The organism is Pseudoalteromonas sp. T1lg48, assembly GCF_002964785.1.
Lineage (GTDB): Bacteria > Pseudomonadota > Gammaproteobacteria > Enterobacterales > Alteromonadaceae > Pseudoalteromonas.
This window is the reverse complement of record NZ_PQCC01000001.1, coordinates 230,687-343,977: the sequence shown is the minus strand read 5'-3', so window position 1 is coordinate 343,977 and position 113,291 is coordinate 230,687. Positions and strand designations below refer to the sequence as shown.

Annotated in this window: 116 protein-coding genes, 3 tRNA genes and 3 pseudogenes (2 of these 122 running past the window's edge); 81 read left to right on the top strand and 41 right to left on the bottom strand. The window is 50.2% G+C overall.

All coding sequences use genetic code 11. The features are described 5' to 3' along the window. On the top strand, positions 1-2,446 hold the 3' portion of the coding sequence (locus tag C2M29_RS01690) for a M14 metallopeptidase family protein (RefSeq protein ID WP_105188066.1). The gene continues 110 nt to the left of window position 1, outside the view; 2,446 of the gene's 2,556 nt are visible here — the last part of the coding sequence; its start codon lies off the left edge, out of view; the stop codon is at positions 2,444-2,446. 60 nt (positions 2,447-2,506) lie between these two features. On the opposite strand, the gene C2M29_RS01685 is transcribed toward C2M29_RS01690, so the two are convergent. Next, complete coding sequence (locus C2M29_RS01685; protein ID WP_105188065.1) at positions 2,507-3,196, bottom strand: ComF family protein; 690 nt, start codon at positions 3,194-3,196, stop codon at positions 2,507-2,509. An 89-nt stretch (positions 3,197-3,285) separates the two neighbouring features. On the opposite strand from C2M29_RS01685, the gene bioH reads away from it, so the two are divergent. Beyond that, the gene (gene bioH / locus C2M29_RS01680) at positions 3,286-4,032 is read left to right on the top strand and encodes a pimeloyl-ACP methyl ester esterase BioH (RefSeq protein ID WP_105188064.1); all 747 of its coding nucleotides are present in this window, start codon (positions 3,286-3,288) and stop codon (positions 4,030-4,032) included. Between the two features lie 71 nt (positions 4,033-4,103). After that, the gene (locus tag C2M29_RS01675; protein WP_105188063.1) at positions 4,104-4,412 is read left to right on the top strand and encodes a hypothetical protein; all 309 of its coding nucleotides are present in this window, start codon (positions 4,104-4,106) and stop codon (positions 4,410-4,412) included. 64 nt (positions 4,413-4,476) lie between these two features. Here C2M29_RS01675 and C2M29_RS01670 read toward each other — a convergent pair whose 3' ends face one another. From C2M29_RS01670 to C2M29_RS01660, 3 genes are all read right to left on the bottom strand, one after another. Continuing rightward, positions 4,477-6,822 (bottom strand): Tex family protein, encoded by a 2,346-nt coding sequence (locus C2M29_RS01670; RefSeq protein ID WP_105188062.1) that lies wholly within the window; start codon positions 6,820-6,822, stop codon positions 4,477-4,479. Positions 6,823-6,957: 135 nt separating this feature from the next. Continuing rightward, the gene (locus C2M29_RS01665; RefSeq protein ID WP_105188061.1) at positions 6,958-7,536 is read right to left on the bottom strand and encodes a CBS domain-containing protein; all 579 of its coding nucleotides are present in this window, start codon (positions 7,534-7,536) and stop codon (positions 6,958-6,960) included. A gap of 36 nt (positions 7,537-7,572) precedes the next feature. Continuing rightward, on the bottom strand, positions 7,573-7,887 hold the full coding sequence (locus tag C2M29_RS01660) for a hypothetical protein (RefSeq protein ID WP_105188060.1): 315 nt from the start codon (positions 7,885-7,887) through the stop codon (positions 7,573-7,575). A gap of 76 nt (positions 7,888-7,963) precedes the next feature. Here C2M29_RS01660 and greB point away from each other — a divergent pair, with 76 nt between their 5' ends. From greB to envZ, 3 genes are all read left to right on the top strand, one after another. Beyond that, a complete protein-coding gene (gene greB / locus C2M29_RS01655) occupies positions 7,964-8,446 on the top strand; it encodes a transcription elongation factor GreB (RefSeq protein WP_105188059.1) in 483 nt (160 codons plus the stop codon). Between the two features lie 100 nt (positions 8,447-8,546). Beyond that, the gene (ompR, locus tag C2M29_RS01650) at positions 8,547-9,266 is read left to right on the top strand and encodes an osmolarity response regulator transcription factor OmpR (protein ID WP_105188058.1); all 720 of its coding nucleotides are present in this window, start codon (positions 8,547-8,549) and stop codon (positions 9,264-9,266) included. After that, entirely contained in the window at positions 9,267-10,586 is a 1,320-nt protein-coding gene (gene envZ / locus C2M29_RS01645; protein ID WP_105188057.1) for a two-component system sensor histidine kinase EnvZ, read from the top strand. A gap of 150 nt (positions 10,587-10,736) precedes the next feature. On the opposite strand, the gene C2M29_RS01640 is transcribed toward envZ, so the two are convergent. The 3 genes from C2M29_RS01640 to hslR all read right to left on the bottom strand — a co-directional run bounded on the left by C2M29_RS01640 (position 10,737) and on the right by hslR (position 13,804). After that, positions 10,737-12,275 carry a phosphoenolpyruvate carboxykinase gene (locus C2M29_RS01640; RefSeq protein WP_105188056.1) on the bottom strand — a complete coding sequence of 513 codons (1,539 nt, stop codon included), beginning with the start codon at positions 12,273-12,275 and terminating at the stop codon, positions 10,737-10,739. Between the two features lie 270 nt (positions 12,276-12,545). After that, positions 12,546-13,394, bottom strand: a complete 849-nt coding sequence (gene hslO / locus C2M29_RS01635; RefSeq protein ID WP_105188055.1) for an Hsp33 family molecular chaperone HslO — start codon at positions 13,392-13,394, stop codon at positions 12,546-12,548. Between the two features lie 8 nt (positions 13,395-13,402). Beyond that, entirely contained in the window at positions 13,403-13,804 is a 402-nt protein-coding gene (hslR, locus tag C2M29_RS01630; RefSeq protein WP_105188054.1) for a ribosome-associated heat shock protein Hsp15, read from the bottom strand. Between the two features lie 211 nt (positions 13,805-14,015). Between hslR and gspC the strand changes: the two genes are divergently transcribed. The 13 genes and pseudogenes from gspC to C2M29_RS01565 all read left to right on the top strand — a co-directional run bounded on the left by gspC (position 14,016) and on the right by C2M29_RS01565 (position 26,084). Next, positions 14,016-14,939: a type II secretion system protein GspC gene (gspC, locus tag C2M29_RS01625; RefSeq protein WP_105188053.1), complete on the top strand. Its 924-nt coding sequence runs from the start codon at positions 14,016-14,018 to the stop codon at positions 14,937-14,939. A gap of 23 nt (positions 14,940-14,962) precedes the next feature. Beyond that, a pseudogene (gene gspD / locus C2M29_RS01620) lies at positions 14,963-17,028 on the top strand (type II secretion system secretin GspD). A 52-nt stretch (positions 17,029-17,080) separates the two neighbouring features. Next, positions 17,081-18,577, top strand: a complete 1,497-nt coding sequence (gspE, locus tag C2M29_RS01615) for a type II secretion system ATPase GspE (RefSeq protein ID WP_442792527.1) — start codon at positions 17,081-17,083, stop codon at positions 18,575-18,577. Further along, the gene (gspF, locus tag C2M29_RS01610) at positions 18,577-19,809 is read left to right on the top strand and encodes a type II secretion system inner membrane protein GspF (RefSeq protein WP_105188051.1); all 1,233 of its coding nucleotides are present in this window, start codon (positions 18,577-18,579) and stop codon (positions 19,807-19,809) included. The genes gspE and gspF overlap by 1 nt, the downstream gene beginning before the upstream one ends. A gap of 44 nt (positions 19,810-19,853) precedes the next feature. After that, on the top strand, positions 19,854-20,276 hold the full coding sequence (gene gspG / locus C2M29_RS01605; RefSeq protein ID WP_105188050.1) for a type II secretion system major pseudopilin GspG: 423 nt from the start codon (positions 19,854-19,856) through the stop codon (positions 20,274-20,276). A gap of 2 nt (positions 20,277-20,278) precedes the next feature. Beyond that, positions 20,279-20,863, top strand: coding sequence for a type II secretion system minor pseudopilin GspH (gene gspH / locus C2M29_RS01600; RefSeq protein WP_105188049.1), 585 nt, complete (start codon positions 20,279-20,281; stop codon positions 20,861-20,863). Continuing rightward, the gene (gspI, locus tag C2M29_RS01595) at positions 20,863-21,267 is read left to right on the top strand and encodes a type II secretion system minor pseudopilin GspI (protein ID WP_105188048.1); all 405 of its coding nucleotides are present in this window, start codon (positions 20,863-20,865) and stop codon (positions 21,265-21,267) included. The genes gspH and gspI overlap by 1 nt, the downstream gene beginning before the upstream one ends. A 5-nt stretch (positions 21,268-21,272) precedes the next feature. Continuing rightward, a complete protein-coding gene (gspJ, locus tag C2M29_RS01590; protein ID WP_105188106.1) occupies positions 21,273-22,058 on the top strand; it encodes a type II secretion system minor pseudopilin GspJ in 786 nt (261 codons plus the stop codon). Beyond that, complete coding sequence (gene gspK, locus C2M29_RS01585; RefSeq protein WP_105188047.1) at positions 22,048-23,043, top strand: type II secretion system minor pseudopilin GspK; 996 nt, start codon at positions 22,048-22,050, stop codon at positions 23,041-23,043. The genes gspJ and gspK overlap by 11 nt, the downstream gene beginning before the upstream one ends. Beyond that, complete coding sequence (gspL, locus tag C2M29_RS01580) at positions 23,040-24,242, top strand: type II secretion system protein GspL (RefSeq protein ID WP_158684626.1); 1,203 nt, start codon at positions 23,040-23,042, stop codon at positions 24,240-24,242. The genes gspK and gspL overlap by 4 nt, the downstream gene beginning before the upstream one ends. After that, the gene (gene gspM, locus C2M29_RS01575) at positions 24,242-24,712 is read left to right on the top strand and encodes a type II secretion system protein GspM (protein ID WP_105188045.1); all 471 of its coding nucleotides are present in this window, start codon (positions 24,242-24,244) and stop codon (positions 24,710-24,712) included. The genes gspL and gspM overlap by 1 nt, the downstream gene beginning before the upstream one ends. Before the next feature lie 2 nt (positions 24,713-24,714). Continuing rightward, on the top strand, positions 24,715-25,479 hold the full coding sequence (locus C2M29_RS01570) for a type II secretion system protein N (protein ID WP_105188044.1): 765 nt from the start codon (positions 24,715-24,717) through the stop codon (positions 25,477-25,479). Then, positions 25,479-26,084, top strand: coding sequence for a UPF0149 family protein (locus C2M29_RS01565; RefSeq protein WP_105188043.1), 606 nt, complete (start codon positions 25,479-25,481; stop codon positions 26,082-26,084). Before C2M29_RS01570 ends, C2M29_RS01565 begins: the two co-directional genes overlap by 1 nt. Positions 26,085-26,126: 42 nt before the next feature. On the opposite strand, the gene C2M29_RS01560 is transcribed toward C2M29_RS01565, so the two are convergent. Together C2M29_RS01560 and C2M29_RS01555 are read right to left on the bottom strand one after the other, a co-directional pair. Next, complete coding sequence (locus tag C2M29_RS01560; RefSeq protein WP_105188042.1) at positions 26,127-26,324, bottom strand: hypothetical protein; 198 nt, start codon at positions 26,322-26,324, stop codon at positions 26,127-26,129. 6 nt (positions 26,325-26,330) lie between these two features. After that, positions 26,331-26,672, bottom strand: coding sequence for a hypothetical protein (locus tag C2M29_RS01555; protein WP_105188041.1), 342 nt, complete (start codon positions 26,670-26,672; stop codon positions 26,331-26,333). Between the two features lie 213 nt (positions 26,673-26,885). On the opposite strand from C2M29_RS01555, the gene ccoG reads away from it, so the two are divergent. Genes ccoG through C2M29_RS01535 form a run of 4 tightly spaced genes read left to right on the top strand, consistent with a single transcriptional unit; the run spans position 26,886 to position 30,602 of the window. Continuing rightward, the gene (gene ccoG, locus C2M29_RS01550; RefSeq protein WP_105188040.1) at positions 26,886-28,319 is read left to right on the top strand and encodes a cytochrome c oxidase accessory protein CcoG; all 1,434 of its coding nucleotides are present in this window, start codon (positions 26,886-26,888) and stop codon (positions 28,317-28,319) included. 1 nt (position 28,320) lies between these two features. Further along, positions 28,321-29,298 carry a serine/threonine protein kinase gene (locus C2M29_RS01545; RefSeq protein WP_105188039.1) on the top strand — a complete coding sequence of 326 codons (978 nt, stop codon included), beginning with the start codon at positions 28,321-28,323 and terminating at the stop codon, positions 29,296-29,298. Positions 29,299-29,332: 34 nt separating this feature from the next. Further along, a complete protein-coding gene (locus tag C2M29_RS01540; protein WP_105188038.1) occupies positions 29,333-29,953 on the top strand; it encodes a thiol:disulfide interchange protein DsbA/DsbL in 621 nt (206 codons plus the stop codon). Positions 29,954-29,969: 16 nt separating this feature from the next. Beyond that, a complete protein-coding gene (locus C2M29_RS01535; protein WP_105188037.1) occupies positions 29,970-30,602 on the top strand; it encodes a thiol:disulfide interchange protein DsbA/DsbL in 633 nt (210 codons plus the stop codon). Between the two features lie 50 nt (positions 30,603-30,652). Here C2M29_RS01535 and trmA read toward each other — a convergent pair whose 3' ends face one another. Continuing rightward, on the bottom strand, positions 30,653-31,750 hold the full coding sequence (trmA, locus tag C2M29_RS01530) for a tRNA (uridine(54)-C5)-methyltransferase TrmA (RefSeq protein WP_105188036.1): 1,098 nt from the start codon (positions 31,748-31,750) through the stop codon (positions 30,653-30,655). A 678-nt stretch (positions 31,751-32,428) separates the two neighbouring features. Here trmA and C2M29_RS01525 point away from each other — a divergent pair. The 4 genes from C2M29_RS01525 (at position 32,429) to C2M29_RS01510 (ending at position 38,460) form a co-directional block, all read left to right on the top strand. Continuing rightward, positions 32,429-33,484: an OmpA family protein gene (locus tag C2M29_RS01525; RefSeq protein ID WP_105188035.1), complete on the top strand. Its 1,056-nt coding sequence runs from the start codon at positions 32,429-32,431 to the stop codon at positions 33,482-33,484. Positions 33,485-33,746: 262 nt separating this feature from the next. Beyond that, positions 33,747-36,344: a bifunctional aconitate hydratase 2/2-methylisocitrate dehydratase gene (gene acnB / locus C2M29_RS01520; protein WP_105188034.1), complete on the top strand. Its 2,598-nt coding sequence runs from the start codon at positions 33,747-33,749 to the stop codon at positions 36,342-36,344. A gap of 235 nt (positions 36,345-36,579) precedes the next feature. Then, positions 36,580-37,212 carry a 2OG-Fe dioxygenase family protein gene (locus tag C2M29_RS01515; protein WP_105188033.1) on the top strand — a complete coding sequence of 211 codons (633 nt, stop codon included), beginning with the start codon at positions 36,580-36,582 and terminating at the stop codon, positions 37,210-37,212. A gap of 9 nt (positions 37,213-37,221) precedes the next feature. Then, positions 37,222-38,460, top strand: coding sequence for a cysteine desulfurase-like protein (locus C2M29_RS01510; protein ID WP_105188032.1), 1,239 nt, complete (start codon positions 37,222-37,224; stop codon positions 38,458-38,460). Positions 38,461-38,517: 57 nt separating this feature from the next. Here C2M29_RS01510 and C2M29_RS01505 read toward each other — a convergent pair whose 3' ends face one another. Then, a complete protein-coding gene (locus tag C2M29_RS01505) occupies positions 38,518-39,222 on the bottom strand; it encodes a 2OG-Fe(II) oxygenase (RefSeq protein WP_105188031.1) in 705 nt (234 codons plus the stop codon). A 28-nt stretch (positions 39,223-39,250) separates the two neighbouring features. Between C2M29_RS01505 and C2M29_RS01500 the strand changes: the two genes are divergently transcribed. Continuing rightward, positions 39,251-39,655 (top strand): acyl-CoA thioesterase, encoded by a 405-nt coding sequence (locus C2M29_RS01500; protein WP_105188105.1) that lies wholly within the window; start codon positions 39,251-39,253, stop codon positions 39,653-39,655. Here the strand turns inward: C2M29_RS01500 and C2M29_RS01495 are convergent. Together C2M29_RS01495 and uvrA are read right to left on the bottom strand one after the other, a co-directional pair. After that, positions 39,652-40,599, bottom strand: a complete 948-nt coding sequence (locus C2M29_RS01495; RefSeq protein ID WP_105188030.1) for a hypothetical protein — start codon at positions 40,597-40,599, stop codon at positions 39,652-39,654. The two genes, C2M29_RS01500 and C2M29_RS01495, sit on opposite strands and share 4 nt — an antisense overlap. Positions 40,600-40,649: 50 nt before the next feature. Next, complete coding sequence (gene uvrA / locus C2M29_RS01490; RefSeq protein WP_105188029.1) at positions 40,650-43,475, bottom strand: excinuclease ABC subunit UvrA; 2,826 nt, start codon at positions 43,473-43,475, stop codon at positions 40,650-40,652. A gap of 126 nt (positions 43,476-43,601) precedes the next feature. On the opposite strand from uvrA, the gene C2M29_RS16540 reads away from it, so the two are divergent. The 4 genes from C2M29_RS16540 to C2M29_RS01475 all read left to right on the top strand — a co-directional run bounded on the left by C2M29_RS16540 (position 43,602) and on the right by C2M29_RS01475 (position 47,610). Further along, a complete protein-coding gene (locus C2M29_RS16540; RefSeq protein WP_158684625.1) occupies positions 43,602-43,778 on the top strand; it encodes a hypothetical protein in 177 nt (58 codons plus the stop codon). Continuing rightward, on the top strand, positions 43,760-45,127 hold the full coding sequence (locus tag C2M29_RS01485; protein ID WP_105188028.1) for an MFS transporter: 1,368 nt from the start codon (positions 43,760-43,762) through the stop codon (positions 45,125-45,127). The genes C2M29_RS16540 and C2M29_RS01485 overlap by 19 nt, the downstream gene beginning before the upstream one ends. A 19-nt stretch (positions 45,128-45,146) precedes the next feature. Further along, positions 45,147-45,830, top strand: coding sequence for a single-stranded DNA-binding protein (gene ssb, locus C2M29_RS01480; protein WP_105188027.1), 684 nt, complete (start codon positions 45,147-45,149; stop codon positions 45,828-45,830). A gap of 196 nt (positions 45,831-46,026) precedes the next feature. Beyond that, a complete protein-coding gene (locus C2M29_RS01475; protein ID WP_105188026.1) occupies positions 46,027-47,610 on the top strand; it encodes an EAL domain-containing protein in 1,584 nt (527 codons plus the stop codon). On the opposite strand, the gene C2M29_RS01470 is transcribed toward C2M29_RS01475, so the two are convergent. Beyond that, positions 47,594-48,502, bottom strand: coding sequence for a 1-aminocyclopropane-1-carboxylate deaminase/D-cysteine desulfhydrase (locus tag C2M29_RS01470; RefSeq protein ID WP_105188104.1), 909 nt, complete (start codon positions 48,500-48,502; stop codon positions 47,594-47,596). The genes C2M29_RS01475 and C2M29_RS01470 overlap by 17 nt on opposite strands. Positions 48,503-48,946: 444 nt before the next feature. Here C2M29_RS01470 and C2M29_RS01460 point away from each other — a divergent pair. The 8 genes and pseudogenes from C2M29_RS01460 (at position 48,947) to tldD (ending at position 59,373) form a co-directional block, all read left to right on the top strand. Next, positions 48,947-49,923, top strand: a pseudogene (locus C2M29_RS01460) (rod shape-determining protein). Next, entirely contained in the window at positions 49,923-50,771 is an 849-nt protein-coding gene (gene mreC, locus C2M29_RS01455) for a rod shape-determining protein MreC (RefSeq protein WP_105188024.1), read from the top strand. Before C2M29_RS01460 ends, mreC begins: the two are co-directional and overlap by 1 nt. Then, a complete protein-coding gene (gene mreD / locus C2M29_RS01450) occupies positions 50,764-51,240 on the top strand; it encodes a rod shape-determining protein MreD (RefSeq protein WP_105188023.1) in 477 nt (158 codons plus the stop codon). Before mreC ends, mreD begins: the two co-directional genes overlap by 8 nt. A 2-nt stretch (positions 51,241-51,242) precedes the next feature. Then, positions 51,243-51,800 carry a Maf family protein gene (locus tag C2M29_RS01445; protein WP_199774843.1) on the top strand — a complete coding sequence of 186 codons (558 nt, stop codon included), beginning with the start codon at positions 51,243-51,245 and terminating at the stop codon, positions 51,798-51,800. A gap of 1 nt (position 51,801) precedes the next feature. Beyond that, entirely contained in the window at positions 51,802-53,274 is a 1,473-nt protein-coding gene (gene rng, locus C2M29_RS01440; protein ID WP_105188021.1) for a ribonuclease G, read from the top strand. Continuing rightward, a complete protein-coding gene (locus tag C2M29_RS01435) occupies positions 53,274-57,110 on the top strand; it encodes a YhdP family protein (RefSeq protein ID WP_105188020.1) in 3,837 nt (1,278 codons plus the stop codon). The genes rng and C2M29_RS01435 overlap by 1 nt, the downstream gene beginning before the upstream one ends. Continuing rightward, a complete protein-coding gene (locus tag C2M29_RS01430; RefSeq protein ID WP_442792526.1) occupies positions 57,110-57,937 on the top strand; it encodes a carbon-nitrogen hydrolase family protein in 828 nt (275 codons plus the stop codon). The genes C2M29_RS01435 and C2M29_RS01430 overlap by 1 nt, the downstream gene beginning before the upstream one ends. Continuing rightward, positions 57,934-59,373 (top strand): metalloprotease TldD, encoded by a 1,440-nt coding sequence (gene tldD / locus C2M29_RS01425; protein WP_105188018.1) that lies wholly within the window; start codon positions 57,934-57,936, stop codon positions 59,371-59,373. Before C2M29_RS01430 ends, tldD begins: the two co-directional genes overlap by 4 nt. A 59-nt stretch (positions 59,374-59,432) precedes the next feature. Here tldD and yjgA read toward each other — a convergent pair whose 3' ends face one another. Beyond that, positions 59,433-59,945, bottom strand: a complete 513-nt coding sequence (gene yjgA / locus C2M29_RS01420; RefSeq protein WP_105188017.1) for a ribosome biogenesis factor YjgA — start codon at positions 59,943-59,945, stop codon at positions 59,433-59,435. Between the two features lie 180 nt (positions 59,946-60,125). On the opposite strand from yjgA, the gene pmbA reads away from it, so the two are divergent. Together pmbA and C2M29_RS01410 are read left to right on the top strand one after the other, a co-directional pair. Then, a complete protein-coding gene (gene pmbA, locus C2M29_RS01415; RefSeq protein WP_105188016.1) occupies positions 60,126-61,475 on the top strand; it encodes a metalloprotease PmbA in 1,350 nt (449 codons plus the stop codon). Between the two features lie 136 nt (positions 61,476-61,611). Continuing rightward, positions 61,612-62,028 (top strand): VOC family protein, encoded by a 417-nt coding sequence (locus tag C2M29_RS01410; RefSeq protein ID WP_105188015.1) that lies wholly within the window; start codon positions 61,612-61,614, stop codon positions 62,026-62,028. A 59-nt stretch (positions 62,029-62,087) separates the two neighbouring features. On the opposite strand, the gene mgtE is transcribed toward C2M29_RS01410, so the two are convergent. The 12 genes and pseudogenes from mgtE to C2M29_RS01350 all read right to left on the bottom strand — a co-directional run bounded on the left by mgtE (position 62,088) and on the right by C2M29_RS01350 (position 71,402). Next, positions 62,088-63,446, bottom strand: coding sequence for a magnesium transporter (gene mgtE / locus C2M29_RS01405; protein WP_105188014.1), 1,359 nt, complete (start codon positions 63,444-63,446; stop codon positions 62,088-62,090). Between the two features lie 162 nt (positions 63,447-63,608). After that, the gene (locus tag C2M29_RS01400; protein ID WP_105188013.1) at positions 63,609-63,875 is read right to left on the bottom strand and encodes an HPr family phosphocarrier protein; all 267 of its coding nucleotides are present in this window, start codon (positions 63,873-63,875) and stop codon (positions 63,609-63,611) included. A 5-nt stretch (positions 63,876-63,880) separates the two neighbouring features. Further along, the gene (gene rapZ / locus C2M29_RS01395; RefSeq protein ID WP_105188012.1) at positions 63,881-64,726 is read right to left on the bottom strand and encodes an RNase adapter RapZ; all 846 of its coding nucleotides are present in this window, start codon (positions 64,724-64,726) and stop codon (positions 63,881-63,883) included. Positions 64,727-64,833: 107 nt separating this feature from the next. Continuing rightward, positions 64,834-65,280 (bottom strand): PTS IIA-like nitrogen regulatory protein PtsN, encoded by a 447-nt coding sequence (gene ptsN / locus C2M29_RS01390; RefSeq protein ID WP_105188011.1) that lies wholly within the window; start codon positions 65,278-65,280, stop codon positions 64,834-64,836. A 1-nt stretch (position 65,281) separates the two neighbouring features. After that, positions 65,282-65,569 carry a ribosome hibernation promoting factor gene (gene hpf, locus C2M29_RS01385; protein WP_022945550.1) on the bottom strand — a complete coding sequence of 96 codons (288 nt, stop codon included), beginning with the start codon at positions 65,567-65,569 and terminating at the stop codon, positions 65,282-65,284. A gap of 25 nt (positions 65,570-65,594) precedes the next feature. Beyond that, entirely contained in the window at positions 65,595-67,082 is a 1,488-nt protein-coding gene (locus C2M29_RS01380; protein ID WP_105188010.1) for an RNA polymerase factor sigma-54, read from the bottom strand. Positions 67,083-67,105: 23 nt separating this feature from the next. Next, the gene (gene lptB, locus C2M29_RS01375) at positions 67,106-67,831 is read right to left on the bottom strand and encodes an LPS export ABC transporter ATP-binding protein (RefSeq protein WP_105188009.1); all 726 of its coding nucleotides are present in this window, start codon (positions 67,829-67,831) and stop codon (positions 67,106-67,108) included. Further along, a complete protein-coding gene (gene lptA, locus C2M29_RS01370) occupies positions 67,828-68,358 on the bottom strand; it encodes a lipopolysaccharide transport periplasmic protein LptA (protein ID WP_105188008.1) in 531 nt (176 codons plus the stop codon). Before lptA ends, lptB begins: the two co-directional genes overlap by 4 nt. Continuing rightward, on the bottom strand, positions 68,348-68,902 hold the full coding sequence (gene lptC, locus C2M29_RS01365; protein ID WP_105188007.1) for an LPS export ABC transporter periplasmic protein LptC: 555 nt from the start codon (positions 68,900-68,902) through the stop codon (positions 68,348-68,350). The genes lptA and lptC overlap by 11 nt, the downstream gene beginning before the upstream one ends. Beyond that, positions 68,899-69,451: pseudogene (kdsC, locus tag C2M29_RS01360) on the bottom strand (3-deoxy-manno-octulosonate-8-phosphatase KdsC). The gene lptC and the pseudogene kdsC overlap by 4 nt, the downstream one beginning before the upstream one ends. Next, the gene (locus C2M29_RS01355; RefSeq protein WP_105188006.1) at positions 69,451-70,419 is read right to left on the bottom strand and encodes a KpsF/GutQ family sugar-phosphate isomerase; all 969 of its coding nucleotides are present in this window, start codon (positions 70,417-70,419) and stop codon (positions 69,451-69,453) included. Before C2M29_RS01355 ends, kdsC begins: the two are co-directional and overlap by 1 nt. 11 nt (positions 70,420-70,430) lie before the next feature. Next, entirely contained in the window at positions 70,431-71,402 is a 972-nt protein-coding gene (locus tag C2M29_RS01350; protein ID WP_105188005.1) for a calcium/sodium antiporter, read from the bottom strand. A gap of 203 nt (positions 71,403-71,605) precedes the next feature. On the opposite strand from C2M29_RS01350, the gene C2M29_RS01345 reads away from it, so the two are divergent. From C2M29_RS01345 to murA, 7 genes are read left to right on the top strand one after another with little or no spacing between them, the layout of a single operon-like run. Continuing rightward, positions 71,606-72,400, top strand: coding sequence for an ATP-binding cassette domain-containing protein (locus C2M29_RS01345; protein ID WP_105188004.1), 795 nt, complete (start codon positions 71,606-71,608; stop codon positions 72,398-72,400). Then, positions 72,400-73,188 (top strand): lipid asymmetry maintenance ABC transporter permease subunit MlaE, encoded by a 789-nt coding sequence (gene mlaE / locus C2M29_RS01340; RefSeq protein ID WP_442792525.1) that lies wholly within the window; start codon positions 72,400-72,402, stop codon positions 73,186-73,188. The genes C2M29_RS01345 and mlaE overlap by 1 nt, the downstream gene beginning before the upstream one ends. Positions 73,189-73,200: 12 nt before the next feature. After that, positions 73,201-73,758 carry an outer membrane lipid asymmetry maintenance protein MlaD gene (gene mlaD / locus C2M29_RS01335; RefSeq protein ID WP_105188003.1) on the top strand — a complete coding sequence of 186 codons (558 nt, stop codon included), beginning with the start codon at positions 73,201-73,203 and terminating at the stop codon, positions 73,756-73,758. 5 nt (positions 73,759-73,763) lie between these two features. Continuing rightward, entirely contained in the window at positions 73,764-74,441 is a 678-nt protein-coding gene (locus C2M29_RS01330; RefSeq protein ID WP_105188002.1) for an MlaC/ttg2D family ABC transporter substrate-binding protein, read from the top strand. Continuing rightward, positions 74,434-74,727 (top strand): STAS domain-containing protein, encoded by a 294-nt coding sequence (locus C2M29_RS01325; protein WP_105188001.1) that lies wholly within the window; start codon positions 74,434-74,436, stop codon positions 74,725-74,727. The genes C2M29_RS01330 and C2M29_RS01325 overlap by 8 nt, the downstream gene beginning before the upstream one ends. 5 nt (positions 74,728-74,732) lie before the next feature. Then, positions 74,733-74,990, top strand: a complete 258-nt coding sequence (locus C2M29_RS01320) for a BolA family protein (protein ID WP_105188000.1) — start codon at positions 74,733-74,735, stop codon at positions 74,988-74,990. 11 nt (positions 74,991-75,001) lie between these two features. Beyond that, a complete protein-coding gene (gene murA / locus C2M29_RS01315; protein WP_105187999.1) occupies positions 75,002-76,261 on the top strand; it encodes a UDP-N-acetylglucosamine 1-carboxyvinyltransferase in 1,260 nt (419 codons plus the stop codon). Positions 76,262-76,328: 67 nt separating this feature from the next. Here murA and C2M29_RS01310 read toward each other — a convergent pair whose 3' ends face one another. The 3 genes from C2M29_RS01310 to C2M29_RS01300 all read right to left on the bottom strand — a co-directional run bounded on the left by C2M29_RS01310 (position 76,329) and on the right by C2M29_RS01300 (position 79,441). Continuing rightward, on the bottom strand, positions 76,329-77,411 hold the full coding sequence (locus C2M29_RS01310; protein WP_105187998.1) for a trypsin-like peptidase domain-containing protein: 1,083 nt from the start codon (positions 77,409-77,411) through the stop codon (positions 76,329-76,331). A gap of 104 nt (positions 77,412-77,515) precedes the next feature. Beyond that, entirely contained in the window at positions 77,516-78,868 is a 1,353-nt protein-coding gene (locus C2M29_RS01305; RefSeq protein ID WP_105187997.1) for a DegQ family serine endoprotease, read from the bottom strand. A 120-nt stretch (positions 78,869-78,988) separates the two neighbouring features. Next, positions 78,989-79,441: a YhcB family protein gene (locus tag C2M29_RS01300; RefSeq protein WP_105187996.1), complete on the bottom strand. Its 453-nt coding sequence runs from the start codon at positions 79,439-79,441 to the stop codon at positions 78,989-78,991. Between the two features lie 100 nt (positions 79,442-79,541). Between C2M29_RS01300 and zapE the strand changes: the two genes are divergently transcribed. The 12 genes from zapE (at position 79,542) to C2M29_RS01240 (ending at position 90,123) form a co-directional block, all read left to right on the top strand. Next, entirely contained in the window at positions 79,542-80,630 is a 1,089-nt protein-coding gene (gene zapE, locus C2M29_RS01295; protein ID WP_105188102.1) for a cell division protein ZapE, read from the top strand. 234 nt (positions 80,631-80,864) lie between these two features. Continuing rightward, positions 80,865-81,293, top strand: coding sequence for a 50S ribosomal protein L13 (gene rplM, locus C2M29_RS01290; RefSeq protein WP_105187995.1), 429 nt, complete (start codon positions 80,865-80,867; stop codon positions 81,291-81,293). 13 nt (positions 81,294-81,306) lie between these two features. Then, entirely contained in the window at positions 81,307-81,696 is a 390-nt protein-coding gene (gene rpsI / locus C2M29_RS01285) for a 30S ribosomal protein S9 (protein WP_105187994.1), read from the top strand. 474 nt (positions 81,697-82,170) lie between these two features. Continuing rightward, positions 82,171-82,767 (top strand): ubiquinol-cytochrome c reductase iron-sulfur subunit, encoded by a 597-nt coding sequence (gene petA / locus C2M29_RS01280; protein WP_105187993.1) that lies wholly within the window; start codon positions 82,171-82,173, stop codon positions 82,765-82,767. Next, positions 82,767-84,032 carry a cytochrome b gene (locus C2M29_RS01275; protein WP_105187992.1) on the top strand — a complete coding sequence of 422 codons (1,266 nt, stop codon included), beginning with the start codon at positions 82,767-82,769 and terminating at the stop codon, positions 84,030-84,032. The genes petA and C2M29_RS01275 overlap by 1 nt, the downstream gene beginning before the upstream one ends. Continuing rightward, positions 84,029-84,766: a cytochrome c1 gene (locus tag C2M29_RS01270; protein ID WP_105187991.1), complete on the top strand. Its 738-nt coding sequence runs from the start codon at positions 84,029-84,031 to the stop codon at positions 84,764-84,766. The genes C2M29_RS01275 and C2M29_RS01270 overlap by 4 nt, the downstream gene beginning before the upstream one ends. A 141-nt stretch (positions 84,767-84,907) precedes the next feature. Continuing rightward, positions 84,908-85,534, top strand: coding sequence for a stringent starvation protein SspA (gene sspA, locus C2M29_RS01265; RefSeq protein ID WP_105187990.1), 627 nt, complete (start codon positions 84,908-84,910; stop codon positions 85,532-85,534). Beyond that, entirely contained in the window at positions 85,534-86,016 is a 483-nt protein-coding gene (locus tag C2M29_RS01260; RefSeq protein WP_105187989.1) for a ClpXP protease specificity-enhancing factor, read from the top strand. The genes sspA and C2M29_RS01260 overlap by 1 nt, the downstream gene beginning before the upstream one ends. Positions 86,017-86,236: 220 nt before the next feature. Continuing rightward, positions 86,237-86,755 (top strand): shikimate kinase AroK, encoded by a 519-nt coding sequence (gene aroK, locus C2M29_RS01255; RefSeq protein WP_105187988.1) that lies wholly within the window; start codon positions 86,237-86,239, stop codon positions 86,753-86,755. Between the two features lie 20 nt (positions 86,756-86,775). Continuing rightward, positions 86,776-87,846: a 3-dehydroquinate synthase gene (gene aroB / locus C2M29_RS01250; RefSeq protein ID WP_105187987.1), complete on the top strand. Its 1,071-nt coding sequence runs from the start codon at positions 86,776-86,778 to the stop codon at positions 87,844-87,846. Then, the gene (locus tag C2M29_RS01245; protein WP_105187986.1) at positions 87,846-89,150 is read left to right on the top strand and encodes an AAA family ATPase; all 1,305 of its coding nucleotides are present in this window, start codon (positions 87,846-87,848) and stop codon (positions 89,148-89,150) included. The genes aroB and C2M29_RS01245 overlap by 1 nt, the downstream gene beginning before the upstream one ends. A gap of 94 nt (positions 89,151-89,244) precedes the next feature. Continuing rightward, complete coding sequence (locus C2M29_RS01240; protein ID WP_105187985.1) at positions 89,245-90,123, top strand: Dam family site-specific DNA-(adenine-N6)-methyltransferase; 879 nt, start codon at positions 89,245-89,247, stop codon at positions 90,121-90,123. Here C2M29_RS01240 and C2M29_RS01235 read toward each other — a convergent pair. Together C2M29_RS01235 and C2M29_RS01230 are read right to left on the bottom strand one after the other, a co-directional pair. Next, positions 90,079-90,258, bottom strand: coding sequence for a DUF2970 domain-containing protein (locus C2M29_RS01235; RefSeq protein ID WP_105187984.1), 180 nt, complete (start codon positions 90,256-90,258; stop codon positions 90,079-90,081). The genes C2M29_RS01240 and C2M29_RS01235 overlap by 45 nt on opposite strands. A gap of 12 nt (positions 90,259-90,270) precedes the next feature. After that, the gene (locus tag C2M29_RS01230; protein ID WP_105187983.1) at positions 90,271-90,579 is read right to left on the bottom strand and encodes a hypothetical protein; all 309 of its coding nucleotides are present in this window, start codon (positions 90,577-90,579) and stop codon (positions 90,271-90,273) included. A gap of 257 nt (positions 90,580-90,836) precedes the next feature. Here C2M29_RS01230 and rpe point away from each other — a divergent pair, with 257 nt between their 5' ends. The 11 genes from rpe (at position 90,837) to speD (ending at position 101,063) form a co-directional block, all read left to right on the top strand. Beyond that, positions 90,837-91,511: a ribulose-phosphate 3-epimerase gene (gene rpe, locus C2M29_RS01225; RefSeq protein WP_105187982.1), complete on the top strand. Its 675-nt coding sequence runs from the start codon at positions 90,837-90,839 to the stop codon at positions 91,509-91,511. After that, positions 91,508-92,170, top strand: coding sequence for an HAD-IA family hydrolase (locus C2M29_RS01220; protein ID WP_105187981.1), 663 nt, complete (start codon positions 91,508-91,510; stop codon positions 92,168-92,170). The genes rpe and C2M29_RS01220 overlap by 4 nt, the downstream gene beginning before the upstream one ends. A 16-nt stretch (positions 92,171-92,186) precedes the next feature. Further along, positions 92,187-93,191 carry a tryptophan--tRNA ligase gene (trpS, locus tag C2M29_RS01215; protein ID WP_105187980.1) on the top strand — a complete coding sequence of 335 codons (1,005 nt, stop codon included), beginning with the start codon at positions 92,187-92,189 and terminating at the stop codon, positions 93,189-93,191. A gap of 70 nt (positions 93,192-93,261) precedes the next feature. After that, complete coding sequence (locus C2M29_RS01210) at positions 93,262-93,843, top strand: anthranilate synthase component II (RefSeq protein WP_105188101.1); 582 nt, start codon at positions 93,262-93,264, stop codon at positions 93,841-93,843. A 10-nt stretch (positions 93,844-93,853) separates the two neighbouring features. After that, positions 93,854-95,014 (top strand): HDOD domain-containing protein, encoded by a 1,161-nt coding sequence (locus tag C2M29_RS01205; protein ID WP_105187979.1) that lies wholly within the window; start codon positions 93,854-93,856, stop codon positions 95,012-95,014. A gap of 351 nt (positions 95,015-95,365) precedes the next feature. Then, a complete protein-coding gene (locus C2M29_RS01200) occupies positions 95,366-96,565 on the top strand; it encodes an aspartate aminotransferase family protein (RefSeq protein ID WP_105187978.1) in 1,200 nt (399 codons plus the stop codon). 106 nt (positions 96,566-96,671) lie between these two features. Further along, positions 96,672-97,691 (top strand): arginine N-succinyltransferase, encoded by a 1,020-nt coding sequence (astA, locus tag C2M29_RS01195; RefSeq protein ID WP_105187977.1) that lies wholly within the window; start codon positions 96,672-96,674, stop codon positions 97,689-97,691. Between the two features lie 12 nt (positions 97,692-97,703). Beyond that, positions 97,704-99,173, top strand: coding sequence for a succinylglutamate-semialdehyde dehydrogenase (gene astD / locus C2M29_RS01190; RefSeq protein ID WP_105187976.1), 1,470 nt, complete (start codon positions 97,704-97,706; stop codon positions 99,171-99,173). A gap of 118 nt (positions 99,174-99,291) precedes the next feature. Next, complete coding sequence (locus C2M29_RS01185; protein ID WP_105187975.1) at positions 99,292-99,660, top strand: DUF3802 family protein; 369 nt, start codon at positions 99,292-99,294, stop codon at positions 99,658-99,660. 93 nt (positions 99,661-99,753) lie between these two features. Next, on the top strand, positions 99,754-100,161 hold the full coding sequence (locus C2M29_RS01180; RefSeq protein ID WP_105187974.1) for an OsmC family protein: 408 nt from the start codon (positions 99,754-99,756) through the stop codon (positions 100,159-100,161). A gap of 95 nt (positions 100,162-100,256) precedes the next feature. Continuing rightward, a complete protein-coding gene (gene speD, locus C2M29_RS01175; RefSeq protein ID WP_105187973.1) occupies positions 100,257-101,063 on the top strand; it encodes an adenosylmethionine decarboxylase in 807 nt (268 codons plus the stop codon). Positions 101,064-101,080: 17 nt separating this feature from the next. On the opposite strand, the gene C2M29_RS01170 is transcribed toward speD, so the two are convergent. Further along, positions 101,081-101,980: a phosphoribulokinase gene (locus C2M29_RS01170; protein ID WP_105187972.1), complete on the bottom strand. Its 900-nt coding sequence runs from the start codon at positions 101,978-101,980 to the stop codon at positions 101,081-101,083. 138 nt (positions 101,981-102,118) lie between these two features. Between C2M29_RS01170 and C2M29_RS01165 the strand changes: the two genes are divergently transcribed. Next, positions 102,119-103,012, top strand: a complete 894-nt coding sequence (locus tag C2M29_RS01165) for a hypothetical protein (RefSeq protein WP_105187971.1) — start codon at positions 102,119-102,121, stop codon at positions 103,010-103,012. On the opposite strand, the gene C2M29_RS01160 is transcribed toward C2M29_RS01165, so the two are convergent. From C2M29_RS01160 to C2M29_RS01140, 5 genes are all read right to left on the bottom strand, one after another. Further along, positions 103,009-103,683 (bottom strand): hypothetical protein, encoded by a 675-nt coding sequence (locus C2M29_RS01160; protein ID WP_105187970.1) that lies wholly within the window; start codon positions 103,681-103,683, stop codon positions 103,009-103,011. The genes C2M29_RS01165 and C2M29_RS01160 overlap by 4 nt on opposite strands. 6 nt (positions 103,684-103,689) lie before the next feature. Beyond that, positions 103,690-104,043, bottom strand: coding sequence for a DUF2750 domain-containing protein (locus C2M29_RS01155; protein ID WP_105187969.1), 354 nt, complete (start codon positions 104,041-104,043; stop codon positions 103,690-103,692). A 6-nt stretch (positions 104,044-104,049) separates the two neighbouring features. Continuing rightward, entirely contained in the window at positions 104,050-104,622 is a 573-nt protein-coding gene (locus C2M29_RS01150) for a glutathione S-transferase family protein (protein WP_105187968.1), read from the bottom strand. An 86-nt stretch (positions 104,623-104,708) separates the two neighbouring features. After that, entirely contained in the window at positions 104,709-104,990 is a 282-nt protein-coding gene (locus C2M29_RS01145; RefSeq protein ID WP_105187967.1) for a peptidylprolyl isomerase, read from the bottom strand. Positions 104,991-105,085: 95 nt separating this feature from the next. After that, positions 105,086-105,601 carry a glutathione peroxidase gene (locus C2M29_RS01140; RefSeq protein ID WP_233998330.1) on the bottom strand — a complete coding sequence of 172 codons (516 nt, stop codon included), beginning with the start codon at positions 105,599-105,601 and terminating at the stop codon, positions 105,086-105,088. Between the two features lie 106 nt (positions 105,602-105,707). Between C2M29_RS01140 and C2M29_RS01135 the strand changes: the two genes are divergently transcribed. After that, complete coding sequence (locus C2M29_RS01135; RefSeq protein WP_105187965.1) at positions 105,708-106,196, top strand: GNAT family N-acetyltransferase; 489 nt, start codon at positions 105,708-105,710, stop codon at positions 106,194-106,196. Here C2M29_RS01135 and asd read toward each other — a convergent pair. Continuing rightward, positions 106,185-107,051, bottom strand: a complete 867-nt coding sequence (gene asd, locus C2M29_RS01130; protein ID WP_199774842.1) for an archaetidylserine decarboxylase — start codon at positions 107,049-107,051, stop codon at positions 106,185-106,187. The genes C2M29_RS01135 and asd overlap by 12 nt on opposite strands. A gap of 117 nt (positions 107,052-107,168) precedes the next feature. Continuing rightward, on the bottom strand, positions 107,169-108,227 hold the full coding sequence (gene rsgA, locus C2M29_RS01125; protein WP_105187964.1) for a small ribosomal subunit biogenesis GTPase RsgA: 1,059 nt from the start codon (positions 108,225-108,227) through the stop codon (positions 107,169-107,171). 116 nt (positions 108,228-108,343) lie between these two features. Here rsgA and orn point away from each other — a divergent pair, with 116 nt between their 5' ends. The 5 genes from orn (at position 108,344) to C2M29_RS01100 (ending at position 110,213) form a co-directional block, all read left to right on the top strand. Then, positions 108,344-108,889, top strand: a complete 546-nt coding sequence (orn, locus tag C2M29_RS01120; protein ID WP_105187963.1) for an oligoribonuclease — start codon at positions 108,344-108,346, stop codon at positions 108,887-108,889. 175 nt (positions 108,890-109,064) lie between these two features. Beyond that, positions 109,065-109,140: transfer RNA gene (locus C2M29_RS01115), tRNA-Gly, on the top strand. A 133-nt stretch (positions 109,141-109,273) separates the two neighbouring features. Continuing rightward, positions 109,274-109,349 (top strand) — tRNA-Gly (locus tag C2M29_RS01110). Between the two features lie 132 nt (positions 109,350-109,481). Beyond that, positions 109,482-109,557, top strand: a tRNA-Gly gene (locus tag C2M29_RS01105). 233 nt (positions 109,558-109,790) lie between these two features. Beyond that, a complete protein-coding gene (locus C2M29_RS01100) occupies positions 109,791-110,213 on the top strand; it encodes a hypothetical protein (RefSeq protein WP_105187962.1) in 423 nt (140 codons plus the stop codon). Positions 110,214-110,248: 35 nt separating this feature from the next. Here the strand turns inward: C2M29_RS01100 and queG are convergent, their stop codons facing one another. Continuing rightward, positions 110,249-111,415 (bottom strand): tRNA epoxyqueuosine(34) reductase QueG, encoded by a 1,167-nt coding sequence (gene queG / locus C2M29_RS01095; RefSeq protein ID WP_105187961.1) that lies wholly within the window; start codon positions 111,413-111,415, stop codon positions 110,249-110,251. Between the two features lie 12 nt (positions 111,416-111,427). Between queG and C2M29_RS01090 the strand changes: the two genes are divergently transcribed. Together C2M29_RS01090 and tsaE are read left to right on the top strand one after the other, a co-directional pair. Continuing rightward, entirely contained in the window at positions 111,428-112,915 is a 1,488-nt protein-coding gene (locus C2M29_RS01090; RefSeq protein WP_105187960.1) for an NAD(P)H-hydrate dehydratase, read from the top strand. Between the two features lie 7 nt (positions 112,916-112,922). Next, positions 112,923-113,291, top strand: partial view of a tRNA (adenosine(37)-N6)-threonylcarbamoyltransferase complex ATPase subunit type 1 TsaE gene (tsaE, locus tag C2M29_RS01085; RefSeq protein WP_105187959.1) — the 5' portion only. Its footprint extends 102 nt past the window's final position; the window shows 369 of its 471 coding nt (coding positions 1-369); its start codon is at positions 112,923-112,925; the stop codon falls past the right edge of the window.

Sequence of the window (113,291 nt, the reverse complement as noted above, 5' to 3'; positions counted from 1 at the left end):
CCCGGCATCGGTGTTAGGTTACGAGGTTGGTCAATGGCATGTGCGCCACGACCAGCTGGTTTATTATATGCGTGAGCTGGCCGAGCACAGCGACCGCGTGCAGATACAAACCATTGGCTACACCCATGAGCAGCGCCCTTTGGTGATGCTGACCATAGCCGCGCCTGAGCGCTTGGCTAACATTGAGCAGGTGCGTCAGGCACACCTGGCCCGGGTGACGGGTGAAAGCAATGAATCATCAAAAACCGCTCCAGCGATTATGTACATGGGGTACAGCGTCCATGGCAATGAACCCTCGGGCAGTAACGCCGCGTTGTTAGTGGCTTATTATCTGGCCGCAGCGCACGATCAGCGCGTTGAGCGCCTGTTGCAGGAAACCGTGATCCTGATCGACCCCTCGTTAAACCCTGACGGGCTGGCGCGTTTTGCCAATTGGGCCAATTCTAACCGTGCCATGGTGCCGAGCGCCGATCCCAATACCCGTGAGCACAATGAGAACTGGCCAAGCAGCCGTACCAACCATTATTGGTTCGATCTCAACCGCGACTGGTTATTGCTGCAACACCCGGAATCGCGCGCGCGTATCGCCCAGTTCCATGCCTGGCAGCCGAATGTATTGACCGACTTTCATGAGATGGGTCCCAACAGCACCTTCTTCTTCCAGCCAGGCATTCCGACCCGTAAAAACCCGCTTACGCCGGATAAAAACGTCGATCTGACCAAGGCCATAGCCGAACACCACGCCCGTATTCTCGACAGCCACGATCGCCTGTACTTTACCGAGGAAGCTTTCGATGACTTTTATGTGGGTAAGGGTTCGACCTACCCGGATGTAAACGGTAGCGTCGGTATCCTTTTCGAGCAGGGCAGTAGTCGGGGTCATGTACAGGACACCATTAATGGTCGTTTGGAATTTCCATTTACCATTAAAAATCAGCTGCTAACGAATTTCTCTACCTTTGACGCCGTGTTGGAAAAGCGTCAGCAATTGCTCGACTATCAAGAAGACTTTTTCAAGCAGGCGACTAAGCTGGCAGACAAGGATAAGGTAAAGGGCTATGTGGTTAGCGCACCTAAAGATCCGACGCGCCTGCGCAGCTTCCTGTCGATTTTGGCGCAACATCAGATAGAGGCCTTTGCCTTGCAAAAAGATGCGACGTTAGACAAGCAGCGTTTCAGTGCTCAAAACAGCTACTTTGTGCCTTTATCGCAGCGCCAGTACCGCTTGATCAAAGCCATTTTTAGCGAGCAGCAGAACTTTGTCGACAACACCTTTTATGATGTCTCCGGCTGGACCTTGGCCCATGCCTTTAACCTAGATTTTAAGGCGCTCGATAGCGTCTGGGGTTTGGATGTGGCGGCGCAACCCTGGTCACCACGCAGCAGTGCGTCGCAACAGGAGTTACAGCCTCATTATGCCTTTGCCTTTGAGTGGTTCGATTATCACGCCCCTAAACTGCTAACCAAGCTGTTGCAGCAGGGCATTGAGGCACGCGTTGCCCTGGCGCCCTTTACCGCCAGCAGCGACGGCGAAAACCGTGAGCTGGCCGCCGGTTCCATAGTGGTAGCCGCCGGTCTGCAGCAGCGCGACGATTGGTTAGCGGTGTTAAACCAAGTCAGCGCCGAGTTTGATATTGATGTGTACGGCATCGATTCCGGCTTGACCAGTCGTGGCGTCGACTTAGGTTCGCGCCAGTTAGCGCCGGTTAAACTGCCCAAGGTGTTACTGGTCGGTGGTCAGCAGAGCAGCCAGTATGAAGTGGGTGAGCTTTGGTACTACCTTGACCGCCATGTGGGCTTAACGCCGAGTATTATCGAGGCCGATGAACTGACCAAGGTCGATCTGAATGACTACACCCATATCGTTTTTGCCAACGGCCGTTACGGTAGTTTGGAAAAGTCGTTCAAAGCGGAGCTGCACACCTGGGTGCGCCAAGGCGGCGTGGTTTGGGGTCATAAGGGCGGAGCGCAGTTTTTGGCCGATGAGCAGATGTTAAAGGCCAGCTATTTGTCACGTAAGGATATGGCCGCGGCGTTTTCCACCGAGGGTCTGCATTATGGCGACAGAGATATGTTAGCGGGCAAGCAGCGTATCGCCGGCGCTATCTTCAATACCAAGATCGATTTGAGTCACCCGCTTAGTTATTCATTAACTCGGGACCAATTGCCGGTGTTTAAAAACAGCACCTTCTTGCTCGAGCAAATGCCCGTGCCCTTTGTTAATGTAGCGACCTATACGGAAAAACCCTTGCTTGCCGGTTTTACTCATGAGCAAAATCTGGCGCAAATCGCCAATGGCGGCGCCATTTTAGCTCATAGCTATGGTCGCGGTACCGTGGTGGCCATGACCGACAACCCGGTATTCCGAGGCTTCTGGTATGGTACCAGCCGTATTTTCAGTAATGCCTTATTCTTTGGCGCGCATATAGACGCTAGCGCCGAGTAACCTTTACTCCCCTTAGTAACATGACTCTCCTAAGCAAAAGCCGGCGTTTAGTCGGCTTTTTTATGTCTTAGCGGTCAGGCAAACGACCCAGGCCGACACCGAGCGGGCCCCCGCCGCTTTTAGCAGCTTGGCGGCGCTATCCAGGGTTGCCCCCGTGGTCAGCACATCATCCACCAAAGCGATATCAAGATTGTGCACATTGGCGTGCACACTAAAGGCATTGGTGAGGTTTTTACGTCTTTGCCGCGCGCCGAGCCTGGCCTGAGTCCGGGTGCTGTGGCGCCGCCGTAATAGGTTGGCGGCAAATAACTGCTGTGGCAGGGCATCTTGCCACAAGCGCACCACCTGATTGAACCCCCGCCAAATCAGCCGCGAGGGTGCCAGGGGGATGGGCGCGACTAGCTGTGGCCAGTGCCAGTCGGGCTGGTTGGCCAAGCGCGCAAAGTGATGTGTCAGTAAGCTGGACAATGCCACTTGGCGATACATGCGTTGTTGATATTTGTATTGTTTTAACCAGGTAGACAGGGGTGGGCGATACCAGTCCAGGGCCTGCAAGCCATCGATATAACGCAGGGGAAATTGCCGTTGAATATCGGCACGCATCAGCAAATTTTCCTGCAAGGCACCGTTGATACCGGTAAATGCGCTGATGCAGTGTGCACACACTTGCTGCCCGGCGTTTAGGGGTTGAGCGCAGAGCTGGCAGTATTGCGGGAACAGCCAGGCACAGGCTTTTGTGAGTGCGTCCATTGCATAAGCCTTTATTCGCGTTAATAATGCAGGTGTCGGCGCGTGATAAGCGTCAGGGCTTTAGTAATAGTGGATGCGGAACAGGTTAAATGCAAAAACAACTGGTGTTGCTTCATGGTTGGGGTATGAATCGTGAGGTATGGGAGTTGATTCGCCCAGAGCTTAATTTTATTTTTGACGGCGATGTGCGGGCTCTCGATCTGCCCGGCTATGGTCATGCTCAGCCGGCTGAGAGCGAAGGGTTTCACTCGGATCTGCCGACCATGGCCAAGCAATTGGCGGATCAACTTCAAGACGGCTCCATCATTGCCGGTTGGTCTCTTGGTGGTCTGGTTGCCTTGTATCTGGCGCACTTTTATCCGCACAAGGTCAGCAAGGTGATCTTGGTCGCCTCAACGCCATTTTTTAGCCAAAGCCCAAACTGGCCGGGGATAAAAAACTCGGTGCTGGAGCAGTTTAATCAACAGTTAATTGAAAACAGCAGTAAAACCATAGAGCGCTTTCTTGCCATTCAGGCCATGGGCAGCGAGTCCGCACGCCAAGATATTAAACAGCTCAGGGCTTTGATCCAGCAGGCTCCCAGTACCTCGGAGCAGGTGCTTAAACAGGGCTTGGAAATTCTCGAATATCAGGATTTGAGACAAGAATTTGCGCACCTTAAGCAGCCCATAGGCGCCATCTTCGGGCGCTTAGATGCCCTTGTGCCTTATAAAGCCATTGAGCAGATGCAGAGATTACGGCCGCATTTGGAGATTGAGGTACTGGATAAGGCTTCGCATGCACCGTTTATTTCCCACAAAGACGAGTTTGTTGCGGCCTTAAAAGCCATGCTTTAGTCGGGTTTTAATAGAGTGTTTTTTGCGCAATAATAACTAGAAGTTTAATAGGCTTGCCTCGGAGAGCACCAATGTCGGTAGCAATGGTTTTTAATGTGGGAGTGGATGGTTTTGTGCGCGCACAACAGGACGCGACCCAGGCCAGTGCCAATATCAATCGTGCCACCACGGCGCAGTTGGACACTCAGCAAGTGCAACTGGGGCGTCAACTTCAGGGAGCGAGCAATGGTGAGGCGCTGATTGCCCCGGTGGCCGAAACGCCACGTGTCGAGCAGGAGTTGGTGAATTTACAGGTTGCCCAGTTGCAGGCCAAGGCCAGCGCTCGGGTTATTGCCAGTGCCGATGATCTTTTGGGCACCCTTATCGATATTCGTGCTTAGCACCCTAGCTCAATAAGCATAAAAAAACGCAGCCTTGGCTGCGTTTTTTTGTTGCCGTAGGGCGTTATTTTTTCAGTTTGGCAAAGGCTTCGGCAAAGGCGTTACCCATGGCGGCATTGCCCTGGTCCTTATTGCGGCTGCGATTATTACCCTTATTGTTTGTTGGTGCTCCCTTCTTCGTCGCTGGCTTCGAGGCGCTCTTGGCACCCGCGCCTGCACCCGCGCTTGCACCCGCAGCAGGCAGCTCGTCATTTAGACGCATGGTAAAGCTGATGCGCTTACGGGCGCTATCGACTTCCAACACCTTGACCTTAACGATATCGCCGGCCTTCACCACCTCGCGCGGATCGCTAATAAACTTGTCGGTCAGTGCCGAGATGTGTACTAAGCCGTCTTGATGCACGCCGACATCGACAAAGGCACCAAAGTTGGCGACGTTAGACACCACACCCTCGAGAACCATACCCGGTTTGAGATCATTAATGGTCTCCACCCCGGCTTTAAACGCCGCGGTTTTAAACTCTGGACGCGGATCGCGGCCCGGCTTATGCAGTTCGCTGATGATATCGGTGACCGTGGGCAGACCGAATTGCTCATCTGTGTAGTCAGCGGCATTCAGACCTTTTAGCACTTCGGCATTACCGATCAAATGGGCGATATCCTGATCGTTGGCGGCACAAATATTCTTAACCAAGGGATAGGCTTCCGGGTGAACCGCAGAGGCATCCAGGGGATCGGCGCCACCGACGATGCGTAAGAAGCCGGCGCTTTGTTCAAATGCTTTTGGCCCCAAACGCTCAACCTTTTTCAATTCGCTACGCTTGCTGAAGGCACCATTGTTATCGCGGTACTTAACGATATTCTGCGCCAGGGTTTTGTTTAAGCCGGAAACGCGTGTCAGCAGGGGCACCGAGGCGGTATTTACGTCGACACCCACGGCATTTACACAGTCTTCAACCACGGAAGTCAGGGTTTGTCCTAGCTGGCTTTGCGAGACATCGTGTTGGTATTGACCCACACCGATGGATTTTGGCTCGATTTTTACCAGTTCGGCGAGGGGATCCTGCAGGCGACGGGCGATCGACACGGCACCGCGCAGGGAAACGTCGAGATCCGGGAATTCTTGAGCGGCGAACTCGGACGCCGAATACACGGAGGCACCGGCTTCGCTGACCATGATCTTGCTTAATTTCAACTCCGGAGCCGCTTTAATCAGTTCGGCAACCAGTTTATCGCTTTCGCGACTGGCGGTGCCGTTACCGACGGCGATCAGTTGTACCTTGTGCTGACGGCATAGTTGCTCCAGCGTACGCAATGACTTATCCCACTGATTTTGCGGAGCATGAGGGAAAATGGTGGCGGTGGCCAGGAGTTTGCCCGTGCTATCGACCACGGCAATTTTACAGCCGGTACGAAGACCCGGATCCAGGCCCAGGGTGACCTTGGCGCCTGCCGGGGCCGCCATAAGCAGGTCTTTAAGGTTTTTGGCGAACACATCGATAGCGCCGGTTTCGGCCTGTTCGCGCATATTGGCAAGAAACTCATTTTCCAGATGTAACGCCAGCTTCACCTTCCAGGTCCATTGGGCTACCTGTGCCAGCCATTTGCTCGCCGCTTTCCCTTCGATGGCGAGATCGAAATGACGGGCGATCATGTTGACGCACAGGGCATGACCGTCTTCGCTTTGCGCATCCGGATTAATGCTTAGGGCCAACACTCCCTCGTTACGGGCACGTAACATGGCCAAGGCGCGATGTGATGGGATGCTGGCAATGGCTTCGCTGTGCTCAAAGTAATCCTGATACTTGGCGCCGGCTTTTTCCTGACCGGCGATCACGGTACTGCTAATATGGCCATGTTGCTTGATATGGCTGCGTAGTTTAGCCAACAGTTTGGCATCTTCGGCGAAGCGCTCCATCAGGATATAGCGGGCTCCTTCGAGGGCCGCTTTGCTGTCGGCCACGCCTTTATCGGCGTCGACGAAACGAGCGGCTTCGCTTTCCGGATCTAAATTGGCATCGTTTAGCAGCGCGTCGGCGAGGGGCTCAAGGCCGGCTTCAATGGCTATCTGGCCTTTAGTGCGACGCTTGGGTTTATAAGGCAGATACAGGTCTTCAAGTTCTGTTTTGGTTGCCGCAGCGGCAATATCGGCGGCTAGTTGCGGCGTTAACTTATCTTGTTCGCTAATGGTTTTAATGATGAATTGGCGGCGCTCTTCGAGTTCGCGCAGATAACCTAAACGTTGCTCTAGGGTGCGCAGTTGGGTGTCGTCCAGGCCACCGGTTACTTCTTTACGGTAACGGGCAATAAATGGCACCGTAGCGCCTTCATCTAAAAGCTTAGTTGCTGCTAGCACTTGCTGTTCTTGCGCTTGTAATTCCTGCGCCAGAATCGTGGTGAGATTAGCCATTAATAACCTTATATCTTGGTGCCCAAAGCAGGGCTAATACGAGTAAAATTAACTGGATAATATCACAGCTTGTCACGAACGACAGGGCAAATTTGTCGTTCGTGACCCGCATCTTAAGTGCCTTAAAACGGCTTGTTAGTGAGGGTGTTCTACGCTGGCAACCACGTCCTGAAATGACTGTGCGACCGGGGTAATATCCAAGCCCATATTCAGGGTTTTGGCGATTTTACGGGCGCAGAGAATACCGCGGATTTGCTCATTCTCGGTCACCAACAGGTAGAAACTGCCGGTTCGCTCCATGGTGCTCAGGACGTTTCCTAACGAGGTATTGCGCACCGCCAACATGGTGATGCATGGCAGTACATGCAGGGAGCGCATTACATCATGGACCATCAGCTCACTGGGCTTAAGACCAAGTTGCAGGGCCTGAGTAGTCACGCGAATACTTTGTAGCTCGACGCTGGAAGTGACCCCGATCACCTGGCCCTGCTCATTGAGCACCATCAGGGCATCGGTGGGAGTGTTACTGGCCAATTTACGCGCCGCCAAAAGCGGGGTGTTAGCCTGCACACAAATGGGGCTTTGCAAGGTGAAGTCCTGCAATAAGCTCAATGCGCCACTGTTGGCGTCTAGCTGTAAGTGTGGTTCGTTAGCGGTCGCTAATTGCGCCCCCTCTACGATATGATGAGTACGTAGTGTATTAAAATTAGTCATGATCTTTCTCCAAAAAATTGCAAATAAAACAGTTTCTTAAGAGAAGTAAGGGGGGGCTCTTTGTTGTGCTACTGTGAGCACGCGGCGGTTAAGCGGTGCGTTAGGCACTGTTAAAACTGACGTGTTAACTAACGCGTGCTGCTTAATCGAGGGTGCTAACGGGTGCTCAGGGTCGTGATCATTATCGCTATCATGATTGATAGTTTGTACCGGATCGACACTAATGGTCAGGCTATACTGGTCACTGGTATTGGCGGCTGAGGTAAAGAGGTGTTGGCTTGCAAGGAGGCCGGCTAGGGCGAAAAGCGCAAACACAAAAAGCAGGTTGTACTTCAAGTTGTACTTTTGCATACCATCACCTGCCTATAAAATTACCACATAGGTTAAATATGACCCTGTTTAAATGAACGAAAACTGAACATTATTTATGAAAACGAAATTAATCACCCGTCGTGGCTACCAACAACTACAAAGCGAACTCGATCATTTATGGCGCACTGAACGCCCCGAAGTGACTAAAAAAGTGGCCTGGGCGGCGAGCCTCGGAGACCGCTCGGAGAATGCCGATTACCAGTACAATAAGAAGCGGCTACGTGAAATTGACCGACGAGTCAGATACCTACGTAAACGCCTGGATGAGCTTAGGGTGGTGGATTACAGTCCTCAGCAAGAGGGCAAGGTGTTTTTTGGTGCCTATGTCGAGGTTGAAGACGAGCAGGGTAACGTGCTGGTATTTCAAATCGTCGGCCCCGATGAAATTTATGACAATAAAGAGGTTATTTCCATCGACGCTCCCATGGCCCGCGCCTTATTGCAAAAAGAGGTCGATGACGAGGCCTGGGTGAATACGCCTAATGGTCGAAAGTTGTGGTATATCAATAGTATTCGTTATCAGCAGGGGGATGAGTAAGGCGGAAAACAAATGTAACAATGTTATTAGCCTTGAGCGTTTCCCAACTCGGGTATTTCGCATATAGTTAAGGCTACAACAAGAACAACTAAGCAAGAACATGGGACAAGAAACCACCAAAATCCTCGTAGTCGATGATGATATGCGCCTGCGCAGCCTGTTAGAAAGATACCTGGTTGAGCAGGGCTTTATCGTTCGCAGTGCCGCCAATTCCGAGCAGATGGATAAGCTGCTGGAGCGAGAAAACTTTCACCTCATGGTGCTCGACTTAATGCTGCCCGGTGAAGATGGCTTGTCAATCTGCCGCCGTTTACGACAAAAGGAAAATGAAATTCCGATTGTTATGCTGACCGCGAAAGGGGACGAGGTGGATCGCATTATCGGGCTGGAACTCGGTGCCGATGATTATATCCCTAAGCCCTTCAATCCTCGTGAATTATTGGCTCGTGTAAAGGCTATTTTGCGTCGCCGTGCCAAAGAGGTGCCCGGTGCTCCATCCGCGGAAGAAAACCTGGTGAAATTCGGTGAATTTGCCCTCAATCTCGCGACCCGTGAAATGACCCGAGGGGACGAGGTGATCTCGCTGACCAGCGGCGAGTTCGCGGTCTTGAAGGCGCTGGTATCGCACCCTCGCGAGCCGTTAAGCCGGGATAAATTGATGAACCTGGCTCGAGGTCGTGATTACAGTGCCTTGGAGCGCAGCATCGATGTGCAGGTGTCACGCCTGAGACGAATGATCGAGGTGGACGCCGCCAATCCGCGTTATATCCAAACCGTGTGGGGGCTAGGTTACGTCTTCGTACCCGACGGCAATAAATAGATGCATTTACTTCCTCGAAGCGCCTTTGGACAAACGGTTTTCCTGGTTGGCGCCCTGTTGCTGATCAACCAGGTGGTGTCCTATGTGGCGGTGAGCTTCTATGTGGTGAAGCCGACCATAGAGCAAGTGAATATCATGCTCGCCAAACAGGTGAAAACCGTGTTTATTGGCGTTAATGACGGTGTGGAGGTGAGCGATGAGGTGTCTAAGCGTTTCCGCGAGGAAACCGGCATTGAAATTTTAACTCAGCGCGACGCCTATATTAATGGCTTAGGCGAAGCTCGGGAGTATTCCATGCTCTCAAACATTATGTCGCAGCAGCTTAATGGTTCGGCGCGGGTGCGTATCAGTCAAACCGACCCTCTGGTTTATTGGATAGAGCCGCCACAAGCCCCGGGTTATTGGGTGCGAGTGCCGTTATCGGGCTTTACCGAAGCCAATATCGAATTTTTAACCTTTTATCTGACCAGTATCGGCTTCCTCAGTGTGCTTGGTGGTTGGCTCTTTGCCCGTCATCTCAACCGCCCATTGAAGGCTTTGCAAGAGGCGGCGATCAAGGTGAGTAAGGGCGATTTCAGTTCCGAGGTCGATGAGCAGGGTTCCACGGAGATGGTGGAAGTGACCCGAGCGTTTAATAAGATGTCGCGCGGCATCGCCGCCCTTGAGCAGGACAGAAGATTGCTGATGGCCGGTGTGTCTCATGATTTGCGCACCCCCCTAACCCGTATTCGCCTGGCGACGGAAATGATGTCCGACGACGAAGACTATCTGCGTGAAGGCATTATTCATGACATCGAAGACATGAATGCCATCATCGATCAGTTTATCGAATACCTGCGCCACCACGATAAGGGCGATTACCAAAGTGAAGATCTTAATGCCTTAGTGGAAGAAGTGGTGCATGCGGAGCAGCAGCATGGGCGCGTACAGGGACGGGAAATAAGCGCACACCTTAACCCCAGTTTGCCCAATGTGCCCATGAGCCATGTTGCCATAAAGCGGGTGCTGACCAATATGATCGAAAATGCCCTGCGTTACTCCTGTGACGACATCCAGGTGGTGACTCACTATAACGCCCGTAAGACCCATGTGTGTGTCAGCGTTAAGGATAGAGGTCCGGGCATTCCCGAGTCGGAACTGGAAAAAGTATTTGCGCCTTTTACCCAGGGCGATCAGGCCCGAGGCAGTGAGGGAAGTGGTCTTGGCCTGGCCATTATTAAGCGCATTATCACCATGCACAACGGCCGGGTGGAATTAAGAAACCGCAAGGAAGGCGGTTTGTGCGCAACCATCTATCTACCCATAAAAACGCCGGCGTAAAGCCGGTGTTATACCCTGTTTGCTTCCTTTTGCCCTTGCGCCGGGCACTCCTTCCACTGATTGCGCCAGAGTCTAATAACAAAAACGCCAGCATAAAGCTGGCGTTGGTGCGAATTCTCAGCGCAATGGCTAAGTTAAAGAAGTTGACCCTTAGCTATTAGGGCCAGCTTGCTTAATGGCATCAGATACGTCGTACTTAGCAAAGTTCTCGTTAAAGTCGTTCGCTAGTTTCTGTGCGTATTCTGCGTATTTCTCTTTGTCGTTCCAAGTGTTGATTGGGTTTAGAACCGCGCTATCAACGCCAGGTACGGCTACCGGTACGTCTAGGTTAAGAACGTCGATGTGCTGAGTTTCAACGTCGGCTAGTGCGCCCGATACGATGGCATCAACAACGGCACGAGTAGTCGGGATGTCGAAACGCTTACCAACACCGTAAGGACCACCAGTCCAACCCGTGTTTACTAGGTACACCTTGGCGCCAAACTCACGTACGCGCTTCATTAGAAGCTCTGCGTATACGCCGGCTGGACGAGGGAAGAAAGGTGCGCCGAAACAAGTAGAGAAGGTTGATTCGATATCAGAAGTTGAACCAATTTCAGTTGAACCTACTTTCGCAGTGTAGCCGCTTAGGAAGTGGTACGCCGCTGCTTCTTCGCTTAGCACAGAAACAGGAGGTAGTACGCCACTTACGTCACAAGTTAGGAATACCACGGCCTTAGGCTCACCGGCGCGGTTTTCTTCTTTGCGCTTAGCAACGTGCTCAAGTGGGTAAGCGGCACGAGTATTTTGCGTAAGTGATGAATCTGTGTAATCAGGAGTACGTTTGTCATCAAGTACAACGTTCTCAAGGATGGTGCCGAAGCGGATTGCGTCCCAGATTACCGGCTCATTCTTTTGAGACAGATCGATACATTTCGCGTAACAACCGCCTTCGATGTTAAATACGCTGCCAGGTGCCCAACCGTGCTCGTCATCGCCGATTAGGAAACGGCTTGGATCCGCTGAAAGCGTTGTTTTACCAGTACCAGATAGACCGAAGAATAGGGCTGTGTCGCCTGCTTCGCCTACGTTTGCAGAGCAGTGCATTGGTAATACACCTTTTGCAGGAAGTAGGAAGTTCTGTACTGAGAACATTGATTTCTTCATTTCGCCCGCGTAGTGCATACCGGCAAGTAGTACTTTACGCTCTGCGAAGTTGATGATGACCGTTCCATCACTGTTAGTACCGTCACGCTCTGGCTCACATACGAACGAAGGTACATTAAGGATTTGCCACTGAGGCATGTTGGCCTTGTTGAAGTGCTCAGGCTGGATGAACATGTTTTTAGCGAAAACATGGTGCCAAGCAGTTTCAGTGGTTACAACGATTGGTAGATAGTGCTCTGGGTCTGCACCTACTTCAAGGTGAGAAACGAAGTGGTCGTTTTGAGACACATGATTCTCAACTCGCTCCCAAAGGGCATTGAATTTATCAGCATCGAAAGGACGGTTAACGTTACCCCACTGGATATCGTTCTCGGTGCTAGGCTCTTTAACGATAAAACGATCGTTTGGAGAGCGACCGGTACGACGACCAGTTTTGGCCACGAAAGCTCCGTTAGCAGCAAGAGAACCTTCACCACGGCGAATTGCCTGCTCGATTAGTTCTGCGGTTGTAAGATCAACAAAACGAGTAGCGCTTGAAGTCATTTTTTTACCTAAAAGTTGTGAGAGATTGAACGGTTAATCTAAAGCGGTGTGAGAGTGCTTTATATGCAAATTATAGTAACAGATGGTTTGTGCATATACGAGCTTTGGAGTCGCTAAAAATGCCCGTTTTAGGTGAAAAAACATGAATAATTTCAGTGATACCGGTGTCATAAAAAATACGAGTTTCATTGATACCGGTGTCATTTTTGCTCACAAAAAAACTCGGGTTTTACTGACCCGAGTTTTTATTGCGGCCGAAATAAGCCCAGATTAATTAAAAATCGCTTTGATTTCTTCTTCGTTAAAACGGTAGTCGGTTAAGCAATAATGGCAGCTGATCACTATCTCGCCGTTCTCTTGCACGTCGGCGAGCAGCTCATCCTTGCCGATGTTAACCAGGGCATCCATGGTCTTTTCACGGCTGCAGGTACACTTAAAGCGAACCGGCTGGGGTTCGAACAGCTGTGGATTATCTTCGTGATAAAGGCGAGTCAGCACTGTATGGGCGTCGAGGTTGAGTAACTCGTCGCTGGTGACCGTGTCGCTGAGTGTTTCCAAGTGACTGAAATCGGCCTCCGATTTATCCCTCTGATGTACGGGCAATACCTGTAAGAACAAGCCAGCGGCGCGCTCTTGTCCTTCGGTGACATCGGTGGCAAACCACAGGCGGGTGCGCAGCTGCTCTGACTGAACAAAATACTGCTCAACACATTTGGTCAGGGTGTCATGCTCGAGCGGCACTATGCCTTGATAACGCTCGCCTTTCACCGGGGTGATGGTGATGATCATATGACCCTTACCCATCAACTCAAGCAAGTTGTCGCCTTTAACCTCGCCTTGCATACGGGCAACGCCGCGCATGTTTTGCTCATGATCACCATTAATGGCGGCAAATTTAACCGGGCCATCGCCCTGGATTTGCACATTAATATGGCCTTGAAACTTTAAGGTTGCTGTGAGTAAAGAAGTCGTTACAAAGAGCTCACCCAACAGCTTTTTAACCGGGTCCGGGTAGTTGCGTCCCTCCACCATTTTGGTGAAAGCGTCGCTTACTTGCACCAACTCGCCACGCACGTCGAGTTGCTCAAAAATATATCGATATAATAAGTCTTGCTGCATGTGTTTCTCTATCTGGCTTTAAACTTGATCAGTTCACGGCGCTGTTTTTTATCCGGCTTGTGATCTGGATGCGGTGCAAAGAAGGCGTTATTTTTCCGGGCTAGCGCGTTTTCTTCGCGTTTTTGCTTACTTTGCTCTGTTTCCTCATAGCAAGTCACAGCAATGGGGGCGGCCACGCGTTTTTCAAGTAATTTAAGCACCGTAATTTGCTTTTCATCGAAGCCTTGAGCAAGACGAATTTGTGCACCCACTTCAACCAATTTACTGGGTTTACAGCGCTGGCCGTTGTAATGCACTCTGCCGCCTTGCACCATCTCGCGAGCAAGGGCGCGGGTTTTATATAAACGCACCGCCCAGAGCCATTTGTCTATGCGTATCTGGTCGGTTTTTTGTTCGGGGGTTTTGGTCACGGTGTTTGGCCTAATTACAAGCCCTATATAGAGGGCAAAGTTAACATATAAGCAAGTGTAAAAAAAGTTGGCAAGATTGTAATACAGATGCCTTACTTAGTTTATATAGTCGTTGCCCAATTTTACATATTGCTACAGTACGCGCTTGTTGAACGCAGGTGATGAATGTACTATGTGGCGTTAGTTAACATAATGATAATAGTGAACAGTTTTGGATTTAGCCCAACTACAACAAAGGCTTAAACAGCTTCCACAGACGAAGATTGTGACTGCTATAGTGCTGGCTACGACAATATATTGTGGCTATTTAGCAGCTTCGTTGGTGTGGTTACTGTGGCCACAACCCCAAGTTGCGGCGGTCATGCCGCCTGCGACTAGTGCGTCGACGGCAAAAAATGACGTCAATATCGCCGCTATCAAGGCGGTTAAGTTATTTGGTGACGCTGCTGCTGTGGTACAGGAACAGCCCAAGCAAGAAGTCATCAGCGACGCTCCCGAGACACGCTTGAGCATTAATCTAACCGGCGTGGTGGCGGCCACCGATGATAACAGTGCTGGCTTGGCCATCATCGAATCTCAGGGCAGCCAGGAGACTTACGGAATAGATGATGTGATCAAGGGCACCAGAGCGAAATTGGCGAAAGTCATGCCCGATCGTGCCATTTTGGACGTTAATGGTCGTTTTGAGACTCTGATGCTTGATGGCATCAGTTTTACCAAAACGGTCAGTATGCCGGTGCCGGCAAGCAAGGAGCCGCAACGCACCGGTCCAAGCCGACAACAGGCAAAACAAAGCGTAAATGTCCCCACCAACCCCGAGCTCAAAGCAACGATACAACAAAAACGTGAAGAGGTATTGGCGGATCCGGGCAAGCTAACGGACTATATTCGTGTTAGTCCAGTGCGCAACCAGGGGCAGTTGCAAGGATACAAGTTAAGCCCGGGTAAAGATCCCCAGCTGTTTAAACAGATGGGTTTAGAGAATAATGATATTGCTGTTGCGATTAATGGCTATCAACTCACCGATATGAAACAAGCAATGGCGGCTTTGCAGGAGCTTCGTTCAAGTACAGAGGCGGCGATTACGGTTAACCGTAATGGTCAGCTTATCGACGTGCAATTTAGCCTGCAATAATCACAAGTGTGGAGAGAAGAATAATGGGCGCGAAATTTCGCACAAAAATTTTTAAAGGGCTGGCCAAATATGGTGCGCTCTTTTTTGCCGCTGGTATTAGTTTAAACCTGTATGCAGTTGAGTATGCGGCAAATTTTAAAGGCACGGATATTAATGAGTTTATTAATATCGTCGGTAAAAACCTGAATAAAACCGTAATCATCGATCCCAATGTTAGGGGTAAGATTAATGTCCGCAGCTACGAATTAATGGATGAAGAGCTGTATTATCAATTCTTCCTCAATGTACTGGAAGTACACGGTTTTGCTGCGGTTGAAATGCCAAACGGTATTCTTAAGGTCGAAAAAAGCTCGGACGCGAAAAAGTCTAATGTTCCCGTGATCGGCGAACAAGACGGCATCGGCGGCGATATGCTAGTGACTCGCGTGGTGCGAGTGAAAAACGTAACCGTGCAAGAGCTAGGCCCGCTTATTCGCCAATTCAGCGACCAAAAAGACGGCGGCCATGTTACCAACTTCAACCCATCGAACGTTATGATGCTGACCGGCCATGCCGAGTCGGTTAACCGTCTGGTAGAGATCATTCGCTTGGTTGACCAAGCCGGTGATAAAAGCGTTGACATCGTCCGCCTTAAGCACGCGACCGCCGGTGATGTGGTGTCTGTGGTCGACAATATTTTTAAAGACAACGGCAAGGGCAGTGTGCCGGACTTCCTAATCCCGAGGGTAGTGGCCGATGAGCGTACCAATAGCGTGATCGTCAGCGGCGAGGGCCAGGCCCGTACCCGTGCCATCGAATTGGTAAAACGCCTTGATAACGAGCTGGAAAGCACGGGTAACACCAAGGTGTTCTACCTGAACTACGCCAAGGCCGAAGACTTGGTCACCGTACTGCAAGGTGTGAGTAAATCACTGACCGAAGAACAACAGGGCGCCGCCACCAACCAACGTGCATCGCGCCGAAGCCGAGGCGACATCAGCATCGAAGCCCATAGCGACTCCAACTCACTGGTGATCACCGCGCAACCGGATATGATGCGCTCGCTTGAGAAAGTCATTGAGCGTTTGGATATCCGTCGTGCTCAGGTCTTGGTTGAAGCCATTATCGTTGAAGTATCGGAAGGCGATGGCATTAACTTTGGCCTGCAATGGATCACCGAACAAGGCGGCATGTTGCAGTTTAATAATGGTACAACTGTACCTGTGGGTTCATTGGCCGTTGCCGCCGAGCAAGCGCGAGATGAGACCATTATTGATAATGTGATTGGTTCTGAGAACGGCACGGTAACACCGATTGAACGTACGCAAGAGGGTGATTTAGGTCCATTAGCCGCGCTACTAGGCGGTATCAATGGCCTGGCCATGGGTATTGTGCGTAACGACTGGGGCGCCATTGTGCAAGCGGTATCCAATGATACCAATTCGAATATCCTTGCGACGCCCTCGATCCCACCATGGATAACGAAGAAGCATCCATGATCGTGGGTCAGGAAGTGCCGATTATCACAGGTTCATCGACCGGCAGTAATAACGATAATCCATTCCAGACGGTTGAGCGTCAGGAAGTGGGTGTAAAACTGAAGGTCACGCCGCAAATCAACGACGGCTCGGCGGTACAGCTGACCATTGAGCAGGAAGTGTCGAATGTGGCCGGCTCTACGGCGGTGGATATCTCCATTAATAAGCGTGCTATTACCACGACCGTTCTAGCCGATGATGGCGGCATGGTGGTGCTAGGCGGCTTAATCGATGAAGACGTGCAAGAGAGTGTCTCTAAGGTGCCATTGCTGGGTGATATTCCAGTGCTGGGTCACCTGTTTAAGTCGACCAGTACCGCAAAGCGTAAGCGTAACCTGATCGTCTTTATTCGCCCGACAATCTTACGCGACAGTGAAAGCATGAACCGTCTTAGCCACAGCAAGTATAACTTTATTCGCGGCGAGCAGTTAAAGCAGGATGACGATGGTATCGATCTTATGCCATTCGAGAAGGTGCCCATGCTTCCGGAGTGGGATGACGCCCTGGTGTTGCCTCCTACGTACGAAGAATACCTGAGAGAACAGAATAAGGCTGAGCGTAACAATGACTGAGCAAGTGGCCAATGATGCCTCACCCGAGGCGCTGGTTAGCGACGAAGAGTTGATGGAAGTATCCGAGGTGCTCGCTGCAGCGCCTTTGCGACTTCCCTTTGCTTATGCCCGACGCTTCCAGGTGTTGCTGGTCGAAACTGACGAGCAATTGGTGTTGTACTACGCCAATGAGCTGGATGCCCAAGTCATGCTGGAAGTGCGCCGCTTCGCCGGACGTGGTTTTGTGGTGGAAAAGCTCGCAGAAGATAAGTTTGAGCTGCTGTTGGAAGCGTCTTATCAAAGAGACAGTTCGGAAACCCAGCAGATTATGGAAGATATCGGCAACGAAGCCGATCTCTTCTCCCTGGCCGAAGAATTGCCGCAAACCGAAGACCTACTGGCTGGCGACGACGATGCGCCGATCATCAAGTTGATCAACGCCATGCTCGGCGAAGCCATTAAAGAAGGTGCTTCGGATATTCATATCGAAACCTTTGAGCAGGATCTGGTGATTCGTTTTCGCGTCGATGGCGTGCTTAAAGAAGTGCTTAGGCCAAACCGTAAATTGTCGTCGCTGCTGGTGTCGCGTATTAAGGTTATGGCCAAGCTGGATATCGCCGAAAAGCGAGTGCCGCAAGACGGTCGTATTAGTTTGCGAATTGCCGGACGTGCCGTTGATGTGCGGGTATCGACCATGCCATCAAGCTTTGGCGAGCGTGTGGTACTGCGTTTATTAGACAAAAATAACGCCCGCCTGAATTTGCACGATCTGGGTATGACGGAGCGCAATCAGGAATTATTTGCCGAGCTGATCCGTAAGCCACACGGTATTATTCTCGTTACCGGTCCAACGGGCTCAGGTAAGAGTACCACCTTGTATGCCGGTATGAGCGAAATAAACAGTAAAGATCGCAATATCTTAACCGTTGAAGATCCGATCGAATATGAAATTCCTGGCATCGGTCAGACGCAGGTGAATCCTAAGGTGGATATGACCTTTGCCCGTGGTCTACGTGCTATTTTGCGTCAGGATCCGGATGTGGTGATGGTTGGTGAGATACGTGACCTGGAAACGGCGCAGATCGCCGTGCAGGCTTCATTAACCGGTCACTTGGTTTTATCGACCCTGCACACCAACACCGCCGCTGGTGCCATTACCCGAATGGAAGACATGGGCGTTGAGTCCTTCTTGCTTTCCTCTTCCTTGCTCGGAGTTTTGTCGCAGCGTCTGGTGCGTACCCTGTGTAAGAGTTGTAAGCAGCCGCATCAGGCCGATGCCAATGAATGTCAGCTGCTTGGTGTCAGTGCCGAGCAGGCGCCAATCATCTATCGCGCCGTGGGCTGTGAAGAATGTAATTACAATGGCTACAAGGGCCGAACCGGTATCCATGAGCTGTTGATTGTTGACGACCATATTCGTGAACTTATTCACAATGGTAAAGGTGAGCAATCGGTTGAGAAATATATTCGCCAGTATAGCCCGAGTATTCGTGGCGATGGGTGTGCCCGTGTACTGGCCGGCAAAACCACTCTGGAAGAAGTATTACGGGTTACCCGTGAGGAGCAATAGTGGCGGCGTTTGAATATCGAGCTCTGGATGGCAAAGGCAAAGAAAAAAAGGGCATATTAGAGGCCGATACCGCAAAACAGGTACGTCAACAACTGCGCGATAAGGGCTTGATGCCTTTAGCCGTTGAGCTGGCGGCCTCGCAGGAGAAGGCCAGTGCCGCAAAAACCGGCCTGTTCAGCGGCCTGTTTAAGGCGAAAATCGCTACTGCAGATCTGGCCTTGATCACCCGCCAGTTAGCAACCCTGATCCAATCGGCACTGCCGGTAGAAGCCGCGGTGATGGCGGTGGCCGAACAGTGTGAAAAGCCTCGTCTAAAGAAGATGTTGATGGCGGTACGCTCCAAAGTGGTCGAGGGTTATACCTTGGCCGATGGCCTGGCGGAGTTTCCTCATGTTTTCGATAACCTCTACCGTTCCATGGTGGCGGCAGGGGAAAAATCCGGACATTTGGATCAGGTTTTGAATCGCCTGGCGGACTATACCGAGCAACGTCAGTATATGCGTTCGCAAATAGTGCAGGCCATGGTTTATCCCACTATTCTGGTGGTATTTGCCATTGCCATTGTATCCATCCTGCTCGGCACCGTGGTGCCTGAAATCTTAAAAACCTTTGAAAAATCTAAACAGGCGTTGCCCTGGACCACGGAATGGGTAATGGCGGCCAGCGAATTTGTACAAAACTACTGGCTGTTAACCTTAGTTGTAGTGGTAGCGCTGGTGGTCACCATTAAGCAGGCGTTGAAGCGCCCGCATATTCGTTTTTGGTATCACTCCCGGTTATTGGCCATGCCCGGTTTAGGTAAGGTCAGTCGCGGCTTGAACACGGCGCGTTTTGCCCGCACTCTAAGTATTCTTTCTTCCAGTTCGGTGCCCTTGCTTGAAGGCATGAAGATCTCCGGACAGGTGTTGGAAAACGATAAGATTAAACAGGCAGTGGCCGAGGCGGCGACCCGGGTCAGCGAAGGTGCCAGCTTACGGGCGTCATTGGAGCAGTCCAAACTCTTTCCCCCGATGATGCTGCATATGATTGCCAGTGGTGAGAAATCCGGTGAACTGGAACAAATGCTTGAGCGTGCAGCAGACAACCAGGACCGCGAGTTCGAGACCATGGTTAATGTGTCATTAAAGCTTTTAGAGCCGGCTATGATAGCGAGCATGGCGCTTATTGTGCTATTTATCGTAATGGCAATATTGCAGCCAATCATGGCAATGAACAAGGCAATTGGCTTATAGTGGCCAAACAAACACAGATTTCAGTAAATTTAGAGGTACGAACAATGAGAAAGCAGTCTGGTTTTTCATTACTTGAAGTGATGGTGGTATTGGTCATCATAGGTATGATCATGTCGATTGTAGCCCCAAATATCATGGGTCAAAAAGAAGAGGCTGATCTTGATAAAGCGCAGCTGGATATTCAGCAAATTGAAGATGCGCTCAACATGTATAAGTTGCGTGTAAATACTTACCCAACGACGGAGCAGGGTTTAGAAGCCCTGGTAACTAAGACCAGTATCGAGCCAATTCCAAAGCGTTTCCCTGATGGTGGTTTTATCAATGAGTTACCGCTGGATCCTTGGGGTAACCCTTACCAGCTAATCTACCCGGGTGAAATCGGTAAAATAGATGTGTTTTCTATGGGCCCGGATGGTGAAGCGGGCACCGAGGACGATATCGGTAACTGGGACGAAGAAGAGCGCTAACCATGAAGGTGGTGAATCATCAAGCCGGTTTTACCTTAATCGAAATCCTGGTGGTGCTGGCTATTATCGCGTTTAGCGCCAACATGATTGTGTACAGCATTGATGATTCACGCCACGACGAGTTAGAACAAACGGCGTTTGCTTTGCAAACCAGTATTAACTTTGCTTCCGAATACGCCATTCTAAATCAGCGTCAGCTCGGTTTGTTTGTCGACGACGACAATGGTTATGAGTTTATGGTGTATGGGGAGCAAAAGTGGCAGCCTCTGGATGACAGCGACGGTGTGCTTAAGGGCAAAAAGCTGGAGTCCGACTTTGCCCTGACTTTGAATCAAGAAGATCTCCCCTGGGCGCAGGATAGCTTGCTTAATGAGGTTGATTGGCAGCAGTTATTGGGAACAGACGACGATGACTTCCTTGAGCTGCAAAAAATGCAAATACCCCAAGTTATGATCCTATCCTCTGGCGAAATCAGTCCATTTCAACTGCGCCTTGCTTTGCAGGATACGGACGAAGACCTGGCCCCTTATATTATCGAAGGGGAATTTATGGCACCGGTTAGCCTATATCAAGAAGAGCTACAATAATGGCTCAGTATATTTCTCGCTCAGATAAGTGCAGCGCTGGTTTTACTCTTATCGAGGTCCTTGTGGCATTGAGTATCTGTGCCATGGCTGGGATCGCTGCCATGCAGATCAGTGGTGAGCATATTAATCATTTAGGTGCCATTAAAGAACAAACCTATGGCTCCTGGGTGGCGGAAAACCAGCTGGTGGAAATTCGTGCCCAAGGGGATAACTGGAACGCCAAAAACGGTGCTAAAGGTAAAACCGAACTGGCCGGGGCGACCTGGTATTGGCAGCAGGAAGTAGTTCGCACCGCAGACAGCAGCTTTGTAAAAGTGGTGATTACCGTATTTACCGATGAGCAGCATGAGCGATTTGCCTATGAGCTTGCGACCTATATCGATAAAGAGGCGAGTAAAACATGATTGGTATGCGCAGTCGCTCTGCTAATGTGTATCGCCAACGTGCTTTTACCCTGGTTGAGGTGCTGGTTGCCTTAGCCGTGATGGCCTTTATTATCGGTGCCACCCATCAAATCTTTGAGGTCAGCACCCGTACCAAGGATATGTCCGAAGAGACCCTGGACCGGTTGTCGCGTTTGCAGACGGTTTTTCGGGTGATGGAGCAGGACTTTAGCCAGATCAGTAAGCGTAAGGTGCGCAATGAGGCTGGCGACTTTCAGGAAAAGTACCTGTTGCACGAGCGCTTTTTATTCGACAGTGAGCTAGATGGTATTGCCTTTATCCGCAATGGTTGGTCCAACCCGGGTTATTTATTGCCGCGCAGTGAGTTACAAGCCGTGGCTTACCGAGTACAAGAGGGGCGCTTAGAGCGTTTGTACCGCCTTTATGTTGATCAGCTTGATGGCAGTGAACCTCGGGTGCAGGTGCTGTTGCATGATGTAGAAGATTTCAGTTTTGAATTTTTTGACGGTGAGGCGCAAAAATGGCAGGCGCAGTGGCAGCAAGAGAAGTTACCAAAAGCGGTGGCTGTGAATCTGATATTAAAAGAGGATGACCCTATTCGCCGGCTGTTTTTATTAGCTGGCCAGGGAGCAGATATCCCGGTGCAGCAAGGGGGCGCTTCAGGAAACGGCCAAGGTGGGGCTCAAGGGGGTCAGGGCGGTAGCCAAGGCGGTTCCCAGGGTGGAAATAACAATCAAGGCGGCAATAACCAGGGTAACAATGGTTCGCCGGGAGGCTCATATGGCAGTTAATCGTCATAACCGAGGCGCGGCCCTGATTATTGTTTTATTTATCGTGGCGCTGGCCGCGACCATTGCCGCACAAATGAGCATGAACCTTATGGTGCAGGTGCAAAAGTCATCGAATCTCAATGATTTTCGTCAGGCTAAATGGTATGCCTATGCGGCAGAGGCGTTGGCACAAAAGGTGTTGCGAGAAAGTATTGAAGAAGAGCCGGATAAAATGCACCTGCAGCAGAGTTGGGCGCTGGCGGCTAATACTCCATTTCCCGTGGATAACGGCACGATTGCCGGGGAAATTAAAGACTTGCAAGCCTGCTTAAACTTAAATGCGCTGCGAGCTGAGCCGCAGACGCAAAACGGTGGTTATGTAAAATCAAATCCTGCCCATAAGGCCCTGCTGGCCTTGTTAAAGGAAATTGATGATTTGCCCAGTGATGAGTCCGAAGAGGCCATGGCAGACAGTGTCTTGGATTGGGTGGATGAAGACAGTATTACCATGCGCTCCGGTGCCGAAGAAGACGAGTATTTGTCGCGAGATATACCTTACTTAACCGCGAATAACTTTTTCGCCGACATGTCCGAGCTGCGCTTGGTAAAGGGATTTAACCCGCTGGCGATGCGCAAATTGGCCCCCTATGTTTGTGTGATCCCGGGCAGTGAGGTGTTTGCTTTGAATGTAAATACCATTACCGAAGATCAGGCCTTGCTTCTGGCTGCTATGATTGAAGGGTTGGACGAGTCATCGGCGCAGTCGGTGATTGGTGCTCGCCCGGAAAAAGGTTTTGATACGCTGAGCGACTTTGTTAACGAGGTAACCCAGCAAGGGGGCCGTGAGGTCAATGCCGATGATGGCCGGTTTGTGCTGAAAAGCTCTTATTTTCAATTACAAACAACCGCAACTTTTGTCGAGTTTGAGTTTACTATGACGTCGCTATTACAAATAAATAATAAAGAAATTTCAATTATGGCGCGAAAATTTGGAGGCGTGCAGTGAGAGAATCCTTACTGATCCACGTGGGCGAGCGCCCAGATCAGCCAATTCATTGGCTGGTATATAATCCTGCAGAGGACGAAATTATCGCTAGCGGTCTCTTGGCCGACGCGGCAGCTCTATCCGGATTAACGGAAAAGGCGCGCAATCGCGATTGCACCTTGGTGGTGCCCTGTGCTCAGGTACAGCTGCAAAGCGTTAAACTGCCGGCCAAGTGGAACCGCAAGCTGGCACAGGCCTTGCCCTTTATGGTGGAGGAGCAGGTTACGGTCGATATAGAGACCCTGTTTATCGCCCATGGCAATGCTTATAGCGAGGCGGAAGATCATTTTATTAATATCGCCTTGGTCAATAGGCAGTGGTTGCAAAACTGGTTAGAGGTATTTGCTGAGGCCGATATTGCCGTGGTCAATGTATACGTCGATGCCTTGTTGTTGCCCGAGCCTGAACCGCAAAGAGCCAGTGCTATCGCTATTAATGATGACAGTTTTTTGGTGCGTTGTGATCAGTGGCAAGGGGCGCAACTGGAACCCGGTTGGGCGGCGAGTTATTTAACCGCCGCGGGTATCGAGGTTTTAGACTTATATAGCCCGTTGCCGAGCGGTGAATTGGCGATAGAAACCCAAAGTCACGAAGATAAGTTTGAGTTGCCCTTAGCCATGTTTGCTAAGGCCACATCGCCTATTAACCTGCGTCAAGGCATCTTTGCCTATAAGAAAAAAAGCAGTGGCTGGATTAAGGTATGGCGCCCGGCCATGGTTGCCGCGGCCGTTACCCTGGTATTTACGCTCGGCGTGAAAGGGGCGCAATGGTATCACTATACAACGCAGGCCGAGTCGGTTAAGCAGCAGGTGGTTAGCAGCTATGAGTCGGCATTTCCCGGCACTAAGGTGCGCCCGCATCTTATTCGCAACCAGATTAAAAAGGCATTGGGCAGCCAGGGTCAGGACGGCGAAGCAGAATTCCTGATGATGTTGCAGGACTTTGCCGATATTGTGCAGCAAAGCAATGAATTTGTAACACAAACGCTGCGCTTTGATCAGCGTCGCAAAGAGTTACGTGTTGGTGCCAGAGCCAAAGATTTCCAAAGTTTTGCGCAGGTGAAGGCGCGTTTAGAGCAGCGCGGTTTCAATGTTGATCAGGGGTCTCTGAATAATGACGGTGAAAGCGTGATTGGTGAGTTACGTATAAGGGGCGAATAATGAGCGCATTAACGAATTATTGGCAATCATTGAAGCCACAAGAGCAGCGTTTGCTAAGCATTGCCGGCGTGATTTTTATTATTTTCTTTTTTGTGATGGTGATCTATCGGCCGTTAAATAACGCCGTTGCCGATGCCAAACAAGAATTGGGTAAACAGCAAGAGCTGCTGCAGTTTGTACAACAGAGCGTGGTTCAGATTAAGGCCAAGGGCGGCGCCGTTAAAGTGGCCTCGGGCGGCAATGTAACCCAAGTGGTGAACAGCACGCGCTCGCGCTATCAAATCGAGATAAGCAGAATGCAACCCAGTGGTGAAGGCTTACGTCTAAATATTGATAGCGTGCCCTTTAATCAGCTGCTGGCCTGGTTGGACGACATAGTCAAAAATCATGGCGTAACAATTAGTAATATCGAACTGTCTTTAGATCCAAAACCGGGCCATGTCCGCGTTAGTCGTATTGTTCTGGAGTAACTATGTCTGTTAAGAAAATCAGCGGTCTAGCCGTTGTATTTGTTGTTTTTTTGCTGGTTTTCGCTATTGCCCTGTTACCCGCGTCGGTAGCCTTGCAGTGGTTTAAAGAGGAATTACCACCAGGTTTACAACTGGGTCCGGCTACGGGCACTTTGTGGCAAGGACAGGTGCATGGAGTGAGGTATCAGGGCCAATATGTTAGTAAGGTGAAATGGCAGGTGCAGCCGCTGGCATTATTGCAGGGCCAGCTGAATACGGACCTGGTGGTCGGCAACAAGCGCAATACCAATGAAATCTCGGCGCAGGGTCAATTGCTCTATGGTTTATTTAACAAGCAATTGCAGCTTAACGATGCGCAGGCGCGGTTGTCACTTGAACAGGTTTTACAGCGTGTCCGACTGCCTCTCCCCACAGAGGCCAAGGGCCGAGTGTTTATGGAACTGGATAACTACCAGTTAGGTGAGCCTCATTGCCAGGAATTGAGCGGCACCATCAGCTCGGCGGATATCAGTGTTAAGGGTCGTAATGGCTGGTTTAGTATTGGCGAGCTTGAAGGTGACCTTAGCTGTGTTAATGGTGCCGCTAAAGTGACGGTAACCAAAGAAAACCGCTTGGGTCTTCAAGTTGATGCCGGTTTTAACGACCGCGGCCAGTTCAGTGTGAACGGCTTTATCAAACCGGATGCCAGCCTACCCAAGGATGTTCATGATGCGGTGCAGTTCCTTGGTGCACAGGGAGCTGATGGTCGCTATCGGATCAATTTCTAATGCGTGAGCAGTTGTTAACGCCTTTGCGCGAATACCTTGATGAGGCCCGTGGGGCAATGCCATTGGCTCAGGTTCAGGGCTATCTCTTTGCCCTGATCTGTGCGCCAGCACCCATTGAAGAAGAAGTATGGTTGCAAGAGGTGCTCGGTGAGAGCGCTGTTGATTGCGATGAAAGTGTTTTGTTTGCGTTGATGAGTTTGCATCAGCAGATCAGCGAGCAGGTATATGAGAGCGGCTTTAAACTCACCGACAATATTCGGGTAGCACAGCGCTGGCAGGATAACTTGGTTGCCGATGCCGACTTGCACCTGTGGGCTAAAGGTTTTGTACTTGGTGTGAATTACTACCTCGAGCCCTTGCTAAGTGCTTCTTCCTGCTCCGAGCAATGCAAAGAAATGCTCGCTCAGGCGGTGACTGTGCTTGGGTTGTTTGCCGATGCCGAGCAATTTAACACGCACGCGGCAAACAGCGGTCAGGGTGAGCAGGCGTTTAACGACTCGCTTATTGATATGATGGCCGATTTTAGTCTGGGGTTTGCCGAACTCATTGAGTTGGCTGCGGTGCAAAGTGGTTTGTTTGACGATGAGCCGCACTGGGAAGCCTAACTCGCTATTGAGGGTATAACCTGTATAGGCTAAGAGGGTAGCTTATCCAAGTTGCAGTAGCAGGTCGGTGCAACCCTTGGCGCAGCTGACCTTGGCAAAGCCTGGCTCGGCAAGTTGCAGGCTGATGGTGCCTTGGCAATGCTTACAGAGAACTGTTTTACCCTTGCTCAGTTGCTGCAGCAGACGTTTATGTTCGGCAAAAGAGTCGCCCTGCTTTTTATTGAGTGCTGAAAAGTCCATGGTTACCTAATGAGTCGCAGCAATAATGGCGCAGCTTTGCAATAGGTCGTCACCATAGAAGAACTGGTTCAATTCCCTATTTTTACAATATCGCTTTTCCCATTGATACATACCAATAACCGTTCTCAAATTGTCGGCAAGATGGGCGTCTTGCTCTTTGTCTAAGTTCAGTTGTGAGCGGATTTCGGTTAATGCATGTTTTGCCCTCACTTCCCGCTGTACCTGAGTCGAGTCACTTAAATCCGAAACCACCTTACCAAGAATCTTGTCTCGGGGGTTTTTGATCAAAGGGTGATCGACACTCAGCAGGGCTAGCAAAATAACGACCAACAGTAATAACTTCTTCATGAGTAAACCTTGATCTAGGTGGCTATGGTTACGCTGATAGTGTAGTAAACTCTGTGTTTTAAAGGCAAGCTTTATAAGGCGCTTAGGGCGAAATATAACGCCTTACCTGCATCATTTTGGCGGCCGAATTGATATACTTGCGCCAAAGCACAAACCTAATCACGAGTTAGGTGAGTTTGCCCATTCCTATATCCCTGGTGTTGAGGAACTAAGATGGAAAAAGAGCAGCGGATCAAGGTAAAAAATATACCCAGTGACGTGAAAATCGAAAAGCCCAGTGGGGCCGAATACGATAGATTTAATCCCCGTAACCGCATTTATGTGCGCGCCGTCACCGGACTACACCAGTTGCTGAGGCAGCGTATAGGCTTAATCGGCATGCTTGCCTTTATGTTGTTGCCATGGGTTAACTACAATGGCCAGCAAGCGGTACTCTTCGATATTGATAACCAACAGTTCAGTATCTTTGCATTGACCTTCTGGCCGCAAGATTTAACCATCCTGGCCTTTATCTTTATGATTGCCGCCTTTGCACTGTTTTTGGTTACCACCTTTTATGGCCGTGTCTGGTGTGGCTATACCTGCCCACAAACGGTGTGGACCTTTATCTTTATCTGGTTTGAAGAAAAATTCGAAGGTACCGCCAACCAACGTAAAAAGCTGGACCAACGCCCCATGGACTTTGATAAGTTTTGGCGTAAAAGTGCCAAACATGGCAGTTGGTTACTGTTTTCCTTGTATACCGCCATCACCTTTGTCGGTTATTTCACTCCCATGCGTGAACTCGTGCCCGACTTTGTGACCTTGTCGGTGGGGGGGTATGCACTCTTAAGCATAGTAGTGTTTGCTCTGTGTACCTATGGTAATGCGGGCTGGATGCGGGAAATTATGTGTTTGCATATTTGCCCTTATTCACGCTTCCAGTCGGCGATGTTCGATAAAGACACCTTTACCGTAAGCTATGACGCTAAGCGCGGTGAAAACCGGGGCCCTCGAGGCCGCAAGCAAGATCCCAAAGAGTTAGGCCTGGGTGATTGTATCGACTGTAACCTGTGTGTGCAGGTATGTCCTACCGGCATCGATATTCGTAATGGTCTGCAATACGAATGTATCAACTGTGGTGCCTGTATCGATGCTTGTGATGGCGTTATGGATAAGATGAATTACCCTCGCGGGCTTATTTCATACACCACTGAGCGCAACCTTGAGGCTTCTGCCGAGAAAACTAAGCCGGTACGCGGCAAGTTGGTGGGTTACTCTATTATCCTCCTAATTCTCATTGGTGCGCTGGCCGTCAACATTGCCATGCGGGTGCCCATGGATTTGGATATTATTCGTGACCGTAACCAGCTTTATCGCACAACCTTTGAAGGGTTAGTAGAAAACACCTACACCCTTAAGGTATTAAATAAGGCGCAGGTGCCCCAGCAGTTCCGTATTGAAATTGAAGGGTTGGAGCATTATCAGGTTATAGGTCAGCTTGAGTTTAGCGTCGCACCTGGACGTTCTCACGATGTGCCCTTGTCTGTGGTTATCGACCCATATGATCTGAAAAAGCCGATGACAGAGTTTAATTTTGTGCTCTACCCGGTGACCGATCCCGAGACGAAAATTAAGCAAAGCAGTAATTTCTTTAAGGGGCGCTGAGGTGAGCGAATTTAGTTTTGCCTCCCTGACCCCGGATACCATTTTAGATGCCCTCGATGAAGTGGGCATCTACGCCGAGTCTGGCCTGTTGGCGCTCAATAGTTACGAAAACCGCGTTTATCAGTTTATGGCTGAGGATAAGCGCCGCTATGTGGCTAAATTCTATCGCCCTGAGCGCTGGAGTAACGAGCAAATTCTTGAAGAGCACAGTTTCAGTGCCGAGCTGCAAGAGGCCGAGGTGCCGGTGGTGGCACCGCTGTGCATCGAAGGTCAAACGCTATTTGAGCATAAGGGCTATCGTTTTACGCTGTTCCCCAGCGTCGGCGGTCGTCAGTTTGAGATGGATAATCTTGATCAGCTGGAGCAACTTGGGCGTTTAATTGGCCGAATGCACAAGGTGGCGGCGGCAAAACCCTTTGTCACACGGCCGGTGTTGGGGTGTGACGAATACCTTCATCAAGCCAAGGTTCATTTGCAGCACAGTAACTTGGTAAGTGAGGCAATGTCTTTACCTTTTTACACCGTGCTCGATCAGGTTATCGACAAAGCTAGCCGCTTATACCAGAGTGTTGCTACTATACGCTTGCATGGCGATTGCCACGCTGGCAACATTCTCTGGTCTGCAGATCACATGCTGACCTTTGTCGACCTTGATGATAGCCGTCAGGGCCCGGCAATGCAGGACCTATGGATGATGCTCAATGGTGATAGGCATAACCAGTTGATCCAGCTTGATACCCTGGTCAATGCCTATGAGGAATTTGCCCATTTTGAGCACGGCCAGTTGCGTTTGATCGAGCCATTGCGCGCCATGCGTATGGTGCATTACATGGGCTGGATTGCCAAACGTTGGCAGGATCCGGCATTTGAGCGGAACTTTTCCTGGTTCGCACAAGACAAATACTGGGAGCAGCAAACCCTGGCATTAAAAGAGCAACTGGCGGCGTTAGACGAGCCGGCGCTTAAACTGATGCCATAAGCGCGCAGCCAAATTGAATTTAAAAGAGACGATTATGATAAAAACACTAACACGTTCGTTATTACTACTTTGTTTACCCGTAGCCGCCTGGGCAGCGGACTTTAAAGCAGGTGAGCATTACCAAGTGCTCGACACCAAGGCCTCGGAAAGTGACAAGGTAACCGAGTTCTTTTCTTTTTACTGCCCTCATTGCTATCGCCTTGAGCCGGCGGTCGATGCGCTTAAGGACGCCTTGCCAAAAGACGTGCCCTTGATTAAAAGTCATGTAAACTTTTTACGTTTAGACAAAGCGGCGCAAAACCGTCTGACTACGGCCTACCTAATTGCTGAGCAGGAAGGTAAGGGCGATCAGGTTGCCGCCGCTATTTTTGACAGCATCCATCGCCAGCGTGAGCCGCTGCAGTCTCAGCAAGCGGTAGAAAAATTGTTGGCGGAGCAGGGTATTGGTGCCGAGCGTTATGCCATGCTTTCGAGCAGCATGCCGGTATTAGCCGGTGAAAAAGCGGCGCTGGAAGCACAAGAAGCCTATACCAAGGCGGGTGCTTTGACCGGTGTTCCTACTATCATTGTTAACGACAAGTACAAGGTGCATGTGCACACAGTGAAGTCGCAACAAGAGCTAAATGAGCTCGTTAATTATCTATTAGAAAAATAATTTGGAGAATAAAGGTATGAAGAAGTTTATCGCCCTAGCCCTAATGGCGCTGGCATTACCTTTGACAGCATTGGCAGCACAGTTTGAAGAAGGTACTCACTATGAAGTGGTATCCGAGCGTGCCAGTCGTAAACCCGAAGTAAAAGAATTCTTTTCTTTCTATTGTCCGGCCTGTAATGCCTACGAAGGCTTACTAAAGGATGTTAAGCCCAAGCTTAATGAAGGCGTGAGCTTTAAGCGCAGCCATGTAAACTTTATGGGTGGCCGCAGTGCTGAAAACCAGGATATGTTGTCGCAAGCGCTGGCAACGGCCAGTGTTTTGCCAGAAAAAGAACTCCTGGTTGCCGCCATCTTTAACCACATTCACAACAAACGTGCCCAGTTTAACGAAATGGCCGATGTAAGGGATGTATTTGTGGCTAATGGCGTCGATGCCGAGAAGTTCGATAAGTTGTTCGAAGGCTTTGCGGTACGTACTAAAGCGTCAAAGATGCAGCGCGACCAAGAATATTATAAAGAGAAGGGTGCCCTCAAAGCCGTACCTACCTTTATCGTTAACGGCAAATATCGTTTGATCTTAGGTCGTGATTCTGGCGTTACCGAGCCGGAAGATATCGCAGAGCTGATCAACTACTTAGCCAAGAAGTAAGTACAGCCAATAATAAAAAAAACCGCATCTTGATGCGGTTTTTTTTGTTTTTATTTGCGTTTTAGGTAAACCCCGGACTCAATATGGTGGGTATAGGGGAACTGATCAAAAATAGCAAAACGGGCGATTTCATGGGTTTGTGTCAGTATCTCCAGGTCACGTTCCAGTGTTTCTGGGTTACATGAGATATAGATAATATTGTCGTACTCGCTGGTAAGCTTACAGGTCAGCTCATCCATTCCGGCCCGTGGCGGATCGACTAGGATGGTTTGACAATCGTAGCTGTGTAGATCGATATCGCCTAAGCGGGTAAAGGTTCGCTCCTTTCGCATTGCCTGAGTAAACTCTTCGCTACTCATGCGGATAATGTCCAGATTCTCGACCTTATTAGCGGCAATATTATATTGTGCCGAGTGCACCGACGACTTAGAAATTTCCGTAGCCAGCACGCGGTTAAACGAGTCTGCCAGGGCGATTGAAAAATTGCCGTTACCACAGTAAAGCTCAAGCAGATCATTGCTTAGTGGTGTACAGATGTCCTGAGCCCAGGCCAGCATCAGCTCGTTAACCTTAGCATTGGGTTGGGTAAAGCTGTTTTCCACCTGCTGATAGGTGTAGGTGCGACCGTTGACTTCGAGTTGCTCGATTACGTAATCCGTGGCCAGTACCTGCTTTTGTTTGCGGGCGCGGCCAATAAGCTCGACATTAAAGCGCTGTTGCAATCGTGCCTGTAAGTCCTGAGCCGCTTCAAGCCATTGTTCATCCAAAGGCTTGTGGTAGAGCAGGCTGATAAGGGCGTTGCCGCTTAGTGTTGTTAGATAATCGATTTGAAACAGCTTACGGCGCATCACCTCATTGTCTTTGAGCTCGGCGATCATGGCGCTCATCAGCTCATTGATCAATTCGGCACCCGGGTCGAAGCGATCAACACGGACTTTTTCTTTGCTCTGTTGATCGAACATAATGTGATAGAGGTCATCACCATCATGCCAAACGCGAAATTCCGCACGTTGCCGGTAATGTTTCGGGGCCGAAGCAAATACTTCTAACTGATTGACACCAAAGCGAGAAAATTGCGCAAGAATACGCTGCTCTTTTTCTGCTAATTGCTGATCGTACCCAGACTCGTCGATTTCTATTACTGGCATGCAAACCCCTACAAATTTATGTGCGCCGCTATTGTAGGTAGCTGCGCCCAATTGTCCAGTAACAAGTGCTATATTTCTGTACGTTTTTTCTACACTGCTATGTCTTCCAAAAAGTAGGATTAAGCTTTCACGGCTGCTGTTAAACGGATATTCCAGGCCGAGAAAATAATGCCTCGGGATATATGTAACGAATAGAAGGCTATTAGGGCATTTTAAGCATTTGGTTTTAATTGCTTGCATTAAGGGCTGGTTTGCAAGTTTGGCACGCCAAGTTAACCACAGCAGTTAGTTAATCTCCGATTCCTGTTGACAGCCAGTTGAAGACTATTTTTTATCCCAGGGCACTTTGCATTAAGGCAGGAATTTTACTACTTTTATACTAAAATCATCTTATATTCAGGAACATAATGCTTTAATATAACCTGCCTGATTAAGTTAAGAAGCGAAGTTACTTAATTAGTCTACAATGTAGATGTGTTGGAACCTGTTAGCGCGGATCTAGACCTGGTGCTTATAGCGCCTGCGATAAAAGCAAGAAATGTCGGCTGATAGATTAATGAATCATCGGAATATAACTAAGTAAGAGGCACACGAAGGACCCCTTACTTGGCGCTTTAAGGATGTTAACCACTTAACCTTAATGCGCAAAATCGATAATCGTAAAATGGGATGGAAACAATGAAAATCAAATCACTTTCTGCAGCTATCGTATTAGCAATGGCATCACAAGCGGCTGTTGCTGAAGAACAGAAAAATCCTCATGAAGGTATTCATATTGGCGTATTCGCCGATTACTTCTGGGCTGACTGGGATAACATTCAGGGCGCAACCCCTGCCAATGTAGCTCTTGGTGAGTCTTTCGGTTCAGGTATCGAGGTAGGCTACCGCTTCAACGAGTACTGGACTGCGCGTCTAGAATTTGCAGCCCTGGAACTTGACAAAGAAAACTCAGAAAATCACAAAACAGGTGAGCGTTACGGTGCTGATGTACTATATCACTTCAACGACACTTTCTACGGTGTACTAGGTGCAAAGAAGTTTGATGTTTACGACGACTTCAACGCGGCTAACCTAGGTTTCGGTTTCCGAAGCCACTTCCGTTACAACTGGGCATTTTTCGGTGAAGCCAACTACTACGAAGGCTTAAACCAGAACCATTCAGATTTTGGTCTGAAACTAGGTGTTAGCTACCACTTTGGTGACAAGCCAGAGCCTAAAAAGGTAGAGCCGGCACCAGTAGTTGTTGCTCCAAAGCCAGAGCCAAAAGACACGGATAAAGACGGCGTACTTGATGCCAATGATAAGTGTGCAAACACGCCAATGGAAGATGCGGTTGATGCGTCTGGTTGTACTCGTTACATGGAAAAAGGTGACAAGGTTAGCTTGTTAGTACGTTTCCCACACGACAACTCTGACGTAAACCAGCGCTACTTGGATGATATCCAGAAAGTAGCTGATTTCATGAACAAGTATCCACAAACTAACGTACTGCTTGAAGGTCATGCTTCAGCGGTAGGCGATGCCGGTTACAACAAAAAGCTTTCTAAAAAGCGTGCTGACGGCGTTGCTAAGCAACTAATCGATGATGGTATTTCAGCTTCTCGTGTTGAGACCGTTGGTATGGGTGAAGAGCGTTTGCTTAACCCTGCTAACACAAAAGAAGCTCACGCTGAAAACCGTCGCGTTGAAGCGCATATCTCGGTAACCGAGCGTGTAAGCATCAAACGTAACTAATCATCAGGTTATTACTCACCTATGATGAAAAAGCCCGGCGTATGCCGGGCTTTTTGCAAATAATTATTACTCAACATTCACAGATCTATAGTTTTCTCACCGCTCACATTCATACTATTTATAGCGACTATTTTGCTACTAGGCGGCGACGCCAATTTTCTTCTATCTTTAAAGCCTTTATAATTGCTATCGTGTCAAAATTCTATAAGTAGTATGGACGCGTCGAAGTCTACTACTTTCACGTCACCAAGAGGGCATAATTGTGCTTCAAGAATATCGTAAACATGTTGAAGAGCGTGCAGCCCAAGGTATTGTGCCTGCACCATTAGATGCTCAGCAAACTGCTGACCTGATCGAATTAATCAAGAATCCACCTGCCGGTGAAGAAGAGTTTATCCTAGACCTTCTTGTTAACCGTGTACCGCCTGGCGTAGATGACGCCGCCTATGTAAAAGCGGGTTTTCTAGCCGCCGTTGCAAAAGGTGAAGCGCAGTCGCCACTAATCAATAAAGAGAAAGCGGCAGAGCTACTTGGCACCATGCTAGGTGGCTACAACATCGAGCCTATGGTTGAGCTTTTAGACAATGCTGACCTAGCGCCGATCGTTGCTAAAGGCTTATCACACACCTTGCTTATGTTTGATGCCTTCTACGACGTAGAAGAAAAAGCCAAAGCGGGTAACGAATTTGCCAAGCAAGTCATCGAGTCTTGGGCAAACGCCGAGTGGTTCCTTGAGAAGCCGGCGGTGCCAGAGAAGATCTCTGTAACCGTGTTCAAGGTAACCGGTGAAACGAACACCGATGACCTGTCACCAGCACCTGATGCCTGGTCACGTCCGGATATCCCACTGCACGCACTGGCTATGCTTAAGAACGAGCGTGACGGTATCAACCCTGATAAAGCCGGTGAAATCGGTCCTATCGCCCAACTTGAAGAGCTTAAAACCAAAGGTCTGCCGCTAGCGTACGTAGGTGACGTTGTGGGTACTGGCTCATCACGTAAGTCGGCAACTAACTCGGTACTTTGGTTCATGGGTGATGACATTCCTCACGTACCAAACAAGCGCGTTGGCGGTGTATGTCTAGGTGGTAAAATTGCCCCTATCTTCTTCAATACCATGGAAGACTCAGGCGCATTGCCAATCGAGCTAAACGTTGAAGACATGAATATGGGTGATCAAATCGATATCTACCCATATGAAGGTGTGGTTAAGCGTCACGGTACCGACGAAGTTATCTCTACATTCAAGCTTAAGTCAGACGTAATCCTTGATGAAGTACGTGCCGGTGGTCGTATTCCATTGATCATTGGTCGTGGTCTGACCGACAAAGCGCGTAATTCACTGGGTATGGAAGCTGAAGACATCTTCCGTAAGCCTGCGCTAGTGACTGATTCTGGTAAGGGTTTCACCCTGGCGCAGAAGATGGTAGGTAAAGCATGTAATATGCCTGGCGTTCGCCCTGGTCAATACTGTGAGCCTAAGATGACTACGGTTGGTTCGCAAGATACCACAGGTCCTATGACCCGTGACGAACTGAAAGACCTTGCGTGTCTTGGTTTCTCTGCCGATCTTACAATGCAGTCTTTCTGTCACACGTCTGCTTATCCTAAGCCTATCGACGTAAACACGCACCACACACTCCCTGATTTCATCATGAACCGTGGCGGCGTATCGCTACGTCCAGGTGACGGTGTAATCCACTCATGGCTAAACCGTATGCTTCTTCCTGATACCGTAGGTACAGGTGGTGACTCGCATACTCGTTTCCCACTAGGTATTTCATTCCCAGCGGGTTCTGGTGCGGTTGCGTTTGCAGCGGCGACCGGTGTTATGCCACTGGATATGCCTGAGTCGGTATTGGTACGTTTCAAAGGCGAAATGCAGCCGGGTATCACACTACGTGACCTGGTACACGCAATCCCTTACTACGGCATCAAGCAAGGTCTGCTTACCGTTGAGAAGAAGGGTAAGATCAACGAATTCTCTGGTCGCGTACTAGAGATCGAAGGTGTTGAGCACCTAACCGTTGAGCAAGCGTTTGAGCTATCAGATGCCTCTGCCGAGCGTTCAGCCGCAGGTTGTACCGTTAAGCTAAGCAAAGAGTCTATCTCTGAGTACCTAGAGTCAAACATCGTTATGCTTAAGTGGATGATCGCTGAAGGCTACGGTGATGTACGTACTATCGAGCGTCGTATCAACGCGATGCAAGAGTGGTTGGCTAACCCAGAGCTTATGGAAGCCGACAAAGACGCTGAATACGCGCATGTAATTGAAATCGACCTGGCGGAAATCAAAGAGCCAATCCTATGTGCTCCTAATGACCCGGATGATGCACGTCTTCTTTCAGATGTGACTGGCGAGAAGATCGACGAAGTATTCATCGGTTCATGTATGACCAACATCGGCCACTTCCGTGCCGCTGGTAAGCTACTAGACAACTTCGGTGGTCGTCTACCAACGCAACTTTGGGTTGCACCACCAACTAAGATGGATAAAGACCAGCTTACCGACGAAGGTTACTACGGTATCTTTGGTCGTGTAGGTGCACGTATCGAAACTCCGGGATGTTCACTGTGTATGGGTAACCAGGCACGTGTTGCTGATAAAGCAACGGTTGTTTCTACCTCTACGCGTAACTTCCCTAACCGTCTAGGTACAGGTGCGAACGTATTCCTAGCGTCTGCTGAGCTTGCAGCGGTAGCAGCAATTCTAGGTAAACTACCTACACCTGCGGAATATCAAGAATACGCGGAGAAGATCAACGCAACAGCGGCCGATACTTACCGTTACTTGAACTTCCACAAGATGCCTCAGTACACGAAGAAAGCGGATAACGTGATTATCCAGCAAGCCGTGTAATATTTGCATATGTGATAAAAGCCCGCCAACCTGGCGGGCTTTTTTATGTTTAAATTTAGTTAAAATAGAATATGGATTTACCTAAATTAAAGCATGGTGATTTTTAATTTTAAAAATTAATAAAAAACAGGTTGTTTTATCTAAATTAAAGTGAAAATCTGTGCTAAATGAAATCAAACCTGCCAAAGAAATAGCTTAAAATCCCCGCCAATTTTCTTATCAAGGCAGGATCTTTATGACTTCGTTAAATAACCAGAACCTTCTGCAACTTCGTTTCATTGACCAGTCTCATATTGACGCGGTAAAGCCTTCTTTCGACCATCTTCCCGATAATCCCTATGCCGATGGTGCCTTCCGTAAGCGTCGTTATTCAGTGATCAAGATGCAACAGGGTGAACTCAAGCTTCAGCCTACTAAAGCCTTTGTACAAGACGATTCCATTAATACCTTCCAGGGCAATGTTGAGCGTACCTATGAAAACCTGGACGCAGATCTGCTGGCGAGTGAAGGCATGAAGCGCATTGTGGCTGAGTTCATTGCCATGACAGGTATCGACGCCGATCGTGATATCGAAATTCACCAGTTCCGTATGCTGGCCATCGACAGCGATACACCGCCGGCACCGGAAGGCATTCATCAGGATGGTTTCGATCACGTCTGTATATGTGGCGTATCACATGAAAACATCGCCGGTGGCGAGTTATTGGTGTATGAGCACAAAGAGGCCAAGCCGTGTTTCAAAATGGAAATTAAAGACGGCATGTTCGCACTTATCGACGATCGCCAGGTGTGGCACAACGCAACACCCATGAATAAGCTGGACGAGACCAAGACCGGCTACCTTGATTGTTTTGTACTGACTGCGTAAGGAATTACGATGAATTTAGTCTCTCTGCGTAGCCAGTTCCCGGCCCTGATGCAGCAAATAAACGGCGAGTCGCCAATCTTCTTTGATGGTCCGGGTGGCGCACAAGTGCCACAAACCGTGTTGGATGCCATGGCGGCTTACCTGGGTTTTTATAATTCAAACCTGGGCGGCGCATTTTTCTCAAGCGATAAAACCGTGGCGGTGATGAGTCAAGCCCGCCAGGCCATTGCCGACTTGCTTAACAGCCCTAGCCCGGAGCAAATCGTCTTCGGCGCCAATATGACTAGCCTGACCTTTAGCTTTAGTCGTGCACTCTCACGCGGCTGGCAAAGTGGCGACGAGATCATTGTCACCAATGCGGATCACTTCTCCAATGTGTCTTCGTGGCGACAGGCCGCCGAGGATAAAGGAGCCACTGTGCATGCGCTGCGTATTAACGAAGCGGATTGCACGCTGGATATGGCGCACTTCGAGTCATTGCTTAACGCCAATACCAAGCTGGTAGCCGTGACTTATGCTTCTAACACCACGGGCTCAATCAATGATGTGAAGCGCATTATTGAGTTGGCGCATCAGCATGGCGCCTTGGTGTATGTGGATGCGGTTCACTATGCTCCACATGAGCTGGTGGATGTGCAGGCGCTGGATTGTGATTTCCTTGCCTGCTCGGCCTATAAGTTCTTTGGCCCTCATGTGGGCATTGTTTACGGTAAGCGTGAGCATCTGGAAAACTTTACCCCCTATAAGGTGGAGCCAGCCAAGGATGTGGTTCCGGGTCGATGGGAAACGGGCACGCAAAGCTTTGAAGGTCTGGCCGGTGTGGTTGCCGCCGTTGACTATATCGCTTCTTTGAGCGGCCTGGATGCGCAACTGCCGCGCCGCCAGCGTCTAGAGGTGGCATTTGCCAACAGCAAAGAGCATGAAATGGCGTTAAGTAAGCACTTCCTTACACGTCTAAAAGCGTTTCCGCAGATCAGTCTATTCGGTATTGACGATATGGATAGACTGGCCGAGCGTACGCCGACCTTTGCCCTTACCTTTGATGGCTTAGAGCCACGTCAGGTATCCGAGTTCTTGGGTAAACATCACGTATGTGTATGGGATGGTAACTTCTACGCCCAGGGCCTATGTGAGCAATTAGGGGTAATGGATAAGGGCGGTGTGGTGCGTATCGGTTGTATGCATTACAACAGCATCGAAGAGATCGACCGCTTATTTGCCCTGTTCGGCGAGCTGTTAGGCTCATAGAATCAGGGAATGTTAAAAAGGCTGCCTAGGCAGCCTTTTTTGATCTTATATGATGGGTTATTTTTGTGGTTGGCCGTAGATCTGCTCGGCGCGATTAAACAACACCCAAGAGGTAAGAATGTATTTGTCATTCGACAACGGCTTGTTACCGCGGTGGGTATGGGTAAAGTAGGCCGGTGCGACCACCATGGTGCCGCGTTTTGGGGCGATTTTACGCTTTTGGTAGTAAAACTCGGTCTCCCCGCCTTCGGTCACATCGTTCAAATAAAACATAAACAACAGGACGCGGTGTAAGGCTTCGTTATGGCCGGTTTGTGGATAGACTTCACTGTGCCAGTAGGGATACCCGCCTTTATTGATCTCGTACTTTTGCGCTTGAATACTGCCCAAACGAAACAGCTGTTGCATCAGGGTGCCCAGTTGCGGTTTCGCCACTTCTTCAAAGTTGTCCTGGTTCAGCGCCACCGGTTTACCGGTTTTTGGGTGGAATACCTGCAGACCAAAGGCGCCAATCATCATAAAGAGATGTTCTTCAACATAGCGCATCACGTGCTGTGCGGTGACCTGTTGAATATGCTGCAAGTGCTGCTGATATTCGGGGTGGGCATTGAGGTAAAGGTCTTTACTGTCTTTTTTACTTAAATCTATGCCGCCAGAGGTGGTACCCTGCTTCAAATGCGGGCTCTGCTCGAACAGGTCGATAAACTGACTACAAAAAGTGTCACTAAGCGCGTTATCATAAACGCCAATAAAGTCTGTCATGACTGCAACCTTACCTATTGGAATTATTATGCTTATTGAAAAAGTTCAGCCCAGATTTAGTGAAACAGATGTCCTCGGGCACATTAACAATACAGTACTACCGGTGTGGTTTGAAGCCGCCCGCACGCCTATTTTTAAAATCTTTACCCCAGATCTTAATCCACATCAATGGCGCCTGATAGTTGCCAAGGTGGAAGTGACGTTTCTAGGTGAGCTTTTTTACGGCCAGGAAGTGGAAATAAAGACCATGATCGAGCGCATCGGCTCCAGCTCTTTTGTGATCAAACAACAAGCCTGGCAGCATGGCCAGTGTTGCGCCGAGGGCAAAACCGTAATGGTGCGTTATAACTTCGACAACAAGGCTTCACAAGCCTTAAGCGAGGAAGAAAAGTCGCAGCTTGGTGAGCATCTAGAGGCCGCGCAAGAGGGCTAGGGGCTGTTGATGGTGGTTGTGGCAGGGAAAGCCGGAGACACACACTTTTTTGTTTCAAAGCGAACACCATACTCGGCTTGCTCATCCTCGAAGAGCTCAACAATTTCATAATCATTGAGCTCGACCACCTTACTGTTTTTGCTTTTTGCGCAGCGCGAGAAGCTGTCGGCCTCCCAATTGTAGGCAAACTGGGCGACCAGGATTTTGATCCACTTGTCAGAATCCTTGCCTGGCTCGCCAATTTTCGCTTCAAGGTGCATGGTCGGCAGGACTTCTGGTGTTTCTGTCGCTATGGGCTGTTGCTCCTTGCTCATCTCTTGTTCGAAGCTCGCACTGACTTGCTCTATGGCATCACCGGCATTGTCGAACTCCCCTGAGGTCACCACTAAGTTGACCGTGACAATAAGACATAAAACAAAACGGGCGATGGCGGTTTGAATGGGTCGTTTAGCGCTGTCTAAGAATTGAAAGCCAAAGCGCTGAAAAGGTCTGAGTAACAGCAACGCCAGGATGTAAAAGGGAAGCATCAGCTGAAGAAGGAGCAAAGCGATAACTGAAAGTGCTAATATCCAACTGGGTAAGTACAACAAAATAGCAAAGTTATGGGTATAGTTGAAATGACTTGCCGCCACGCCGGTGACTTCATTTACCGTGCTGGCTGCGTTTGCTAGCACAAAATTGGCTATGGTACCGTAAAACAGTAAGAGAATGGCTTTACCGGGAAGTGAGTGAAAAAGCTGAAGAAAGCGCGGCCAGAACTCAATCGTTAAAGCCGCCACAGTGCATGCCGTTGTCAGCCAGATACTGACGGGAGAGAGCAACAAAGCGACCGCGTACAGGCGTTGTGCCAGGGTCAATGCTTGCCAAAATTTTTTAAAGCCTAGTTTAAGGTTTCTCGTATTTCGGGCTGTTTTTGCTTTGAGGCGTAATAAGGGGGCCGTCATGATAAGCCTGAATATTTTCTTTATTTATTCAGACTTTACCCCCTAATTGCTTATTTTGCCAACAATGGCTTGAGATAGTGTCCGGTATGGGAGCGCTCATGCGCAGCTACTTCTTCCGGGGTGCCGGCGACGAGAATTTCACCGCCACCGCTGCCGCCTTCCGGCCCCAAATCCACAATCCAGTCGGCAGTTTTGATCACATCCAGGTTATGCTCAATCACCACTATGGTATTGCCGTGGTCGCGCAGGCGATGCAATACCGCCAGCAGTTGCTGGATATCATGGAAGTGCAGGCCGGTAGTGGGCTCATCCAAGATATACAGGGTTTTACCCGTGTCGCGCTTGGACAGCTCTCGGGCCAATTTGACCCGCTGTGCTTCACCTCCGGATAGGGTGGTGGCCGCCTGTCCTAAACGAATATATGACAGGCCCACATCCATCAGGGTTTGCAGTTTACGATTAATGGCGGGAATGGCATCGAAAAACTCTCGCGCGTCTTCCACCGTCATTTCCAGCACCTGATGGATGTTTTTACCCTTGTAGAGCACCTCTAATGTTTCGCGGTTATAGCGTTTGCCCTGACACACATCACAAGGCACATACACGTCCGGCAAGAAGTGCATTTCTACCTTGATCACGCCGTCACCCTGACAGGCCTCACAGCGTCCGCCTTTCACGTTAAAGCTAAAGCGACCGACCTTATAGCCACGGGAGCGTGACTCCTGGGTGCCGGCAAAGAGCTCACGTATGGCGGTGAAAATTCCCGTATAGGTTGCCGGATTGGAGCGCGGCGTACGACCTATGGGGCTTTGGTCGATATCTATCACCTTATCGAAATGATCCAGGCCGGTGATCTCTTTATGCGGGGCCGGTTCTACCGCGGTGGCACCGTTAAGTTCTGTGTGTGCCACCTTAAACAGGGTGTCGTTAACCAGGGTCGATTTACCCGAGCCGGAGACACCGGTAATACAGGTCATCAAGCCGAAAGGAATGCGCAGGTCGACATTTTTGAGGTTATTGCCGGTGGCCCCAAACAGCTCTAGCCATTTATCGTTAGTGGGGTGGCGTTCTTTGGGCACGGCGATCTCTTTGACGCCGCTCAGGTATTGGCCCGTTAACGAGTCCGGGTTATTCATGATGTCGTCGCGCGAGCCTTCTGCTACCACGTGGCCACCATGAACACCGGCGCCCGGGCCGATATCGATAATGTAATCGGCGGCGCGAATGGCATCTTCATCGTGCTCTACCACTAGTACCGTATTACCGAGATCGCGCAGGCGCGTCAGGGTTTGCAGCAAGCGGTCGTTGTCGCGCTGGTGTAAGCCGATAGAAGGTTCATCCAACACATACATGACTCCGACCAGACCAGCGCCAATTTGGCTGGCCAGGCGAATGCGCTGGGCTTCACCGCCGGAAAGGGTATCGGCGCTGCGCTCCAGGGATAAATAATTTAGCCCCACATTGACTAAGAAGGACAAGCGGTCGCGAATTTCTTTAAGGATCTTATCGGCAATCTGTGCTTTTTGGCCGCTGAATTCCAGGCTGTCGAAATAGTTGAAGGCCTGGCCTATGCTCATCAGGGTCACCTTAGGCAGGTTAGTCTCGTCGATAAAGACGTTACGTGCTTCCTGACGTAAGCGTGAGCCGCTACAGCTGGGGCAGGCCTGTGAGGTTTGATACTTGGCTAGTTCCTCACGCACCGAGTTTGATTCGGTTTCATGATAGCGGCGCTGCATATTGTTGAGTACGCCCTCGAATTCATGATTTCGGGTTATTAAATCGCCGCGATCATTGCGGTAGTGGAACGCAATCTTTTCCTTACCCGAGCCCTCTAAGACCACTGTTTTGGCCTCATCGCTTAGATTCTGAAATGGCGTATCCAAATCAAACTGATAATGCTCAGCCACCGATTGCAGCATTTGGAAATAGTAGAAGCTGCGCTTATCCCAGCCCTTAATGGCACCGCCTGCCAGGCTGAGTTCAGGGTTATGCACCACGCGGTGAGGGTCGAAATACTGGCGTACACCCAGGCCATCACAGGATTGACAGGCGCCTGCCGGATTGTTGAAGGAAAATAGTCTGGGCTCAAGCTCGCTCATGGCATAGCCACAGCTAGGGCAGGCAAAGTTAGCGGAGAAGACCAGCTCTTCTTCTAGGGAGTCGTCCATGGCAGCAACCTGAGCGACGCCACCGGACAGCTCCAATGCGGTTTCAAAGGACTCGGCCAAACGCTGTTGTTGACCCTCTTTGACCTTAAAACGGTCCACCACTACTTCTATGGTGTGCTTTTTATGTAATTCTAATGTCGGTGGATCCGATAAATCACAGACTTCGCCATCGATGCGAGCGCGAATATAGCCCTGTGCCGCCAATTGCTCGAGCAACTTAACATGCTCACCCTTGCGGTTTTTTACCACCGGAGCCAGCAGCATTAACTTGCTGCCCTCGGGCAGGGCCAGTACCTGATCCACCATCTGGCTGATGGTTTGCGCCGCCAGCGGCAGGTTGTGTGTCGGACAGCGAGGCTCGCCGACACGGGCAAACAATAAACGCAGGTAATCGTATATTTCGGTGATGGTGCCCACGGTCGAGCGCGGATTATGAGATGTGGATTTTTGCTCGATGGAAATCGCCGGCGACAGGCCTTCGATATGATCCACATCGGGTTTTTCCATTAATGACAAAAACTGACGCGCGTAGGCCGATAAGGATTCCACATAACGCCTTTGGCCTTCGGCATACAGAGTGTCGAAGGCGAGGGACGATTTGCCCGACCCCGATAATCCGGTAATGACGATCAGCTTATCCCGAGGGATGGTAAGGTTGATGTTTTTGAGGTTGTGGGTGCGCGCACCGCGAACTTCTATATTATCCATTATCCGCCTGTTTCCCGAGCTGTTTATTAACCTGTAAGTATCGCATAGATTGCCATGACTTAGCGATGCTTTCTTGTCCTTTGCCATGGCCGACAAGCGTCAAGCTTATATGTCGGCGCTGGCTATTTGGATCACAGCGGTAGCGATATGGGCCGCCGCTGGGCACGCAATACCGGTGAGCAGGGGGTGGCTAAATTCGCCGCCAGGCATGTCCTAATGGCGGGCGATTATGCTATCATCGCCGGCCAAGATAGTATTTGTCATCAGCTGATTATTAATCCGTCATGTCTGCATCCCATTTAAATAGTGTTGAAAAGCGCGCCGCGCTGTCGCTGGCGAGCGTCTTTGCCTTTCGTATGCTTGGCCTCTTTATGTTGATGCCGGTGCTGGCCATTTATGGTCAGGATCTAAAAGGCTTTTCGCCTTTGTGGATCGGGCTTGCCATCGGAGCCTATGGCCTCACCCAGGCGCTGCTGCAAATCCCCATGGGCTGGTTATCCGACCGCTTTGGGCGCAAGCGCATTATCATTGCCGGACTAATCATCTTTACCCTAGGCTCTGTGATAGCCGCTTTGGCCGAGTCCATGTATATGCTGACGCTAGGTCGAGCACTACAGGGTATGGGCGCCATTGCCAGTGCCTTGTTGGCCTTGGCTGCGGATCTAAGCCGCGACGAGCAGCGTCCCAAGGTGATGGCGGTGATTGGCATGAGTATTGGCATGAGCTTTGCGATTGCCATGTTGCTCGGTCCCATGGTGGCGGCCAGCTTTGGTGTGTCTGGAATTTTTTGGTTAACGGCAGCTCTGGCGCTGGTGGGAATGGCCATAGTTGTGTGGCTGGTACCTAGTGCGGTTAATCGGGCTCCTAAGGGGGAAACCACTGTGACCCTGCGGGATGTGGGTAAACTGGTGCGCCACCCGGATCTGGCGCGTTTGGATTTGGGCGTGTTGTTTTTGCACCTGACCCTGACCACCATTTTTGTTTCCTTGCCACCTCAGCTTATTAACGACGGTTTACCCGCGGCTCAGCATTGGCAATTGTATATTCCGGTATTTATTTTATCTTTTGTGCTTATGGTGCCTATGATGATAGTGGCTGTGGCTAAGCAAAAGGAAAAACCCCTGTTTTTGGTGGCCATAATTATGCTGGTTGTCAGCATGCTGGGCTTGGTTTTCGGAGCCAACTCTGTCTATATGATAGCCTTGTGTATGATGTTGTATTTTATCGCCTTTAACTTTTTAGAGGCGACCATGCCGGCCCTGGTATCACGACTGTCGCCAGCCAATCAGAAGGGCTCGGCCATGGGCGTGTTCTCATCATCCCAGTTTATCGGTGCCTTTTTGGGCGGTATTCTTGGCGGATTTGTGGCTCAGCGCGGCACCCCCGAGATGGTGTTTGCGGCTGCCGCCTTGGTTGGGTTAATATGGTTTGTCATTGCTGTAAAAATGCGAGTACCGCCGCGCAGTAAAATTATCAGTTTGCTAAGTGCAGTAGGCAGCGAACATGATGCAGAACAATTAGCGGCGCAATTGGTAGAGCTGCCGGGAGTGCTTGAAGCCACGGTGGTATGTGATGAAAACCGTAGCTACCTCAAGGTAGACGAGAAGAAATTTGATTTACAGGCGGCGCAACAGCTAGTCGCCTCAGCGTAAAAAGTAGGAGCATATATCCATGGCGCGCGGTATTAATAAAGTGATTTTAGTGGGCAACCTGGGTCAAGACCCTGAAGTTCGCTACATGCCTAACGGCAATGGCGTTGCTAACATTAGCATCGCGACCAGCGACAGCTGGAAGGATAAAAACACGGGTCAGATGCAAGAGCGTACCGAGTGGCACCGCGTGGTGTTGTTCGGCAAGCTGGCCGAGGTAGCCGGTGAGTATCTACGTAAAGGCTCGCAGGTTTATATCGAAGGTAAATTGCAAACCCGTAAATGGACAGATCAAAGCGGTCAGGAAAAGTACACCACGGAAATCGTGGTAGACGGTTTCGACGGTAAAATGCAGATGCTCGGCGGTCGTGGTGAAAACCCAGGCGGCGGTCAAGGCGGTTACCAAGGTGGCCAGCAGCAGGGCGGCTTCGGTGGCGGCCAGGCGCAGAGCCAGCAAGGCGGTCAGCAAGGTGGTGGCTATGGTCAATCACAGCAGCAAGGCTATGCACCGCAGGGTAACCAAGGCATGCAGCAAGCTGCTCCACAACAAGGTGGCCAGCAAGGTGGCCAACAAGGCGGTGGTTATGGCAACCAGCAGGGTGGTCAACAGGGCGGCTTTGCACCTAAGCCACAAAATGCTCCTCAAGGTGGCGCTGCCAACCCAATGGAACCGCCTATCGATTTCGATGACGATATTCCGTTCTAAGGTAAATCGGCTTGTTAACCAAGCTCATTGAAATCTAGATAGTTTCTTCTGAAGGCCCCGTAATACGGGGCTTTTTTATGGCGTCACGCTTGAGCTTCCTTCCTTCATAGACAACACTTTACTCATGGCTAACAACGACGAATAGACCTTGGATTTGTCCATTTTTACAAAGTATCAAAGGCTTGGCTTAACTTGCATGATAGGGGCGCTGGTTATGGTGTTGCTCAACGCCATTTTGGTGTGGGCTTTGGTGCAGGAGCGGCAATCGCAATTACAGCAACTGGAAACACGGCTTGAGCAATTGGGTAGTATCAGCGAGCCGGCTTTATCCAGGGCTTTGGCGCCTTATGGATTATCGAGTAAGGCGCAAAAGGGCAGTTTTGTGATGCCGGTACAATTTAATCTGGCACTGAGTTCTGGGTCGCTCAAGGTCTACAGCCAGCCATTGTGGTTACAGCATAGTCATTGGTTTATCGTCATTAATGTCTTGTTGCTTATTTTCTTATGGCGTACGGTGCACTGGCTGCGCAAGACCGAGTGGCGTTCGGCTATGGCGCTGACCCGTTACGGCGGGCAGAAAAAAGGGCTGGATAATAATGACACTCAACCAGCCAGTGCCAATATGTTGGGGGTCAATCAGCTTCATCAAAGCGTTTTTGCAATTGTTTATTGCCAGCGTTTAAGCTCGGTGGCGTCAGGTATTGCCAGTTTATTCGAAGCCCTGTTGCAGGAGCAGTTAAAGCATCAGCAAAGGGTGTCGGTGAGTATACTTAATTCGGGCTGCTTTGCCGTTACGGTAAAAGAGGTACCCTATAAACAGTTGGAAAATCATCTGCAAAACTTCAGCGCCATGGCGCTTAAGTGCTGCCGTAGTCTACTGCCGGATTTAAATCGTGCCGAGGTCAAAGTCGGCCTTTGCAACTACCGCAGTGGTGCCGATCAGGCGGTGGTCTATCAGCTGTGTCAATCGGCACTGGCGCTGGCGCGACAAAGCGAGCATAAGCATTGTTATCGCATTCCCTTTAGCCATAATCACTCCATGTTATTAGCCGCTAAGTCATGCTCTTTGGTTGATGCCATCAACAATGAGCAGTTTGTGTGTTTTTTCCAGCCGGTGTTCGATTTATACAATGAGGAGATTATTCATCACGAAACTTTGCTACGCATTCGCCATCCGCAGCTAGGGCTTATTTCTCCCGAGTATTTACTGAGTCACAGTACCCCCGAAAGTGCCGCGCGCAGCGTCGATATTGCCGTGCTAAGGCGTCTGGAAACCATGCTTAAAAGCGAGCAGCTGCAGGCCGATATCAGTTTAAATATTCATCCTAGTTCCTGGCTTGATGACGATGTGTGGCGGCGGCTAGAAGAGTTCTTAGAGGCGCATCCCAGAGTCTGCTTGGAATGCCCGGCGGCCTTGTTGGCAAAACAGCCTAGATTGATCGCTAAACGCCTAAAAACGACTCCGGTCTGCCAGCGTGGTATTATTGTCGATCAGTTAAGTAAATGGCCCACCGACGCCTTAAACACCCTTAAGGTGCCAATTAAGGCGATTAAATTAGCCAGCGAATTGATCAGCCATGTGGATACGGACAGGCATATTCAACGGCGGGTTTTATCTTATGTCGCCAATGCCCAGCGCTTGGGGATCACCGTTTACGCGGTCGGCATTGAACGCCATCAACAGGCTGAGGTGCTGAAACAATTGGGTGTACAAGGAGCGCAAGGCTTTTACTTCACCGGTACCATTAACCAACTCAGCGCCTTTAATCTGCCCCAATAAGGCCGCGATACCTCAGGCCATCCTTGCCCTGAAGGCCACCGGTATGGATGGCAATAATGTGACTGCCACTGGGAAAATAGCCTTGCTCAATCAATTGCCATAAGGCATACATCATTTTACCGCTGTAGATGGGTTCGAGGGGCACCTTGTGAGTGTACTCGAACCATTGGCAAAATTGCCACAGTTCGGGACTAAAACGGCCATAGCCGCCATCGTGATGCTCACAAAGTAAGCGCCAAGCGCAGTTGGGACTGGGTTGCAGTTCGGAGATCTGTTGTTGTAAGTATTCGGCGTTTTTCAGCACCGCAATGCCCAGCACCTGGGTTTGCGTATGCCCGGACAGCAGTCCCGCCAAGGTGCCGCCACTGCCGGTGGCGCACACTAGAAACTGATGTTGCGGCAGGCTGTTGGCCAGCTCTGCGACTCCCTTTAAAGCGGCGGCATTGGTTCCGCCTTCGGGAAGAATAAAAGCCTTGGTAAAGCGCTGCTTTAATTGTTCAAGATACTCGGTGCAATCGCGCTGGCGATATTCGCTGCGCGTCACAGGGTGAAGCTGCATACCGCAGGCCTTGGCGAAACGCAGTGTTGGGTTTTGGCTGTCCAATTGTGGGCCGCGTACTATGGCTCTCGTTGGAATGCGGAATATTTTGCCGGCGGCGGCACTGGCATAAAGGTGGTTGGAGAAGGCGCCACCAAAGGTCAGCAGTTCCGATTTTCCGGATCGCCTGAAGGCGATCAGGTTGTACTTTAATTTACGCCATTTGTTGCCATGGATAATGGGGTGCAGCAAATCGTCACGTTTAATGCTTAAGCGTACGCCATGTTTGTCCAGCAACGTATCCTGGATTCCATGCAGGGGAGATTCGGGTAATGTATTTTCTACCGGGTTCATGGTTAACACACTCTTAAGTGGCTTTTTGCTCGCCTTGTGGATTTGCAATGATTGCGCCGCCTATTATCCGTTGCTACCAAGGGAAAAGCCAGCCTGTACTCAGAAACCAGTACTTTTGCACACAGAGTCAGCTACTGTTAAGCGCAGAGGTGGACAATGAGCGCCCAGTGGTGGCGGTAGAGCCGGCATGGCGCAGGCTACTAGCTCTATACTACTTTATGCGTATGTCGCCAGATGCCGTCAAAGTTGTGCATGTACGACGCTTAACGCGCTGTTTTTTGGAAACCAAAGCAAGCTTTATGTTGCCGCGACGCAGTTGCATTGGTAAAGTGTCCCAAGCTTTCAGATAATAAGAATTTTCAAAGGTCAACCAGTCCCATGTTCAAGAAACTCCGTGGTCTTTTCTCCAACGATCTATCGATCGACTTGGGTACAGCGAATACCCTGATTTATGTAAAAGAAGAAGGCATCGTCCTTAACGAACCTTCGGTAGTAGCCATTCGCCAAGAACGTGCTGGTGGACCGAAAAGTGTGGCTTCGGTGGGGACTGAAGCAAAACAAATGCTAGGTCGTACTCCGGGCAATATTAAAGCCATTCGTCCCATGAAAGACGGCGTTATCGCCGATTTTTATGTTACCGAAAAATGCTTCAGCACTTTATTAAGCAAGTGCATAACAACAATTTCTTGCGTCCTAGCCCGCGTGTTTTAATTTGTGTGCCCTGTGGTGCCACTCAGGTTGAAAAACGTGCCATTCGCGAATCGGCCATGGGTGCCGGTGCCCGCGAGGTGTACCTTATCGAAGAGCCTATGGCCGCAGCCATTGGTGCCGGCCTACCGGTATCTGAAGCAACGGGTTCTATGGTGGTCGATATCGGTGGTGGCACCACGGAAGTCGCCATTATCTCACTGAACGGTGTGGTGTATTCATCATCGGTGCGTATCGGTGGTGATAAGTTTGATGAAGCCATTATCAACTATGTACGTCGTAATTTTGGCAGCCTGATCGGTGAAGCCACGGCGGAGCAGATCAAGCATGAGATAGGGTCGGCCTTTAAGACCGACGAAGTAAAAGAAATCGAAGTGCGTGGTCGTAACCTGGCCGAAGGTGTACCGCGCTCATTCACGCTGAACTCCCATGAGATCCTAGAAGCTCTGCAAGAGCCGCTGATGGGCATCGTTAGCGCCGTGATGGTGGCATTAGAGCAATCGCCGCCAGAGCTGGCATCTGATATTTCGGCACATGGCATGGTTTTAACCGGCGGTGGTGCACTGCTAAAAGATCTAGATCGCCTATTGATGGAAGAAACCGGTATTCCGGTTGTAGTGGCCGACGATCCTCTGACTTGCGTGGCCCGTGGTGGCGGCAAGGCGTTGGAAATGATCGACATGCATGGTGGTGACGTTTTTAGCTACGACTAATGAATTTATTATTTGGTCGCACTATTTCAATGCAACTGCGATTAACCATCGCAGTTGTGCTTAGTGTCATGCTTATTCTTGGCGACCGCTACACCAGTGGCGGTACCGCGGTTCGTACCTCGCTGAATACCCTGGTCAGCCCTTTACTTTACCTGGCCAATCTTCCCTATGAGCTGCTTTCGACCAGTGCTAAAAATCTGACCTCTCGTGAACAACTGTTAAAAGAAAACGAAGCTTTAAAAAACAAGCAATTATTGCAAAGCGAACAGTTGCAACAATATGCCTTTTTGGCACAGGAAAATGAAAAGCTGCGCGCCTTGTTGGGCTCTAATCCGCGACAACAACAGGGTAAGCTGGTTGCGCAGGTGTTATCCGTGCACTCGAACCCTTACAGCCATCAGGTGGTGATCAATAAGGGAACTTCGGATGGCTTGCGAGAAGGCCTGGCGGTCATAGACGAGCTGGGCGTGGTCGGTCAGGTGATCCAGGTGGGTGCCAGCACCAGTCGCGTCTTGCTGATCACAGATACCACCCATGCTACCCCGGTGCGGGTGCTGCGCAATAATGTGCGCACCGTGGTCGAAGGCATGGGCAAGATCTCCAGCGTAAAACTTTCCCATGTCCCCCATAGCTTGGATATTCGCATTGGCGATGTGCTGTTAAGCTCGGGACTTGGAGAGCGCTTTCCCGAGGGCTACCCGGTCGCCGTGGTAACTCATATTAATCGCGATGAGGGTCGTCCCTTTGCGCAAATCTACGCGCAGCCGGTGGCGCAGCTCGATCGCATTCGACTATTGCTGGTGTTAACAGATACACCCCAGATGCAAGAGGTAAAGATCGATGAGTAAGCAGTATGGACTCATTGTCTTAAGCGTCTTTTTCTCTCTGGTGATGGCGCTGATGCCCTTGCCAATTTCCATGGAGTCGTTTCGTCCCGATTGGGTGCTTCTGGTCTTAATGTATTGGTCATTGGCTTTGCCACACCGCGTCAATATCGGCGCAGCCTGGGTAACCGGATTGATCATCGACCTGGCCACGGGGTCACCACTAGGGGTGCATTCGCTCACCTATGCAGTCACCATCTACATTACCGCCAGCAATTACCAAAAGCTGCGTAATTTTTCGATTTGGCAGCAAGGCCTATTGGTAGCCGTGTTTCTGGCCCTGCATCACCTGCTGCAGTTCTGGCTCCATCACTTTCTTTTGGATGTCTACTTTTCGCCGCAATATTTGTGGCCGGTGCTAACCGGTGCCATTTGTTGGCCCTGGTTGTTTTTGCTGCTGCGTAAATACCGACGTCACTTTCGGATCCGTTAATCATGAAGCCAATCTATCTTGCCTCGCAGTCGCCTCGGCGCCGCGAGCTTTTAGCGCAACTGGGCGTTGAATTTGAACAGTTTTCCGTGGATGCCGACGAGCGTCCTCTGGCCGATGAAAGCGCCTTGGCACTGGTAGAGCGCCTGGCACGCTTAAAGGCGGAGACCGGCGTTGCTCTTGGCTATCACGACCGCCCAGTACTTGGCAGCGATACCGTGGTGGTATGCGACGGACAAATCATGGGTAAACCCTGTGATTTTGACGACTTCGCGGCCATGATGCGTTTACTCAGTGGACGCAGTCACGATGTGTTGACCGCGGTGGCCTTGGCCGATACAGAGCATACCACCAGTGTAGTGGTACGCACCCAGGTCACCTTTAAGGCGCTGAGCGAAGCGGAAATAGCCGCCTACTGGCACACTGGCGAGCCCCATGACAAGGCCGGAGGCTACGGCATTCAAGGCCGTGCGGGAGCTTTTGTCACCCACCTTAGCGGTAGCTATTTTGCGGTGATGGGGTTACCTTTGTATGAGACACAAAAATTACTAGCTGAATTTTAGCATGAGCTCAGAATTACTTATTAATGTGACTCCCAGTGAGAGTCGCGTCGCCTTAATTGAAAACGGCGTGCTGCAAGAGGTCCAGGTTGAGCGTATTGGCAATCTGGGTATCGTTGGTAATATTTATCTCGGCAAGGTGAGCAGGGTGCTCCCCGGCATGCAGGCGGCATTCGTCGATATAGGCCTCGAAAAGGCGGCATTTTTACATGCGTCGGACATAGTCAACAGCGCCTCTTTTGAAGATGGGCTCGACGAGCAACCGGTGAAAAAGGTACAGGACATTCGTGAGCTGGTGCGTCAGGGCCAACATATTATGGTGCAAGTGGTCAAAGACCCTATCGGCACCAAGGGCGCTCGATTAACCACGGATATCACCATTCCCTCTCGCTACCTAGTGTTTATGCCCGATGCCACCCATGTGGGCGTCAGCCAGCGCATCGAGAGCGACGAAGAACGCTTGCGCCTTAAAAACATAGTGGCTCAGTATAATGATGAAAACGGTGGCTTTATCGTGCGCACTGCCGCCGAAGGGGCAAGCGAACACGAGCTTAAGCATGATGCCGAATTTCTTAAAAAGCTGTGGCTGAAGATCGTTGAAAAGCGCAAAAAGACCAGCAAAGAAAGCATACTGCACGAAGACTTAAAGCTGGCGTTTCGTACCCTGCGTGATTATGTCGGCGAGGACATGGAGCGGATTCGCGTCGACTCCAAGCTGACGTATCAGGAGCTGGTGAACTTTACCGAAGAGTTTGTGCCGCACCTGCATAAGGTATTGGAATATTATCCCGGTGAGCGACCCATTTTTGACTTGTTTGATGTCGAAAATGAGATCCAAAAAGCCCTGCATCGTAAGGTGGAGCTGAAGTCCGGTGGGTATCTAATCATTGATCAGACCGAAGCCATGACCACGGTGGATGTCAATACCGGCGCCTTTGTTGGCCATCGTAACCTCGAAGAAACCATTTTTAATACCAATATCGAAGCCACCAGTGCCATTGCGCGTCAGTTACGACTGCGTAACCTGGGCGGCATCATTATTATCGATTTTATCGATATGATTTCCGATGAGCACAAACGGCGGGTATTGCACTCTTTAGAGCAGGCGTTGTCTAAGGATAGAGCCAAGGCCAATATTAATGGCTTATCGGCACTGGGGCTGGTTGAAATGACCCGTAAGCGCACCCGAGAGAGCTTAGAGCATATTCTTTGCGGCGTGTGTCCTTCCTGTGCCGGTCGTGGCTCGTTAAAAACGGTGGAAACCGTGTGTTATGAAATCCTCCGTGAGATTGTGCGCGTCAATCGCGCCTATGATGCCGACAAATTTATGGTGTATGCCTCTGCGGCCGTCAGTGAAGCGCTGCTCAACGATGAATATCACAATCTTGCCGAGTTAGAACTCTTTATTGGTAAACAAGTGATTATTCAAACCGAAAACCTGTATAGCCAAGAGCAGTTCGATGTGGTGATGATGTAGTGAACGCCAGGTCGGTTTGCTTTTTTTGCGTCACAAAAATTTGGCAAATCAGCGCCATTATTTTGGTGCTGTTGGCCGTGCTTGTGTCGCTGTTAAAATACAGCTTGCCCTACGCCAACGATTACCGTGTCCAGGTCGAGCAGTTTCTTGGCGAGCAGCTTAACGCCGATATCTCCATCGGCTCCCTCAGTGCCAGTTGGCAGGGTAACGGTCCGGCTCTGGTGGTTAATGAGGTGGGTTTTGCCGATAATGCCGAGGCGCCAATCAGCGTCAGTGTGGCGCAAACCCGACTCCATATCAATTTGTGGCAATCCCTGCTGTATAGACAGTTACGCTCTAATTATTTTGTGCTTAATGGCTTTAAGGCCAAAATCGATGCCCGACAGTTATTCACTAACGAGCAAAGCAGTAATAACTCGCAGCAACAAGCGCTGATAGAAAGCCTGTTCCTCGGTGCCTCCGGGCACTTTGCCATTGAGGACAGTGAGCTTAATATCATCAGTCTTGATAATCGCAACCACCGCATTTTGTTAGAAAATCTGGTGTGGGAAAACCGCCTCGACGGGCATTATGCGGAGGGCCAGGTGAGCCTTCCAGGAATCGAACAGAACAGCCTGGAGGCGCGTCTAAAACTATCCGGTGAAACTCTGGCCGGAGTGTATGGCGACCTGTATGTGCAGGCCCAAAACCTGGATGTCTCGGGTTGGCTGGACGATTACCTGCGCCCCGAACTCAAGGATCTGCAGTCGGATTTGAATATTGAATCCTGGCTGCACTTTGCCGGTGGGCGCCTGACCGACGTGCAGTTGTTAACCCACCCGAGCAAGTTGTCCTGGCGTAATGATGAGCAAGAAGAATACCTTGAGTTGCAACAGGGTATGGTGCGTATTCACCCTCAGGCCAAGGGCTGGCGCGTGCGCACATCCGGATTGCAGCTCAGTGACGAGCAGTTCCAGTGGTCTCCGCTGATCTTCGATGGTCTGTTTAGCGATGAACAAAAGGTGTGGGTTCAGGATTTGGATATCTCCATGGCCTCCACCTTTGCCCGTCTGGCCAAGGGTGAAGCCTTGCAAGGTCTGCTCTCCGTCCAGCCGCAGGGGTTTATTAACGAGGGGTATTTCCATTGGCAAAGTGCCGACAAATGGCGCCTTTGGTTTGCCGCCGAGCACCTGGGTTGGTCTGGCATTCATGGCATCCCCGGGGCGCAGGAACTCAGCGCAACGGCGCATATCACCAATGAAAAAGGTCTGCTAAGTGTGCAAGGGAGTGACAACCACCTGCTCACCGGCGATACCTTTAGCCAGCCTCTGGCCTACCAACAATTATTGGCGGAAATTGCCTTTTATAACCAGGGCGATTATTGGTCGATTGAAAGCGACAACGTACGTTTAAGCAATGACGATCTGCAGCTGGTGACCGAGTTCGCCTTGCGTCTTGAGGCGCAGCCTAACCTTGATTTATATGCGGAAATAAGCGGTGGCAGCGCCGCCAGTGCCGGGGCCTATTTTCCCGTGCCCTATATGCACAAAAATTTGATCGACTACCTCAATGGCGCCATTAAAGGCGGCGACATGCGCTTTGCCCAGGTGCTGATGCAGGGCCCGCTCGCCGAATTTCCCTATACCGAAAACCAGGGCCGCTTTATTGTTAAGGCCGAAATCGACAACGCCAAATTTGCCTTCGCTCCTCAGTGGCCGGCGCTCGATGAAATAGGGGTAAGCCTGAACTTCGACAACCAGCGCATGGATATCTACAGCCGCGAAGGGGAGTTATTAAATTTAAGCCTGGACAGCAGTGTGCACGTTTATCTTGAAGACCTGCTTAATGCTGAAACCCTGTTTATTGATATTAACGAGCAGGTAGACGCTCCTGAATTACAACCGTTTTTTGCCGATACGCCGCTGGCCAAGCCGTTAGCGACCGTGTTTGAGGTGATCCAGGCTCAGGGCAGCCTAGCCGGGCAATTGCAACTGCAAATCGACCTTAAGGGCGGCGCTGTGCTGGCGAAAGGCGATGTCGAGTTTGCCGGTAACCCCGTATATTTGGCGCAGCCCGGTTTAGATTTGCAAGATTTGCGTGGTCGCCTGAGCTTTGCCAATGATCAAATCGAAATTAAAGAAGCCAGTGCCCGCTGGCTGGGCATGCCACTCACCATTAGCCTGGTGGGTGCGCAAGAGGGCGACAGCTATAATACGGATATCGAGCTCACTCTGGAAGCGGATACGGCCAAGCTAGAGCACAACCTCAATGGCTTGTTAGCGCCGCAACTGCAGGGTAAGACGCCGTTGAATGCTCATCTACAACTGAGGTTTGGCGCTCAGGGGTTTAATTACGAGGCCCATGTGCAAAGCGACCTTCTTGGCATCACCAGTAGTTTACCGGCTCCCTATAGCAAGCAGGCGCAACAGGTGCTGCCGCTTAATGCCTTGATCCAGGGCGATGATATTTCTAATTTGATTATGGCCGAGCTCGATGGCCAGCTGTATTTTAATGGCATCTTAGATAATGGCAGTGGGCAGATGAGCAATGCCCACCTGATCGTCGGCGAACAAAACCTCGGTCTTAATCAACAGGGGTTTGAGGTGACGGTGAACCTGCCCAAGGCGGATGTGTTGGCCTGGCAACCTGTTATCGATAATATTATCAGTGTTTCGAGTCGCCCTGCGAGCGGCGTATCGGTAATGCCCAAATTCAATAAAGTAGTTGGGCAGATAGGCCAGGCGCAGTTGGGCCCAGTGCCCTTTAATGAGCTGGAATTTACCTTGATGCCAACCCCTGGGGCGATGGACCTAAAGCTTACCGCCAAGGAGTTGCGAGCACGAGTGGATATTCCCACGGGTGAACAGTCCCGAGATATTCATATTCGAGCCGATTATCTGCGCGCTAATGTTCCTACCGCACAAAAGCAGGATAACGAGCAAGTCGATATGGTCGTTGAAACATCAGAGGAAGACTTAAGCTGGCTGGCGCGTCTGCCGGCGGTGCGCTTTGATTGTAGTGACTGTCGCCTCAATCAATATCAATTGGATAAGGTTGGCATGGCCTTCGAGGGTGATGGTCAGCAGCTCAATATTAAAAATATAGTGGTTGATAAGGACGAGCACATTTTACGTGCCGACGGTATTTGGCGAGATGGCCAAACGGCGCTGCAAGGGGAGTTTAAAAGCGATGATATCGGAGAGTTGTTTGATGAATTTGATATCACCACAACGGTACAGGACTCTAACGCCAACATGGAATTTGCCTTGCATTGGCGAGGGGCGCCCTATGATTTCGACATCCCCAGCCTGGGCGGCAATATCGAATGGCGCCTTGGAGAAGGGCATTTAAGTGAAATCAGTGATGGTGGCGCCCGGGTCTTTTCACTGCTGAGTTTGGACTCCCTGGTACGTAAGCTGAAACTGGACTTTCGTGATGTCTTTGCCAAGGGCTTTTTCTATAACAGCATGGAAGGCAGCATGCAGCTGGCCAGCGGGATAGCCTATACCAAGGACACCAAAATGGATGGCGTACCGGCGGATTTAACGATTCAAGGTTATGCAGATCTCAATAGCCAAACCCTCAATTATGATTTGTCGGTAGCCCCGCAGGTAACTTCCAGCCTACCGGTGATAGTGGCCTGGATGGTCAACCCGGTGACCGGCTTGGCAGCCTTGGCGCTGGATAAGGTGATTCACTCGGCCAGGGTGATCTCCGAGATTAAATTTAAGGTCAGCGGCTCCATGAGCGACCCTGAGGTGATAGAGCTTGACCGTAAGAGCCGCGAAGTGACCCTGCCGCAGGCGGCACAGAACCAACCGCCGGGAGATGACGATAAGGAGCCACAGCCGCTGTGATTATTCATGCATTGCAATTGTGCGCGCAAACGGATCCGCAAGTGAATTTTGTCGCGGTTAAAGCCTTGATTGCCGAATTGCCGCCGCAACGTCCCGCTCTGGTATGTTTACCGGAAAGCTGGCTGTGCTTTGCCAAACAGAGCGAGCAGGTATTAGCCGTTGGCGAACAACATCTGCTTTGGCGCCAACGTCTGGCGCAGCTATGTCGAGAAGAAGGTATTTGGCTGGCCGCCGGTACCATCCCGGTTATGACCACCAGTGGTCGTTATTATGCCGCCTCTTTACTGATTGACGATCAGGGGGTCGAGCGTGCCCAATACAATAAAATCCACCTGTTTGATGTCACCGTCGCCGATAGTACCGGCAATTATCGTGAGTCCAATCATACCCAGCCCGGTGAACACCTGGTGGTGGCTGACACACCTTTTGCGCGGCTGGGACTCAGTGTGTGTTATGATATGCGCTTTAGCGAATTATATCGGGCGCAAGTACAACAAGGCGCCAACGTGCTGCTAATTCCCAGTGCCTTTACCGTGCCCACCGGACGTGCTCATTGGCATACCCTGTTGCGAGCCAGAGCCATTGAAAGTCAAGCTTATGTTGTGGCCGCGGGTTTATATGGCCGTAACGACGCCGAGCACAGTCATGACAATGGCCGCGAAACCTATGGCCATAGTGTGATAGTGTCGCCCTGGGGGGAGATCCTTGCCGAGCGCGACCATGGTCCAGGTTGGATTAGCGCCACCCTAGATAGCAACGAATTAAATCAATGCCGTGAGCGCATGCCGATGGCCGCTCACCGCCAAGCGAGAAAAGTATTTTTATGAGCCAAGTAGAGCACAATCTCTTAACCCAGAGTCATATTGACCGTGATGATCTCGCCAAAGCCTTAGCCTATATTCACCAGCATAAGGTGGACTATGCCGACCTGTATTTTCAATCGAGTTATAACGAGTCTTGGGTGTTAGAGGATGGCCTGGTTAAAGAAGGCAGCTACAACATAGAGCGTGGCGTTGGCGTGCGCGCTATTAGCGGTGAGAAAACCGGTTTTTCTTATTCCGATGCCATTAATCTTGAGGCCATTAATAATGCCGCCATGGCCGCGCGCAGCATTGCCGATGCCGGCCAGGATGGCAAGGTGCAGGTCTTTAGCGAGCAGGATGTAAAACGCCAGTTTGAGCCTATGCAGCCCATTCAAAGCATGAAGGATGCGGACAAGGTCGCCTTGCTTCATGAAGTCGAAGACTATATTCGCCAATTGGCCCCAGAGGCCGAGCAGGTGGTCAGCTCCATGTCGGCGGTATACGAAGAAGTCTTGATTGCCGCTAGCGATGGCACCTTTGCTACGGATGTTCGTCCGCTGGTGCGACTAAACTGCTCCGTACTGCTGATCAAGGGCGAGCGCCGTGAGCGCGGCGGTGCCGGCGGCGGTGGTCGCACAGATTTTCATTACTTTAAAGAGTTGGTCGAAGGCAAGCCACGCTGGATGCACTACGCCGAGGATGCGGTGCGCATGGCGCGAGTAAACCTTGAAGCCATAGATGCTCCGGCGGGCACCATGCCCGTGGTATTGGGCGCAGGCTGGCCGGGCGTGCTGCTGCATGAGGCGGTAGGCCATGGTCTGGAAGGCGACTTTAACCGCAAAGGGGCATCGGCCTTTAGCGGTAAGATAGGTCAACAGGTGGCCTCAGAGCTCTGTACCGTGGTTGACGACGGCACCATGGCCGATCGTCGCGGCTCTTTGAATATCGATGATGAAGGGACGCCTGCCGGTTATAACGTGCTGATTGAAAAAGGTATCCTCAAGGGTTATATGCAGGATAAGCATAATGCCAAGCTGATGGGGGTAGCGCCTACCGGTAATGGTCGCCGTGAGTCTTATGCTCATCTGCCCATGCCGCGTATGACCAACACCTATATGCTGGCCGGTGAACATTCACAGCAAGATATCATTTCTTCGGTCGACAAGGGCATCTATGCGCCTAACTTCGGTGGCGGTCAGGTAGACATTACCTCGGGTAAATTCGTGTTCTCCGCTTCGGAAGCCTACTTAATTGAAAATGGTAAGATCACCACGCCGATTAAGGGTGCGACCCTGATTGGTAACGGCCCTGAAGTAATGAAGCAGATCTCCATGGTCGGCAACGACCTTGAGCTTGATAAGGGCGTGGGTGTCTGTGGTAAGGATGGTCAAAGCGTGCCGGTTGGTGTTGGTCAGCCGTCGTTGAAGATAGACCAGCTTACCGTGGGCGGTACCGCCTAAGGATATAAAGCATTAAAAAAAGGCAGCCAAGGCTGCCTTTTTTCGTTTAGAGCTAAGCCCTAAAGCATCAGGTCTTTAAGGATCTGGAATAGCTCTTTAAAGGCCTTACCCGGTTTTTCCTGTTTAACCTCTTTTGCCGCTTGGCGAATAATCTGGCGCATGCGCTGGCGCTCCAGTTGCGGGTATTCCTCTAGCAGGGCGTTAAGACTGGCATCGCCTTTGGAGATTAGATCATCACGGATTTGCTCGATATGATTGATGATCACATCTTTTTGGTTGTTTTTATTGGTGATAATGGCCATTGCCTGATGAATGTCTTCAACATTGGTGGTGCTGCGCAGGGTTTTGGCAATATAGTTTAAGTGTCGACGGTAGGCGTCCTTTTTATCCTTCAAACGGTCAGCCAGGTCCATCGCAGCTTCCAAGTCGGGACTAAGCGGCAGCTTCTCTCGTTGCTTTTTCGATAGATTGGCAATCTCTATGCCGAGCTCATGGTATTCCATGGCGTCGCGCTTAAGCTCGCTTTTAGATACGTAAATAATCTCTTCTTCTGGTTGCGGTTTTTTGGCCATACTGGTCTCGACTAATGCACTTTGTGGTTATTATACCAATTCGTATGGGGAAGTGGTCGGAAAATTGCGCGATGCCAGCCAACACATGACTAAAGAGCTGGCGGATCGACATGATACCACTAAATTAGTGTGATGCTTTGTGGTAGGCTAGGGTCATTACGTTTAAGAGCGAAACGAATTATGCAAGAAAACGAATCTGCGGCGATTTATTCGCAAATCGACGAAGTAAAAAATGCCGTCAGTGAAGTCTTAGAGCAAGCCAAAAAGCTCGGTGCCACGGCGGCCGAAGCGGCGATGTCGAGCACCAGTGGTCTATCTGTGAGCACCCGTCTGGGAGAGGTAGAAACCATCGAATTTAACCAGGATGGTGGCCTGGGTGTCAGTGTTTATGTGGGCAATAAGAAAGGTTCGGCATCGACCGCCGATCTAAGTCCGCAAGCCTTGCGTTCCGTGGTGGAAAAGGCCATTGAAATTGCCAAGTATACTTCGGAAGATCCTTGTAATGGCCTGGCCGATGCCGAGCTATTGGAGATGAGTCCACCGGATCTGGACTTATATCATCCTTGGCAGGTAACGCCAGAGCAAGGCATTGAGATTTGTCAGGAAGCTGAACATGCGGCGCTGAACTTTGACTCGCGCATAGTGAATTCCGATGGCGCCAGCTTTAGCAGTCACGAAGGGTTACGTGTCTATGGTAACAGCCATGGCATGTTGGCCGGTTACCCGCGCACCCGTCATAGCATCAGCACCATGGTGATCGGTCAGGAAGGGGAGCACATGCAACGCGACTCAGCCTACACCATAGCCCGTGAGCAAAGCGGCCTGAAGGCGGCCAGCGAAGTAGGCCTGGAAGCGGCCAGCGAAACCCTGGCGCGATTAAATAGTCAAAAGCTGGGCACCATGAAGGTGCCGGTGATTTTCCGTGCCGATGTGGCCAACTCCTTGTTTGGTCACCTGGTGGGAGCCATTGGTGGTGGCGCCTTGTATCGCAAATCCAGCTTCTTGCTTGATAGCCTAAATACTAAGGTGTTCAGCGATATTGTTAATATTAGCGAGCGCCCGCACTTGCTTAAAGGCTTTGCCTCATCACCCTTTGATTCCGAGGGGGTGAAAACTCAGGACCGCGAAATTATTCACGGTGGTGAACTAAAAACCTATCTCTTAGCCAGCTATGCGGCCCGTAAATTGGGTATGACGGCAACCGGTCACGCCGGTGGCATTCATAACTGGCTGGTGGAACAAACCCATCAGGATTTAAAGGCGCTGCTGAAGCAAATGGGTCGCGGTTTACTGGTGACCGAGCTGATGGGCCAGGGCGTTAATACCGTGACCGGCGATTACTCCCGCGGTGCCGCCGGTTTCTGGGTGGAAAACGGCGAAATTCAGTATCCGGTAAGTGAAATTACCATAGCCGGTAACCTGAAAGACATGTTTAAGGGCATAGTCGGCATTGGTGGCGACATCGACCCACGCGGTGGGGTACTCACCGGCTCCGTGCTGATTGAGCAAATGCAGATAGCCGGCGAATAACTCGCGTATCTATTCCTCGCATAATAAGAAAGCGCCTAATGGGCGCTTTTTTTCATTTTGTTCTTTACCTCAACTTAAGTTGAGGTCTTAGAGTCTTTCCTAGGTTTAAAAATGAAACTGAAATTAGGAGAGAGTTATGTACTTAGAGCATGTGAATTTAGTGGTCACGGATATCAATGAGGCACTGCGTTTTTATCGTGCTGCCTTCCCCTATTGGCAGGTGCGCAGCAAAGGTGAGAGCACCTGGTCCGGTAAGCCGCGCAACTGGCTGCACTTTGGCGATGATTATCAGTACATTGCCTTGAGCGATAACGGTGAGGGTGTGAACCGTGACCTGGAAGGGCACCAACCAGGCTTGGCGCACTTTGCCTATGTCACTCAGGATATAGAAGGGGTGATAGAGCGCTTGCAGCACGCGGGTTTTGCTATCGCCAAAGACGGGGTGGATAACCCCTATCGTCGCAACGGTTACTTTCTAGACCCAGCGGGTTTTGAGGTGGAGTTTGTGCAATACCTGACGGATATTCCCGAGCTGCGCAACAATGAGTTGTGAGCTTGCACAAAAAAGCCCAGACTGTCTGGGCTTTCATGATGTTATGTAAGGCTCATTAGCTAGATCAGGAACCAGGTCGCGGTGCCGAGGAAGGCGAAGATGCCGACGATATCCGTGACCGTGGTAAGGACCACATTACCCGCCAGGGCCGGGTCGATATTCATGCGCTTGAGAATAAGCGGGATCACCGCACCGGCGATACCGGCGGCCAACAGGTTCATAAACATGGCAAAAGCAATTACCAGACCTATGGTGATGTCCCATTTCCACAGGGCAATGGCACTGCCTATGAGTATCGCCCACAACACGCCGTTTAAGGCACCGATTGCCAGCTCCTTGGTCAGTAGGAACTTTTGGTTGGTCTCATGGATATGGCCCAGGGCCAGACCACGAATAACCAGGGTCAGGGTTTGTGAGCCGGCGACGCCACCCATGGACGGCACTATGCCGTTAAGCACGGCTAAGAAGGGTAAAATACCCAGGGTGGTTTCGAAGAAACTTGCGACAAAGGCCGCCAGCATAGCGGTAAGCAGGTTAACACCGAGCCAGATTGAGCGTCGTTTGGTACTTTTCACCACGGGGGCGAAGGTATCTTCTTCGTCATCTAGACCGGCCAGGCTCAACATGCTGTGCTCGGCGCCTTCACGGATAACGTCAACGATATCATCGATGGTAATACGGCCGAGTAGGTGGGCCTGGTCGTCCACTACGGGAGCAGAGATCCAGTTGTGGCGTTCGAACAGCTGTGCCACTTCCGACTCGTCCATGGTGATAGGAATGACTTCGCATTCCTCGTCCATCACCTCGCGCACAATGGCATCGGGCATGGTGGTTAATAGCGAGGTCAGCGGCAGTGAACCCAAAAAGCAATTGTCTTTGTCGACCACATAGAGCTCATCCGTGCCCTCGGGCAGCTCGCCCTTTAAACGCAGGTAACGTAAAACCACGTCGATGGATACGTCGGGGCGAATGGTCACGGTATCCGTGTTCATCAAGGCCCCGGCAGAACGCTCCTGGTAGGACAGCGCCGTGGTGGCCCTATCCCTGTCCTGGCTATCCATCGCGTCAATTACGTCTTTATAAACGGGCTCCGGCAGGCTTCGTAATACTTCACCAAGGTCATCGTCGTCCATGTCCTCGGTCGCCGCAGCAATATGCTCCGGCTCCATGCGGGCAATAATGCTAAGACGTACATCTTCGGAGAGCTCTTCGAGGACGTCACCCTGAACGTCGGGATCGACTAAGGCCCATAGTTTGGAACGCGTCTTATGGGGCGATGATTCGAGTAAAAGGGCGGTGTCACAGGGAGCTGTTTTTGCTAGAAGCCGACGTACATGAACAAATTGACCGCTATTGAGTGCTTCAGTGATCTCTTGAAGTGGTTGGAGCGGATTTTCTTGTTCGAAGGCTTCAGGCATAGGCATCCCTTATCAAAATATTTCTGCGGATGGATAACGTCCTGATAAGCAGGCACTTACAGGCGCCACATTAGTTTACCTTAACTCCCTCTAAGTTACCAAAGTAAATAACCCAAAGAGCTAATACCCAGGCTACTGACTCCCCCTGTTGTTGCTTCAGGGCTACTCCTGCTCGTGGAACTTTTCTGCGATGAGCTGCCCAATGGCGGCGAGAGCACCTTCTTCGTCACTGCCTTCGCACACCACCTTAACTTCCTTGCCTTGACCGCTTTCGAGTAGCAGCAAGGCGAGGACGCTGTCGGCCTCGGCGCTTTTCTCGCCCTGATACAGGGTGATCTTGGCGTCGAAGTTCATCGCTAATTGTGCCAGTTGTGAGGCGGCGCGGGCGTGCAATCCCAGCTTGTTTTGAATAACAAAGGTCGCTTCCATCAAGTCTAGCCCTCCTGCTCGCGGTGGCGAATCTTCACATTGGAATAGGTATCCATAAAGCGCTCGCCCAGGGTTTGTGCCAGATAGACGGAGCGGTGCTGACCACCGGTACAGCCGATGGCGATGGTGAGATAGCTGCGATTATTGCGCTCTAAATGCGGTAACCAGGTTTGCACAAAGGTTTGAATTTGCCAGGTAAACTTTTGCACTATGCTATGGCTGGCCAGGTAGTCTTTAACCGGTTGGTCGAGGCCTGTCAGGGGCTTGAGCTCGGGCTCCCAGTGCGGGTTCGGTAAAAAGCGGGCATCGAACACATAGTCGGCATTTTTGGGTATGCCGTGCTTAAAACCAAAAGACTCGAAGGTGATCAGTAATTGTTTGTCTTTTTTGCCGAGGACCTTTTCTCGGATCATCTCCGCCAACTGATGTACGCTTAACTCACTGGTGTCGATAATAAAATTAGCATGAGTGATCAACACATCCAGCAGTTGTTTTTCTTCACGAATGGCCAGATCCAGGGGCAGGTTTTGCATCGATAGCGGGTGCAGGCGTCGGGTTTCCGAGAAGCGCTTGATCAGGGTTTGCTCGTCACTGTCGAGATAAAACAGGGTCGGTTGTGAGAATTCCGGTAGGTAACCGAGAATATCGCTGAATTCTTGTTCTTCTTTAGGGAGATTGCGAACGTCTATGCTGACGGCAATTTTATCGTAGTTGTCGGATACGCTGCGCACAAGGGCGGGTAACAGGTTCACCGGAATATTATCGACACAATAGTAGCCGAGATCTTCTAGCACATGCAGGGCAACGGATTTACCAGAACCGGAGCGCCCACTGACAATAATCAAATCCATTTATCCACCCCTTGCCGAGCCTTAATGCCGACGTTAAAGTTAATCACCCGAGTTTCTCAGGTGAGGCCATCACCAGAGCTAGCCGCCAAGCGTTTCAGGGTTGCGCCTTAGGCGACCATTAACTGATATAGCTCCTCATCACTGGTAACCGATCTTAACTGCTTACATAGCTGTTTATCTTTGAGTTTATCAGCTATTTTCGCTAAGGTCTTGAGATGCTGTTCACATTGGTTACCTGGTACGAGCAGTGCCACAAAGATATCCACTGGACGATTGTCGATAGCGTCAAAATTGATGGCTTCACGGTTAGTGACAATGATGGCGACGGTTTGCTCTATGCCATCGAGTCGACCGTGGGGAATGGCAACTCCTTTCCCTATGCCTGTGCTGCCAAGCTTTTCACGGGCCATGAGCGAGTCCAATATGGTTTGCTCGCTAAGGTGGGGGAGATGTTGGTGCGCTACCTGACTGAGGTATTCCAACATTCTTTTTTTGCTATTAAAAAGGACCGCAGCCTTGCTGCAGTCCTTGGAAAAAAGTAAATCTAAGCTCATTTTAATGACGAGACAATTTCTCTTTATGTTTGATTACCTGGCGGTCTAATTTGTCAATTAAGCCATCGATCGCCGCATACATATCCTGATGCTCTGCGGTGGCAAACAGTTCGCCGCCGTTTACATGAAGTGTTGCTTCTGCTTTTTGTGTGAGTTTCTCAATATCAAGAATGACATGCACATTATTAATATGGTCAAAGTGACGCTCTAATTTGGCAAATTTGCTATTTACATAGTTGCGAAGAGAGTCTGTGATTTCTACATGACGACCGGTAAGATTTAATTGCATAAGCATTTTCCTTCTTGTCTAACGTCTATATCAAGCTTTTACGTTGATTTGACGGTGGAATGGCTAACGATTCACGATATTTTGCAATCGTCCGTCGAGCCACTTTGATTCCTTGCTCTGCTAGTATGTCGGCAATCTTGCTGTCGCTTAACGGCTTGGCAGGATTTTCCGCGGCTACTAGCTTTTTGATCAATGCTCGAATCGCGGTGGATGAGCATTCACCTCCATTCTCGGTATTCACATGGCTGGAGAAAAAGTACTTTAACTCAAAGATCCCACGTGGCGTATGCATGTATTTTTGTGTGGTAACGCGAGAGATTGTCGACTCGTGCATTTCCACCATTTCGGCAACGTCGTTGAGGACCATGGGTTTCATTGCTTCTTCGCCATGTTCAAAGAATGCCTGTTGTTGCTGCACAATGCAATTAGTTACTTTAAGTAAGGTGTCATTGCGCTGTTCCAGGCTCTTTATAAACCATTTTGCCTCTTGCAAGTGAGAGCGAATAAATTGGCTGTCACTTTGTGATTTACAGCTGCGACCCAGGGATGCGTAGTGATCATTAACCCGGATCTTTGGCATGCTGTCGGGGTTTAATTCCACCTTCCAGCGACCCTTGACTTTCTTCACCGATACATCCGGGATCACATACTCCGACTCTTCGCGCACTATGGTCGCGGCGGGCTTGGGATTCAGGCTGTGTATCAGTGTCATCACCTCTTTCAACTGCGCTTCTTTAAGCTTAGTCTTTTTCATTAAGGTGCGATAGTCACGATTACCAAGCAAATCAATATAATTACAAACTACCTCTTTCGTCTCGTTAAGCCAAGGGGTTTGAGGTGAAAATTGATTGAGCTGGATCAACAAGCATTCTTGTAGTGAGCGAGCGCCAATACCAATGGGATCAAACATTTGGATGCGCTTTAGTACGGCTTCTATTTCGTCCAGCTCGATTTCTTCTTCCTGCTCATCATGGCTGATGCTCTCTAGGAGGTCCTCGGTGCTAACGGTAAGCAAGCCGTTATCGTCGATGGCTTCAATAATCGCCGTGGCAATGGCTTCATCGGTGGCGCTAAAGGGCGTCAGTCGCAATTGCCACATCAGGTAATCGTGCAGGGTTTCAGTGGTCTCCCCCTGATAAATGGACTCATCGTCGGGCATGGGGGCCGACGAGGCTACCGGGGCGGCGCTAATGTACTCGTCCCAGGATACATCCATGGGCAGTTCGTCGCTGATCGAGTCATTGTTAAGAGCGTCGGAGCTTTCAACTTCGTCCTGATTGGTGGCGGTGTGTTCGCTTTGGCTGTCGCTGTCGGCGGCTGAGTTTTTATCGCGCGGCAGATCGCTGTCGCCGTAATGCTCTTCTTCGATTTCTAGCAAGGGGTTAGCATCAAGCGCTTCTTGAATTTCTTGTTGGAGATCCAAAGTACTGAGCTGCAACAGGCGAATGGCCTGCTGCAATTGTGGGGTCATTGTTAATTGCTGGCCTAAGCGCAGCTGTAATGATTGCCTCATGTACTCTAACAATCCTTTTGTGATTAAAGTCTAAACTGCTCACCTAAATACACATCGCGTACGGTTTGATCTGCTAATACCTGTTGAGGAGTTCCTGATGCGATAAGTTCGCCATGGGAGACGATATAGGCAGTTTCACATACATCTAATGTTTCGCGCACATTGTGGTCGGTGATAAGGACGCCGATGCCACGGTTGCGGAGGTGTTCAATGATTTTCTTTATATCTAGCACCGAAATGGGGTCAACACCAGCAAAAGGTTCGTCTAGCAGAATAAATTTCGGGTTGGCGGCTAAGGCGCGAGCAATTTCCACGCGACGACGTTCGCCGCCGGACAGTGCCATGCCTAAGGAATCACGGATATGCTGAATATTGAATTCGTCCAGCAAGCCTTCCAGCTCGCTTTCGCGGGCGCTTTTATCAAGATCCTTACGGGTTTCCAAAATTGCCATCAGGTTTTGATAGACGGACAACTTGCGGAAAATAGAAGATTCCTGCGGTAAATAACCGATCCCCAAGCGAGCGCGCGAGTGCATGGGCAGCAAGGTGATGTCCTGCTCGTCGATGCTTATCATGCCCTTATCACTCGGCACCAGGCCTACAATCATGTAGAAGGTGGTGGTTTTACCGGCGCCGTTAGGACCAAGCAGACCGACTATGCTGCCGGCTTTGACTTCCAGACCCACGTCTTTGACCACTTCACGGCCTTTATAGCTTTTTGCCAGCTTTTTCGCCTTCAGCGTGGTCATGGTTGTTCCTTCTCTTTCTTTTCGTCGTTTTGCGGTGTGAGTGTGGTTCTTACGCGAGTGCTCGAATCTTTATCTTTTTCGGCGCTGATCAGCTGCTTATTTATATCATAGCTGATCGTCTCGGCGACGATCTGTTGATCGGCCATGGCTATTTTTGCGGCACCGGAAATTCGCAGCATTTGCGTGGCCACGTCGTAGCGAATTTCCTTGGCGGAGGCGGTAATTTGCGTGCCATCGGCCATGGTTTCGCTGTAGATAGCCGGGTTGCCGGTAGCAATAAGCAGCTGCTTGTTATCACCTAACTCCGGGCGACGGTGGGCCTCAAGGCGATCCGCCTTGATTTCCCGTTGACCATGAACAATGTGCACATTTTTATCAAAAATAGTGATGTTTTCTTTGATCAGCGCCTGTTGTTTATCGGCGTCGATCTGTACTTCCGTCACCGTGCCTGGTTGCTCTGCCCAGGCATTTACTGCGCCTAGTCCGAATCCCAAACCTATGATTAATGCTTTGAATTTACTGGTCATAATATACCGTTCGCGTATGTTTTATTAGTTCCACTATCTCTGTATTGATATCTGCTTTCAAGCCCTGACCTGTGATCAGTAGATCCGGTCCCCTGAGCTCAACACTTTGTTCCGATTCCATACGTTGGGCATCAATGTCTATTTGGATAGCTGCTGCTTGGACCTTTTCGATCATTGCCCCTGGTATTAAATTGGTGGCGACGACGTTGTTTTCCAAGATCAAAATATTGTTATTGTAGAGCGTTGCCTCATCGGCGGTGACACGCCAGCGTTCACCGTCGTTATAAAGGGTAAACACCGGTTTTCTGAAGTGGGTAAAACCCAGTTCGTCGAAGAGCTCCATATGTTCAGCATATACGGTGTGGCTTAACGCGCCCTGATCGTTATAACTGCTTTGTCGTAGCCCGGTGGCAATATAATCCGGGGTGGCGATAGTGTCGTTGCTGCTTCTTACCGTTTTTTCCGATTGCATATAATAGGGTGCCCATAGCCAGGCCATTAGCGCAATAAAAACGATGGATATCAGCACCCGCGCCATGTTCATGAGCTGGTGCCCTCGGTACCCAGGCTACAGCCCTTGGCCAGTAATAGCAGATCGGTGAGTTCACGCACCGCGCCAAAGCCCCCCGGTAACAGGGTAGTGTAATGGGCAACGCGTTTCACCAAGGGGTGAGCGTCGTTAACGGCCACGGCAAAACCCACCTGTTCCATCACCCGGTAAGTCCGGCCCGTCATCACCGATATAGGCGACTTGCTCGTCGCTGAGATTGAGGGTTTGTTTTAATTCGGCGTAGGCGTCGAGTTTATGTTCACGGCCCTGATAAATATAAGGGACGCCTAGGCTTTCCATGCGGGTCTGGACGATACGGGATTGGCGACCGGTGATCACCGCAACCTCGGTACCGCTATTCAATAACGCCTTAATACCAAAGCCGTCTTTGGTGTTAAAGGCTTTGAGCTCTTCACCCTGATTGCCTAGGTAGATGCGCCCGTCAGAGAATACCCCGTCGATATCGCAGATAAGTAATTTGACCGCTTGGGCTCGTTGCCAGGCATCCTGCTCAATGGGCTGATATAAATCGGAAAATTGCATTAGATCACTCCCGCACGCAGTAGGTCTTGCATATTCAGGGCGCCAACGGGGCGACGGGCCTGGTCGACCACGATCAGACCATTGATGCGCTTTTGCTCCATGATATTCAGTGCCTCGGCGGCCAGCATGTTGGCGGTGGCCGTGGTGCAATTCGGTGTCATCACCTCAAGCAGGGCGGTGTTATGAATATCGATGCGTTGTTCCAGCACTCGGCGCAGGTCGCCATCGGTGAACAGTCCCACCAACTGTTGCTGGTCGTCGATCACCGCCGTCATACCCAGGCCCTTACTGGAAATTTCCAACAAGGCTTCTCTAATGCTTTGTGATTGGTGCGAGCGAGGCACGTTATCACCGCTGTGCATAACGTCATTAAGCGTTAGCAGCAAACGTTTGCCAAGGCTGCCGCCAGGATGGGACAGGGCAAAATCATCGGCGGTAAAGCCCTTGGCTTCGAGTAGCGCGACGGCGATGGCATCGCCCATGGCCAAGGTCGCCGTGGTGCTGGCGGTAGGAGCCAATCCTAATGGGCAGGCTTCTTGAGACACGCCGATACAAATATGCAGGTTCGCCAAGGTGGCCATGCTTGACTGGCGGTTGCCGGTCATCGCTACTAAGGCCGCACCAATGCGTTTAATCACAGGGATAATACTGACAATTTCATGTGTCTCCCCGGAGTTGGAGATCAATAACACCACATCCTGTGCCGTGATCATGCCTAAATCGCCGTGGCTGGCTTCTCCCGGGTGCACGAAAAAGGCCGGGGTGCCGGTGCTAGCAAGGGTGGCGGCAATCTTGTTACCTATATGACCGGACTTACCCATGCCGACGACAATAATGCGTCCGGTGCAGGCCTTCATGAGTTCACAGGCCTGAACAAACTGCTCATCTAAATGCTGTAGCTGCTCTTGAAGGCCAAGAACTTCGGTCTCTATCACCCGTTGGGCGGAAGCGATGTAGCTTTGTGTCATATACGCTTACTCTATGCTATCTGACTAAAAATATATCCTTGGTAGGCAAAAAATGCGACCAGCAACATGCCTCCTTCTATCCTGTTGATGCGTCTGGCACCACGAAAGTTCAAACTCATGGCGATTAGCACTATGGTCGCGGCGATCATCACCAGGGCGTCGCGATTGGCCGCTGCCGGGTCAATCACTGCGGGGTTGAGAATACCGGCAATGGAAAGCACGGCAAGGATATTAAATAGGTTTGAACCGACGATATTGCCCAGGGCCAGGTCGTCTTCGTTCTTCAACACGCCGGCAACACAAGCGGCGAGCTCGGGCAAACTGGTGCCGATGGCGATGATGGTGAGGCCGATTACCAGGTCGCTAAGGCCGAAGAACTGGGCAATTTCCACCGCCGAAGAAACGATAAAATGCGAGCTGAGTGGCAGTAAGATTATACCTACTACCAGCCACAGGGAGGCGGTTTTGGTGCTTACGCCTTTCGGAATTTCATCACAGGCTTCGCTGACAAAGGGGTCGTCCTGGTTATTCTTTTGCTGACGTGAAATAACGATAAGAAAGACGATAAAGGCAACAAAGCCGGCTAGTAGCAACCAACCTTCTATGCCGGAAAAATAGTTGTCGGTAAACATATACCAGGCGGCAAGCGAGACCACTAATACCAGCGGCATTTCGCGTTTAAGCGTGACTGAAGACACCGATAGCGGTCGCAATAGGGCGGTGATGCCAAGCACCAGGAGGATATTGGTAATGTTTGAGCCCACCGCATTACCGACAGCAGTATCGGTTTTATCGGCCAGCGCCGCCGACGCTGAAACCATCATTTCTGGAGCAGATGAACCCATGGCGACCACGGTTAAGCCTATGATTAAAGCTGGAACGCCAAGGTTACGCGCCAAGGCTGCGGCGCCAAAGACAAAGCGGTCGGCACTCCATACGAGAGCAACAAAACCGGCAACGAGAATGGCAAAAGAAGTGAGCATGAGAGCAAAGCCAATGAGTTAGAAAAAATACTGGCGCAAATAGTAACAAAAGCCGTTGTAATTGTGTAAAAAAACGCACGTAAATTGTCTCTATTACAGCTTTATTGATTGATCTTACAAATTTTTACAGATTCTTTTTTCCCTCGGGGCAAAAAAACTTTAAAATGCCGGGTCACATGATAGAAAAATAGTGGGAGAGCGACTTGTCGCAACCAATCGTTGAAATCAAGGATGTTACCTTCAAACGCGCGGAGCGCGTTATCTATCAGAATATGAGCCTAAACATTCCCAAGGGGAAAATCACTGCCATTATGGGTCCCAGTGGTATAGGTAAAACCACATTGTTGCGACTGATCGGCGGTCAGCTCAAACCCAATAGTGGCGATATTCTCTTTCAAGGTCAGAGCATTCCCAGCATGAATCGTGCAGCGTTATACAAGGCGCGCACGAAAATGAGCATGTTGTTCCAAAGTGGCGCCTTATTTACCGATATGTCGGTGTACGACAACATCGCTTTTCCACTGCGCGAGCATACCCAGTTAGGTGAAGATTTGATCCGCCTTATCGTCTTGATGAAGCTTCAAGCCGTGGGCTTACGTGGAGCCAAAGATCTTATGCCGGCGGAGCTTTCCGGTGGTATGGCTCGCCGTGCCGCTTTGGCACGAGCCATTGCCCTGGACCCGGAATTTATCATGTACGATGAGCCATTCGCCGGGCAAGACCCTATTTCCATGGGCGTGTTGGTGAAGCTGATTAAGTCGTTGAACAATGTGCTTGGCCTGTCGTCCTTGATCGTCACCCATGATGTGCCCGAGGTGATGAGCATTGCCGATCATGTGATTATCATTGCCGAAAAAGGAGTGATAGGCGAGGGCAGCCCGGATGAGCTACGCCAGCATGAATCGCCCTTGGTGCAGCAGTTTTTACAGGGCTTGTCCGATGGTCCTGTGCCATTTCATTTTGATGCTCAGCCTTATGAGCAGGAGTTATTGTCATAATGTCAGCTTTGCTCGAATTTTGGCAGCGTCTGGGGCATAAAACATTAAGTCGTTTTGCCTCTATGGGTCGTGCTACCTATATGCTGTTAGGTGCCTTGTTGAGCATGCCTAACTTTCGTAAGGGCACGCCGTTGCTGATCCGCCAACTCTACATGGTGGGTTTCTTATCCCTGATTATTATTGTGGTATCCGGTTTGTTTATCGGCATGGTACTGGCCCTGCAAGGTCATACCGTGCTGGTCGATTATGGTGCCGAAGACAGCCTAGGGCCCTTGGTCGCCCTGAGTCTGTTACGTGAGCTAGGCCCTGTGGTCACCGCCTTGTTGTTTGCCGGGCGTGCCGGTAGTGCGCTCACCGCAGAAATAGGCTTAATGAAGGCCACAGAGCAGCTCACCAGCTTAGAAATGATGGCCGTGGACCCTTTGAAGCGCGTGATTGCACCGCGTTTTTGGGCGGGCATGATCAGTATGCCGGCATTGGCATTAATTTTCTCTGCGGTGGCCATTTTAGGGGCGCACCTGGTGGGCGTTGACTGGCTTGGCGTCGACCGCGGTAGTTTCTGGTCGATTATGCAGGCTCAGGTTTCGTTTGAGAAAGATATCCTCAACGGCATCATAAAAAGTTGTGTCTTTGCCCTGCTGGTTACCTGGATAGCCCTGTACAAGGGTTATGACTGTGTCCCCACTTCGGAAGGGATTAGCAAAGCGACAACGGAAACCGTTGTCCATTCTTCACTGGCCGTGCTTGGCTTCGATTTTATTTTGACCGCCCTGATGTTTGGCGGCTAAAGGATTAACACCATGAATTCGAGAAAAATTGAAATTTTGGTCGGCTTATTTGTCTCTTTGGGCGTTGCCGCGTTCGTTATGCTGGCATTAAAAGTGGCCAACGCGGGCTTAACTGGTAGTAATGGTACTTATTCATTGCAGGCTAAGTTTGAAAATATAGGATCACTTAAAACCCGAGCACCAATCAAGGTGGGTGGGGTGGTGATTGGTCGCGTTGAAACGATTCAAGTGCACCCCAGTGAATTTGTACCCGTGGTCTATATGGCCATAGACAACGCGTACGAATGTAAGTTTTCCGATGCCACCTCGGTGTCGATTCTTACATCGGGGATTTTAGGCGAGCAATACCTGGGTCTTAACCCGGTTATAGCCAGCAACCAGGCGCAACAAACCTGTTTAGGCAAAGCCGTGGTCGAGTCACAAGAACAGAGCGATGAATTATCAATTGATGCCATCTTCGGCGTGCAGTCAAAAGCGTTAAAGGACGGCGATATGATCACCGATACCAAGTCGGCCTTGGTGTTGGAAGAGCTAATCGGCCAATTTCTATTCAATCAAGGTAGCGAGTAGTAGTTATGGAAAAGGTTTTTAGTTTTTTAGCAGGGTTGTTTTTGTTGCTAGCGCCTCAGGTGCACGCGACGGAAGTTGACTTAAGCGACCCGTACAAAATGGTGCGTCAGGTTGCTGATCAAACCTTTAAGCGCATTGAGCGTGACCAAAGCAAGATTACCGCCGATAAAGAATACCTTAAGGTGATCGTTGAAGAAGAGTTGCTGCCTTATATCGATTATAAGTATGCCTCTTACCGCGTGTTAGCGAGCTATATTCAAAAGGCTCGTAATATTGAAGACCCGCAAGAGAAAAAGCAGGCCATAGACAATATTAAGCGCTTTATGGAAGTGTTTAAGGATTACCTGGTTACCACCTATGCCGGTGTCTTTACGCAATATACCAACCAAACCGTGCTATTCGATAGCGCGAAGGATTTGGGTGATAACTCGGTCGTGGTGGTGAAAACCACGATTAAAGATCCGGGCAAGCCAGACATTGATATTGGCTTTAAAGTGCGTAAGGATAATAGCAATCAATGGCGCGCTTATGACATGATAGCGGAAGGCATTAGCTTGCTGGATGCCAAACAAAGTGAGCTGCATGGTATATTGCGCCAGGAAGGCATTGAACACGTTATTGATTTACTAGAGAAGAAAAGTAAACTGCCAGTTCAGTTTCGTGGTGAAGGTGGCAATGAGTAGCCTGACCTTATCACAACAAAGTGATGACCAATTTACGCTCAGTGGTGAATTATCCCGATATAGTGTCGCCGATAAGACCTTGGTACAGCGTCTGCTCGCCAGTAGCAGTGCAACGGTGGCGCTGGATTTAAAGGACGTGAGTCACGTTGATACCGCTGGGTTAGCTTGGTTATTAGACAGCTTGTCGCAACTTCGTAAGCAAGATAAAGAGTTGCGATTGCAGCATATCCCTGAGCAACTGCAAAAGTTGATGCAGTTAGGTCAGGTCGACAATATTTTTGAGTGAGAGTAATGCAGAGCAGTCAAGTTGAAGCTTTATTGAAAGAAGAGCTAGAGCTCGAAGAAGTAATCGTTAAAGTTGAAGGGACCCACTATCAGGTGATCGCCGTGGGTGACTGCTTCGACGGGTTAACCCCGGTCAAAAAACAGCAGTTAGTGTATAAGCCGCTGATGGAAAAAATTTCAGATGGCACCATTCACGCTGTTTCCATTCGTGCCTTTACGCCAGAACAGTGGCAGCGCGAACGCAAATTTATCCTACCGCAATAACAGGCACAGCAATGGATCATTTTATTATTCAAGGTGGCACGCCGCTTAGCGGTGAGGTGACCATTTCCGGGGCCAAAAATGCGGCCCTGCCCATTCTATTTGCAGCCTTGTTAGCCGACTCCAAGAGTTGCTTTAGCAATGTGCCCAAATTACGCGATATCAATACCACAGAAGCCCTGCTCAAAGAGCTGGGTGCAGAGGTATATTGGCAAGATGGTAACCTAATCGTAGATGGTGGTACCGTTGATAATATCCTAGCGCCCTATGAGTTGGTAAAGCAGATGCGCGCCTCGGTATTGGCCTTGGGTCCTTTGTTGGCCCGTTTTGGTAAGGCCCAGGTGTCATTGCCTGGTGGGTGTGCCATTGGTGCCCGTCCGGTTGACATCCATATTCAAGGCATGCGCCGCATGGGTGCCCAGATTGAAGTGGAAAATGGCTATATTCACGCCCAGGTTGATGGCCGCCTTCAAGGTGCGGAAATCTTTATGGATACCGTGAGCGTAGGCGCTACGGAAAACCTCCTAATGGCGGCGACTCTGGCTGAAGGTAAAACGGTATTGGAAAATGCTGCCCGTGAACCCGAGATCAGCGACCTGGCTAAATACCTGAACAACATGGGAGCCAAGATCAGTGGTGCCGGCACCAGCCGCATCGAGATCGAAGGGGTTGAACGCTTAGGTGGTTGCGAGCATGCCATCTTGCCCGATCGCATCGAAACCGGCACCTTCCTGGTGGCCGCGGCCATGGCCAAGGGCGATATCCTGTGTAAGAACACGGATTACATGAGCCTGGAACCGGTGATTGAGAAGCTACGCGAAGCCAATGCTCATATTGAGGTAACAGAGAATACAATTTATCTGGATATGCGTGATCGTGAACTAAAAGCGGTGAATATTAAAACCTTGCCGCACCCTGGTTTCCCGACCGACATGCAAGCTCAGTTTACCGCTTTAAACGTGGTTGCTAAGGGCAGTGCTACCATCACAGAGACTATCTTTGAAAACCGCTTTATGCACGTGCCTGAGCTGCAGCGCATGGGCGCAGACATTCGCCTAGAGGGGAACACCGCTATCTGTGGCGATACTCCTAAGCTCAGTGGTGCACAGGTGATGGCCACGGATCTGCGCGCCTCGGCCAGTTTGATCCTGACCGGTATTATCGCCGAAGGTGAAACCCGAGTTGACCGCATCTATCATGTTGATAGAGGTTATGAGCATATTGAAGATAAGCTGACTGCGTTAGGCGCCAACATCAAGCGCGTAAGCGAGTAACAGTAAAGAATAAAAAAAGCTGCCATCTGGCAGCTTTTTTTATATCAATAGCATTAATAAATGGGCATTACATCCGAGTTTCCAGCTCGGCCACGGTAACCGTGAGTTTATGTAGCTCGCCATCGCGGTAGAGCTCGACCTCAACCTCGGTGCCCGGGTTAGTATTGGCGACACGCTCCAGGCTTTGCTGGATATTACTCACCGAGTGGCCGCCCATACGAATCACGATATCCCCTTCCTTTATACCCGCCTGCCAAGCCGGTCCTAAGGGATCGAGCTTATTGATGCGCATGCCTGCAATGGCCATTTTATTATTGGTGACGTCGCGCCCTTGCTTATCGACGGCGGTTACGTCCATGCCCATATAACCGCGCACCACGCGGCCATAGCGGATCAGTTTATCCATCACATCCTTGGCCAAGGAGTAGGGCACCGCAAAAAAGATACCCTGAATATCCAGGTTACTGCGGGTCTTAAACTGGGCCGAGGTAATGCCAACCAGATCGCCGTGCGAGTTAACCAAGGCACCACCCGAGTTACCGACATTAATGGCGGCGTCCATTTGTAACAGACTTGAGTGTGAGCTGTCGGTGAGTCGCTGCTTACCCGTAGCACTGATGATGCCTTGAGTGATCGTTTGCCCAAGGTTTAATGGATTACCTATGGCCAGGACCACGTCACCAACCTGAGGTGAAAAGGTTTCATCGATGGGAATGGTAGGCAGGTTTTGTGCTGTTATCTTTAACAGCGCCAGGTCGGTCACCGTGTCAAAACCCACTAGTTGAACGTCGCTAAAGTGGCGGCCATCGCTAAGCATTACCATGATCACATCGGCGCTATTGATCACATGATAGTTGGTAAGAATATAGCCATCGGTGCTCATGAGCACGCCGGAGCCAATTTCCGACACCGTACTTTGCTGTTGCATATAGCGAGGTTGAGTGGAAATACGTTCGGAATAAACCGTGACCACGGCCGGTGCGGCGCGTTTTACGGCGGTAGCATAGCTCATATGCGAGCCGCTAAAGCCGTCGCTTGATAACAGTGGCAGTAGGGCATCCCGTAGCGAGGGCGTGGCCAACACCATAATAAAGGCGAGCCCCAGGCCGCTAAGCAACGGCACGAGCACAAATCTGATTTGTTTTAGCACGTGATTAATAATTATTATTAGTTTGTTGAGCTAACAATGATGGCACAGAAGTAACAACAGCGGCAAGGGCGCCGCTGTTGAATTGTAATAAGCAGAAGCTGTGCTTACTGAATGGGGGCGAAGAAGGTACTATTGCCGCGGCGTACTACCAGGACGATATTGCCTTGGATCTCGGCTATGGTGCTGCTTAGCTCGCGCACCGTCTCCACGCGCTGGCGATTCACCTGAGTGATGAGATCCCCTTCCTCTAAACCGATACGGGCGGCAACCGAGCGAGGGTCGACGCTATTGATAATCACGCCTTTGATGCCGTTACGCTTGCCAGACTCCAGCTCGGCACCCGCCAATGCCGGATGCACTTCTGCCGCTTCTTTGGCAATATCGCCGGCGGCAGCCAAGGTCACTTCCACTTCGATTTCATCGCCATCGCGATACAGGCCGATTTCTACTTCTTTACCTTCGCCCAGGGTGGCAATTTTGCCCTGTAACTCCTGGAAGCTGCGAATATCGTTACCGTTTACGCTGATGATCACGTCACCGGCCTTAATGCCCGCTTTTTCCGCAGCCGAGTCTTCGACCACGCGCTCAACCATGGCACCGCGCTTCACTTCGAGGTCCAGCGCTTCGGCATATCCGGCATCCAGGGTACGCCCAGAGATCCCCAATGAGCCACGGCGTACCTGGCCGAATTCGATGATCTGATCGACTAAATTTTTCATCATGTTTGAGGGAATGGCAAAGCCGATACCCACGTTGCCACCGGAGGCGCCAAGGATGGCGGTGTTGATACCGATAAGCTCACCCTTAAGGTTAACTAGGGCACCACCTGAGTTACCCTGGTTAATAGCGGCATCGGTTTGAATAAAGTCTTCGTATCCTTCGATATTCAGGCCGCTACGTCCTAGGGCACTGACGATGCCCGAGGTCACCGTATGGCTCAAGCCGAATGGGTTACCTATGGCGACGGAGAAGTCACCGACGCGTAGTTTGTCTGAGTCGGCGAGCTTAATTTCGGTTAGATCTTTTCCATCAATTTGCAATAAGGCAATGTCCGACTCCTTATCGGCACCGATCAGTTTGGCAGCAAACTCGCGACCGTCTTCTAAGGTCACCTGCATTTCTTCGGCGTCATCGATGACGTGGTTGTTGGTGACGATATAACCGTCATCAGCATCGATAATGACGCCCGAGCCTAAGCCACTAAAGGGGCGTTTTTGTGAACGAGGTTGCGGGCGACCGAAGAAAAAGTCAAACGGGTCGACACGGCCACGCACTTCCTTGGAGCCGGAAACACGAATGCTCACGACACCCGGGGTGACACGCTCTAGCATAGGCGCTAGGGTAGGGAGTTGCTGGCCATCAACGGCGACTGGTAATTTGGCCTCGGCAAGGCCGGGCTGCATAAAAAGGGTGGCCGACAAAATGGCGGCGCTAAGAACGGATAACTTCATTTTCATAGTATAGACAAACTCCAAAAGAGAGGGCTGCCAGGCAGCCCGGTACCTATAAAGCTATTTTCTATACTGACTATGGGGACGCTAAATTAGTTCCTCAAGGGTGTTACGAATGCTTATTTATCAAGCAGATTGTCTTTGTTCAACGTCCTTAGGCTCACCTCGAAACAGCCCGGATTCACCGGCCGCATAGTCGGTAGGTTGACTGTCGTGGACTATATTGCTTGAGTGGCGTTCAGGGCGCTGATTCAATGATGCCTGCAACTGCTCCGTGGTTTCTTTGGAGAAAAACGGCTGGCTATCATCGATATCTTTTTTGCTCAGCAATAAGTGGTCGCTTTGTTGTACGTGGTGAGCTAACTGCTCGTAGTTGTCTTTGAGCTTATTAATCAGTTTATTGGTGCTATCGAGGTGATCGGCGACATCCTGGCGATACTGCTCCAATTCACTTTGTGCTTTTTCAGCTTGCTGCTCCAATTCTTCCTGTTTAAAGCGTTTTTTTGTAAACCAGCCGCCAACAAAGAAGCTGCCTGCGGCAATAATGATTACTACCCCTATCCAAGTGATTGTGGACATAGATTTCCCCTTATGAAAACTTTCCTAGCCAAATATACGCTTTGTTATGAGCCGTGTTAAGATAGCGCGAAAATTTACCTCTATGTACGCCGTTACTATCATGACACCTTGGCAAAAATACCAACAAGACTTACAGCGTGACGACTTTCTCTATGATGCCGCTCAGGAAAATGCCGTAAGGCACCTGCAAAGGCTGTTCGATGATATGGTCGCGCAACCGCCAAAGCCGGCCGGTTTATTCGCAAGACTCTTCTCCAAGGATAGCACGAAGACCATTAAAGGGCTTTATTTTTGGGGTGGCGTTGGTCGTGGTAAGACCTACCTGGTAGATACCTTTTATGAAGCCTTGCCAACGACGCGTAAAATGCGGGTGCACTTTCACCGCTTTATGCACAGGGTTCATCATGAACTAAAACAATTACAAGATGTTAAGAACCCTCTTTTGGTGGTGGCAGATAAGCTTAAAAGTGAAACAGATATCATCTGTTTTGATGAGTTTTTCGTCCAGGACATCACCGATGCCATGCTTTTGGGCGGGTTAATGGAGGCCTTATTCGAGCGCGGCATTATACTGGTCGCAACATCGAATATCGTTCCCGATGAACTCTATAAGAACGGCTTGCAGCGGGCTCGCTTTTTGCCCGCTATCGAGTTGGTGAAGGCCAATACCGAGGTGGTGAACGTTGACTCCGGAGTCGATTACCGCTTGCGAACCCTGGAGCAGGCGGAGATCTTCCACAGTCCTTTGGACGAACAGGCAGATAAAAACCTCTACGCTTACTTTGAGCAACTGTCACCGGAGCCCGGACGCGCCGATGAAGAGATTGAAATTGAAGGGCGGATGATACGCACCCGTATGGTCAGTGATTGCATCGTGATGTTCGATTTTGAGCAGCTGTGTGAAAGTGCGCGCTCTCAGGTCGACTATATGGAAATTTCCCGTTTATATAACACAGTGCTGTTGGCCAATGTGAAGCAGATGGGTCAGCATAATGACGATGCGGCGCGACGTTTTATAGCTTTGGTTGATGAGTTCTATGAGCGTAATGTTACCTTGATCATCTCCGCCGAGGCGCCGATAGAGCAGCTTTATACGGATGGAAGACTGAATTTTGAGTTTAAGCGTTGTATCAGTCGCTTGCAGGAAATGCAGTCACACGAATATCTAAAACGCCCTCATTTGGCTTGATCCCAGCGGCGCTATTTTGCGCCGTTTAAAGACGCACAAAAAAACAGCGAAGCTGTGGTAATTCCAGATCTGCTTTGCTATACTCCCGCGCCTACCACTTGCCGTTCTACCTCGGTACGTTTAGCCACTACTGGGGGTTAAGTCTTAAACTCGAAGGGGTTGAAGCACATTTAATAGAGCAGCAGAAAGATTTCTGCTTGTGGTTTTATAATTGTAAACATTGGATTTTTATAAATGAAAACGTTTGTTGCTAAGCCAGAATCTGTAAAACGTGACTGGTACGTAGTTGACGCTGAAGGTAAAACTTTAGGTCGTATCGCTACTGAGATCGCTCGTCGCCTGCGCGGTAAGCATAAAGCTGAGTATACTCCTCACGTTGACACTGGTGACTACATCATCGTTATCAACGCGGAAAAAGTAACCGTAACTGGTAACAAGACTCAAGACAAAATGTACTACGCACACACTGGCTTCCCAGGTGGCCTTAAGTCTATCAACTTCGAGAAACTTCAAGCTAAAAAGCCTGAAATGATCATCGAAAAAGCTGTTAAAGGCATGCTTCCACGCGGTCCTCTTGGCCGTGCAATGTACCGTAAGCTTAAAGTTTACGCAGGTACCGAGCATAACCACGCTGCACAACAGCCTCAGGTTCTAGACATTTAAGGAGCACTAACTCATGGCAAATCAATACTACGGTACAGGTCGTCGTAAAAGTTCAAGTGCTCGCGTTTTCCTACGCCCAGGCACTGGCAACATCGTAATCAATCAACGTTCTATCGAAGAATATTTCGGTCGTGAAACTTCTCGCATGGTTGTTCGTCAGCCTCTAGAGCTAGTTGAAATGATTGAAAAGTTTGACCTTTACATCACTGTTGAAGGTGGTGGTACTACTGGTCAAGCTGGTGCTATCCGTCACGGTATCACTCGTGCGCTTATGGAGTTCGATGAGTCACTTCGTCCTACTCTACGTAAAGCTGGCTTTGTTACTCGCGACGCTCGTAAAGTTGAGCGTAAGAAAGTGGGTCTTAAGAAAGCACGTAAGAAAACACAGTTCTCGAAGCGTTAATTTATTACGTATCCAGAATTACAAAACCCGGCTTTGCCTCTGGCAAACCGGGTTTTTTATTGCCTGTGCTAGGCAAGGGTACAACTTCCTTCGCGTCGCCCGCGAATATTTCATAATTTCCCCCGATTTAATGCAAATCTAGCCGATAATCTTGAGAAAATTTTGCTACAATTGCCGGGCAAATAAACTAATGAAGTGATTTTAAACTATTTGCTGGCTGGACCTTGATCTTTATCAGCGTCGGCGGCGAGTGTTTGCGATAACATAGACGGCACTGCTTGATAATCGAATACGCTTTTTAACCCTGACTCAGCCGCTGAGTGGGTGCTTATTCGACTGTGAAACAGTGAATAACCTTGTTTTAATCAAGGCTTTTATTTATGATCGCTTCTATTTTGTAACTTCAAAAATTAACCTGCTGTAACTGATGTTCTCAATATAGCAAGTGTTGAGAATCATAGTGGAGATAAGTGGATGAGCAATGCGCCTGTAGACAACAGCCGACGCCGCTTTTTGACCATTGCTACCTCTGTTGTAGGTGGTGTGGGTGCGGTTGGAGCTGCTGTTCCTTTTATTGCGTCTTGGAACCCTAGTGAGAGAGCTAAATCTGCGGGTGCCCCCGTAGAAGTTGATATTTCTAAGCTAGAGCCAGGACAACTAATCCGTGTTGAATGGCGAGGCAAACCTGTTTGGGTTATCTCGCGTACGCCGGAAATGCTAGAACAACTTAAAGCTCACGAAGACAAACTTCGTGATCCTCAGTCTGATGAACCGCAACAGCCTGAGTTTGCTAAGAACGAATTCCGTTCCATCAAAGAAACTATCTTTGTGGCAGTGGGTATTTGTACTCACCTGGGTTGTTCTCCTAGCTTCCTACAAGGTGGCTTTGGTGAGAAAGTGGAAGGCACAGACGATGGTTTCTTCTGTCCATGTCATGGTTCTAAATTTGATATGGCCGGTCGTGTATTCCAGTCGGTTCCAGCTCCGCTAAACCTAGAGATCCCTCCTTATTACTTCATTGATGACACTACTATTCTAGTTGGTGGTGAGAAAGGCGAAGGGGCAGCATAATGTTTGGCAATATTATCAACTGGATTGATGAACGTATTCCCATGACTCGCGTCTGGAATATGCACATCGCACAATATCCCGCACCGAAAAACTTTAACTTCTGGTACTTCTTTGGCTCGCTAGCCATGTTAGTACTAGTAAACCAGATCGTTACAGGTATCTGGCTAACCATGAACTTCGTTCCTTCAGCCGAAGGTGCGTTTGCTTCCGTTGAATACATCATGCGTGACGTTGAATACGGCTGGTTGCTGCGTTATCTCCACTCTACCGGCGCCTCGGCGTTTTTCGTAGTGGTTTATTTGCACATGTTCCGTGGCATGATCTACGGTTCGTACCAGAAGCCGCGTGAGCTACTGTGGCTATTCGGTATGTTTATTTTCCTAGCGCTAATGGCCGAAGCCTTCATGGGGTATCTACTACCTTGGGGTCAGATGTCATTCTGGGGTGCGCAGGTAATTATCTCACTATTCGGTGCGATTCCGGTTATTGGTGACGACCTTACCCTGTGGATCCGTGGTGACTACGTAATCTCAGGTGCAACGCTTAACCGCTTCTTCGCACTACACGTAATCGCGCTACCACTTGTACTTGTTATCCTAGTGTTCTTGCACATTGTTGCTCTTCACGAAGTGGGTTCAAACAACCCTGACGGTGTTGAAATCAAGCGTAAGAAAGGCACAGTGGCCGAAGAAGACAAGCCTAAATTCAAGTTCCACGAGTACTACACCAACAAGAAAGATATTGTTGATGCGATTCCTTTCCACCCGTATTACACGGTGAAGGATATCGTTGGTGTGGTGGGTTTCTTAATCCTGTTCTGTTATGTGGTGTTCTTTGCGCCGGCGATGGGTGGTTTCTTCCTAGAAGCGCCAAACTTCGAAGCGGCTAACCCACTGAAGACGCCTGAGCACATCTTCCCTGTTTGGTACTTCACGCCTTTCTATGCGATTCTGCGTGCGATTCCAGACAAGCTAATGGGTGTAATCGCCATGGGTGCCTCAATTGTAGTGCTAGCACTTCTACCTTGGATTGACCGTGGTAAGGTACGCTCTATTCGCTACCGTTGTGGTTTCCACAAGCTGAACATTGCTCAGTTCGTTGTAACCTTCGTTATCCTTGGTTGGGTAGGTGCGACACCACAAACTGACTTCAAAACGATTTTGTCGCAGATTTGTACAGTTACTTACTTTATGTTCTTCGTGTTATTGTTCTTCTACTCTAAGAACGAGAAGACTAAGCCATTGCCAGAGAGGTTGACGAAGTGATGAAAAAACTAGTTATCGGTTTATTCGCATTGCTGCCAACGCTATCAATGGCAGCGGGTCCTTCGATGCCTTTGCAAGAAGCAAACATCGACCTGACGGACCAAGCATCATTACAACGCGGTGCTAAGCTATTTATGAACTACTGCCTTGGTTGTCATCAGATGCAGTACCAGCGTTATGAGCGTACTTTCCGCGATATCGGTATTCCTACCGATATCGGCCAGGAATCGCTTATTTTCGATGGTTCGAAAGTAGGTAGCCATATTAAAAATGCTATGGACAAAGATGACGCAGCTAAATGGTTTGGTGCTGCGCCACCGGATTTAACTCTGATTTCACGTGTTAAATCACCTGACTACATCTACACGTACTTAAAGTCGTTCTATAAAGATGAGTCGCGTCCATTTGGCGTAAACAACATCGTGTTTCCTTCTGTAGGTATGCCGCACGTTCTGCAAGAGCTGCAAGGTCTACCGACTCCTGTTATCGAGGAAGTGGAAGAACATGGTAAAACAGTAACGAAAGTGGTTGCGACCGAGACCGATGGTAGCGGTGAAATGAGCGTTGACGAGTACGACCAAGCTGCTCGTGACCTTGCTAATTTCATGGCCTACGTAGGTGAGCCGTCGCGATTAGATTCAGAGTCATTAGGTATCAAGGTAATTGGTTTCCTAATCATCCTCTTTATCTTTGCTTTCTTACTGAAGAAAGAATACTGGCGTGATGTTCATTAATTAGAATAATCAACCAGTTAACTCAATAGGGGCGCATGCCCCTATTGCCGTTTAAAGTCATTGCTGTGAATTTAGCCAGGCTAGGCACAAAGATGACGCAAAAAGTATGTTGTACTTTGTGATTTTTTAATGGAGGTAGGCATGGCCGTTGCTGCCAATAAACGCCCTGTAATGACGCTGTTTTCCGGCGCGAATTGTATGTACAGCCATCAAGTTCGTATTGTTTTGGCTGAGAAAGGGGTGAGCGTGGATATCCATTTGGCGGAGAAAGATAACCTGCCAGAAGCATTACACGAAATTAACCCATACGGTACAGTTCCTACTTTGATCGATCGTGAGCTAGGTTTATACCAGGCTAACATCATCATGGAATATTTGGATGAGCGCTTCCCGCACCCTCCATTAATGCCTGTATACCCTGTTATGCGTGGTCGCAGTCGCTTAATGATGCACCGCATTGAAACCGACTGGTATTCGCTAGCGGCGAAGATCATCAACGGTGGTAGCGATGCCGAGCAAGCGCGCAAAGAGTTGACCGAAGCATTATTAGCGGTAGCACCTATTTTCAATGAAGCACCATACTTTATGAGCGAAGAGTTCAGCTTGGTTGACTGTTACCTAGCGCCGCTATTATGGCGTTTACCTGAGCTTGGTATTGAGCTCAGCGGTGCAGGCAGCAAAGAGCTGAAAGAGTACATGATTCGCTTGTTCGAGCGTGAATCGTTCCAAGCATCATTGACTGAAGCAGAACGTGAGATCCGTCTCTAATGACACCTAACAGACCTTATCTGCTACGTGCCTTTTACGATTGGATAGTCGACAACCAGTGCACACCGCACCTGGTTGTTGATGCCGAGTTCGCTCAGGTGCAGGTGCCAACCCAGTTTGTGCAAGACGGACAAATTGTGTTGAACATTAGCCCGAGCGCCGTAACGCAATTTTCCATGGATAATCGAGCATTGACCTTTAACGCTCGCTTTGGTGGTCAGCCCATGCAGGTCTATGTGCCGATGGGAGCAGTGTTGGCCATCTATGCCAGGGAAAACGGCGAAGGCACCGTATTTACTCAAGAAGAGTTATACGAAGAGCAGGATCGTTCTGAAGCAGTACAATCAACTGCCGAGTCAGAGTCGCAACAACCGCAGACCGGGCTTGAGGCAATTGACAATCCAAACCCACAAGCAAGCCGTGATAACAGTCAGGACGACGGCAAAGGCAAAAAAGCGAATCACTTGAAAGTGATTAAGTAGCCTAATCATCTGCGGCAAAAATAACGATCCATGGTCTGGCACCGCATACAGCCCTGACTATGGATTGCTATTTAACTGACCGACCGCCCACTGTGATTATTTGCAGTATTATGCTTGAAAACAGGCATAAATTACTGAGATAATCTCCCCCTTGAATTTTGGGGCCAGTCGCGAGGCGGGGTTTTATTTCAAATTTTAGAGTTCGTTTGTACTAAAAGATATGGCTGAGAAACGTAATATATTTCTAGTAGGTCCTATGGGGGCCGGAAAGAGCACAATTGGTCGCCACATTGCAGACCAACTGCACCTTGAGTTTTATGACTCGGATAACGAAATCGAGCGCCGCACAGGTGCCGACATTGCTTGGGTGTTTGATATCGAAGGTGAAGATGGTTTCCGTCGTCGCGAAGAAGCGGTGATCACGGATCTAACCGAGCTTCAGGGTATCGTATTAGCAACAGGTGGTGGCTCAGTAGTCAGTAAAGAAGTACGCAACAAACTGTCTGCACGCGGTATCGTAGTATACCTTGAGACCCCAATTGAAAAACAAGTTGCTCGTACCCAGCGTGATAAACGTCGTCCTCTTCTGCAAACAGAAGAAGCGCCGCAACACGTATTGGAGCGTTTAGCCGAAGAGCGTAATCCGCTGTATCAAGAAATCGCCGACTTCGTTGTGCGTACCGATGAGCAGAGCGCAAAAGTCGTGGCTAACCAAATTATCGAGAAACTTAACTTCTAAATACCCAAGGAGAATTGCGCATGCTGGAACTCAATGTTGAACTCGGTGAGCGCAGTTATCCCATCTTTATTGGTAACAAGTTAATGTCCGATGGCGCCCGCCTGCAGCAATATGTAGGCGAGCGACGGGCTGTGATTGTTACCAATGAAACCATCGCTCCCTTATACCTCGACACCCTTCTTGCCAGCCTGGCAGTAAAAGAGCCCCTAGTATTCGTGCTCCCCGACGGCGAGCAATACAAGACGCTAGAATCGTTTGAACGCCTTAATGCCTTTTTACTAGAGCATAATTGCGGCCGCGATACGGTTTTACTAGCCCTGGGTGGCGGAGTAGTCGGTGATCTGACCGGCTTTGTGGCCGCCTGTTATCAACGTGGTGTGCCCTTTGTGCAGATCCCCACGACCTTGTTATCCCAGGTTGATTCATCCGTGGGCGGAAAAACCGCGGTTAATCACCCTCTGGGCAAGAATATGATCGGCGCCTTTTATCAGCCGCAGGCGGTATTTATCGATACCGCTGCGCTTGCCACCTTGCCAGCCAAAGAGTTTGCCGCCGGAATGGCCGAGGTGATTAAGTACGGCCTGATCTATGACCTTGAGTTGTTTGAATTGCTTGAGCGCAACGTGGAAGAAATCAAGGCCTTGGACGCCCAGCTATTACCGCGGGTGATCCAGCGTTGCTGTGCCATAAAGGCGGAAATCGTCGCGGCGGACGAAAAGGAAGCAGGGCTCAGGGCTCTGCTGAACTTGGGCCATACCTTCGGTCATGCCATCGAGGCGGAAATGGGCTACGGTACCTGGCTTCATGGCGAAGCGGTTGCGGTCGGCATGGTGCTGGCGGCGCAATTGGCGCATAGCCGTGGCAAGCTCAGTGCGGCCGAGGTTAAGCGTATTATTGCGCTGTTGAAAGCCTATGACTTACCGGTGCAGATACCCGATGAGATGACCCCTGCGCAGTTTATTGCCCATATGCGTAAGGATAAGAAAAACAAAGCCGGACGCATTCGCTTTATTCTTCCTAGCCAGTTTGGCCGATGTGAGCTGGTCGATGATGTAAGCGACGCCGAGCTAGAGACACTGCTCGCACGCTAATGCAATCGCCCATTTTGCCATCACGGGCGGCGCTAGCGAAGCGTATCGCCTTACAGTTCAGCTATGGACAAAACCTTATTCACTTGGTGGGTGGCAGTGGCCTAGGAAAAAGCTACCTGCTGGAGCATTTCGTTACCGATCACTACGAGTCATTTCATAAGGCCTATATTCAAGTTACGGCACAGAGCCGTGACGAGCAGTTGCAAACCCAGTTGCTTGAGCATAGCTTTGCATCGCCCCTGATAGACCTGGATCTGCCGCTGCGCGAGAACTTTTTTCGTCTGCTTAAAGAGCAGGGCGAGCGACCACTTTTATGGGTGTTCGATAATGCCAAGCAGCTGTCGGAGGAATTTATCGCCGAGCTGCACTATTTGGCCAAAACGGCACCGGGAACCCTGTATATCCTCTGCGCCTCATCCCAAGGAGGGCTGCTGAGCGGGGCCATAGATATTCATCTGGAGCCCTTATCGGAGCAAGAAAGCGAGCGCCTGCTGGGCTATTTTTATGCGCAGTTGCCCCGTCGCGAAGATCCAATTTTTGCCGAGTTCTTACGTCAATGTGGTGGGAATCCGGCATTGTTACTGCAATGGCAAAGCGAGCAGCAAATGCCGGCGCAAACAGCGAAAACCTCTTTATGGTGGCGGCTGGGCCCAGCGCTGCTGGTGTTACTGATACTGGTTATTAGTTTGGGCTATCGCTATTGGCCAGATGCCACACAGGATTCGCTGCAGCCCGTCGAGCTGTTGGCCGACAGTCAGGTATCTCCACAGGTTGTGGCTGCTGCGCCTTTGCAGAGTTCAGCGTCAATGAATACCGCAAAACCCGAACACGTCGCCGTGCAGCTAGACGACACCTCGAGTGATAAGGATGGTGCCAGTTACAATGATGCTGCTGCCGTCCTGTTGGCATTAGAGAGCTCGGAACCACGCATTCCAAGCTTAGATGACAAGGCCGCAGAGATGGATACCGAGCCTAAAGCCGCCATGGCTGAGCAGCCCTTTGATCATCAATGGTACCTTAATCAGGATGAAAAATTATGGGTGTGGCAGTTGACCATCATGTCGCAACCACAACAAATAGCAGCCTATATTCACCGATATGGATTAGCGGGCGAGGTGCACCATTATTATCGTGCCGATAAAGGCTGGCATGTTGTGACTTGGGCACAGGCCGTGGCCAAAGATGAGTTGACCCCTCAGTTAGCGGTAATACGCGCAAAAATCGAGGCGGCCCAGCCCTATGCCAAACAAATAGCGCAGATAAAAGCGGAGATAAACTCGCAACAGGCCCCAGAATTGCGGTAGAATTTGGCGTTAATCCAGTTACCCTGGGTAATACATATGCTATCACTGGGAAGTGAGATAATAATTAACCTCAATAGATGAGCTAGTAGAATAGATGCAAAAGAAAACCCGTGCTTTCCTGAAATGGGCGGGCGGCAAATACAGTTTGGTCGAAGATATCGCTAAGCGTTTGGATCAAGCCCAGGAGCTCACCGGCAGCTCTGCATCTACGCTCGTTGAACCCTTTGTTGGTGCCGGCTCGGTGTTTCTTAATACCAATTTTAAGCACTATGTACTTAATGATATTAATGCCGATCTAATCAACCTCTACAAAGAATTAGCGCATGCTCCTGATGAGTTTATTAGCGACGCGCGTAAGCTGTTTACCGAACTCAACAATGACGCCGATGTGTATTATGGCTTGCGAGCACGCTTTAACGAAAGCCGTGATGCCTATGAGCGCGCTATTTTATTCCTCTATATGAACCGCCATGGCTACAATGGCTTGTGTCGCTATAACCTAAAAGGCATTTTTAATGTGCCCTTTGGTAAGTATAAAAAGCCCTATTTCCCTGAAGCGGAAATGTACTTTTTTGCCGAAAAGGCGCAGCTGGCTACCTTTACCTGTTTAAGCTATCGCGAGGTTTTTGCCTCATTACCGCAAGATGCCGTGGTGTATTGCGATCCACCCTATGTACCGCTCAGTAAAACAGCCTCCTTTACCAGTTATGCCAAAGGCGGTTTTAATCTGGACGATCAGGCTAATCTGGCCAACCTGGCTGAATACGCCGCCGGTACCCAGAAAACCTCGGTGCTGATTTCCAATCACGATACGCTGTGGACACGAAAGATCTACGAGCAGGCGGATATTGATGTGTTGCGGGTAAAGCGCACCATTAGTCCCAAAGGCAATGGCCGCAATAAGGTGAGCGAATTGATGGCAATGTATTTATCCGGTCGCCAATACCAGTTGAACCAAGCCAAACACGGCTAAGACAAAGAGAATAAACAGCACTATGGCGAGGGCGATGATAACCTTGGGGTTATGATTGCTAAAGTCTTGTTGACGTTTGGCGTCGCTTTGTACACCAAAGAAAGCCGCGACCACAGTTTGAATTTGTGACCACATGATAGCCTCTGCTTAGTAGGAGCTGCTGGAGAATTGCCGTGCGTTTTCTTTGTTGTCGCTACGGCTGAGTAACTCCAACAAGTCTAAATAATGAAACTGGGCACTGCGGCTATCGCCTGCAAACCAAGAAAACCAGGATTGTTCACCCTCGGGGCTAGCGCAATCTTGCGTGCGCTCACCAAACGCATTTGTGTCGCAAATGCATTGGCTGTATGAGTCAGAGTTTATTGAGGAGCCAGATTGGATACCATAGGTGCCAACAATGACAGCAGCAGAAGTAACGCCTGCTAACAACGTATGTTTTTTCAGCCCTAACAACATATCCCTCTCCGATCCTTAAGTAGTCCCTAGAGCTTACTCAAAGTTGTACAAAAAAACAACTGAACTTTTAGAAATAATCAAGCTTTTTACTTTAAAAACAAGGGTGTAATGTTTATTTTATGTTAACGAAATGGCGTTAACTTTTTGTTTCTAAATAATTCGCCTGAATCTAGCTATTCCTACGCAAATATAAACATACGCTAACATCCGCGAGTATTTTTCGTTAAAGTATAGGCCCCGTTCAAAGGAGCAGTATTATGAAAGACTACCTGATCGCGCCCTCGATCCTTTCCGCCGACTTTGCCCGTCTTGGTGAAGACGTAGAGCGTGTTATTTCGGCCGGTGCCGATGTTGTGCATTTTGATGTGATGGATAATCACTATGTGCCTAATTTGACGTTCGGCCCCATGGTTTGTAAGGCACTCAGAGATTACGGTATCACCGCACCGATAGATGTGCACCTAATGGTTAAGCCGGTCGACAGCCTGATCCCCGAATTTGCCAAGGCCGGTGCCAGCATTATTACCTTCCATCCCGAGGCCAGCGAACATGTGGATCGTACCCTTGCCTTGATCAAAGAGCATGGCTGTCAGGCTGGTCTGGTATTTAATCCGGCGACGCCGCTGCATATTATTGAGCATGTGATCGATAAGCTAGATGTTATTTTGTTGATGTCGGTTAACCCGGGATTTGGCGGTCAGAGCTTTATTCCCCATACCCTGGAAAAGCTTAAGCAGGTACGCGCCATGATCGATGCCAGTGGTCGTGATATTCGTCTTGAGGTAGATGGTGGCGTGAAGGTAGATAACATTGCCGAAGTGGCGGCCGCCGGTGCCGACATGTTTGTGGCCGGCTCTGCTATTTTCAACCAGCCCGACTATCAGGTGGTGATCGAGCAAATGCGCGATGAATTAGCCAAGGTTGCCCAGTGAAATATCAAGCGCTGATATTTGATCTCGATGGCACCCTGGTCGACAGCGTGCCGGACATGTACATGGCGGTGAACTTAATGCTCACCGACCTGGCCCGTCCGGTGATCTCTCACGCCATGGTCAGCCAGTTTGTCGGTAATGGCATAGAGCAGCTTGTGGTGCGCTCGCTTAGCGGTGATATGGAGCCTAACCCGCTGCTAACGGAGCAGGAAATTAGCCGTGCCAATGACCTGTTCTGCAAACATTATCTTGAAGTTTTGGGGCAGTATTCGCAGCTTTATCCTCATGTGGAAACCGTGTTGGCGGCCTTTGCCGCAACGCCCAAGGCGGTAGTCACCAACAAGGCCCGCCGCTTTACCGAGGCGTTATTGCAACAGTTGGGGATTGCCAGTCATTTTCAGGCGGTTGTCTGTGGCGATGACGGCGAGAAAAAGCCGTCGCCAGAACCCCTGCTTAAGGCCTGCCAACAGTTGGGGGCTGAACCGTCTCAGTGTCTGATGATCGGCGACTCGAAATCGGATCTATTGGCGGCACAGGCAGCGGCCATGGATGCCTTGGCGCTGAGCGGCGGTTATCATCAGGGCGAGGATCTGCGCCAGTACAATCCACAGTACCTCTGTGACCAATTCTTAGATATAATCACCGCCATTAATCGATAAGCAATAAAGGAACATCATGAGTAAACCAGTAGTGTTAAGCGGCATTCAGCCAACAGGTGGTATGACAATCGGCAATTATGTTGGCGCCATTAACCAGTGGCTTAGCTTACAAGAGCATCATGAAAGTTACTTTATGCTGGTTGACCTCCATGCCATCACTATCCGCCAGGAGCCTGAAGTACTGCGCTCTCGCGTGCTAGACGGCGTGGCTCTTTATGCGGCCTGTGGTATCGACCCGGAAAAGGCGGCGTTATTTGTACAATCTCAGGTGCCAGAGCATGCACAACTGGCCTGGGTATTGAACTGTTACGCGCAAATGGGCGAGCTTAACCGCATGACTCAGTTCAAGGATAAGTCGGCCAAACATGCCAATAACGTCAATGTGGGCTTATTTGCTTACCCGGTATTGCAGGCCGCCGATATCCTCCTGTATCAAGCGGATCAAGTGCCTGTGGGCGAAGACCAGAAGCAGCATCTGGAGCTGACACGGGATATCGCTACGCGTTTTAATAACCTCTATGGTGAGGTATTTAAGCTGCCTGAGCCCTATATTCCAGAGCTTGGTGCGCGGGTAATGAGTCTGCAGGATCCGTTGAAGAAGATGTCAAAGTCGGATGAAAATCCAAATGGTTACATCATGCTTCTGGACGAGCCGAAGAAGATCGAGAAAAAGCTGAAAAAAGCGGTGACCGATTCTGACGAGCAAGCGCGTATTTATTTTGACCGCGAAGAAAAGCCGGGTGTATCTAACTTGTTGACCTTACTGTCTGTGGCAACCAAACGTTCTATCGATGACTTGGTACCTGAATACGAAGACAAGATGTATGGTCACCTGAAGAAGGACACCGCCGATGCCGTGGTGGCGATGATCGAGCCGATTCAACAGCGCTTTAAAGAGATCCGTGCTGATCAGGCGTTATTGGACCAAATCATGCGCAGCGGCGCCGAGAAGGCCAGAGCGAAAGCCGCGCCTACATTGAAGGCGGTGTACGATGCTCTTGGCTTTATTCCGCGCCCCTAACGGTTAGGGCTGCAATAGAGAAAACCAAAGCCAAGCATCAAGAATGCTTGGCTTTTTAGTGGAAGATTCCATGTTATTAATGATCGACAATTACGACTCATTTACCTTTAACTTGGTGCAGTATTTCCAGCGTCTTGACCAGGAGGTGCTGGTAAAGCGCAACGATGAGCTTTCCCTGGCCGATATTCAAGCGCTTAAACCCGATCATATCGTTCTTTCTCCCGGGCCATGCAGCCCCAATGAAGCGGGTATTTGCCTCGATGTGGTGCGCCGTTTCCAAGGTATTATTCCCATCCTTGGCGTTTGTCTGGGTCATCAGACTATAGCTCAGGCCCTAGGGGCTCAGGTGGTGCGCGCCAAGCAGGTAATGCATGGCAAAACCTCGATGATCCGTACCTCGCAACAGGGTGTTTTCACCGAGCTAGGTGAGCGTATTGAGGTATGCCGTTATCACTCCCTGGTGGTGGCACCGGAGAGTTTGCCTGCCGAGTTACAAATTACCGCCTGGACCGAGGATGAGCAGGGTGCGATGGATGAAATCATGGGGTTACTGCATACCGACAAGGCATTAGAAGGGATTCAGTTCCATCCGGAAGCCATTTTAACGGCGCACGGGTTAGACATGCTAAAACAATTTATCGACGCTCATTAACGATCAGTTCATGGAAACGCACGCTCAGCAAGTCAGTCAGCACATCCGCGCCTTAGAGCGACGCGGTAATGATCTATTGCTTGGGCATGCGTTTGCCCAACGGCAACTGGGTTTGAGCACAGCCACGACTGGTCATTCGAGTGAACCCCTGTTGCAGCGCACCTTGCTGGCGGTGGAGCAGGTTGCTTTAGCGCAGCGGCAAAAAGCCAGCTCAAAGTTAGAGCTGTTGCGTGCAAAGGTGAGTACTAACTTACACTCCCTAATCGAAACAGAAATTGAGTCGCAGCTCGATGAACTCGATCACCTCTACACCGAGGTGCTGGGCATAGATGATGCAACGGTGGCGCTTATTGATCTGCTCGCCAGCAAGAGCGTCAGCATTAACCGCCTAGAGCCCCTGGTAAAACACCTAAGCTGGTTGGCGCGGGACCTAGTCACCTTGGTAAACCAGTCGCACCTTCGCCAGGACGGTAATGAGCGCGCGGTGAAAATTGATACACCGGCACTGGCATTGCGCTATTTGGGCCTGGAAAAACTGAAGTGGATCCTGCCCAAATCTGCCCTGCGCCATTGGCTTCCTCATAGCAGTGAACCCTTTCCCTTGCTGAAGCGCAAGCTCGGCGAAGCGGCCTTGAGCCGCGCTACCTGTGCGTTTGAACTGGCCGAACTGGAGCAGCAAGATACCTACACCGCCTATGTTGGCGCCCTCTTGATGGAGCTGGGACGGGTGGCGCTGACGCGGATTTATCTGCGTATCTTTCAGCAGGTTTGGCAACATCAGGTGACTCTGGCCCACGGTGAAGGTAAAAAAGCCCTGCACGATGCGCTGCTCATCCTGGAGCCCGATCCCCATTACTTACGTAACCTATTTTGCGAGCGGGCCCTTGAGGTTACTCGACGCTTAATCGAAAAGATGGGCTTAGAGCACCTCAACCTTAACGCCGTGTTTGATGACATTGCCCTGGCGGAACCGCATCAGCTTAGTGGTGTGGCTAAGACCTTAGTGCAGGCCGATGGCTATTGTCAGACGCATTGGTTGCAGCAACATCAATTACTTGCAGCCGATGAGCGGCAGTTATGGTTTAGCTACCTTGACCTTAAAAATCCTCAACTAAAGTGCTTATCGACTATTAATTTTGGCGGTGTGGCCCAGCAAATTGACGCAAAATAGGCCGCTACTGAAAATATTTTGTAAATTTTTTACGTATATTCATTCAAATGCCGTTCAGTATGCCCTTTGACGGCCGTAACTCGTGCCATATGGCTTCCCCCTCAATCGAGCTAAAATAGTTATTCACTCAAGGTGAAAATCTACCCTCAATGCCTGTATTTACGCGGTCTGCATGAAAGCTTTGCATGAGACTTTATGGCCTTTTTCTGAAATAATAAGGGTATTCATGTAGTGCTTTGTCCGTCGCCACTAAGGCGGATTTCATAGCCTTGTTAAGGGTGTTGCACAGCTTTAAGGTCCCAGACTACCGGCTCAGCCCACACTTAACGTCAGACTCAATGAGGAAATAAAATGACAGTTAATCGCGCTTTATTTGATGAAGTAATGGTACCTAACTACAACCCATCGGAAGTGATCCCGGTACGTGGCAAGGGCGCGCGCGTATGGGACCAGGAAGGCCGAGAGTTTATCGACTTTGCCGGTGGTATTGCGGTTAACTGTTTAGGCCATTGCCATCCGGCCCTGGTTGCTGCATTAAAAGAGCAGGGCGAGAAGATCTGGCACCTGTCTAATATCTGGACCAATGAGCCGGCATTGCGCCTGGCGAAGAAAATGACCGACGCCACATTTGCCGAGCAGGTTTATTTTGCTAACTCGGGTGCCGAGGCCAACGAAGCGGCATTAAAACTAGCTCGCCGCTGGGCCCTTGAAAACTTCGGTGCACAAAAATCAAAAATCATCGCCTTTAACAAGGGCTTCCACGGTCGTACCTTCTTTACCGTAACCGTTGGTGGTCAGGCCGCCTATTCGGACGGTTTTGGTCCTAAGCCGGGTGATATCGTGCACTGTGATTACAACGACTTAGAAACATTCAAATCACTAATTGATGACAACACCTGTGCGGTCATGATGGAGCCACTGCAGGGTGAGGGCGGTATCATTGCTCCTGAAGCAGACTTTGTGAAGGGTGTGCGTGAGTTGTGTGATAAGCACAATGCCTTACTTATTTTCGATGAAGTACAAACGGGTGTGGGCCGTACCGGTGAGCTTTATGCCTATCAGGGTCTGGGTGTTACTCCAGACATCATGAGCTCGGCGAAAGCCCTGGGTGGTGGTTTCCCAATCGGTGCCATGTTAACGACCAAAGAGATCGCTAAGCACCTTAAGCCGGGTACTCATGGCTCAACCTACGGCGGTAACCCGCTGGCGTGTGCGGTAGCGGAAGCCGCTTTCGACACCATTAACGACCGAGCCGTACTCGATGGCGTGAAAGAAAAAGAAGCGTTATTTAAGCAACTACTAAATGACATCAATGCTAAGTACGATGTTTTCAGTGAAGTGCGTGGCCAGGGCTTGCTTATTGGTGCGGTAGTCAACGATAAGTTTAAAGGGCGTGCCCGTGAATTCCTTGTTGCCAGCATGGAGCAGGGTCTGATGTCACTGGTTGCCGGTGCCGACGTGGTGCGTTTCACCCCGTCATTGGTGATCAGCGAAGAAGACATTCGCGAAGGCATGGCGCGCTTTGAAAAAGCGGTTGCCAGCTTAGTTTAAGCACTTCATTGCGGCGTTAAGATTACGCCTGTCAATTTGAAGCCCGGTGCCGCGTGGGCGGTGCCTGGCTCGTTATGGTTTTAACCTTTAGGGAGTAAGCGGATCTATGATGGTTCTTCGCCCAATCCGACAACAAGATTATCAAGAACTGCTCGTTATCGCCGAGGAGTCGGGGCATGGTTTTACCTCGCTGCCACTGAATGAAGAGTTGTTGCAGAATAAGATCACCCGTTCTATTGAATCCTTCGCCAAGCCGACCGCAAAAGCCGGCGATGAGGGATACTTGTTTGTTCTAGAAGATAGCGAAACCGGTGAAATTGCCGGTACCTGTGGCATTGAAGCGGCGGTGGGCCTAGATGATGCGTTTTATCACTACCACCTCTCCAAGGTCATTCATTCGTCACGCACTCTTGGAGTGTACAAGGCGGTTGATATCCTTACCCTATGTAACGATTACACCGGAGCCACCGAACTGTGTACGCTGTTCCTGAAGGAAAAGTATCGGCATAAGTTTAATGGCAAGCTACTGTCGAAGTCGCGCTTCTTGTTCATTAACCAACATCGCGAACGTTTTGCCGACACAGTGATCGCCGAAATGCGTGGGGTATCCGACGAGCAGGGTAACAGCCCGTTCTGGCAGTGGCTCGAAGAGCACTTCTTCTGCATGGACTTCCCCACCGCCGATTACCTAACCGGCATTGGTCAGAAGGTGTTTATTGCCGAGTTGATGCCAAAATACCCAATCTACGTTAACTTGCTGAGCAAAGAAGCGCAGCAGGTTGTGGGCCAGGTTCATACCAATACGCGTCCGGCCATTGAATTGCTGAAAAGCGAAGGTTTCACCTTTAACGGCTATGTCGATATTTTCGATGCCGGTCCTACGGTAGAAGCCAAGGTCGACAATATTCGTACCATTATCAATAGCGGCCTGCGCACCGTAGTGATCGGTGAAAGCCAGGGGAACAGCGCGGTGATGGTAGCCAATCAAAGCATCGAAGACTACCGTGCCCTGGTGGTTGAAGTGGATCTTGATGGTGGCGATGACGCCGAGATTATTTTAACGCAAAGCACCGCCGATGCGCTCAAAGTGAGCAGCGGCGATACTGTGTGCGTGGCAGCATTATAAGGAGTCATAGTTATGTCTCATCCAGCACAATTTATTAATGGTCAGTGGCTTACGGGCCAAGGCCATGCCATTAGCTCGGTAAATCCGGCTAATAATCAACTACTTTGGCAGGCCAATAGCGCCACTGCCGAGCAGGTGAATGACGCCGTTGTGGCGGCGCGTGCCGCTTTTATCCCTTGGTCGGATAAAACCTTTGCCGAGCGCCTGGCCGTAGTGCAGGCCTTCGCCGAGCAGCTTAAGGCGAACAGTGAAGAACTGGCGGTTATTATCGCTCAGGAAACCGGTAAGCCATTATGGGAAACGCGCACCGAAGCCGCCGCCATGGTGGGCAAGGTAGCGATTTCAGAAAAAGCCTATAATGAGCGCACCGGCACGGTAGAAAATGCCATGCCGGTCGGGAAAGCTGTGATTCGCCACCGTGCCCATGGTGTGGTAGCGGTATTCGGCCCTTATAACTTCCCGGGTCACTTACCTAATGGCCACATAGTGCCTGCGCTTTTGGCGGGCAACACTGTGGTATTTAAACCATCTGAGCTGACTCCAGCAGTGGCTGAGTTTACTTTGAAACTATGGCAACAGGCGGGTCTGCCGGATGGCGTAATCAACCTGGTTCAGGGTGAAGTTGAAACCGGTAAGGCGTTGGCGTCACACCCGGGTATCGACGGTCTATTCTTTACCGGCTCGTCGCGCACCGGTCATATCCTGCATGAGCAATTTGCCGGCCAGCCGGGCAAAATCCTGGCCTTGGAAATGGGTGGCAACAACCCGCTGATCGTCAAAGATGTCAGCGATATCAAGGCGGCGGTGCACGATATTATCCAGTCGGCCTTTATTTCCAGCGGTCAACGCTGTACCTGTGCGCGTAAGCTCTTCTTGCCTGAAGGCGAGTTGGGTGATGCGATTTTGGCGCAGCTGCTTAGCGCTACTAAAAACATTAAGGTTGGCGACTATGACGCCGCCGATCAGCCGTTTATGGGTTCGATGATTTCCGAGGCAGCGGCCAAGGGCATGGTGGCGGCGCAGCAACAGCTGATTGAGCTGGGTGCTCAGCCTTTGCTGGAGCTTACCCATACCGCGGGCACCGGTTTTGTTACTCCGGGTATTATTGAGTGTACCTCGGTCAGTGATTTCCCGGATGATGAGCACTTTGGCCCTCTGCTTAAGGTATTCCGCTACAGCGACTTCGATAGCGCTATTGAGAAAGCCAACGACACCGCCTATGGTTTGTCTGCCGGCCTACTGGGTGACAACGAAGCGGACTATGAATACTTCTTGCGTCGTATTCGTGCCGGTATCGTCAACTGGAACCGTCCTATCACCGGCGCCTCAAGTGCGGCACCATTCGGTGGTATCGGTGCCTCGGGCAACCACAGAGCCAGTGCCTACTATGCAGCCGACTACTGTGCATACCCGGTTGCCTCGGTAGAGCTAGAGCAGCTTACTCTGCCGGAAAAACTAAGTCCGGGTCTAAGCCTGGATTAAGAGTGTATTCTGAATGAAAAAGCAGCTTCGGCTGCTTTTTGTCTTTTAGGGGCACACTGGCTTTTGTCAGGGCTTTCTGGTTAAATCTAGTGCATTTCCTATATGTATTAGGTGCTTAATGGTACTTGAGCAACCCGGGTATGATGAGCTGATCATGTACCTGACACAAAATTTAGCGCTATTTGAAAAGCCCGGTGTGGTGGAAGCGAATGCACCGAGTGTCATGGCCTTAATAGAGGATGTGATAGCCGAGCACGTGATGCTGCTTTGTCAGCAGCACTGTGAGCTCGATACCGAGCAGCGGGGGCAAATAGTGCGTGAGGTGGATGGTATCGTCTATGACCTGCAGGAGGTGCTGAGTCGGGTCTTGAACCAACCAGTAACCCGAGAGCAACGCGCCTTTATCGATGAGTTTGCCGGTTTGGTAAAAAATCTCTTCGATAATGCCATTGCCGCAGGGGTTGATGAGCGTTCGTCCTGCGCTTAGGGGCAATCATCGCAGCAGTGATAAATGCCGGTTTGCTTCACCGGCGCGCTGTTTTACAATCGCTGAGATTTTAATTTAAACAACGAGGTTAACATGCAAGCAAACGTTAAGTGGGTCGATGGCGACACCTTTATTGGTACTTCTCATTCTGGCCACAACGTGGTGTTTGATACCGGCAGTGATCCTAAGGCGCCGTCGCCGATGGAAATGGTATTAATGTCGGCGGGCGCATGTTCATCGGTGGATGTAGTGAGCATTTTAAAGAAGGCTCGCCAGCAGGTAAGCGGTGTGCAGGTGCAGTTAAGCGGTGAACGTGCCGAGACAACACCACGCGTGTTTACCAAGGTTAATTTGCACTTTATTGTTACCGGGACCGAAGTGAGCGAGAAGCATGTTGAGCGCGCAGTATCATTGTCGGCAGATAAGTATTGTTCGGTGGCGATTATGCTGGAAAAGTCGGTGCAAATAACCCATAGTTTTGAAGTAAAAGAAATCGTTTAAAAAGTACTTTTTAAGGGGGCCAAATTAGGCTAAAATCCGCGCTCTTTTTTGAGTCCCTGAGTGGCTTTTGTGACTAGGTTTGAGGTTGGTTTATAGTGAACAAGCCCTTTGATAAAATTAAGCTCCATGGTTTTAATAACTTAACCAAAAGCTTAAGTTTTAGTATTTACGATATTTGCTATGCAAAAACAGAGCAACAACGTAAAGAATACATCGAATATATTGATGAGCAATACAGTGCTGATCGTCTTACGGACATTCTTGGTGAAGTCGTTGACATTATTGGCGCCAATATTCTTAATGTTGCCCGTCAGGATTACGACCCTCAAGGGGCCAGTGTAACTATTCTGATCTCGGAAGAGCCGGTAGACGAACAGAGCTTTGACAGCGAAGAAACGCCGGGGCCATTGCCTGAGTCTGTGGTTGCGCACTTGGATAAAAGCCATATTTGTGTGCACACCTATCCGGAGTCGCACCCGCATGATGGTATCTGTACCTTCCGTGCCGACATCGAAGTGTCGACTTGTGGCATTATTTCGCCGCTGAAAGCGTTGAACTTCCTGATCCACTCGTTGGAGTCGGACGTGGTTACTATCGACTACCGTGTGCGCGGTTTTACTCGCGACGTCAACGGTGTTAAGCATTATATCGACCATGCCATTAATTCGATTCAGAATTACATGACCGACGATACCAAAGAGTTGTATCAGATGATGGACGTGAATGTGTACCAGGAAAACCTGTTCCACACCAAGATGATGCTTAAGGAAACGGATCTCAATACCTACCTGTTCGGTGTGACCACCGATGAGCTTGAAGCAAGCGAGCAGGAAGAAATCCGTGAGCGTTTAAACCGCGAGATCCAGGAGATCTTCTACGGTCGTAACCTTCCTGACGCATAAGTCACTTAGAGCACCAGCTAGATAGGTAAATCGGCTGGTGCTAAATGCTCTAAGGCACGCTTTTTAACTAACAACTCTTTGATCAGCGGCGTCAGCAACAACTCCATCGCCAAACCCATCTTACCACCGGGCACCACCAGTGTGTTCATTCGCGACATAAAGCTGCCATCTATCATCTGTAGAAAATAAGGGAAGTCGACGCTGTCGATACCGCGAAAACGGATCACCACAAAGCTCTCATCCAGTGAGGGGATATCTTTGGCACTAAAAGGGTTGGAGGTATCGACGGTGGGCACGCGCTGAAAGTTAATATGGGTGCGCGAGAATTGCGGGGTGATGTGATTAACATAATCATCCATGCTGCGCAGTATGGAGTCCATGACCGCCTCTCGGGAATGGCCTCGCTCCGAGGTATCGCGGATCAGTTTTTGTATCCACTCTAGATTGATGATGGGCACCATGCCAATCAAGAGGTCAACATGTTTAGCCACGTCATGCTCTTCATCCACCACACCGCCGTGTAAGCCCTCATAGAACATCAGGTCGGTGCCGCTTTCTAAATCCTGCCAGGGCGTGAAGGTTCCCGGTAGCTGGTTGTAGGGTACGGCTTCGTCGAAGGTGTGTAGATAACGACGGACCTTGCCGCTGCCGGTTTCACCGTAGTTGGTAAATAGCTTTTCAAGGGCGGCAAAATCATTGGCCTCGCGGCCGAAATAACTGATATGCCGGCCCTGTTGCTCTGCTTCGCGTATTTTTTTATCCATTTCGGGACGGGTATAGCGGTGGAAGCTATCGCCTTCGATAAATGCGGCATTGACGTCTAGGCTGCGGAAAATATGCTTAATGGCATTGGTGGTGGTGGTAGTGCCAGCACCTGAAGAACCGGTAATCGCGACAATGGGATGTTTGGCCGACATAAGATTAATCGTTTGTTAACTCAAATACCCTTTATAAAGGGGGTTCCCTGTTAAATCAAGGCCGCAGTTTGCCGAAAGCGGATTTCACGCTAGTATAGGGCGGTAAGTTTAAGAGCAAAAACAAGAACGAAAACACTAATGAAATTAACAACTTTAAAGGCATTAAGCCTGCTGTGCTGCAGCCCGTTGGCCCTGGCCCAGAGCCAAATACTGCTGTTGCAACAGGATGAACAGGGACAGCCCGAGGTGCTGGCGGTGAGCGAGCGCGGGACTTACAGTAATCAGCCGGCGATAAGTAAAGATGGCGTCTACTACAGTTTTGAAATAGGCAGCGATGAGCGGGCGCAAAAGGAAATCTTCTTTTATGACTTCGCCACCCAGGGTCGCCGCAATATCAGTAATACTCCAGCTTACAGCGAATATTCGCCTACCCTGGTGCCAGGTTTAAATGCCTTGTCGGTCGTGGTGCCCGGTTTAAACGCCTTGTCGGCCGTGGTAGTTGAACCCGATGGCAGCCAAAAGTTGTGGTACTACCCCCTGGGTGAGTCGGCGCCAAGCACACGCATCCTGGATAACGGCCTGACCATAGGTTATCACGCTTGGGGAGCGCGGCAGGACTTGCTGGTGTTTGCCCTAGGTGAACCGCATAGCGCTCAGTACTTTACTCTGGCCGAGCCGGAGAATATCCATCATGTGGCCGATAACCCGGGTCGTGGCTTTAGCTATAATCCTGCACTGGGAGCCTTTACCTTTACTCAGCAGCTAAAACAGCAAAACTGGTTCAGCACCTTTGCACCGGACACGAAAACCGTGACCCAGCTATTTCGTTTGCCGCAGGGGGTGCAGGACTACACCTGGGTCAAGGAGGACACAATCGCCTATGCCTACGGCGGGCGGGTGTATCAAAAGCAGCTGCAAAGTCCCAAGGCGGCCAGCCTGTGGCATGATTTAAGCGGCTACTGTGAAGGTAATATTACCCGACTGAGTTATTTACCCGAGGGCGATAAGCTGGCGTTTGTGTGTGAGGATTAACTCCGAGCGCAAAAGCGTCGCCAATGGCTATGGGCGTTCACTATGCGTACCCCGCGCACAATCTTTTGCAGGGTGCGCAGATCGGCAAAATCATCCTGGGGGTAATCTTTTAGCCCCATCAGGTAGTAAAAACCCGGTTTGCAGTTAAGCTGCATGGCGCTGATGCGAATGCTTTGCTCAAAATTAAGGCGCAGGCTGCTGAGCGCTGTTTTGTGGCCTTGTTGATCCACGGTCGGCAGGTGACATTTTTGCATATAACCGGCGCGCTCGCCCTCACCGGAAAACCAAATGCGGGCCTTTTCACTGTAACGTCCCGACTTAGCCGGTAGGTCGAACAATAAGCGGCTGTGCTGCTGGGTCCTGACGAAATCTATGTACTCGCTCAGGCCGCAGGCAAATAAATGCGGGTGAATAGGAATTTTACGGGCCTTTATCTTGCCATGGGTATGCAGGTGTAAAACTGGGATGGTGCTGGTGATATCGATATCGCTGAGCGCTAATGATGCGAGCTCGTCGCTAAAACCACCGCTGTAATAGGCCAGCAGCGGCAGCCAAAAATGCCAATGCTTAGGCTGCTCACGCGCTTGCTTGTCATCACCATAGACATACCCGGAAAACAGGGTATGCAACTCCATACTGGTAAATGGCCGCCGGCCTAAATGGGTTTTCACAACGTATTAATCGGTTAATGCGCTCACCAAGGACTTGGCCGACAGCTCGGTGCAAACCTGGTTATCCCAGTTGATACCGACCATGACATTGTCGTCTATCAACTGAGGGGCAAAGTCCTCAAGGACTTCATCTAGGGATAAGGAAAACGGGGTAAATCCTTGCCAATCACCGGTGCATTGGGCCTGAGCCAGCTCTTCACTGTGCCACATTAGCAACACATCCTGGTTGTCGTCGTAGGCAGAGCTGACCGAGGCGATCCCGCCGTCATCACTACCGAGTAACCACACCTCTTGGGTTTGTTGCACCTGTTCGCAGAACAACTCCCACTGCGATTCAATTTCAATGTCGTCATGTGCCATGTTTTATTATCCCTGTCTTGGATCGGTTGCTTGTGCTGCGGGTAAAGCTTGCTGCGCTTGCAAAAAAGCGGTGAGTGCCGGGTAGGGCGTTAAATCATGCAGCTCTCTGAATTGTAGCCAATCGAGCAAGCAAAAGAGACTGGCCCGCACATAAGCGTGTTCCATGGCTTCTACTTGATGCTCCAAGGCATTAAGGCACTGGGCGATACGCTGTTTTTGTAAGTCGAAGAATAAGTACTCTTCGTTGGTATCAAAGCCCGAACGCTGACTCAATAGCAGCTCGATGGCCGAGTCATTGGCGGCGTTGATCATGGTGAGTTGATTACGTTCATCCCAGCTCATGCCGGGTAGCTTAAAGTGTGCCGTTAGGTAGTCATAAATGACATTGGAGTCGTAAATAACCTGCTCGCCATCGACCAAAAAAGGGATCTTAGCCACAGGGCTGTGCGCCAAAAGGAATTTTCTGCCGTCGGGCGAAAAAATATCAAGATGTTGATAAGAAACCGCTAAATTGTGCTGTTCACACCAGATGCGTAAGCGACGAGCGAAAGGAGACGTGTTGGAGCCATACAATTGCATTGCCAAACCTGCCGTAAGCGTGAGTCTGTGTTCGAGAGCTCCAACATAGCAGGCTTGGCGGTCAATGCAACTGAAATTTAAAGGAATTAATCGCTGCGACTGGTGACCTCAAGAAGGTGATAGCCGAATTGGGTTTGTACTGGGCCCTGAACCACATTAAGAGGTGCAGAAAATACTACTTTATCAAACTCGGGCACCATCATACCGGGACCAAATTCACCGAGCGCCCCGCCGTCTTGCGAACTCGGGCACATTGAATGTCTTTTTGCCAGTTCCGCAAAGTCAGCGCCTTGCTCAATTTGCTCCTTCAGATCGAGACACAAGGCCTCGTTATCTACCAGTATGTGACGCGCACTTGCCAATGCCATGTTTACACTCCATATAATCTTTATAATCAAAGAGACAAGACTAGCCTGCCAACCTTAAGTTGGCCACCGTAATTGTAGCTGAAGTTTGGCCTTTGTCATTCTAGCGCCTGCTCAATTGCCGTGGTTAGTTCGCTCGACAACGGCTTAGTGCGGCTGTTAAAGCGTTGCACCTGTTGTCTGTCCTTGCTCACCAGATATTTATAAAAATTCCAATTCGGCGAGCTGGTTTGCTCATTAAGAAACTGAAAAACGGGGTGGGCATCTGAGCCGCGCACCGATACCGGCGCCATCATGGTAAAGGTCACACCATAGTTGATAAAGCAGACCTTGGCGGTGTCTTTTTCTTCATCTTCCTCTTGGAAGAAATCGTCGGAGGGAAAACCCAGAATAACCAAGCCTTGGTCCTTGTACTTTTGGTGCAGCTGTTCGAGCTCCTTAAATTGGGGTGTAAAGCCGCAGTTGCTCGCGGTGTTGACGATGAGCAAGGGGGAGTCTTTAAACTGGCATAAGTTCACGCTTTGCTCGGAGCGCAACTTGCGCACCTCGATATCGGTAAAGTCGCCGCACTCTTGGTTGTCACTGGCATAAGCCAAGGAGGCACTCATAGTCATCAGTGTGGCAAAAAATAATTTCAACATGTTTACTCTCAAATTATTGTTAGTTTTACTTTATAGGTTAGTATCGGCACATTAGATCACCCAGACTTGTGGCTGAATTATGTTTGTACCCGCTCAGATTGAAGATTTACCCAGTATAGTCGCCATTTATAATCAAACCATCCCCAGTCGCATGGTTACCGCCGACACCGAATTGGTCAGCGTCGAGTCCCGTCGAGAGTGGTTTTTATCCCATAATGACAAGCGGCCCATTTTTGTATGCAAAGATGAGGATCGGGTGGTTGGCTGGGTGAGCTTCAAATCCTTCTATGGTCGTCCCGCTTACGAGCAAACCGTGGAGGTTGCCATTTACCTGTGTGAATCGGTGCGCGGTCGTGGCTTAGGAAAGCAGAGCCTGGCATTTGCCGAGCAGCAGGCGAAACGCTTGGGTGTCACCAATCTGTTGGCCTTTATATTTAGCCATAACACACCAAGCATTCGTTTGTTTAAGCAGGCTGGGTTTAGCCAATGGGGGGAGCTACCTAAGGTAGCGACTATGGATGGCCAGCATTATAACCTGACCATCCTGGGGAAGAGTTTAGTCGACTAACTTCGCAAAAGGGGTCCCCATGCGAGTTACCGTCTCGGGGGCCTGAGTGCTGAGGAAGTCGGCTTGATTGGCGCCCCAGGCCAACACCACGGTGGAGCCCAGTTTAAAGCGGCCCATTTCTTCACCCTTTTTCAGATGTACGGCACGATCTCCGGTGCTGGGGTAATCCCAACTGAATACGTCTTTACCCGCTGGTGGCGTTACTGTGCCGGCCCAAACGGTTTCGATACTGGCTACTATGGTGGCGCCGACCAAGACCATGGCAAGCGGACCTATCTCGGTATCGAATATGGCCACTACACGCTCGTTGCGGGCAAACAGGTTAGGCACGTTTTGCGCCGTCAACGGATTAACCGAGAACAAGTCACCGGGTACGTAGATCATGCGTTTTAGGGTGCCATCGACGGGCATGTGGATACGGTGATAATCCTTGGGTGCCAAGTAAATAGTGGCAAACTTACCACCCCAAAAAGGCTCCGCATCCGCCTCTTTACCGCCTAATAAGGCCTGCAGGCTGTAGTAGTGGCCCTTGGCCTGCACTAATTGACCGTCGAGAATATCACCCAATTGGCTAATGGCGCCGTCGACCGGGTGCGCGACAATGTCGGCGTCTTCGGCTAATGGGCGAATGCCGGGCTTGAGCGGGCGAGTGAAGAACTCATTAAAGGTTTGATAATGCTCAGGGGCTTCATGCAAGGCTTCGCTCATATCAATCTTGTATTGTTTGATAAACAACTTGATAAGTGCGGTGGTCAGCTTGCCGGCTTTGGCCGCGGCAAGTTTTCCAACCAAACGGGATACGCCGTGCTTCGGCATTGCATATTGAAGAGCAATTTTTACTTTATCTAAGTTCACTGTTTAATTCTCAAAATATTTTTACGAATGGTAGCTAAATCAAGGAGTAAAAACCATAGCCTAATAATCAGGCAGGAGTCTTGGTCAGGCCTTATAACGGTGCCTCAGGCTACCAGTTTACACCCGTGGATTTCGGGCTCCAGCGCGACCATCCGCCATTGATTCGATAATACGGTGGTAGTTTTCAAAGCGAAACTCGGCGATATCGCCATTTTCAACGGCCTCGCGTAATAAGCAACCCGGGTCGTCCAGATGTTTGCAGTCTCTGAATTTGCAACCACCTAAAAACTGGCGGAATTCTTTAAAGCACCAGGCCACACGCTCCGGCTCGAGATGCCATAAACCGAATTCGCGGATACCCGGTGAGTCAATCAGATTACCGCCGCTGGGCAGGTGATGCAGGCGCGAGACAGTGGTGGTATGTTGCCCTAGGCCGCTGTTAGAGGAGACTTCCTGAGTGAGGATCTCGGCATCGGGCAGCAAGGCGTTAACCAGGCTTGATTTACCGACGCCACTTTGACCCACGAAAATACTGTTTTTATCGACCAGCTCGGCTTTAAGGTTATCCATGCCTTCGCCACTGTGGCTGCTGACCAGATGAATGTCGTAGCCCAGCTCATGATATTCGGCGAGTATTTCCATAAACATATCGCGGTCTTCATCCTCAAGCATGTCGACCTTATTTAACAGCAATACCGGGGCAATGCCCATGTCTTCACAGGCGACGATATAGCGGTCGATAATTTGCGTACTGAACTCGGGCACCACGGCCGATACCATCAGAATCTGATCGATATTGGCAGCCACCACCTTAACGCCATCATAAAAGTCGGGGCGAGTGAGTTGTGAGCGGCGTTCTTCAACCAGCTCAACCACGCCGGCAATGTCACCATCGCTGACGTTAGCGCGGCGGAATAGTACTTCATCGCCACACACCAAACTGGTTACGGTACGGCGAATGTTACAGCGAAGTACTTCACCGTCGGGCGTTTCTACGTCGGCATGTTGGCCAAAGCGACTGACAACAACCCCCGGCTCCTGAGCACCGAGATTATCGCTATCGAATTCTGTAATGTTGGTGTCGGCTGAGCTTTCTTTGGCGCGTTGTAAGCGCTTTTGGTGGTTAGCTCGAATGCGTCGAGCTTGGCCTTTGGACAGTTTTTTCTTTTTTGCCACGCGGTCTCTGTACTTAGCTGGTCTAAACCTTTTTAAAAAAGCTTTAGGTCTATGAGTTAAGCTAATATGATATATCTTATTGCGTTAAACCGAAAGTAAAGCAGGGTTGGGCTGAGATGGCCGTGAATGATAAGAATTTAGTGTGGTTAGATTTGGAAATGACGGGATTAAACCCAGAGCATGACCGGATCTTGGAAATAGCGACCATAATTACCGACAGTGAGCTTAATATTCTTGCTCAAGGCCCGGTTATTGCCATTAAACAAAGTGATGAATTGCTCGATGGCATGGATGAGTGGTGCACCAACCAACACGGTAAGTCGGGGTTAACTGCACGGTGCAAAGCCAGTGAGGTGACGGAGCAAGAAGCCATGGCTGAAACCCTGGCATTTTTGGAGCAATGGGTGCCAAAAGGGGCCTCTCCCTTATGTGGTAATTCCATCGGCCAGGATCGCCGTTTTCTCGTACGTTATATGCCCGAGCTGGATAACTACTTCCACTATCGCAATATCGATGTCAGCACCATTAAAGAATTAGCACGACGCTGGCAGCCCGAGGTCCTCAATAAAGTAACCAAGCAGGGGTCACACCTGGCTTTGGACGATATTAAGGACTCGATCATGGAATTGCAGGTTTATCGTACAGAAATCTTCAAAATTTAAAAAATCCTAAAAAAGGGCTTGCAAACAAGGGGCAATATTGTAGAATCCTGCCCCGCTTAAGACGAACAGCTTTGTTTGTTATTTAAGCCCTAATGAAGCGGCACTAGCTCAGCTGCTAAAACGTTAGACGCAACCAGTTGCGCTCCAGCGGAAATTTTATGAGCGACCTTATGAAGCGGCACTAGCTCAGCTGGTAGAGCGCAACCTTGCCAAGGTTGAGGTCACGAGTTCGAACCTCGTGTGCCGCTCCAAATTTTCACTCGTTTAGCTCAACGTTTGAATCTCACTTCAGAGCATTTGTGAAGCGGCACTAGCTCAGCTGCTAAATTGCAAAGCCGCAACCTCAGGTTGCGACCAGCGATAAAACAAAGAGCGACCTATGAAGCGGCACTAGCTCAGCTGGTAGAGCGCAACCTTGCCAAGGTTGAGGTCACGAGTTCGAACCTCGTGTGCCGCTCCAATTTACTAACCTCTTGTCTCGGTAGTTAGTGAAAATCTCAGAGACCTATGAAGCGGCACTAGCTCAGCTGCTAAATTGCAAAGCCGCAACCTCAGGTTGCGACCAGCGATAAAACAAAGAGCGACCTATGAAGCGGCACTAGCTCAGCTGGTAGAGCGCAACCTTGCCAAGGTTGAGGTCACGAGTTCGAACCTCGTGTGCCGCTCCAATTTTCTTCCTAAAGATTTTTCAGATACACATACCCTTTTCTCTTTAACCAGTTCCCAATGTAGTTTTTGGTACTTTCTGCTGTTAATTATCCACCGGGATTTTTTGCTAATACTATTGTGTTAGCTGCTTAGGCGCTGCCTTGTTCGGAGCTCCGGTAAACTGATTCGCAATGGCTGTTGCTTTAATTTAATTGACTATAGTTACACAAAGCTTAAGTAAAAGAGTGTAGAGATGGCGGGGCAAAGGGTGTCAAAGTGCGGTGAAGCAAATACGGCGCGTGATTACGTGATGCAAATCGAACAGTTTGGTGAGCCGGCACAATTGGGTGCGGCCCTGATCGACACCGTGCAGGAGTTGGGATTACAAAGTAATGTCGAATTACGTTTAGGCGGCAAGGTGTTGCACCTGGCCCATACGGGGACATGCTCTCCCATCGTTATCGAACTATTTGATATGTTGAAAGGGCGGGGTCGCTTGCAGGAGTTTTCTCAACACCTATTGGTTAATTGTGACAAAGTCAGCCTGCTTATTTTGACTATGCCGGAGCAAGTGCCGCAACGCCATGCCAATCTTCGCGCGCAGTTGTGTGCCCTAGTGGAAGCTACCGATAAACGGTTATCCCAATTGTGTGGGGAGCGAGGCGCTGTTAGTTAGGGGGATGCTATGTGCCTCTAACTGCGCGTCTCGAACTACGCGTCCCGAACTAAACCTTTTTCCACGGCACGAATAAGGCGTTGGGTCTTCTTCTCGGTGCTAATAACCTTGACCTCTATGGCCTGTGCTTTGTTTTGCTGTTGTGTCAATGCCCAGTGAATATGCTCGCTAACCAGCTCATCGACCTCACTGAGTCGTGCCTCAAGGGCCTGCACTATGGTTTTATCATATGGGGCATTACCCAGAGCCACGGCAATATTGCGAAGCCAGCGCTGATGGCCAATGCGGCGTATCGGGCTGCCTTCGGTGTTCTTTAAAAAGGTTGCTTCATCCCAATTAAAGAGCGTAAGCAGGCTTTGATCGCGCAGTTGAGCCCGGGCATGAAAGTCTTGCTCGGCGGTAATTTGACCATAGCGATTCCAGGGGCAAATCAGCTGGCAATCATCACAGCCATAAATACGGTTGCCCATGGCCTGACGGTACCGCTCGGGAATGGCGCCTTTAAGTTCTATGGTCAGGTAGGAAATACATTTGCGGGCATCGACCACAAAGGGTTCAACTATGGCGCCGGTAGGGCACATGGTCATACAAGCCACGCAATTGCCACAGTCGCCCAGGCTGGCCTGGCGCTCGGCGGGGTCGTCCACGGGGAGGGGAATATCGACAAATAATTCACCCAAAAAGAACCAGGAGCCCGCCTGTTTGTCGATAATTAAACTGTGCTTGCCGGTAAAGCCCAGTCCCGCCTTGGCGGCTAGCTGACGCTCTAGCACCGGAGCCGAGTCGACAAAGGGACGAAAGCCAAGGTTTTCCACCTGTTCGCTTATGCGCTGACCTAGCTTCTTAATGCGGTTGCGCATAAGCTTGTGGTAATCGCGGCCCAGGGCGTAGCGACTGATATAGGCCAGGTTCGGGTCTTTTAAAGTTTTCGCAAAGCCTGCATCGGGGGGCAGATAGTGCATTTTCAGGGAGATCACCCGCTGCGTGCCCGGTACCAGTTCATCCGGGCGTGAGCGCTTGGTACCATGCTCGGCCATAAAGTTCATTTCGCCGTGATACCCTAAATCGAGCCAGCGTTGTAACTGGGCTTCATGCTGGCGCAAATCGATATCGCAGATTGCGGCATCGGCAAAACCCAGTTCGCTTGCCCATTGCTTAATTTGCTGGGCTAGTTCAGGATAATTGATAGTGTCTTGAGGCAAAAGTAAACAACCATGTATCTTAGCTACAGTACTAATTTACCACAGCAGGCTTATAGCCCCCAACAGTTAAGAGAAAACGAGGCGCAAGCAGCCAAGCACTGCGGCATCGGCATGACCGAGCTGATGGAAACGGCCGGTGGGTCCGTGGCGGCCTGGGTGCAGGCACATTACCCTAATAACCAGCGGGTACTGGTGGTGGTTGGCAGTGGCAATAATGGCGGCGATGGTTTTGTTGTTGCCGAGCAGCTAAAGCGTGCCGGTTATTCGGTGCAAGTGTGGCCACTGTTGTCTTTGGCTTATTTGGGTAGCGATGCCAAAGAAATGATGCGGCGCTATCTGCAGGGTGGAGGCGAGTGCGTAGCCAAGCCCAATCTGCACCAGTTCGAACTGATCATAGATGGCGTATTTGGTATCGGCCTAGATCGTCCGTTGAGCCAGGAGCTGCAAGATACCTTTACTCACCTCAATGAATTGCGTGCGGTGCGTATTGCCATCGATGTGCCCAGTGGGGTTAATGCCAAAAGCGGTGAAGTCTATCAAGGGGCGTTTGCCGCTCACCATACACTGACTTTTATCGGTTTAAAGCAGGGGATGCTCACCGGACGAGCCAAGGCGCAATGTGGCCTACTCTGGTTCGCCCCCCTTGGCGTGGATCAGGCTTTTGCCCATATCTGTATGCCTAAGGCGCGTCGTCTCGTTCATGAGGAGATGATGAGGAAGCGTCCGCAGCGCCAGCCCTGTGCCCATAAAAATAATGCTGGCCATGTGCTGGTGATAGGTGGTGGCCCAGGCATGGCCGGAGCCGCGCGTTTGGCCAGTGAGGCGGCGCTGCGCTGTGGTGCCGGCCTGGTCAGTGTGGCCACCCACCCGGATAATGTGATAGCGGTCTTGCAGGGGCGCTATGAGCTGATGGTACATGGGGTAAAGAAAAGCGAGCAGCTGACGCCACTCATCGACAAGGCATCGGTGCTGGTTGTGGGGCCTGGGCTGGGACAATGCTCCTGGGCCCGGGAGATGCTCGAGCAAGTGTTAAAGCTTGGCAAGGATAAAATTAAGGTGATCGATGCCGATGCCCTTAACTTACTGGCTCAGCATCCTCAGGAGCTGGGCTCGGCGGTGCTGACACCTCATCCTAAAGAAGCTGCCAGGCTATTAAGGACATCCGTGGTCGAGGTCGAAGCCAATCGTTTTGATGCTCTCAGAGAACTGGCAAAACGTCATCAAGCAACCGTATTGTTAAAGGGGCCGGGTACCTTGATCGGCTGTGAGCAAAGGCTGTGGATCAACAGCAGTGGCAGCGAGGTACTAGCGAGCGCTGGGATGGGTGATGTATTATCTGGTATTATAGCTGCTTTGTTAGCCCAGGGACTCAGTGTCCAGGATGCCACATGCCTTGGTGCATACTTGCATGGTTTTGCTGCCGAACAGGCGGCGGCGCAAGGTGGCAAGGGGCTACTAGCCAGCGATTTATTCCCAGTTTTAAGAGCATTAGTAGGATAAGCAACAGATGAGTCATGTATATCACCAGTATCTAGCCGATGAAGCGGCCACAGTGGCCTTTGGCAATACCCTCGCCAAGTTGGTGGCAGGTGGTGTGGTGATTTATCTCTATGGCGATCTGGGGGCCGGTAAAACCACCTTGAGTCGGGGGCTGGTGCAAGGGCTGGGCCATAAAGGCAAGGTTAAGAGTCCCACCTATACCTTGGTGGAACCTTATGAGCTACCCGAGGTCAATATATATCATTTTGATTTATATCGATTAGCTGATCCCGAAGAGCTGGAATTTATGGGGATCAGGGATTATTTTGATGACAATGCCGTGTGTATTCTAGAGTGGCCAAGTAAGGGTGCCGGGGTGATCCCTCGCGCCGATTTA

What these genes read in the sequence shown, in the direction of transcription:
- C2M29_RS01685 (WP_105188065.1), bottom strand. Translation starts at nt 3,196, where the DNA reads ATGGACGCACTCACAAAAGCCTGTGCCTGGCTGTTCCCGCAATACTGC.
- bioH (WP_105188064.1), top strand. Translation starts at nt 3,286, where the DNA reads ATGCAAAAACAACTGGTGTTGCTTCATGGTTGGGGTATGAATCGTGAG.
- C2M29_RS01675 (WP_105188063.1), top strand. Translation starts at nt 4,104, where the DNA reads ATGTCGGTAGCAATGGTTTTTAATGTGGGAGTGGATGGTTTTGTGCGC.
- C2M29_RS01670 (WP_105188062.1), bottom strand. Translation starts at nt 6,822, where the DNA reads ATGGCTAATCTCACCACGATTCTGGCGCAGGAATTACAAGCGCAAGAA.
- C2M29_RS01665 (WP_105188061.1), bottom strand. Translation starts at nt 7,536, where the DNA reads ATGACTAATTTTAATACACTACGTACTCATCATATCGTAGAGGGGGCG.
- C2M29_RS01660 (WP_105188060.1), bottom strand. Translation starts at nt 7,887, where the DNA reads ATGCAAAAGTACAACTTGAAGTACAACCTGCTTTTTGTGTTTGCGCTT.
- greB (WP_105188059.1), top strand. Translation starts at nt 7,964, where the DNA reads ATGAAAACGAAATTAATCACCCGTCGTGGCTACCAACAACTACAAAGC.
- ompR (WP_105188058.1), top strand. Translation starts at nt 8,547, where the DNA reads ATGGGACAAGAAACCACCAAAATCCTCGTAGTCGATGATGATATGCGC.
- envZ (WP_105188057.1), top strand. Translation starts at nt 9,267, where the DNA reads ATGCATTTACTTCCTCGAAGCGCCTTTGGACAAACGGTTTTCCTGGTT.
- C2M29_RS01640 (WP_105188056.1), bottom strand. Translation starts at nt 12,275, where the DNA reads ATGACTTCAAGCGCTACTCGTTTTGTTGATCTTACAACCGCAGAACTA.
- hslO (WP_105188055.1), bottom strand. Translation starts at nt 13,394, where the DNA reads ATGCAGCAAGACTTATTATATCGATATATTTTTGAGCAACTCGACGTG.
- gspE (WP_442792527.1), top strand. Translation starts at nt 17,081, where the DNA reads ATGGAAGTATCCGAGGTGCTCGCTGCAGCGCCTTTGCGACTTCCCTTT.
- gspG (WP_105188050.1), top strand. Translation starts at nt 19,854, where the DNA reads ATGAGAAAGCAGTCTGGTTTTTCATTACTTGAAGTGATGGTGGTATTG.
- gspH (WP_105188049.1), top strand. Translation starts at nt 20,279, where the DNA reads ATGAAGGTGGTGAATCATCAAGCCGGTTTTACCTTAATCGAAATCCTG.
- gspI (WP_105188048.1), top strand. Translation starts at nt 20,863, where the DNA reads ATGGCTCAGTATATTTCTCGCTCAGATAAGTGCAGCGCTGGTTTTACT.
- gspJ (WP_105188106.1), top strand. Translation starts at nt 21,273, where the DNA reads ATGCGCAGTCGCTCTGCTAATGTGTATCGCCAACGTGCTTTTACCCTG.
- gspK (WP_105188047.1), top strand. Translation starts at nt 22,048, where the DNA reads ATGGCAGTTAATCGTCATAACCGAGGCGCGGCCCTGATTATTGTTTTA.
- gspM (WP_105188045.1), top strand. Translation starts at nt 24,242, where the DNA reads ATGAGCGCATTAACGAATTATTGGCAATCATTGAAGCCACAAGAGCAG.
- C2M29_RS01570 (WP_105188044.1), top strand. Translation starts at nt 24,715, where the DNA reads ATGTCTGTTAAGAAAATCAGCGGTCTAGCCGTTGTATTTGTTGTTTTT.
- C2M29_RS01565 (WP_105188043.1), top strand. Translation starts at nt 25,479, where the DNA reads ATGCGTGAGCAGTTGTTAACGCCTTTGCGCGAATACCTTGATGAGGCC.
- C2M29_RS01560 (WP_105188042.1), bottom strand. Translation starts at nt 26,324, where the DNA reads ATGGACTTTTCAGCACTCAATAAAAAGCAGGGCGACTCTTTTGCCGAA.
- C2M29_RS01555 (WP_105188041.1), bottom strand. Translation starts at nt 26,672, where the DNA reads ATGAAGAAGTTATTACTGTTGGTCGTTATTTTGCTAGCCCTGCTGAGT.
- ccoG (WP_105188040.1), top strand. Translation starts at nt 26,886, where the DNA reads ATGGAAAAAGAGCAGCGGATCAAGGTAAAAAATATACCCAGTGACGTG.
- C2M29_RS01540 (WP_105188038.1), top strand. Translation starts at nt 29,333, where the DNA reads ATGATAAAAACACTAACACGTTCGTTATTACTACTTTGTTTACCCGTA.
- C2M29_RS01535 (WP_105188037.1), top strand. Translation starts at nt 29,970, where the DNA reads ATGAAGAAGTTTATCGCCCTAGCCCTAATGGCGCTGGCATTACCTTTG.
- trmA (WP_105188036.1), bottom strand. Translation starts at nt 31,750, where the DNA reads ATGCCAGTAATAGAAATCGACGAGTCTGGGTACGATCAGCAATTAGCA.
- C2M29_RS01525 (WP_105188035.1), top strand. Translation starts at nt 32,429, where the DNA reads ATGAAAATCAAATCACTTTCTGCAGCTATCGTATTAGCAATGGCATCA.
- C2M29_RS01515 (WP_105188033.1), top strand. Translation starts at nt 36,580, where the DNA reads ATGACTTCGTTAAATAACCAGAACCTTCTGCAACTTCGTTTCATTGAC.
- C2M29_RS01510 (WP_105188032.1), top strand. Translation starts at nt 37,222, where the DNA reads ATGAATTTAGTCTCTCTGCGTAGCCAGTTCCCGGCCCTGATGCAGCAA.
- C2M29_RS01505 (WP_105188031.1), bottom strand. Translation starts at nt 39,222, where the DNA reads ATGACAGACTTTATTGGCGTTTATGATAACGCGCTTAGTGACACTTTT.
- C2M29_RS01500 (WP_105188105.1), top strand. Translation starts at nt 39,251, where the DNA reads ATGCTTATTGAAAAAGTTCAGCCCAGATTTAGTGAAACAGATGTCCTC.
- C2M29_RS01495 (WP_105188030.1), bottom strand. Translation starts at nt 40,599, where the DNA reads ATGACGGCCCCCTTATTACGCCTCAAAGCAAAAACAGCCCGAAATACG.
- uvrA (WP_105188029.1), bottom strand. Translation starts at nt 43,475, where the DNA reads ATGGATAATATAGAAGTTCGCGGTGCGCGCACCCACAACCTCAAAAAC.
- C2M29_RS01485 (WP_105188028.1), top strand. Translation starts at nt 43,760, where the DNA reads ATGTCTGCATCCCATTTAAATAGTGTTGAAAAGCGCGCCGCGCTGTCG.
- ssb (WP_105188027.1), top strand. Translation starts at nt 45,147, where the DNA reads ATGGCGCGCGGTATTAATAAAGTGATTTTAGTGGGCAACCTGGGTCAA.
- C2M29_RS01475 (WP_105188026.1), top strand. Translation starts at nt 46,027, where the DNA reads ATGATAGGGGCGCTGGTTATGGTGTTGCTCAACGCCATTTTGGTGTGG.
- C2M29_RS01470 (WP_105188104.1), bottom strand. Translation starts at nt 48,502, where the DNA reads ATGAACCCGGTAGAAAATACATTACCCGAATCTCCCCTGCATGGAATC.
- mreC (WP_105188024.1), top strand. Translation starts at nt 49,923, where the DNA reads ATGAATTTATTATTTGGTCGCACTATTTCAATGCAACTGCGATTAACC.
- mreD (WP_105188023.1), top strand. Translation starts at nt 50,764, where the DNA reads ATGAGTAAGCAGTATGGACTCATTGTCTTAAGCGTCTTTTTCTCTCTG.
- C2M29_RS01445 (WP_199774843.1), top strand. Translation starts at nt 51,243, where the DNA reads ATGAAGCCAATCTATCTTGCCTCGCAGTCGCCTCGGCGCCGCGAGCTT.
- rng (WP_105188021.1), top strand. Translation starts at nt 51,802, where the DNA reads ATGAGCTCAGAATTACTTATTAATGTGACTCCCAGTGAGAGTCGCGTC.
- tldD (WP_105188018.1), top strand. Translation starts at nt 57,934, where the DNA reads ATGAGCCAAGTAGAGCACAATCTCTTAACCCAGAGTCATATTGACCGT.
- yjgA (WP_105188017.1), bottom strand. Translation starts at nt 59,945, where the DNA reads ATGGCCAAAAAACCGCAACCAGAAGAAGAGATTATTTACGTATCTAAA.
- pmbA (WP_105188016.1), top strand. Translation starts at nt 60,126, where the DNA reads ATGCAAGAAAACGAATCTGCGGCGATTTATTCGCAAATCGACGAAGTA.
- C2M29_RS01410 (WP_105188015.1), top strand. Translation starts at nt 61,612, where the DNA reads ATGTACTTAGAGCATGTGAATTTAGTGGTCACGGATATCAATGAGGCA.
- mgtE (WP_105188014.1), bottom strand. Translation starts at nt 63,446, where the DNA reads ATGCCTGAAGCCTTCGAACAAGAAAATCCGCTCCAACCACTTCAAGAG.
- C2M29_RS01400 (WP_105188013.1), bottom strand. Translation starts at nt 63,875, where the DNA reads ATGGAAGCGACCTTTGTTATTCAAAACAAGCTGGGATTGCACGCCCGC.
- rapZ (WP_105188012.1), bottom strand. Translation starts at nt 64,726, where the DNA reads ATGGATTTGATTATTGTCAGTGGGCGCTCCGGTTCTGGTAAATCCGTT.
- ptsN (WP_105188011.1), bottom strand. Translation starts at nt 65,280, where the DNA reads ATGAGCTTAGATTTACTTTTTTCCAAGGACTGCAGCAAGGCTGCGGTC.
- hpf (WP_022945550.1), bottom strand. Translation starts at nt 65,569, where the DNA reads ATGCAATTAAATCTTACCGGTCGTCATGTAGAAATCACAGACTCTCTT.
- C2M29_RS01380 (WP_105188010.1), bottom strand. Translation starts at nt 67,082, where the DNA reads ATGAGGCAATCATTACAGCTGCGCTTAGGCCAGCAATTAACAATGACC.
- lptB (WP_105188009.1), bottom strand. Translation starts at nt 67,831, where the DNA reads ATGACCACGCTGAAGGCGAAAAAGCTGGCAAAAAGCTATAAAGGCCGT.
- lptA (WP_105188008.1), bottom strand. Translation starts at nt 68,358, where the DNA reads ATGACCAGTAAATTCAAAGCATTAATCATAGGTTTGGGATTCGGACTA.
- lptC (WP_105188007.1), bottom strand. Translation starts at nt 68,902, where the DNA reads ATGAACATGGCGCGGGTGCTGATATCCATCGTTTTTATTGCGCTAATG.
- C2M29_RS01355 (WP_105188006.1), bottom strand. Translation starts at nt 70,419, where the DNA reads ATGACACAAAGCTACATCGCTTCCGCCCAACGGGTGATAGAGACCGAA.
- C2M29_RS01350 (WP_105188005.1), bottom strand. Translation starts at nt 71,402, where the DNA reads ATGCTCACTTCTTTTGCCATTCTCGTTGCCGGTTTTGTTGCTCTCGTA.
- mlaE (WP_442792525.1), top strand. Translation starts at nt 72,400, where the DNA reads ATGTCAGCTTTGCTCGAATTTTGGCAGCGTCTGGGGCATAAAACATTA.
- mlaD (WP_105188003.1), top strand. Translation starts at nt 73,201, where the DNA reads ATGAATTCGAGAAAAATTGAAATTTTGGTCGGCTTATTTGTCTCTTTG.
- C2M29_RS01330 (WP_105188002.1), top strand. Translation starts at nt 73,764, where the DNA reads ATGGAAAAGGTTTTTAGTTTTTTAGCAGGGTTGTTTTTGTTGCTAGCG.
- C2M29_RS01325 (WP_105188001.1), top strand. Translation starts at nt 74,434, where the DNA reads ATGAGTAGCCTGACCTTATCACAACAAAGTGATGACCAATTTACGCTC.
- C2M29_RS01320 (WP_105188000.1), top strand. Translation starts at nt 74,733, where the DNA reads ATGCAGAGCAGTCAAGTTGAAGCTTTATTGAAAGAAGAGCTAGAGCTC.
- murA (WP_105187999.1), top strand. Translation starts at nt 75,002, where the DNA reads ATGGATCATTTTATTATTCAAGGTGGCACGCCGCTTAGCGGTGAGGTG.
- C2M29_RS01305 (WP_105187997.1), bottom strand. Translation starts at nt 78,868, where the DNA reads ATGAAAATGAAGTTATCCGTTCTTAGCGCCGCCATTTTGTCGGCCACC.
- C2M29_RS01300 (WP_105187996.1), bottom strand. Translation starts at nt 79,441, where the DNA reads ATGTCCACAATCACTTGGATAGGGGTAGTAATCATTATTGCCGCAGGC.
- zapE (WP_105188102.1), top strand. Translation starts at nt 79,542, where the DNA reads ATGACACCTTGGCAAAAATACCAACAAGACTTACAGCGTGACGACTTT.
- rplM (WP_105187995.1), top strand. Translation starts at nt 80,865, where the DNA reads ATGAAAACGTTTGTTGCTAAGCCAGAATCTGTAAAACGTGACTGGTAC.
- rpsI (WP_105187994.1), top strand. Translation starts at nt 81,307, where the DNA reads ATGGCAAATCAATACTACGGTACAGGTCGTCGTAAAAGTTCAAGTGCT.
- petA (WP_105187993.1), top strand. Translation starts at nt 82,171, where the DNA reads ATGAGCAATGCGCCTGTAGACAACAGCCGACGCCGCTTTTTGACCATT.
- C2M29_RS01275 (WP_105187992.1), top strand. Translation starts at nt 82,767, where the DNA reads ATGTTTGGCAATATTATCAACTGGATTGATGAACGTATTCCCATGACT.
- sspA (WP_105187990.1), top strand. Translation starts at nt 84,908, where the DNA reads ATGGCCGTTGCTGCCAATAAACGCCCTGTAATGACGCTGTTTTCCGGC.
- C2M29_RS01260 (WP_105187989.1), top strand. Translation starts at nt 85,534, where the DNA reads ATGACACCTAACAGACCTTATCTGCTACGTGCCTTTTACGATTGGATA.
- aroK (WP_105187988.1), top strand. Translation starts at nt 86,237, where the DNA reads ATGGCTGAGAAACGTAATATATTTCTAGTAGGTCCTATGGGGGCCGGA.
- aroB (WP_105187987.1), top strand. Translation starts at nt 86,776, where the DNA reads ATGCTGGAACTCAATGTTGAACTCGGTGAGCGCAGTTATCCCATCTTT.
- C2M29_RS01245 (WP_105187986.1), top strand. Translation starts at nt 87,846, where the DNA reads ATGCAATCGCCCATTTTGCCATCACGGGCGGCGCTAGCGAAGCGTATC.
- C2M29_RS01240 (WP_105187985.1), top strand. Translation starts at nt 89,245, where the DNA reads ATGCAAAAGAAAACCCGTGCTTTCCTGAAATGGGCGGGCGGCAAATAC.
- C2M29_RS01235 (WP_105187984.1), bottom strand. Translation starts at nt 90,258, where the DNA reads ATGTGGTCACAAATTCAAACTGTGGTCGCGGCTTTCTTTGGTGTACAA.
- C2M29_RS01230 (WP_105187983.1), bottom strand. Translation starts at nt 90,579, where the DNA reads ATGTTGTTAGGGCTGAAAAAACATACGTTGTTAGCAGGCGTTACTTCT.
- rpe (WP_105187982.1), top strand. Translation starts at nt 90,837, where the DNA reads ATGAAAGACTACCTGATCGCGCCCTCGATCCTTTCCGCCGACTTTGCC.
- trpS (WP_105187980.1), top strand. Translation starts at nt 92,187, where the DNA reads ATGAGTAAACCAGTAGTGTTAAGCGGCATTCAGCCAACAGGTGGTATG.
- C2M29_RS01210 (WP_105188101.1), top strand. Translation starts at nt 93,262, where the DNA reads ATGTTATTAATGATCGACAATTACGACTCATTTACCTTTAACTTGGTG.
- C2M29_RS01205 (WP_105187979.1), top strand. Translation starts at nt 93,854, where the DNA reads ATGGAAACGCACGCTCAGCAAGTCAGTCAGCACATCCGCGCCTTAGAG.
- C2M29_RS01200 (WP_105187978.1), top strand. Translation starts at nt 95,366, where the DNA reads ATGACAGTTAATCGCGCTTTATTTGATGAAGTAATGGTACCTAACTAC.
- astA (WP_105187977.1), top strand. Translation starts at nt 96,672, where the DNA reads ATGATGGTTCTTCGCCCAATCCGACAACAAGATTATCAAGAACTGCTC.
- astD (WP_105187976.1), top strand. Translation starts at nt 97,704, where the DNA reads ATGTCTCATCCAGCACAATTTATTAATGGTCAGTGGCTTACGGGCCAA.
- C2M29_RS01185 (WP_105187975.1), top strand. Translation starts at nt 99,292, where the DNA reads ATGGTACTTGAGCAACCCGGGTATGATGAGCTGATCATGTACCTGACA.
- C2M29_RS01180 (WP_105187974.1), top strand. Translation starts at nt 99,754, where the DNA reads ATGCAAGCAAACGTTAAGTGGGTCGATGGCGACACCTTTATTGGTACT.
- C2M29_RS01170 (WP_105187972.1), bottom strand. Translation starts at nt 101,980, where the DNA reads ATGTCGGCCAAACATCCCATTGTCGCGATTACCGGTTCTTCAGGTGCT.
- C2M29_RS01165 (WP_105187971.1), top strand. Translation starts at nt 102,119, where the DNA reads ATGAAATTAACAACTTTAAAGGCATTAAGCCTGCTGTGCTGCAGCCCG.
- C2M29_RS01155 (WP_105187969.1), bottom strand. Translation starts at nt 104,043, where the DNA reads ATGGCACATGACGACATTGAAATTGAATCGCAGTGGGAGTTGTTCTGC.
- C2M29_RS01150 (WP_105187968.1), bottom strand. Translation starts at nt 104,622, where the DNA reads ATGCAATTGTATGGCTCCAACACGTCTCCTTTCGCTCGTCGCTTACGC.
- C2M29_RS01145 (WP_105187967.1), bottom strand. Translation starts at nt 104,990, where the DNA reads ATGGCATTGGCAAGTGCGCGTCACATACTGGTAGATAACGAGGCCTTG.
- C2M29_RS01140 (WP_233998330.1), bottom strand. Translation starts at nt 105,601, where the DNA reads ATGACTATGAGTGCCTCCTTGGCTTATGCCAGTGACAACCAAGAGTGC.
- C2M29_RS01135 (WP_105187965.1), top strand. Translation starts at nt 105,708, where the DNA reads ATGTTTGTACCCGCTCAGATTGAAGATTTACCCAGTATAGTCGCCATT.
- orn (WP_105187963.1), top strand. Translation starts at nt 108,344, where the DNA reads ATGGCCGTGAATGATAAGAATTTAGTGTGGTTAGATTTGGAAATGACG.
- C2M29_RS01100 (WP_105187962.1), top strand. Translation starts at nt 109,791, where the DNA reads ATGGCGGGGCAAAGGGTGTCAAAGTGCGGTGAAGCAAATACGGCGCGT.
- C2M29_RS01090 (WP_105187960.1), top strand. Translation starts at nt 111,428, where the DNA reads ATGTATCTTAGCTACAGTACTAATTTACCACAGCAGGCTTATAGCCCC.